Source organism: Streptomyces sp. NPDC053542 (genome assembly GCF_044544685.1).
In the GTDB taxonomy this organism is placed as follows: domain Bacteria; phylum Actinomycetota; class Actinomycetes; order Streptomycetales; family Streptomycetaceae; genus Streptomyces.
Genome location: NZ_JBITXL010000010.1, coordinates 118,752 through 231,321, shown reverse-complemented (window position 1 = coordinate 231,321; position 112,570 = coordinate 118,752). Strand labels below are relative to the sequence as shown.

At 71.4% G+C, this 112,570-nt stretch carries 98 protein-coding genes, 1 pseudogene and 1 riboswitch (2 of these 100 only partly in view); of the genes and pseudogenes, 57 read left to right on the top strand and 42 right to left on the bottom strand.

What is annotated here, in order from left to right:
• The 3 genes in view from ACIGXO_RS27175 to ACIGXO_RS27165 are tightly spaced (at most 59 nt apart) and all read right to left on the bottom strand, a layout consistent with a single transcriptional unit that may run on beyond the window.
• A protein-coding gene (locus ACIGXO_RS27175; protein WP_399791950.1) for a polysaccharide deacetylase crosses the window boundary here: on the bottom strand, positions 1-843 show its 5' portion. It extends 63 nt beyond the left edge of the window; only the first 843 of its 906 coding nucleotides appear in the window; it begins with the start codon at positions 841-843; its stop codon lies off the left edge, out of view.
• A gap of 22 nt (positions 844-865) precedes the next feature.
• Positions 866-2,098, bottom strand: a complete 1,233-nt coding sequence (locus ACIGXO_RS27170) for a GAF domain-containing protein (RefSeq protein ID WP_399791948.1) — start codon at positions 2,096-2,098, stop codon at positions 866-868.
• Between the two features lie 59 nt (positions 2,099-2,157).
• Positions 2,158-3,510: an MFS transporter gene (locus tag ACIGXO_RS27165; RefSeq protein ID WP_399791946.1), complete on the bottom strand. Its 1,353-nt coding sequence runs from the start codon at positions 3,508-3,510 to the stop codon at positions 2,158-2,160.
• 180 nt (positions 3,511-3,690) lie between these two features.
• Here ACIGXO_RS27165 and ACIGXO_RS27160 point away from each other — a divergent pair, with 180 nt between their 5' ends.
• Together ACIGXO_RS27160 and ACIGXO_RS27155 are read left to right on the top strand one after the other, a co-directional pair.
• On the top strand, positions 3,691-4,362 hold the full coding sequence (locus tag ACIGXO_RS27160) for a GntR family transcriptional regulator (protein WP_399791944.1): 672 nt from the start codon (positions 3,691-3,693) through the stop codon (positions 4,360-4,362).
• 132 nt (positions 4,363-4,494) lie between these two features.
• A complete protein-coding gene (locus ACIGXO_RS27155; RefSeq protein WP_399791942.1) occupies positions 4,495-5,316 on the top strand; it encodes a hypothetical protein in 822 nt (273 codons plus the stop codon).
• Positions 5,317-5,323: 7 nt separating this feature from the next.
• Here the strand turns inward: ACIGXO_RS27155 and ACIGXO_RS27150 are convergent, their stop codons facing one another.
• The 3 genes from ACIGXO_RS27150 to ACIGXO_RS27140 all read right to left on the bottom strand — a co-directional run bounded on the left by ACIGXO_RS27150 (position 5,324) and on the right by ACIGXO_RS27140 (position 8,730).
• Positions 5,324-6,013, bottom strand: a complete 690-nt coding sequence (locus ACIGXO_RS27150; RefSeq protein ID WP_399791940.1) for a hypothetical protein — start codon at positions 6,011-6,013, stop codon at positions 5,324-5,326.
• Between the two features lie 82 nt (positions 6,014-6,095).
• Positions 6,096-7,700 carry a flavin-containing monooxygenase gene (locus tag ACIGXO_RS27145; RefSeq protein WP_399791938.1) on the bottom strand — a complete coding sequence of 535 codons (1,605 nt, stop codon included), beginning with the start codon at positions 7,698-7,700 and terminating at the stop codon, positions 6,096-6,098.
• Entirely contained in the window at positions 7,693-8,730 is a 1,038-nt protein-coding gene (locus ACIGXO_RS27140) for an alpha/beta hydrolase (protein ID WP_399791936.1), read from the bottom strand. Before ACIGXO_RS27140 ends, ACIGXO_RS27145 begins: the two co-directional genes overlap by 8 nt.
• 174 nt (positions 8,731-8,904) lie before the next feature.
• Here ACIGXO_RS27140 and ACIGXO_RS27135 point away from each other — a divergent pair, with 174 nt between their 5' ends.
• Entirely contained in the window at positions 8,905-10,023 is a 1,119-nt protein-coding gene (locus ACIGXO_RS27135; protein ID WP_399791934.1) for an AraC family transcriptional regulator, read from the top strand.
• An 88-nt stretch (positions 10,024-10,111) separates the two neighbouring features.
• Positions 10,112-10,633, top strand: coding sequence for a lamin tail domain-containing protein (locus ACIGXO_RS27130; protein WP_399791932.1), 522 nt, complete (start codon positions 10,112-10,114; stop codon positions 10,631-10,633).
• A gap of 61 nt (positions 10,634-10,694) precedes the next feature.
• Here ACIGXO_RS27130 and ACIGXO_RS27125 read toward each other — a convergent pair whose 3' ends face one another.
• From ACIGXO_RS27125 to ACIGXO_RS27110, 4 genes are all read right to left on the bottom strand, one after another.
• A complete protein-coding gene (locus ACIGXO_RS27125; RefSeq protein WP_399791930.1) occupies positions 10,695-12,011 on the bottom strand; it encodes an alpha/beta fold hydrolase in 1,317 nt (438 codons plus the stop codon).
• Positions 12,012-12,229: 218 nt separating this feature from the next.
• The gene (locus ACIGXO_RS27120; RefSeq protein WP_399791928.1) at positions 12,230-13,246 is read right to left on the bottom strand and encodes an ROK family protein; all 1,017 of its coding nucleotides are present in this window, start codon (positions 13,244-13,246) and stop codon (positions 12,230-12,232) included.
• The gene (locus tag ACIGXO_RS27115) at positions 13,243-13,770 is read right to left on the bottom strand and encodes a pyridoxamine 5'-phosphate oxidase family protein (RefSeq protein WP_399791926.1); all 528 of its coding nucleotides are present in this window, start codon (positions 13,768-13,770) and stop codon (positions 13,243-13,245) included. The genes ACIGXO_RS27120 and ACIGXO_RS27115 overlap by 4 nt, the downstream gene beginning before the upstream one ends.
• Positions 13,771-13,900: 130 nt before the next feature.
• Complete coding sequence (locus tag ACIGXO_RS27110) at positions 13,901-14,509, bottom strand: TetR/AcrR family transcriptional regulator (protein WP_399791924.1); 609 nt, start codon at positions 14,507-14,509, stop codon at positions 13,901-13,903.
• A gap of 72 nt (positions 14,510-14,581) precedes the next feature.
• Here ACIGXO_RS27110 and ACIGXO_RS27105 point away from each other — a divergent pair, with 72 nt between their 5' ends.
• Positions 14,582-15,526, top strand: coding sequence for a DMT family transporter (locus ACIGXO_RS27105; protein ID WP_399791922.1), 945 nt, complete (start codon positions 14,582-14,584; stop codon positions 15,524-15,526).
• Between the two features lie 13 nt (positions 15,527-15,539).
• Here the strand turns inward: ACIGXO_RS27105 and ACIGXO_RS27100 are convergent, their stop codons facing one another.
• Both ACIGXO_RS27100 and ACIGXO_RS27095 read right to left on the bottom strand, forming a co-directional pair.
• Positions 15,540-15,719, bottom strand: coding sequence for a substrate-binding domain-containing protein (locus ACIGXO_RS27100; protein WP_399791919.1), 180 nt, complete (start codon positions 15,717-15,719; stop codon positions 15,540-15,542).
• Positions 15,720-15,944: 225 nt separating this feature from the next.
• A complete protein-coding gene (locus ACIGXO_RS27095; protein ID WP_399791917.1) occupies positions 15,945-16,856 on the bottom strand; it encodes a hypothetical protein in 912 nt (303 codons plus the stop codon).
• Between the two features lie 180 nt (positions 16,857-17,036).
• On the opposite strand from ACIGXO_RS27095, the gene argG reads away from it, so the two are divergent.
• From argG to ACIGXO_RS27070, 5 genes are all read left to right on the top strand, one after another.
• Entirely contained in the window at positions 17,037-18,488 is a 1,452-nt protein-coding gene (argG, locus tag ACIGXO_RS27090) for an argininosuccinate synthase (RefSeq protein WP_399791915.1), read from the top strand.
• A gap of 174 nt (positions 18,489-18,662) precedes the next feature.
• Positions 18,663-19,154 carry a hypothetical protein gene (locus ACIGXO_RS27085; RefSeq protein ID WP_399791913.1) on the top strand — a complete coding sequence of 164 codons (492 nt, stop codon included), beginning with the start codon at positions 18,663-18,665 and terminating at the stop codon, positions 19,152-19,154.
• 35 nt (positions 19,155-19,189) lie between these two features.
• Positions 19,190-19,726, top strand: coding sequence for a hypothetical protein (locus ACIGXO_RS27080; protein WP_399791911.1), 537 nt, complete (start codon positions 19,190-19,192; stop codon positions 19,724-19,726).
• A gap of 24 nt (positions 19,727-19,750) precedes the next feature.
• Positions 19,751-20,971 carry an MAB_1171c family putative transporter gene (locus ACIGXO_RS27075; protein ID WP_399791909.1) on the top strand — a complete coding sequence of 407 codons (1,221 nt, stop codon included), beginning with the start codon at positions 19,751-19,753 and terminating at the stop codon, positions 20,969-20,971.
• Positions 20,968-22,554: an amidase gene (locus ACIGXO_RS27070; RefSeq protein ID WP_399791907.1), complete on the top strand. Its 1,587-nt coding sequence runs from the start codon at positions 20,968-20,970 to the stop codon at positions 22,552-22,554. Before ACIGXO_RS27075 ends, ACIGXO_RS27070 begins: the two co-directional genes overlap by 4 nt.
• A gap of 533 nt (positions 22,555-23,087) precedes the next feature.
• On the opposite strand, the gene ACIGXO_RS27065 is transcribed toward ACIGXO_RS27070, so the two are convergent.
• Complete coding sequence (locus ACIGXO_RS27065; RefSeq protein ID WP_399791905.1) at positions 23,088-23,480, bottom strand: hypothetical protein; 393 nt, start codon at positions 23,478-23,480, stop codon at positions 23,088-23,090.
• Positions 23,481-23,765: 285 nt separating this feature from the next.
• On the opposite strand from ACIGXO_RS27065, the gene ACIGXO_RS27060 reads away from it, so the two are divergent.
• The 5 genes from ACIGXO_RS27060 to ACIGXO_RS27040 are packed head-to-tail and all read left to right on the top strand — an operon-like array spanning position 23,766 to position 29,626.
• Entirely contained in the window at positions 23,766-26,621 is a 2,856-nt protein-coding gene (locus tag ACIGXO_RS27060; RefSeq protein ID WP_399791903.1) for an AMP-binding protein, read from the top strand.
• 11 nt (positions 26,622-26,632) lie between these two features.
• Complete coding sequence (locus ACIGXO_RS27055; protein ID WP_399791901.1) at positions 26,633-27,586, top strand: NAD-dependent epimerase/dehydratase family protein; 954 nt, start codon at positions 26,633-26,635, stop codon at positions 27,584-27,586.
• Entirely contained in the window at positions 27,583-28,053 is a 471-nt protein-coding gene (locus ACIGXO_RS27050; RefSeq protein ID WP_399791899.1) for a nuclear transport factor 2 family protein, read from the top strand. The genes ACIGXO_RS27055 and ACIGXO_RS27050 overlap by 4 nt, the downstream gene beginning before the upstream one ends.
• Before the next feature lie 44 nt (positions 28,054-28,097).
• Positions 28,098-29,030: a prephenate dehydratase gene (pheA, locus tag ACIGXO_RS27045; RefSeq protein WP_399791897.1), complete on the top strand. Its 933-nt coding sequence runs from the start codon at positions 28,098-28,100 to the stop codon at positions 29,028-29,030.
• Between the two features lie 5 nt (positions 29,031-29,035).
• Positions 29,036-29,626: a malonic semialdehyde reductase gene (locus tag ACIGXO_RS27040; protein WP_399792169.1), complete on the top strand. Its 591-nt coding sequence runs from the start codon at positions 29,036-29,038 to the stop codon at positions 29,624-29,626.
• A gap of 24 nt (positions 29,627-29,650) precedes the next feature.
• Here ACIGXO_RS27040 and ACIGXO_RS27035 read toward each other — a convergent pair whose 3' ends face one another.
• Entirely contained in the window at positions 29,651-30,487 is an 837-nt protein-coding gene (locus ACIGXO_RS27035) for an SDR family NAD(P)-dependent oxidoreductase (protein ID WP_399791895.1), read from the bottom strand.
• Positions 30,487-31,857 carry a cellulase family glycosylhydrolase gene (locus ACIGXO_RS27030; protein ID WP_399791893.1) on the bottom strand — a complete coding sequence of 457 codons (1,371 nt, stop codon included), beginning with the start codon at positions 31,855-31,857 and terminating at the stop codon, positions 30,487-30,489. The genes ACIGXO_RS27035 and ACIGXO_RS27030 overlap by 1 nt, the downstream gene beginning before the upstream one ends.
• Before the next feature lie 541 nt (positions 31,858-32,398).
• On the opposite strand from ACIGXO_RS27030, the gene ACIGXO_RS27025 reads away from it, so the two are divergent.
• Positions 32,399-33,529 (top strand): glycosyltransferase family 2 protein, encoded by a 1,131-nt coding sequence (locus tag ACIGXO_RS27025; protein WP_399791891.1) that lies wholly within the window; start codon positions 32,399-32,401, stop codon positions 33,527-33,529.
• A gap of 344 nt (positions 33,530-33,873) precedes the next feature.
• On the opposite strand, the gene ACIGXO_RS27020 is transcribed toward ACIGXO_RS27025, so the two are convergent.
• Entirely contained in the window at positions 33,874-35,253 is a 1,380-nt protein-coding gene (locus ACIGXO_RS27020) for an FAD-binding oxidoreductase (RefSeq protein ID WP_399791889.1), read from the bottom strand.
• A 352-nt stretch (positions 35,254-35,605) separates the two neighbouring features.
• Here ACIGXO_RS27020 and ACIGXO_RS27015 point away from each other — a divergent pair, with 352 nt between their 5' ends.
• The gene (locus tag ACIGXO_RS27015; RefSeq protein WP_399791887.1) at positions 35,606-36,754 is read left to right on the top strand and encodes a sulfite oxidase; all 1,149 of its coding nucleotides are present in this window, start codon (positions 35,606-35,608) and stop codon (positions 36,752-36,754) included.
• Between the two features lie 13 nt (positions 36,755-36,767).
• Here the strand turns inward: ACIGXO_RS27015 and ACIGXO_RS27010 are convergent, their stop codons facing one another.
• Positions 36,768-37,661, bottom strand: a complete 894-nt coding sequence (locus ACIGXO_RS27010) for an MBL fold metallo-hydrolase (protein WP_399791885.1) — start codon at positions 37,659-37,661, stop codon at positions 36,768-36,770.
• 174 nt (positions 37,662-37,835) lie between these two features.
• Between ACIGXO_RS27010 and ACIGXO_RS27005 the strand changes: the two genes are divergently transcribed.
• From ACIGXO_RS27005 to ACIGXO_RS26995, 3 genes are read left to right on the top strand one after another with little or no spacing between them, the layout of a single operon-like run.
• On the top strand, positions 37,836-38,054 hold the full coding sequence (locus ACIGXO_RS27005) for a hypothetical protein (RefSeq protein WP_399791883.1): 219 nt from the start codon (positions 37,836-37,838) through the stop codon (positions 38,052-38,054).
• Between the two features lie 5 nt (positions 38,055-38,059).
• Positions 38,060-39,472 carry an amidase gene (locus tag ACIGXO_RS27000; protein WP_399791881.1) on the top strand — a complete coding sequence of 471 codons (1,413 nt, stop codon included), beginning with the start codon at positions 38,060-38,062 and terminating at the stop codon, positions 39,470-39,472.
• Between the two features lie 15 nt (positions 39,473-39,487).
• Positions 39,488-40,066 (top strand): TetR/AcrR family transcriptional regulator, encoded by a 579-nt coding sequence (locus tag ACIGXO_RS26995; RefSeq protein WP_399791879.1) that lies wholly within the window; start codon positions 39,488-39,490, stop codon positions 40,064-40,066.
• A 42-nt stretch (positions 40,067-40,108) separates the two neighbouring features.
• On the opposite strand, the gene ACIGXO_RS26990 is transcribed toward ACIGXO_RS26995, so the two are convergent.
• Together ACIGXO_RS26990 and ACIGXO_RS26985 are read right to left on the bottom strand one after the other, a co-directional pair.
• Positions 40,109-40,786, bottom strand: coding sequence for a response regulator (locus ACIGXO_RS26990; RefSeq protein WP_399791877.1), 678 nt, complete (start codon positions 40,784-40,786; stop codon positions 40,109-40,111).
• Positions 40,783-41,991, bottom strand: a complete 1,209-nt coding sequence (locus tag ACIGXO_RS26985) for a sensor histidine kinase (protein WP_399791875.1) — start codon at positions 41,989-41,991, stop codon at positions 40,783-40,785. The genes ACIGXO_RS26990 and ACIGXO_RS26985 overlap by 4 nt, the downstream gene beginning before the upstream one ends.
• A gap of 407 nt (positions 41,992-42,398) precedes the next feature.
• Between ACIGXO_RS26985 and ACIGXO_RS26980 the strand changes: the two genes are divergently transcribed.
• The 5 genes from ACIGXO_RS26980 to ACIGXO_RS26960 all read left to right on the top strand — a co-directional run bounded on the left by ACIGXO_RS26980 (position 42,399) and on the right by ACIGXO_RS26960 (position 47,650).
• Positions 42,399-42,974, top strand: a complete 576-nt coding sequence (locus ACIGXO_RS26980; RefSeq protein WP_399791873.1) for a heme-binding protein — start codon at positions 42,399-42,401, stop codon at positions 42,972-42,974.
• Positions 42,975-43,132: 158 nt separating this feature from the next.
• Positions 43,133-43,741: an ankyrin repeat domain-containing protein gene (locus ACIGXO_RS26975; protein ID WP_399791871.1), complete on the top strand. Its 609-nt coding sequence runs from the start codon at positions 43,133-43,135 to the stop codon at positions 43,739-43,741.
• 98 nt (positions 43,742-43,839) lie between these two features.
• A complete protein-coding gene (locus ACIGXO_RS26970; protein WP_399791869.1) occupies positions 43,840-45,123 on the top strand; it encodes a hypothetical protein in 1,284 nt (427 codons plus the stop codon).
• A 230-nt stretch (positions 45,124-45,353) separates the two neighbouring features.
• Entirely contained in the window at positions 45,354-47,351 is a 1,998-nt protein-coding gene (locus ACIGXO_RS26965) for an amino acid transporter (RefSeq protein ID WP_399791867.1), read from the top strand.
• A 26-nt stretch (positions 47,352-47,377) separates the two neighbouring features.
• Positions 47,378-47,650: a hypothetical protein gene (locus ACIGXO_RS26960; RefSeq protein ID WP_399791865.1), complete on the top strand. Its 273-nt coding sequence runs from the start codon at positions 47,378-47,380 to the stop codon at positions 47,648-47,650.
• Between the two features lie 92 nt (positions 47,651-47,742).
• On the opposite strand, the gene ACIGXO_RS26955 is transcribed toward ACIGXO_RS26960, so the two are convergent.
• A complete protein-coding gene (locus ACIGXO_RS26955) occupies positions 47,743-48,645 on the bottom strand; it encodes a LysR family transcriptional regulator (RefSeq protein WP_399791863.1) in 903 nt (300 codons plus the stop codon).
• A gap of 206 nt (positions 48,646-48,851) precedes the next feature.
• On the opposite strand from ACIGXO_RS26955, the gene ACIGXO_RS26950 reads away from it, so the two are divergent.
• A complete protein-coding gene (locus ACIGXO_RS26950) occupies positions 48,852-49,691 on the top strand; it encodes an EamA family transporter (protein ID WP_399791861.1) in 840 nt (279 codons plus the stop codon).
• A 39-nt stretch (positions 49,692-49,730) separates the two neighbouring features.
• Here ACIGXO_RS26950 and ACIGXO_RS26945 read toward each other — a convergent pair.
• Both ACIGXO_RS26945 and leuA read right to left on the bottom strand, forming a co-directional pair.
• Positions 49,731-50,924 (bottom strand): annotated as a pseudogene (locus ACIGXO_RS26945) (MFS transporter); the annotation flags it as partial.
• Positions 50,921-52,672 carry a 2-isopropylmalate synthase gene (leuA, locus tag ACIGXO_RS26940; RefSeq protein WP_399792167.1) on the bottom strand — a complete coding sequence of 584 codons (1,752 nt, stop codon included), beginning with the start codon at positions 52,670-52,672 and terminating at the stop codon, positions 50,921-50,923. The gene leuA and the pseudogene ACIGXO_RS26945, both read right to left, overlap by 4 nt.
• A 448-nt stretch (positions 52,673-53,120) precedes the next feature.
• Between leuA and ACIGXO_RS26935 the strand changes: the two genes are divergently transcribed.
• Positions 53,121-53,810: a FadR/GntR family transcriptional regulator gene (locus ACIGXO_RS26935; RefSeq protein WP_399791859.1), complete on the top strand. Its 690-nt coding sequence runs from the start codon at positions 53,121-53,123 to the stop codon at positions 53,808-53,810.
• A 102-nt stretch (positions 53,811-53,912) separates the two neighbouring features.
• Here ACIGXO_RS26935 and ACIGXO_RS26930 read toward each other — a convergent pair whose 3' ends face one another.
• Entirely contained in the window at positions 53,913-54,968 is a 1,056-nt protein-coding gene (locus ACIGXO_RS26930; RefSeq protein WP_399791857.1) for a DUF5954 family protein, read from the bottom strand.
• Positions 54,969-55,448: 480 nt separating this feature from the next.
• Between ACIGXO_RS26930 and ACIGXO_RS26925 the strand changes: the two genes are divergently transcribed.
• The 5 genes from ACIGXO_RS26925 to ACIGXO_RS26905 all read left to right on the top strand — a co-directional run bounded on the left by ACIGXO_RS26925 (position 55,449) and on the right by ACIGXO_RS26905 (position 61,736).
• Entirely contained in the window at positions 55,449-56,915 is a 1,467-nt protein-coding gene (locus ACIGXO_RS26925) for a sugar porter family MFS transporter (protein ID WP_399791855.1), read from the top strand.
• Between the two features lie 105 nt (positions 56,916-57,020).
• Positions 57,021-58,592 (top strand): hypothetical protein, encoded by a 1,572-nt coding sequence (locus ACIGXO_RS26920; protein ID WP_399791853.1) that lies wholly within the window; start codon positions 57,021-57,023, stop codon positions 58,590-58,592.
• A gap of 108 nt (positions 58,593-58,700) precedes the next feature.
• Positions 58,701-58,877 (top strand): hypothetical protein, encoded by a 177-nt coding sequence (locus ACIGXO_RS26915; protein ID WP_399791851.1) that lies wholly within the window; start codon positions 58,701-58,703, stop codon positions 58,875-58,877.
• Between the two features lie 404 nt (positions 58,878-59,281).
• Positions 59,282-60,808: a glycine betaine/L-proline transporter ProP gene (proP, locus tag ACIGXO_RS26910; protein WP_399791849.1), complete on the top strand. Its 1,527-nt coding sequence runs from the start codon at positions 59,282-59,284 to the stop codon at positions 60,806-60,808.
• A 343-nt stretch (positions 60,809-61,151) separates the two neighbouring features.
• Positions 61,152-61,736, top strand: a complete 585-nt coding sequence (locus ACIGXO_RS26905; RefSeq protein WP_399791847.1) for a DUF3291 domain-containing protein — start codon at positions 61,152-61,154, stop codon at positions 61,734-61,736.
• Here the strand turns inward: ACIGXO_RS26905 and ACIGXO_RS26900 are convergent.
• Positions 61,720-62,301 carry a TerD family protein gene (locus ACIGXO_RS26900; protein ID WP_399791845.1) on the bottom strand — a complete coding sequence of 194 codons (582 nt, stop codon included), beginning with the start codon at positions 62,299-62,301 and terminating at the stop codon, positions 61,720-61,722. The genes ACIGXO_RS26905 and ACIGXO_RS26900 overlap by 17 nt on opposite strands.
• 173 nt (positions 62,302-62,474) lie before the next feature.
• A complete protein-coding gene (locus ACIGXO_RS26895; protein WP_399791843.1) occupies positions 62,475-63,506 on the bottom strand; it encodes an NAD(P)/FAD-dependent oxidoreductase in 1,032 nt (343 codons plus the stop codon).
• Positions 63,507-63,633: 127 nt separating this feature from the next.
• Between ACIGXO_RS26895 and ACIGXO_RS26890 the strand changes: the two genes are divergently transcribed.
• Complete coding sequence (locus tag ACIGXO_RS26890; protein WP_399791841.1) at positions 63,634-64,278, top strand: helix-turn-helix domain-containing protein; 645 nt, start codon at positions 63,634-63,636, stop codon at positions 64,276-64,278.
• Positions 64,279-64,365: 87 nt separating this feature from the next.
• The gene (locus tag ACIGXO_RS26885; RefSeq protein ID WP_399791839.1) at positions 64,366-64,977 is read left to right on the top strand and encodes an RDD family protein; all 612 of its coding nucleotides are present in this window, start codon (positions 64,366-64,368) and stop codon (positions 64,975-64,977) included.
• 123 nt (positions 64,978-65,100) lie between these two features.
• On the opposite strand, the gene ACIGXO_RS26880 is transcribed toward ACIGXO_RS26885, so the two are convergent.
• Positions 65,101-67,650, bottom strand: a complete 2,550-nt coding sequence (locus ACIGXO_RS26880; RefSeq protein WP_399791837.1) for a P-loop NTPase fold protein — start codon at positions 67,648-67,650, stop codon at positions 65,101-65,103.
• A 154-nt stretch (positions 67,651-67,804) separates the two neighbouring features.
• Here ACIGXO_RS26880 and ACIGXO_RS26875 point away from each other — a divergent pair, with 154 nt between their 5' ends.
• The gene (locus ACIGXO_RS26875) at positions 67,805-68,536 is read left to right on the top strand and encodes a ribonuclease H (protein ID WP_399791835.1); all 732 of its coding nucleotides are present in this window, start codon (positions 67,805-67,807) and stop codon (positions 68,534-68,536) included.
• On the top strand, positions 68,533-69,834 hold the full coding sequence (locus tag ACIGXO_RS26870) for an amidase family protein (RefSeq protein ID WP_399791833.1): 1,302 nt from the start codon (positions 68,533-68,535) through the stop codon (positions 69,832-69,834). The genes ACIGXO_RS26875 and ACIGXO_RS26870 overlap by 4 nt, the downstream gene beginning before the upstream one ends.
• On the opposite strand, the gene ACIGXO_RS26865 is transcribed toward ACIGXO_RS26870, so the two are convergent.
• Both ACIGXO_RS26865 and ACIGXO_RS26860 read right to left on the bottom strand, forming a co-directional pair.
• Positions 69,818-70,660, bottom strand: a complete 843-nt coding sequence (locus ACIGXO_RS26865) for an alpha/beta fold hydrolase (protein WP_399791831.1) — start codon at positions 70,658-70,660, stop codon at positions 69,818-69,820. The genes ACIGXO_RS26870 and ACIGXO_RS26865 overlap by 17 nt on opposite strands.
• Positions 70,661-70,805: 145 nt before the next feature.
• Positions 70,806-71,294 carry an STAS domain-containing protein gene (locus ACIGXO_RS26860; RefSeq protein WP_399791829.1) on the bottom strand — a complete coding sequence of 163 codons (489 nt, stop codon included), beginning with the start codon at positions 71,292-71,294 and terminating at the stop codon, positions 70,806-70,808.
• Positions 71,295-71,463: 169 nt separating this feature from the next.
• Here ACIGXO_RS26860 and ACIGXO_RS26855 point away from each other — a divergent pair, with 169 nt between their 5' ends.
• Both ACIGXO_RS26855 and ACIGXO_RS26850 read left to right on the top strand, forming a co-directional pair.
• A complete protein-coding gene (locus ACIGXO_RS26855) occupies positions 71,464-71,877 on the top strand; it encodes a DUF3662 domain-containing protein (protein WP_399791827.1) in 414 nt (137 codons plus the stop codon).
• A gap of 49 nt (positions 71,878-71,926) precedes the next feature.
• Positions 71,927-72,703, top strand: a complete 777-nt coding sequence (locus ACIGXO_RS26850; RefSeq protein ID WP_399791825.1) for a dienelactone hydrolase family protein — start codon at positions 71,927-71,929, stop codon at positions 72,701-72,703.
• A 49-nt stretch (positions 72,704-72,752) separates the two neighbouring features.
• Here ACIGXO_RS26850 and ACIGXO_RS26845 read toward each other — a convergent pair whose 3' ends face one another.
• Together ACIGXO_RS26845 and ACIGXO_RS26840 are read right to left on the bottom strand one after the other, a co-directional pair.
• Positions 72,753-74,387 (bottom strand): penicillin-binding transpeptidase domain-containing protein, encoded by a 1,635-nt coding sequence (locus ACIGXO_RS26845; RefSeq protein ID WP_399791823.1) that lies wholly within the window; start codon positions 74,385-74,387, stop codon positions 72,753-72,755.
• A 104-nt stretch (positions 74,388-74,491) separates the two neighbouring features.
• Positions 74,492-75,028 carry a hypothetical protein gene (locus ACIGXO_RS26840; RefSeq protein ID WP_399791821.1) on the bottom strand — a complete coding sequence of 179 codons (537 nt, stop codon included), beginning with the start codon at positions 75,026-75,028 and terminating at the stop codon, positions 74,492-74,494.
• A 349-nt stretch (positions 75,029-75,377) separates the two neighbouring features.
• Between ACIGXO_RS26840 and ACIGXO_RS26835 the strand changes: the two genes are divergently transcribed.
• The 4 genes from ACIGXO_RS26835 to ACIGXO_RS26820 all read left to right on the top strand — a co-directional run bounded on the left by ACIGXO_RS26835 (position 75,378) and on the right by ACIGXO_RS26820 (position 78,554).
• Positions 75,378-76,121 (top strand): GNAT family N-acetyltransferase, encoded by a 744-nt coding sequence (locus ACIGXO_RS26835; RefSeq protein ID WP_399791819.1) that lies wholly within the window; start codon positions 75,378-75,380, stop codon positions 76,119-76,121.
• 198 nt (positions 76,122-76,319) lie between these two features.
• Positions 76,320-77,096 carry a GNAT family N-acetyltransferase gene (locus ACIGXO_RS26830; protein ID WP_399791817.1) on the top strand — a complete coding sequence of 259 codons (777 nt, stop codon included), beginning with the start codon at positions 76,320-76,322 and terminating at the stop codon, positions 77,094-77,096.
• A complete protein-coding gene (locus tag ACIGXO_RS26825; protein ID WP_399791815.1) occupies positions 77,093-77,893 on the top strand; it encodes a lysophospholipid acyltransferase family protein in 801 nt (266 codons plus the stop codon). Before ACIGXO_RS26830 ends, ACIGXO_RS26825 begins: the two co-directional genes overlap by 4 nt.
• A complete protein-coding gene (locus ACIGXO_RS26820; protein WP_399791813.1) occupies positions 77,886-78,554 on the top strand; it encodes a DedA family protein in 669 nt (222 codons plus the stop codon). The genes ACIGXO_RS26825 and ACIGXO_RS26820 overlap by 8 nt, the downstream gene beginning before the upstream one ends.
• Here the strand turns inward: ACIGXO_RS26820 and thiE are convergent.
• Entirely contained in the window at positions 78,524-79,216 is a 693-nt protein-coding gene (gene thiE, locus ACIGXO_RS26815) for a thiamine phosphate synthase (protein ID WP_399791811.1), read from the bottom strand. The genes ACIGXO_RS26820 and thiE overlap by 31 nt on opposite strands.
• Positions 79,213-80,061, bottom strand: a complete 849-nt coding sequence (thiM, locus tag ACIGXO_RS26810; RefSeq protein WP_399791808.1) for a hydroxyethylthiazole kinase — start codon at positions 80,059-80,061, stop codon at positions 79,213-79,215. The genes thiE and thiM overlap by 4 nt, the downstream gene beginning before the upstream one ends.
• Positions 80,062-80,064: 3 nt before the next feature.
• Positions 80,065-80,159: riboswitch (TPP riboswitch) on the bottom strand.
• 58 nt (positions 80,160-80,217) lie between these two features.
• Here thiM and ACIGXO_RS26805 point away from each other — a divergent pair.
• On the top strand, positions 80,218-81,588 hold the full coding sequence (locus ACIGXO_RS26805) for a purine-cytosine permease family protein (protein ID WP_399791806.1): 1,371 nt from the start codon (positions 80,218-80,220) through the stop codon (positions 81,586-81,588).
• Between the two features lie 52 nt (positions 81,589-81,640).
• Here the strand turns inward: ACIGXO_RS26805 and ACIGXO_RS26800 are convergent, their stop codons facing one another.
• Positions 81,641-82,480 (bottom strand): hypothetical protein, encoded by an 840-nt coding sequence (locus tag ACIGXO_RS26800; protein WP_399791804.1) that lies wholly within the window; start codon positions 82,478-82,480, stop codon positions 81,641-81,643.
• A 207-nt stretch (positions 82,481-82,687) separates the two neighbouring features.
• On the opposite strand from ACIGXO_RS26800, the gene ACIGXO_RS26795 reads away from it, so the two are divergent.
• The 3 genes from ACIGXO_RS26795 to ACIGXO_RS26785 all read left to right on the top strand — a co-directional run bounded on the left by ACIGXO_RS26795 (position 82,688) and on the right by ACIGXO_RS26785 (position 89,064).
• Positions 82,688-85,558 carry an AAA family ATPase gene (locus ACIGXO_RS26795; protein WP_399791802.1) on the top strand — a complete coding sequence of 957 codons (2,871 nt, stop codon included), beginning with the start codon at positions 82,688-82,690 and terminating at the stop codon, positions 85,556-85,558.
• A gap of 262 nt (positions 85,559-85,820) precedes the next feature.
• Positions 85,821-88,061, top strand: a complete 2,241-nt coding sequence (locus ACIGXO_RS26790) for a HelD family protein (RefSeq protein WP_399791800.1) — start codon at positions 85,821-85,823, stop codon at positions 88,059-88,061.
• A gap of 226 nt (positions 88,062-88,287) precedes the next feature.
• Positions 88,288-89,064, top strand: coding sequence for an IclR family transcriptional regulator (locus tag ACIGXO_RS26785; protein WP_399791797.1), 777 nt, complete (start codon positions 88,288-88,290; stop codon positions 89,062-89,064).
• A gap of 43 nt (positions 89,065-89,107) precedes the next feature.
• Here ACIGXO_RS26785 and ACIGXO_RS26780 read toward each other — a convergent pair whose 3' ends face one another.
• Positions 89,108-90,493 (bottom strand): pyridoxal phosphate-dependent decarboxylase family protein, encoded by a 1,386-nt coding sequence (locus ACIGXO_RS26780; protein ID WP_399791796.1) that lies wholly within the window; start codon positions 90,491-90,493, stop codon positions 89,108-89,110.
• A 164-nt stretch (positions 90,494-90,657) separates the two neighbouring features.
• Entirely contained in the window at positions 90,658-91,431 is a 774-nt protein-coding gene (locus ACIGXO_RS26775) for a FadR/GntR family transcriptional regulator (protein ID WP_399791792.1), read from the bottom strand.
• A gap of 161 nt (positions 91,432-91,592) precedes the next feature.
• On the opposite strand from ACIGXO_RS26775, the gene ACIGXO_RS26770 reads away from it, so the two are divergent.
• Entirely contained in the window at positions 91,593-92,933 is a 1,341-nt protein-coding gene (locus tag ACIGXO_RS26770) for an MFS transporter (RefSeq protein WP_399791790.1), read from the top strand.
• Positions 92,934-93,020: 87 nt separating this feature from the next.
• Positions 93,021-93,533 carry a DUF402 domain-containing protein gene (locus tag ACIGXO_RS26765; RefSeq protein WP_399791788.1) on the top strand — a complete coding sequence of 171 codons (513 nt, stop codon included), beginning with the start codon at positions 93,021-93,023 and terminating at the stop codon, positions 93,531-93,533.
• A gap of 48 nt (positions 93,534-93,581) precedes the next feature.
• On the opposite strand, the gene ACIGXO_RS26760 is transcribed toward ACIGXO_RS26765, so the two are convergent.
• The 6 genes from ACIGXO_RS26760 to ACIGXO_RS26735 all read right to left on the bottom strand — a co-directional run bounded on the left by ACIGXO_RS26760 (position 93,582) and on the right by ACIGXO_RS26735 (position 100,684).
• Complete coding sequence (locus tag ACIGXO_RS26760) at positions 93,582-94,415, bottom strand: SDR family oxidoreductase (protein WP_399791786.1); 834 nt, start codon at positions 94,413-94,415, stop codon at positions 93,582-93,584.
• A 68-nt stretch (positions 94,416-94,483) separates the two neighbouring features.
• Positions 94,484-96,151: an FAD-binding dehydrogenase gene (locus tag ACIGXO_RS26755; protein WP_399791784.1), complete on the bottom strand. Its 1,668-nt coding sequence runs from the start codon at positions 96,149-96,151 to the stop codon at positions 94,484-94,486.
• A 41-nt stretch (positions 96,152-96,192) separates the two neighbouring features.
• Entirely contained in the window at positions 96,193-96,846 is a 654-nt protein-coding gene (locus ACIGXO_RS26750; RefSeq protein ID WP_399791781.1) for a TetR/AcrR family transcriptional regulator, read from the bottom strand.
• A gap of 155 nt (positions 96,847-97,001) precedes the next feature.
• Positions 97,002-97,754 carry a hypothetical protein gene (locus tag ACIGXO_RS26745; RefSeq protein WP_399791780.1) on the bottom strand — a complete coding sequence of 251 codons (753 nt, stop codon included), beginning with the start codon at positions 97,752-97,754 and terminating at the stop codon, positions 97,002-97,004.
• Positions 97,755-97,807: 53 nt separating this feature from the next.
• Positions 97,808-99,097, bottom strand: coding sequence for a VWA domain-containing protein (locus tag ACIGXO_RS26740; RefSeq protein ID WP_399791777.1), 1,290 nt, complete (start codon positions 99,095-99,097; stop codon positions 97,808-97,810).
• A 138-nt stretch (positions 99,098-99,235) separates the two neighbouring features.
• Positions 99,236-100,684 (bottom strand): APC family permease, encoded by a 1,449-nt coding sequence (locus ACIGXO_RS26735; protein ID WP_399791775.1) that lies wholly within the window; start codon positions 100,682-100,684, stop codon positions 99,236-99,238.
• A 175-nt stretch (positions 100,685-100,859) separates the two neighbouring features.
• On the opposite strand from ACIGXO_RS26735, the gene ACIGXO_RS26730 reads away from it, so the two are divergent.
• Together ACIGXO_RS26730 and ACIGXO_RS26725 are read left to right on the top strand one after the other, a co-directional pair.
• On the top strand, positions 100,860-101,495 hold the full coding sequence (locus ACIGXO_RS26730) for a TetR/AcrR family transcriptional regulator (RefSeq protein WP_399791773.1): 636 nt from the start codon (positions 100,860-100,862) through the stop codon (positions 101,493-101,495).
• A gap of 47 nt (positions 101,496-101,542) precedes the next feature.
• Positions 101,543-103,516 carry an FAD-dependent oxidoreductase gene (locus tag ACIGXO_RS26725; protein WP_399791772.1) on the top strand — a complete coding sequence of 658 codons (1,974 nt, stop codon included), beginning with the start codon at positions 101,543-101,545 and terminating at the stop codon, positions 103,514-103,516.
• Between the two features lie 140 nt (positions 103,517-103,656).
• Here the strand turns inward: ACIGXO_RS26725 and ACIGXO_RS26720 are convergent, their stop codons facing one another.
• Positions 103,657-104,427: a FadR/GntR family transcriptional regulator gene (locus ACIGXO_RS26720; protein WP_399791770.1), complete on the bottom strand. Its 771-nt coding sequence runs from the start codon at positions 104,425-104,427 to the stop codon at positions 103,657-103,659.
• Positions 104,428-104,585: 158 nt separating this feature from the next.
• Here ACIGXO_RS26720 and ACIGXO_RS26715 point away from each other — a divergent pair, with 158 nt between their 5' ends.
• From ACIGXO_RS26715 to ACIGXO_RS26685, 7 genes are all read left to right on the top strand, one after another.
• Positions 104,586-105,824, top strand: a complete 1,239-nt coding sequence (locus ACIGXO_RS26715) for a M20 family metallopeptidase (RefSeq protein WP_399791768.1) — start codon at positions 104,586-104,588, stop codon at positions 105,822-105,824.
• Complete coding sequence (locus tag ACIGXO_RS26710) at positions 105,814-107,277, top strand: aldehyde dehydrogenase family protein (protein WP_399791766.1); 1,464 nt, start codon at positions 105,814-105,816, stop codon at positions 107,275-107,277. The genes ACIGXO_RS26715 and ACIGXO_RS26710 overlap by 11 nt, the downstream gene beginning before the upstream one ends.
• A 23-nt stretch (positions 107,278-107,300) precedes the next feature.
• The gene (locus tag ACIGXO_RS26705; protein ID WP_399791764.1) at positions 107,301-108,101 is read left to right on the top strand and encodes an SDR family NAD(P)-dependent oxidoreductase; all 801 of its coding nucleotides are present in this window, start codon (positions 107,301-107,303) and stop codon (positions 108,099-108,101) included.
• A gap of 87 nt (positions 108,102-108,188) precedes the next feature.
• Positions 108,189-108,548: a DUF3311 domain-containing protein gene (locus tag ACIGXO_RS26700; RefSeq protein WP_399791762.1), complete on the top strand. Its 360-nt coding sequence runs from the start codon at positions 108,189-108,191 to the stop codon at positions 108,546-108,548.
• Entirely contained in the window at positions 108,545-110,068 is a 1,524-nt protein-coding gene (locus tag ACIGXO_RS26695) for a sodium:solute symporter (RefSeq protein ID WP_399791760.1), read from the top strand. Before ACIGXO_RS26700 ends, ACIGXO_RS26695 begins: the two co-directional genes overlap by 4 nt.
• Positions 110,065-111,708 (top strand): amidohydrolase, encoded by a 1,644-nt coding sequence (locus ACIGXO_RS26690; protein WP_399791758.1) that lies wholly within the window; start codon positions 110,065-110,067, stop codon positions 111,706-111,708. The genes ACIGXO_RS26695 and ACIGXO_RS26690 overlap by 4 nt, the downstream gene beginning before the upstream one ends.
• Positions 111,709-111,736: 28 nt before the next feature.
• A protein-coding gene (locus ACIGXO_RS26685; protein WP_399791756.1) for a penicillin acylase family protein crosses the window boundary here: on the top strand, positions 111,737-112,570 show its 5' portion. It continues 1,512 nt past the right edge of the window; the window shows 834 of its 2,346 coding nt (coding positions 1-834); it begins with the start codon at positions 111,737-111,739; the stop codon falls past the right edge of the window.

The window sequence follows — 112,570 nt, the reverse complement described above, 5'->3', positions numbered from 1 at the left end:
CGCGTCCTCGAGGGTGCAGAAGCTGACGCCCTCGTGCCCCGAGACGTACTCGATGAAGCGCTCCAGCATCAGCAGGACCTGGGGGCGGCCGCTGACGTCGGGGTGCAGGGTGACGGGGATGACGGCGTAGTCCAGCTCCCGGTGCACCCAGTCGAACTGGTCTCTCCAGTCCTGCTCCAGGGCGCGCGGACTGACGTAACCGTGGCTGTTGTGGGAGTGCTTGTTGAACATCATGGGCGGCAGGTCGTCGACGTACCAGTTGCCGCAGAACTCGACGAGGTCCACCTCGTGACCGTGGACGAGTGGCTTCATCCAGTCCTTGGCGTCCGCGGTGTAGTCGATCTTCGTCCAGCTGTCGCCGACGCGGGCGTAGAAGGGGGTGAAGTCCCGGTAGTTCTGGGAGTGGTCGTAGGAGAAGCCGTACTTGTGGAGCAGGGCCGCGGTGTGCGCTGACATCTCCCACCAGGGGGCGACGTAGCCGCGCGGCTGGCGGCCGGTCCAGGACTCGATGAGCTCGACGCTCTTGGCGAGGACGTCCTCCTCCTGCTGCGGCGTCATCGCGATGGGGTTCTCGTGCGAGTAGCCGTGCGCGCCGATCTCGTGGCCCGCCGCAACGATCATCTCGGTCTGCTGGGGGAAGGTCTCGATGGAGTGCCCGGGGATGAACCACGAGGTGCGGATGCCGTAGCGCTCGAAGAGCTTGAGCAGGCGCGGGGTGCCGATCTCGCCGGCGAAGACGCCGCGCTGGATGTCGTTGGGGGAGTCCTCGCCCCCGTAGGAGCCGAGCCAGCCGGCGACGGCGTCCACGTCCACGCCGAGTGCGATCTTGATGTCCTTGGTCATGAGCCGTCTTTCGTTCGGTCGGTCAGTGGGCGTCGAGGGCGGTCTGCATACAGTCGTGGGCGGTCTGCATACAGTCGGAGGCACTCTGCATACGGTCGAGGGCGGCCTGTATACGGTCGACGGCGTCGGCCACGGCCGCGGTGTCGCGGTCGGTCCAGTCGCGTTCGGCCATGCTGTGTACGGAGATCCAGCCGGCCATGGCGCCGTCGCGCTCCACGGGCGCCAGCAGCTGGGCGTTGACCCCGTAGACGTCGATGAGCGCCTGCGGCGGATGCGGATCGGTGCGGAAGTGGGGCTGCACCAGCGGGGCGCGGTGGCGCTCCAGCCACTCCACGGTGTTGAGGCGGCGCTGGTCGAGGGAGGCGTCGTGGCGGATGGACCGTATGCCCTCGCCCAGCGCCTCGCCCGCGGTGAGGTCCACGTGCAGTCCGTGCGCGGGCAGGTCCACCCGGAAGGTGGTGCGGTCGGCGCCGGTGGCCGCGAGCAGCTCGGTGAGGGTCTCCTGGAAGCGGGCGCGCAGGCTGCCGGAGCGCAGCAGGTCGCCGTGGCCGGGCAGCGCCGGGTGGGCGCCCGCCAGGTCGAGGGCCTTCCAGAGGGTGGCGGCGACCGAGTCGAACACCGGGATTCCCAGGGCGGGTTCGAGGGCGGCGGCGGGCCGGGCGCCGTACACATTGGTGCAGACGACGGCGACGGCGTGCACGCCCGGGGCCGCGGCCTCGATCTGCCGGGCGACCGCGGGCTGCGGGACGCGGGCGAACGCCTCGTTCTCGCTGATGCCGAGCGGTTCGGCGAGCTCGCAGGCGATGCCTTCCTTGGCGTACGTCTGCACGATCCGCTCGGCGACGTCCACTGTGTACGGCAGGGCGAGCCCGAGGCGGGTCACACCGTACGCGGCACAGGCGTCGAGGAGCGCGAGCGTGGAGGTGGTGGCGGGGACCCCGGTTTCCGCGGTGATCACCTCGCACAGCGCGCGGTCGCGGTCGACGCCGAGCCAGGAGCCGGAGGTGCCGTTCCAGGCGATGACGTCGACGCGCGCGTCGGCGAGCTGCCGGGCCGCGGCGAGCATGGGTGCGGGATCGAACTGGGCGTCGGAGCCCGAGTCGAGCGCGATCCGAGTGACGGGCACGCGCGCGAAGTGCGCGGTGGCCGCGCCGCTGCCCCCGCTGTCCCCGCGGTCGTGCAGCAGGTCGTAAGTGACAGGCTCCAGACAGGTGTTGGAGGACGGAGTGAGCATCCCGATGCGTACTGTGCGCATGCCTTCCGTACTCATACCTTCCGTGCTCGTGCGTGCCACTGTGCTTACCTGGCGGGTGCTCATCGGACGGCCAGCCTCCTGCTGTAGTCGAGGACGAGGGACGCGGCGGTGAAGAGGATTCCGGCGCCGACGAAGTAGAGGAGCGCCCAGGTGTAGGAGCCGGTGCCGCCGACGATGAAGCCGACGACGATGGGGGTGACGATGCCCGCGATGTTCCCGGCGAGGTTCATCGCACCGCCCACGACCCCGGCGTTGGCACGCCCGCCGAGGATGGACGGCAGCGACCAGAAGAGACCGGCCCAGCGGAGGAAGAACAGCACGCCGGACAGCAGGAGTACGGCGGTCAGGGCGTCGGGGACGAGCACCACACCGAGCAGTCCGGCGACGACCGCGGCGCCGGCGATTCCCATGAGCGTACGCATGACCTTGTTGGCGCCCGCGCCCCTGGACCGCCAGTGGTCGGCGAGCCAGCCGCCGATGAGTTCGCCGACGAAGCCCGCGCCGAAGATGGCCAGGGTCGACCAGCCGATGGTCTTGATGTCGAAGCCCTTGGACTCCGAGAGGTAGAGCGGGCCCCAGGTGAGCAGGCCGTAGAAGACACCGTTGAAGCCCATCCAGCCCAGGCACATCGCCCAGAAGGAGCGGTGCTTGAGGTAGGGGCGCAGTCCGGTGCGCTCGTCGGTGCCGGGCGCCTCGGCGTCCTCCTCGGCGTGGGCGCGCTCGATGTACGCGGCCTCCGCCTCGTTGACGCCGGGGTGTTCGCGCGGGGTGTTGCGGACGTACCAATGGGCGAGGAGGCCCACGACCACGGTGGCGACGCCCGCGATGACGAAACTGATCCGCCAGCTGCCGGTCCAGGCGATGAGGGTGGAGATGATGATGCCGCCGAGGGCCGCGCCGAGCGGCGCGCCGCCGTCCAGGAGCACGGCGCCGCGGCCGCGTTCCTTGGCGGGCAGCCACTGGGCGTTGAGCTTGCCGCCCGCCGGCATCACCGGGGCCTCGACGGCGCCGAGCAGCAGCCGGTAGCCGAGCAGCGAACCGGCTCCGGTGGAGGCGGCGGTGAGGGCCTGGGCGACGCCCCAGCCGACGCAGGCGCCGGAGGCCATGACGCGCGGGCCGAACCGGTCGATGAGCCAGCCGCCGGGGATCTGCATCAGCGCGTACGTCCAGAAGAACGCGCTCAGCACGAAACCGGTGGTCTCCTTGCTCAGCCCCAGGTCCTCGGTGATGAGGGGCAGGGCCACCGAGACCGAACCGCGGTCGATGTAGTTGAGTGCGACGACTCCGAGGAGGAGCAGGAACATCTTCCAGCGGACTCGGGTGGGCCGGCCTTCGCCGGTGTCTTTGCCGGTGTTTCTGCCGGTGTTTCTGCCGGGGGAAGCGGCGGCCTGTCCGGCCGCGGGTGAACTCATGGTGGACCCTCGTTTCGGCATGGCGGGGTGCAGCAGTTCAGGTAGATTCACCATGCGCACGACCTCGGCGTTCCGCGCTATGGCATACCAAATAATGGGGACGCCACGGAGGGGCGTCAAGGGTTTGGTATACCGTAATTAGCTCTTTGCGGAGGGGACGCAAGAGTGACGAGGGGACACATGAGCCGGAACACACCACAGACCGCCGCCTCCCTCACCGGGACGGCGTGGCTGCGCGACCAGGTCTGCGAGGACCTGCGCGACCGCATCATCACCGGCCGCCTGGCACCGGGCGACCGGCTCGTCGAACGCGATCTGGCCGAGGAGTTCGGTGTCTCCCGGGTGCCCGTGCGCGAGGCCATCCGCATCCTGCTCGGCGAGGGCTTCCTCATCGCCGCCTCGCCGCGCCGCATCGTCGTCAAGAGCCACGACCGCAAGGACGTGGAGAACCTGTTCGACCTGCGCGAGGCGTTGGAGGTACTCGCCGTCCGGCGGGCCGCCGAGCGCGCCGACGCCACCGGACTGGCCACACTGGCCCGCCTGCTGGAGAACGCCCGCCGCGCCACCCTCTCCGGCAAACCGGAACGCATCTCCCGCGCCAACGCCGCGTTCCATCACCAGATCATGGAACTCGCCGACAACGAGCTCCTCGCCACCACCGTGGAGCCTCTCGAAGGCCGGCTGCGCTGGCTCTTCCAGCAGATCGACGAGCCGGGCACGCTCTGGGAGGAACACCGCCAGCTCCACGAGGCCATCGCGGCCCACGACGCGGAGGCCGCGGCCGCCGCGTCACTGAGCCATGTACGGCACTACCGGGACGTGGCGCTGCGGATGCTGTTCGGGGAGGGATGACGGCACCGTACGCTCTACCGGCGGACCGGCGGACCGGCGGACCGACGAGCGGGACCGGCGGCTGCGACGGACCGCGCGGAAGCACAGAACCACAGAACCACAGAGGCATACGGAAACGGAGGGCAATTCCCAGTGGGCATCGGCGAGATGGAGGCCAGGGCGCAAAAGGACCTCGCCCGGAACCGCGACGGCGGTGCCCCGCGGACGTTGTCCTCCGACGGCCTCAAGGCCCTGCTCGCCCGGCGCCTGCCGCTCTGGCTGCGGATCGTTGTGGTACTCGCCGCGGGCGCCGGCGTCGTCGCGGGCACGCAGTGGACGGCCGACGCGTACCGGTACACGGTGGCCCACCAGCGAGCCGCCGACTGCGCGGCGCGGACGCCCGGCACCAACGACTCCACCGCGACCGCAGGCTCCGCCGGCGGCTGCATCGGCCGCGCGGCCGCCCGTGTCCTGACCAAGACCGAGTCCACGGGCAGCTGCAGCAGTGGCAGCGGCGGCACCCGCAGCTGCGACACCACCTACGAGCTACAGCTCGTCAGGGCATCGCAGCGGACCGAGTCGCTGGACGTCGCGGAGGACACCTACGACGCCGCCCGGCGCGGCAGCCGCGCGGAACTGCGCACCTGGCAGGGCACGATCGTGGGCATCACCGTCCGCGGCCACACCCAGTCCTTCCCGCCCCCGTCCCAGGTCTCGATGCGGCTGCGCACCATGGCCGGCTGGCTGCTGCTCGGCCTGGCCCTCTGGGCGGGGCTGAGCGGCCGCCCGAACGGTCTGGTACGCGGTACGGCCCTGGGCTGGGCCTTCCTCGCCCTCCCCGTCGCCCTCCTGACCGACTACACCGTCCTCGGCGCCGGCCCCCTCGGCTGGACGGTGGCCTCCGCCCTTACCGCCGCCACGGCCGCCTTCACGTCCCTGGCCTTCTGGTCCGCGCGACGCCCCAAGCCCGCGTAAGCGCCTGTCAGCGGCCGTCGTACGCGTTGTCCCACCGATTCATCCGTACACAGCCGCACGTGCCGGTCGCGATGACCAGCGCGGCCAGGCCGCCGATCACCCCTCCGGATGAGCCGGACTCCATCTCGTCCGCCGGGCCGGCCACGCCCTCGGGGTCGTACAGCACCTGCATTTCATCGCCTGGCTCGACCAGTTCCGCATCGCAGCCGTCGCCCTCTCCCAGCCGAGGGGAGATCTCCTGGCCGTCGGGGGTGCGCAACGTGCACTTGTCGCTCTTGGCGTCCTCGACCTCGACCACGACGGCCTTGGTCCACCGGCCACGTTCCTGCATGGCCCGATCGTCGCCGGCTCCATAGGAGAGGAACGCAAGCCCGACTGCGCCGATGAAGGCAATGGCGAGCTCCCAGGCCACCTTCCGCTTCTTCCGGGGGACGCGGCGCAGCCAGAAGACCGGCACCAGGAGGAGCGCCAGGGGGCTCAGCAACACGGCGATGAGGCCCCCAACGGCGCGCAGCCAGACCGGCAGGGGTACCGCCGGCGAGAGCCACATCAGGGCCACCGAGGCCGCGGCGCACGCGCTGCTGAAGAGGAGCCAGTGAATGGGGCCCGTGCCGCGTCGGGGCGGAGTGTTTTCGGCCGGCTTGGCCGCCCGGCCGGCTCCTGCCGCAAGTCCGCTGTTGTTTCCGTCCCCCGCCATGTGCTCCCTTTCCGTTTACGTCGGCCCGTTGCCCGACGACGAGCGTACGGGGTGCGGAACCCGGGCTGATCGGTGAGGTCTCTCAGGTCAGCTCGAAGCCGTGGTAGTGGGCCACTGCCACTCCGTCGCCGATTTGTTTGTAGGTGCCGACGCCGCCGGCGAAGGGCATGAACACGCGTTGTTTGCCCGGGATGTTGGCGCCCATGTACCACGACGCGGCCTGCGGCATCACGGTGAGGGCGGCGACGTCGTTGGTGGTGTTCACCCAGTTGTCCTCGGCGTCGGGCGCCGCCTCCATGCGGTTCAGGCCGTGCTCGCGGAGGTACTCCAACGCACGGGTGACCCAGTCGACGTGGTACTCGATCGAGGTCATCATGTTGGACAGCACCGAGGGGCTCTGCGGTCCGGTGATCATGAAGAGGTTCGGGAAGCCGGCCGACATCAGACCGAGGTACGTACGCGGGCCGTGGGCCCACTTCTCCCGCAGAGTCCGGACGCCACCGTTATGCACGCCGTCACCGCTCCGGATGTCCATGGCGTTCAGCGCGCCGGTCATCGCGTCGAAGCCCGTGGCGAGGATGATCACATCGAATTCGTGCTCGGTCCCGCCCGCGATGATTCCGCGCTCGGTGAGGCGCTGGATCGGGTGCTCGTTGATGTCGACCAGCGACACGTTGTCCTGGTTGTAGACCTCGAAGTAACCCGTGTCGACGCACATCCGCTTGCTGGCGATCGGGTACGTGCGCGGCGACAGCTTCTCCGCCAGCCGCGGGTCCTTGACCTTTTCCCGGATCCGGCCGCGTACGTACTCGGCGGCGACCTCATTGGCCTTCATGTCCCTGAGGATGTCCGTGAAGGCACTGGAGAAGCACAGACCACCGTCCGCCCAGCGCGCGTCGAACTCGCGCTGCACGTCCTCGGCTTCGGTCTCCACCAGTGACCGCGTACCGGCGTGGCACTGGAACCCGGCACGCGCCATCCGGCTGTACTCCCGGATCTCGCGGTAGCGCGTCTTGGCGTCGGCCAGTCGCTCGGCGATGGGCCCGTTGTGTGCCGGTACGGCGAAGCTCGGCGTGCGTTGGAAGACCGTGAGCTCGCCGACGACCGGCGCGATCGCGGTGATCGTCTGCAGCCCGGAGGACCCGGTACCGATGACGGCGACGCGCTTGCCGGCCAGGTCGACGCCCTCGTGCGGCCAGCGGGACGTCCAGTACACCTCACCCGCGAAGTCCGCCAGCCCCTCGAACCGCGGGCGGGAGGGGACCGAGAGGCAACCGGTCGCCGCGATGACGTACCGCGCGGTGCGAGATGTGCCGTCGTCGGTCGTCACCGTCCACTGGCGTGCGTGGTCGTCCCAGTCGAGCGTCTCGACGCGGGTGCGGAAGGTGATGTGTTCGCGCAGGCCGTAGCGGTGCGCGACGTGTTGCGCGTAGGAGAGCAGTTCCGGTTGCGCGGCGTACCGCTCGCTCCAGTTCCATTCCTGCTCCAGCTCCGGATCGAAGGAGTACGAGTACTCGATCGACTCGATGTCGCAACGCGCGCCGGGGTAGCGGTTCCAGTACCAGGTGCCGCCGACGTCATCGGCGGCCTCGATGACGCGGGCGTCGAAGCCGAGCCGGCGCAGCCGGTGCAGCTGGTACATGCCCGCGAAGCCCGCGCCGATGATGATCACGTCGTGGTCAGACATGGCTCACGCCTTCCTTGGATCCCTTTCCCATGTCATGCGGCTCGTACGGCTCGTGCGGCTCGTGCGGCTCGTGCGGCTCGTGCGGCTCGTGCGGCTCGTACGAGGCGACGAAGTCGTTGATGTGGTCCGCGACGAGTCCCATCCCCGCCTCCTGGCCGGGCAGCAGCTTCGCCATCTGGAAGTACGCGTGCATCTGGCCCTTGGCCTCTTCGAGCGTGACCGTTACCCCGGCGGCCTCCAGGGCCTTCGCGTAGGCGACGCCTTCGTCGCGCAACGGGTCGTACTCGGCCACGTAGACCAGGGCCGGGGGCAGTCCCGCGTGACTGGCGGCGCGCAGCGGGGACGCGTCGGGGTGCTCGCGTGCTTCCTCGTCCGCGAGGTAGTGGTTCCAGAACCAGATCATCGTGTCCCGGCTGAGCAGGAGTTGGTTCTCGGGCGCGAGGCAGGAAGGTGTGGTGAGGTCGCAGTCGGTCACGGGGTAGACCAGGACCTGGTAGTCGATCTTCGGACCCGCCTTGTCGCGCGCCCAGAGCGTCATCACCGCGCTGATGTTGCCGCCCGCGCTGTCGCCGGCGACGATCAGCGGTACCCCCTCGGGCGCCAGCTCCGCGGCATGTTCGGCCACCCAGCACAGAGCGGCGTAACTGTCTTCGATGGCGGTCGGGAAGGGGTGCTCGGGGGCCTTGCGGTAATTGACGAGCACCACGGCCGACTGTGTGGTGTTCGCCAGCTGCCGGCCCACGTGGTCGTACTGCAGGTCGATGTCACCGAGCACCCAGCCTCCGCCGTGGAAGTACACGATGATGGCCTTCGGTTCGCCCTCGGGTGTGAGTACCCGGGCTCGGAACTGCCCCTCCCGGCCGTCGAGTTTGAGGTTACGGACCGATCCCACCTCGGGTCCCGGTCCGCTGAGGCCGGCGAGGATCGGCCCGCTCATCCGGGCGATGGCCGGTGTCGACTCGTGGATCGCCGGGCCCTCGGCCTCGGCCAACTGGGCCAGCAGGACCTGAGTTGCGGGGTCTAGGGGCATGCCGCCTTCTCCTCGTTCTCACCTCGTGACTGGCTCACGGATCTCCTGGCGGTCCACGGTATGGACGGGTCCCGCTCACCGGCAGAGCACGGGAGGCCACAACTCGGCCGTTCCGGCCACCGAAGCGGTTCGGGCCGATTGACGCCGGTTCTCCCGTTGGCGAGACTGGCCAAAATGACCGAGAGATCCGCGGCTCAGGCGTCATCCCGGGCGACGTCTCAGGAGACGTCCCTGGTCATCGCGACCATGCGGGACCCGTGGGATCACCCCCGCACGATGGTCGGCGTCGCGATCCTGTGCGAGTGGGCCGCTCGGCAAGGAGTCGACGTCGGCGCCCTGCTGCGGGGGTCCGGCATCACCCCGCGGAGCCTGGCCGACCCCGGCGAACTGCTGGAGGCACAGCAGGAGATCGCGGTGATCCGCAACCTGCTCGACGCCTTCGACGACCGCCCGGGACTGGGCGTCGAGCTCGGCCGGCTCTACCACCTGACGGCGTACGGCTACTTCGGCTATCTGCTCGCGGCGTGCTCGTCGGTGCGGGAGACGATCCGGTACGGACTGCGGTACACGCTGCTCACCTTCGCCTTTTCGACGATGACGGCCCACCTCCGGGAGCCGGGACAGTACGTCCTCGGGATGGCGGCCGACGACGTGCCCGAGGACATCCGGCGCTTCGTCGTCGAGCGGGATGTCGCCGCCACCGTCCAGATCCAACGCGAGGTCTTCCCAGGACCGAACCGGGTCCCGCTGCGCGAGGTCAGGCTGCCGTTCGAGATCGACGAGACCCGGCGGCCACCGGTCTACCGGGACCACTTCCAGGTGCCGGTGAGCTTCGGCCGCCCCCGCGCCGAGCTCGTCTTCGACGTGCGGTACCTCGATCAAGTGCCGCCGATGGCGAACACGCACACCGCGCTGGTCATGATCGAGCAGTGTGAGCGGATCCGGACCGAACGGCTGCACCGCACCGGCGTCTCGGCCCAGGTCCGCGCCCATCTGCTGGGCCGGGACGCGCTCGGCATCAGCCTCGAGGACGTCGCCGAGCGGTTGCACTACGCCCCGCGGACCCTGCGGCGACGCCTGGCGAACGAGGGCACGACCTTCCGGGCGATCCTCGACGAGGTACGGCGTGGCGTCGCCGAGAACCTGCTGAGCGACCCCTCGATCCCGCGGTACGAGATCGCCCAGCTCCTCGGCTACCAGGACTGGTCGAGCTTCCTCCGGGCCCGGCGCCGGTGGCAGGGCGGCGGGACGAGCGCCCGCACCCCGGCGCCTCCGGCCACCGCCTCCGAGTGACGGCGAACACTCTCCGAGGTCATCACCAACTCTTCACTCATCCTTCACATCACGTATAAACTCCTGTCGCTCCATCACACCGTGAAAAATGGGGGGAATTCCCTTGCGCAAGAGCCCTGTCATAGCCACCGCCGCGGCCACCGCCCTCGCCGCCGGCGCGCTGGCCGTGCTCGCCGCCGCCCCGGCCCAGGCCGCCGAGTACCACTCGGCGTTGAAGATCCGCGGAGTCCAGTACGACGCCCCCGGGCGGGACTCCAACAGCTGCTCCTACGGCAACACCGACGAGGAGTACCTGACGATCAAGAACTACTCGGCCTCGGCGACCATCAACCTCAAGGGCTATGTCGTCAAGGACGCCGCCGGCAACCGCTTCAAGTTCGCTGCCAGCCACTACCTCCAGCCCGGTGACTACGTGAAGCTCCGCGGCGGCTACGGCACCGACTCCGATGCGCGCAACGTGGTCTACCGCGACAACTGCAACTTCATGTGGAACAACGACCGCGACACGATCTACCTGTACAAGCCCTCCGGCAGCCGCTCGGACGTGCACGCCTACACCAAGAGCGGCTCGGACTCCGACCGCGACGGTTACATCCGCTTCCACAGCTGACCGAAAGCTGATCCGGGCGCACGCGGCCCCGTCTCCCTCGGGGAGACGGGGCCGAGGTACGTCAGATCCGGCCGGCGGCCATGTCCAGCAGCCGGCCGAGGACCGCGGGGTCCGCTCGTACGCCGTCGTGGGCGTGGGTGTTGGTGATCCAGGGGCGGAGGCCGCGTACCAGATCAGCGGTGGCCAGGGACTGCTCGCGGTCGACGAACAGGTCGTCGTAGTACACGGCGGCGGTGACCGGGACGTGGTTGTCGGCGAGCCGGTCCAGGTCGTACAGGGCCGGCCAGTCGGTGCGCTGGGCGAGGAGGTCCGCGGTCTCGCGCAGCGGTACGAGGGCGGGGTCCTCCTCGAACTGCCAGGGGTAGATCATCTCGCCGGTGAACCGGAGCGGACCCGGGCCTTCGGCATCGAACTCCGGGAACTCCTTGCGAATCCGGTGAGCCGACCAGTCGGTGGCACGGCCGCCCTGCGCGTAGATCGGCTCGTGGAGCACGGCGAAGAGGGGGCGCGGGGCGAAGGAGACGACGGAGTCGACCCCGCGAAGGAAGGCGTCCGACAGCTCGGGGCCGCGGGCGCCGTCGACGAATGCGGATTCCAGCAGGTAGTGGAGGGTGTCGAAACCGGAGGCCGTACCGAAGGTGATGCCCATGGTCTGGAAACGGCGGACGCTGAGCCGCTCGCCGGACGGCATCCGTACATCGTTGGCGGCCAGGTGGGCGGCGACCGCCTCGGCGAGCCGCTGGTCGCCCGGGTAGCGGTCGAAGTAACGCGCGTTGTGGACGAGCGTGCGGCGGTACGCGGCGCGGTACACGTCGTCCGCGTGGCCGGTGAGCGTCGGCAGGCCGCCGGTGATGAGCACCCGCTCCAGCCCTTCCGGCGCGAGGCTCAGGTAGGTCAGCGCGCAGAAGCCGCCGAAGCTCTGGCCGAGGACCGTCCAGGGCCGGTCGCCGCACAGCCGTCGGCGCAGCAGTTCGGCATCGCGCACGATCGCGTCGGCGCGGAAGTGTCCGAGATACTTGGCGGCCGCGGCGGCGTCCGCGTGCACGGCGAGGGTGCGGCGGTCCGCGGGAGTGGAACGGCCCGTGCCGCGCTGGTCCATGAGCACCACGCGGTAGTCCTTGAGGGCGCGGCGCAGCCAGGCGCCCGCCGCGTTGGGCCGCTCGGCGTGCCCGCCGGGACCGCCCTGCAGCCACAGCAGGAGGGGCAGCTCGCGGTGTTCGTGTTCCGCGGCGACGACCTCGCGGGCGAAGAGAGTGATCGTCGGGCCGCCGTCGGCACGTGCGTGGTCGAGCGGTACGTCGAGGGTGTGGTCGGTGCAGACCATGCCGTTGTGGCGGTAGGAGAGCGGCGCGGCGGGGCTTGGTGCCGGGGTCGTCATGGGCGCTCCAACGGGTTCGGTGGGGGCGGTGCGTACACCTCCGGGGGCACCCGGCGCGGACGCCCCCGGAGACCTATGGGATCAGGCGCGCCAGGCCCCCTCAACGCCCAGCTCCCGGCGGATGCCCACGAGCTCGGGGTACTCCAGGTGCCAGGCCCCGGCCCGCGGGGAAGCGGGCGAGGGCGGCGGTACCGGGCCGTTGGCGAATCGCGCGGGAATTACGTCTTTCGCAGCCCGTGTGCATTCGAGACCGAGCGGAGTGTTTTCCCGGTAAGAGCGGTATCCGTACCGTCGCCGAGCAAATCCCAGGCGAGCAGTCCCGCTCCCAGACACCCGGCCTCGTCTCCCAGAGCCGCGGGCAGCACTTCCGGCATGACCTGGAACGTCAGCCGTTCGGCGAGTTGTTCGCGCAGGGGGTGCAGCAGCAGGTCGCCGGAGCGGGCGAGTCCGCCGCCCACGAGGACGGCCGACGGGTCGAAGAGGGTGACGCCGAGGGCGAGCGAATCGGCCAGTGCCGCCACGGCATCCGCCCATACTCGGGCCGCGATCCGGTCTCCCTCGGTGGCCAGCCGGACCACGGTGACGGCGTCCGCCGGGGCGCCGCCGTCCAGTCCGGCCAGCCGCCGGTACCGCTTGACGAGGGCGGGTCCGCCCGCCAGCGTGCTCAGACAGCCGCGCTGGCCGCAGCCGCACCGGTCGCCCCCGGGCCGCACCACCACATGCCCGAGCTCACCGGCCCGCCAGTGCCCGCCCGTGAACGGCCGCCCGCCGAGCATGACCGCCGCCCCCACTCCGGTACCGACGGGCACGAAGAGGAACACCTCGTGCCCGCGGCCGGCGCCGAGCCGCGCCTCGGCCACGCCGCCGGCCCGTACGTCGTGTCCCAGCGCGACGGGCAGGCCGGTGCGCTCGGCCAGCAGCCTCCGCAGCGGCACGTCCCGCCAGCCGAAGGAGGCCGAGAAGACGGCGACGCCCGCCGACTCGTCGATCACCCCGCAGGCCGCGACGCCGAGGGCGCGTACCGCCACACCCTGCGCGGCCGCCGTGCCGAGGAGCTCCGCGGCACGGTCGAGCACCGTGCCGACGATCGCCTCCGGGTCGCGCCCGGCGGCGCGGATGGGGTGGTGGGCGACGGTGCTCAGCGCTCTGCCGTCCGGGGCGACGAGGGCCGACTTGATCGCCGTACCGCCGATGTCGAGCCCGAGGACGGCGCTCTCGCCGGGTGGGCGGCTCACGCGGTCCCGCTGAGGCGCCCGGTGCGGAACGGAATGGTGACGCGGTGGCTGACCTCGTCCCCGTGCACGGGATGACCATCGGGGTTCAGCACCGAGTACGACTCGATCCGCGCCCGGTACAGCCGGTTGGGCGCGGCGTCCCGGAACCGCGCGGGCGGCTGGTACCGCTTCGCGTGTGCCGCCGGATCCGGATATCGGCGTGAGTAGTACACCTCGCAGCCCTCGGCCAGGGCGTCGCCGTGCAGCACCTCGGCCCGCCCGCTCGCGTAGAGGCCCTGGCCGCCCCCGTCGGTGGGATTGGAGTCGAATACGACGATCGAAACCGCCGGATTGTGCTCGATGTTCAGCGAATGCACGGCGTCCATTCCGGAAATCCAGTAAAAGGCATCCTGGTCGTCCCAGGCGTGCGCCAGCGGAGTCACCATCGGGACTCCTGCGGCCGAAGCGGTGCCCAGTGCCATATAACGAGTCGTGCGAAGGATTTCGCCTGCGGTCTCGCAGAGTTCTTCGATCGAGACGGACACGGTGCCCTCCAGTCGCCCCGCTGGGGGATGTGGCTGCCCGGTCGGACGTGTACGTGTATACGGGATCTGCGTATACGGAATCTGCTGTGCGCTCAGTGTAAAGAGGCCCGAGAGTGCCGCCAAGAGTTCCTCAGCCCATGTCCCCGACTTCTGGATGTGATTGCAGGAGAGCTTGCGCCTGTTCACGGGCGTGGAGGATGGGGTCCGGGAAGATGTTCAGGCCGTGGGCGACGAGCGCCCCTTCGTGCAGCAGCATGAGCGTCCGAGCCAGGTGATCGGCCCGGCCGGGGACGATGTCCCCGGCGAGGCGGGTGAACAGGTCGAGCATCCACTGCTTCTGCCCGGTGATGACCGGGTGGGCCGGATGGCCCGGAGCGCTGATCTCGGCGTGGGCGTTGACCATGCTGCACCCCTTGGAGCTGTGTTCCGACGCCCACGCGTGCGAGGCGTCGAAAACGGCCAGGACGCGTGCCGATGGCTCTGGCGGTGCAGCCGCCAAGTACTGGTCGAGGAAGGCCCGCCAGCGCTCGTCGCGGTCCGCGAGATACTCCACGACGATCTGCTCCTTGGAGCCGAACCGGTCGTAGAGGGTCTTCTTGGTCACCCCGGCCTCGGCGGCGATCAGATCCACGCCGACGGCATGGATCCCGCGCTCGTAGAACAACCTCGAAGCGGCCTCCAGCACACGCAGCGCGGCAGGCGTCATCGTGATCCGTCGCGGTTTCTCCGTAGCGCCCATGCCCAAGAGTATACCGATCTGTATAGTGGGCGGGAGAGAGGTATACCGATCTGTTTAGTGGAGGGGTGCGGCGTGAACTTCCTGCTCTCGGTCGCCTTCGTGCTGTGCTGGAGCTCCGGGTTCATCGGGGCCAAGCTCGGTGCGGGCAGTGCTTCCGCGGTCACCATCCTGATGTGGCGGTTCCTGCCACTGGCCGCCATCCTCATCGTCGTCGCCGCGACCGCCGCCAGAACGTCGTGGCGGGGCCTCGCGGTACGGGACGTGGCCAGGCAGGCCGTGATCGGGGTGCTGTCGCAGAGCGGCTATCTGCTCACCGTCTACTACGCGATCCAACTCGGGGTCTCCAGCGGCACCACGGCCCTGATCGACGGCGTCCAGCCCCTGGTCGCCGGAGCGCTCGCCGGCCCATTGCTGCGTCAGTACGTCTCGCGCAAGCAGTGGCTTGGCCTGTGCCTGGGGGTGTGCGGCGTCGTCATCGTCACCATGGCCGATGCCGCGGCGCGCGCCGGCGTGGCCTGGTGGGCCTATCTCATCCCGTTCCTCGGGATGTTCTCGCTGGTCGCGGCCACGTTTCTGGAAAGCCGCGCCCGCATGCGGGTCGCGCCGACGGTATCGATGACCGTCCACTGCGTCACCAGTACCGTCATCTTCACGGTGCTCGCCGTGAGCACCGGAGCCGCGAAGCCGCCCGCCGAGTCCTCGTTCTGGGTCGCGATCACCTGGCTCGTCGCCCTGTCCACCTTCGGCGGGTACGGGCTGTACTGGCTCATCCTGAAGCGCTCCGGAGTCACCAAGGTCAATACGCTGATGTTCCTCATGGCTCCGGTCACGGCGGTCTGGGGAGCCGTCATGTTCGGTGAGGCATTCGGCCCGCAGACCGCCCTTGGACTGGCTGTCGGCCTCGCGGCAGTGGTGCTTGTCCATCGCGGTGACACGTCATCGGCCCGAGTGTGCGCGCGGGACGACGCGGACACGGTCGGGACCGGGGCCTCCAGGTCCGTTAAGTGCGACGTGTGATGCCTTGCGCACGTCAGGGCGAGGCTGGGCGGGGGAGGACGACCTGGCGGGGCTCGGTACGGCCGCCGTCCAGTCGTTCCATCGCGGCCGCCACCGCGTGCCGGGCCTGTTCCTGGGCCTCCTGGCTCACCGTGGTGAGGTCCACGTGCGCGAGGCGGGCGAGCGGGCTGTCGTCGTATCCCGCGACGGACACCGCGCCGGCACGACGACGCCCTCGCGCGCGAAGACGTCCAACACCCCCAGCGCACAACGGTCGTTGGCCGCCACGAGGACGGTGGGCAGGCGCTTCTCCTCGAGCAGGAGGCGGGCGCGCGGCGACGGCCCGGGCTCCTGCGAGTGGGAGCCCGGGCCTCACAGGCCGTTGCTGCTCGTAAGGAGCAGGTCAGTGCAGGTCAGCCGTGGAGCCGGCCGGCATGCCTCACTTCAGCACCACGACCTTGTGCATGCCCTCGGCGACGTGCGGGTGCCCGGTCTCGTCGTCCGGGACGAAGCAGAGCAGCGCGTAGGTACCCGGGGGGAGGTGATGGGTACTCAGGAGAGCGGTGCGGCCGGGGGAGATGGCGCCCAGGCCGTTGGCCGGGCCGGTGAAGGGCGGCGCGCCTGCCGAGGTACCGCTGAACGCCTTCTGGATCTGCGCGTCCGTGGTGCCCGGCGCCACGGGCTGGAGCTGCATCTCGTGAATCTCGTCCGACGCGTTGTGAACGAGGATGTTGTCCTCGGCCCTGCGCAGACCGTGCACCTCGAAGCGGGGACCGGCCTTGGTCTCCTTCGTGGTCACGAGGGAGTCGGGGAAGTCCGCGCGTCCCTTGGACGACGATCCGCCGTGCAGTTCCAGGGTGCGGGTGACCGGGTGGGCCGGGTCCTTGAGGAAGGCGGTGAAGTCCAGGAGGGTGACGGTGCCCGCGGTGATCGGAGTGGTGAAGGTTTCCGGCACGGACGGGGTGACCTGGGCCCCGCCGAGCGCTTCCGCCTCGTCATGAGCCGCTGAGATGCCCTTGGCAGCGGCGGCGGGGTCGTCACCGACGGCCTTGGCCAGGTCGGCGAGCAGCTTGTGCACCGAGACGCCGTGGTGCGGCCGGAGCACCTGGAGAAGGCGGCCCTTCGAGTCGTCGGTCGTGACGTGGAAGCTGACCAGACCGGCCTGCGCGCTGTGCGGTGCGTGGATGCCGGAGGCGCCGATGGACACCTCGACGGGCTTGCGGGCGTCGTCGCCGTTGCGCGTGGCGTCGGCGGTGGCCACGCCGCCGAGCGGGGTGACGGCGAAGGCCAGGGCGAAGGCGAAGGCGGCGGTGGCCGCCCTCGCCCCGTGTCTCTGCAGTGCGGTACGCATGACTCTCCTGTCGTGGTGTGATCCCCCGCACAGAGCGCACCACTTTTGCGGCCGGGGCGCCGCCAGCCACGCAGGCGAGAGGCCCGTACGGGGTATCGCCCGACCGCCGCGACATGGGCCGGGGAAGCCATCGCCGCGACCCGCCTTGCATGAGCATGCGGGGTATTGCATACTCTTGCCATGTCCAAGGTCCTCACCTCCCTGCCCACCGGCGAGCGCGTCGGCATTGCCTTCTCCGGCGGACTCGACACCTCGGTCGCCGTCGCCTGGATGCGCGACAAGGGTGCCGTCCCGTGCACGTACACCGCCGACATCGGTCAGTACGACGAGCCCGACATCGCGTCCGTGCCCGGCCGTGCCACCGCGTACGGCGCCGAGCTCACCCGGCTCGTCGACTGCCGTGCCGCGCTGGTCGAGGAAGGGCTGGCCGCGCTCGCGTGCGGTGCGTTCCACATCCGGTCGGGCGGCCGCCCGTACTTCAACACCACGCCGCTGGGGCGTGCCGTGACCGGCACCCTGCTGGTGCGGGCCATGCTCGAGGACGGCGTGCAGATCTGGGGCGACGGCTCCACGTTCAAGGGCAACGACATCGAGCGGTTCTACCGCTACGGGCTGCTCGCCAACCCGCACCTGCGGATCTACAAGCCCTGGCTGGACGCGGACTTCGTCACGGAGCTCGGCGGCCGCAAGGAGATGTCGGAGTGGCTGCTCGCGCACGGGCTGCCGTACCGGGACTCGACCGAGAAGGCGTACTCCACGGACGCCAACATCTGGGGTGCCACGCATGAGGCGAAGACCCTGGAGCACCTCGACACCGGCATCGAGACCGTCGACCCGATCATGGGCGTGCGGTTCTGGGACCCGTCGGTCGAGATCGACACCGAGGACGTCACGGTCGGCTTCGACCAGGGACGCCCGGTCACGATCAACGGCAAGGAGTTCGCCTCCCCGGTCGACCTCGTCATGGAGGCCAACGCGATCGGCGGCCGGCACGGTCTGGGCATGTCCGACCAGATCGAGAACCGGATCATCGAGGCCAAGAGCCGCGGCATCTACGAGGCGCCGGGCATGGCGCTGCTGCACATCGCCTACGAGCGCCTGGTCAACGCGATCCACAACGAGGACACGCTGGCCGCGTACCACAACGAGGGCCGGCGGCTCGGCCGGCTCATGTACGAGGGCCGCTGGCTGGACCCGCAGGCGCTGATGATCCGCGAGTCGCTGCAGCGCTGGGTCGGCGCGGCCGTCACCGGCGAGGTGACGCTGCGGCTGCGGCGCGGCGAGGACTACTCGATCCTCGACACCACGGGCCCGGCGTTCAGCTACCACCCGGACAAGCTCTCCATGGAGCGCACCGAGGACTCGGCGTTCGGCCCGGTGGACCGCATCGGCCAGCTCACCATGCGGAACCTGGACATCGCCGACTCCCGTGCGCGCCTCGAGCAGTACGCGGGTCTGGGCCTGGTCGGCAGCAGCGTCCACCCGACGCCGATCGGCGCCGCGCAGGCGGCCTCGACCGGTCTGATCGGCGCCATGGACCAGGGCGGCGCCCAGGCGATCGCCTCGCGCGGCGAGGTCTCGGCCGAGGACGAGGCGCTGGACCGCGCCGCGATGGAGTCCGGCACGGACTGACATCGGTCACTGGTCGTACCGCGGGCCCCGGCGAAGACATTCGCCGGGGCCCGCCGGCGTTTGCGTCCGCTCATCGCCGTGCGCGTCGCGCTCCTCACAGAACCCGGGCTTCCGGTCACGCAATGGCGTCAACTATAGTTTAGGCGGAATCGAGAGGAAGCAGCCGTGGCCGCAATGGACGACAGTGCAGACGCCGGGACGCCGGGGGAGCACCCCGCAGTACCCGCGTCGGTACCCGTTCCGGGCCCGGGCGCTACGTTCGCCGAGCGACTGAACTTCCTCTTCGACCGGGTGCGCGCGCCGGGGACGAAGGAGTTCAGCAACGCGCACGTGGCACGGACGATCTCGTCGTACGGCGACGACAGCTGCACCGGCGCCTACATCGGCATGCTGCGCAAGGGTGAACGGACGCCGACCATCACCCTCCTGCCGCTCCTCGCGCGGTTCTTCGGCGTGGAGGCCGGCTACTTCGTCGAGGACGAGATCACGCGGAAGGTCGCGGACCAGTTCGAGCTGCTGCGGAAGCTCAGCGAGGCCGGCGTACGGGAGATCGCCCTCCGCGCGATGGGCCTGTCCGACACGAGCCAGCGCAAGGTCCTGGAGGCGATCGACGCGGTGCGGGAGATGGAAGGGCTGCCCGCCGACCCCGAGAGGGGCTCGCCGTGACGCGCCCCAGGGGGTCGATCTTGAGAGGAAGCCGCATGTGGCGCAGCCGTCGTGACCGCGAGGCCGACGAAGTCGAGCGTCGCAGCCGGGAATTCGTCGCGGAGCTGGACCTGCCGCCCGTGGACAGCGTCCTCGACCTGGTGCCGTTCATGGAGAATCGGTTCGGCCGGTCGATCCGCCTCATGCCGTTCACCCCGGACCCGGCCGACGCGGACTCCCTGGACGCCTCAGCCCCCTGCGGCATGTGGCTCGCCACAAAAACCACGGACTACGTCTTCTACGACACCGGCATCAGCCGCGCACACGCCGAGATCATCGTCGGCCACGAATTCGCCCACATGCTCAGGCGCCACCGCGGCAAGGCACCGCTCGACCAGAACAGCCTCGGCGGCCTGATCAACGGCATCGACCCCAGCACGGTCCAGCTCGTCCTGGGCCGGACCCGCTACAACGAACCCGAGGAGTTCGAAGCCGAAATGCTCGGTTCCCTCCTGCAGGAGCACGTGAGCGCCTCCCGTGCGCCCCGCGCCCGCCGGGACTCCGACCCCATCGCCCGTACGCTGCTGCGCTGACCGAATTGGCCTCGTGAAAGCCCCGTGAAAGACATACTCCACCCCCTGTGTCTGGCGATCGCCGGCAGCGGATTCCTCTTCCTGCTGCGCGACCTCGCCAAGAGCCGCCGCGACCGTGCCCTGGTCGCGCTGGCCTTCACGTACGGCTTCTCGGCGATCAGTTACGCCGTCTCCCTCACCTGGGTGTGGGTGCGCATCGACGCCGTCCTCGGCGTCACCAACATCTCCGTACCGCTCGCCCAGAGCTGCGTGACCCTCGTCTTCGCGCTCCAGGCCACCGTCCTCGCCTACTGGTCGAAGCCGGCGGCGGAAGCCCGCCGCCGCAGCCGCCTCCTCCTCATCGCGGCCGCCGCGGTCATCGCCGGCATGGCCGTACTGTTCGTCCTGCTCACCCCGGCGACGACGCGCCCCGCCGACTTCGCGACGTACTACGCGCACGACCCGTACTACCAGGCGTACGTGCTGCTGTACTTCGGGACGTACACCGTCGCCGAGCTCTACCTCGCGCGCTCCTGCTGGAAGTACGCCCGCACCGCGACCAACCCCTCGATCACCTGGGGCCTGCGGCTCATCACGGTCGGCGCGATCATCACCCTCGGCTACAGCACCATCCGGATCGGCGCGGTCGTCGGGGCCGTGGCCGGGTTCGGTGTCGAGCAGCTCGACCCGTTCGCCTGGGCCTGCGGTGACATCGGCGCCACCGCCACCCAGATCGGCTACTTCCTCCCCACCCTGGCCCGCCGGACCGCCGCGGCCCGCGACTGGACGACCGCACACCTCCGCTACCGGCAGCTGCGCCACCTCTGGGCCGCGCTGGACCAGGCGGACCCCGGCATCACCCTGCGCCGCCCGGCCCCGCACCGCGACGACCTGCTGCGCGGCCGCAGCGCCCACTTCCCCCTGCTGCGCCGCCGCGTCGAGATCCGCCAGGGCCAGAAGCTGCTGCGCCGCTACCTCGACCCGGCCGCGCGGGAGGAGTCCGAGGCCCGGCGCCGTACCGAGGGACTCACCGGCGCCGCCCTCGCCGCGGCCGTCACCGCCGACCAGATCCGCGCCGCTCTGCTCCGGCACCGCGCCAACGACCCCGTCGGGACCCCCGCCGAGTACGCCGACGCGGAGCTGCCCCTCGCCACCACCGAAGACGAGCTGAGGCACCTTCAGCGCGTCGCCGCGTACTTCACCCCTCCGTCCGAGAGCCCCCACGCCGCCACCTCTCACAGCACCACATCTGGAGCCCGTTCGTGATTCTCCGACGCACCCTCCTCATCGCCTCCACGGCCATCGCCGCGGCGGCCGCCATGGCGTCACCCGCCGCGGCCCGCGCACGCGCCGCCGTGCAGCCCCCCACGACCCCCAAGACGCCCCAATTCACCGGCGAGGCCCTGCACTTGGCCCCCGCCCGCGAACAGCTCGCCGCGCTGCGCGAGCGTAAGATCACCAGCCGTGCCCTGCTGGAGCAGTACCTCCAGCACATCGCCGAGACCGACGACCTCAACGCGGTCGTCACCCTCGACGCCGACGCCGCCCGCGCCGCCGCCGACGAAGCGGACCGCCACCTCGCCGAGACCGGCAAGCCGCTCGGCCCGCTGCACGGTCTGCCCCTCACCGTGAAGGACGCCCTGGAGACGCGCGGGCTGCGCACCACCTCCGGCTCCCCGGACCTCGCCGACCACGTCCCGGCCGAGGACGCCGACGCCGTCGCCCGCCTCCGCGCGGCCGGCGCCCTCATCGTCGGCAAGACCAACGTCCCGACGATGTGCCAGGACATCCAGACCTCCAACCCCCTCTTCGGCACGACGAAGAACCCCCACGACGACACCAAGACCGCGGGCGGCTCCTCCGGCGGCCCGGCCGCCGCCGTCGCCGCCGGGCTCAGCAGCCTCGAAGTCGGCTCGGACCTCGCCGGATCCCTCCGACTGCCGGCTGCATACTGCGGTGTGTATGCACTGCGCCCCAGCTTCGGCATCGTGCCGACCCGCGGCCACATCCCGCGCCCGCCCGGCTGGCTCACCAGCTCCGACATGATCACCGTCGGCCCGATCGCCCGCACGCCCGAGGACCTCGACGTCCTCCTGGACGTGCTCGCCGCACCGGCCCCGGCCGACGCGGCCGCTTGGAAGATCGACCTCCCGGCACCGCGGCACAAGCGCCTCGCCGACTACCGGGTCGGCCTCTGGCAGGACGACCCGTACTGCCACGTCGACGAGGAATCCCGCGAACTCCTGGCGCAGGTCGCCGAGCTCGTACGGTCCGCCGGCGCCACGGTCGACGACTCGGCGCGCCCCGTCGACCTCGCCGACAGCGACAAGCTGTTCCAGCGCCTGATGTACGCGACGGCGAGCGCGACCGCCACCGACGAGGGCTTCGCCGCCGACATCGAGGCCGCCGACAACACCGAAGCCGACGCCCCGGGCGCCCTCTTCCTGCAGTCGCGGACCATGCGGCACCGGGACTGGCTGCTCGCCAACGAGGAGCGCGAGAAGCTGCGCGGCCGCTGGGCCGAGTACTTCGCCGACCACGACGTGCTGATCACGCCCGCCGCCCCGACCGCGGCCGTCGACGACCAGTCCGACACCCCGGTCCCCGGCCGGTCCATCACCGTCGACGGCGAGAAGCGGCCGTACTTCGACCAGACGGCATGGCTGAACCTGGCCGGCCACGTCAAGCTCCCCGCCGCCGTCATCCCCGCCGGCAGGACCGCCGACGGCCTGCCGCTGGCCCTCCAGATCATCGGCCCCTACCTGGCCGACCGCACGGTCCTCGACGTGGCCAAGCACCTCGCCCGGCTGCTGCCCGAGCCGGTACGCCCGCCCGCGTTCACCGCGTGAGCGAGCCCCACTGACCCGGGCTCGTCCCGCCTCCACGGGGGTGGGGCAGGACGAGCCCGTACGACAGAGGGCCCCAGGTTCTTCGACCTGGGGCCCTCTGTGCTGCCGCGGACCTCGTACGCGTACGGATACAGGTACAGAGGTACAGGTATCGGTACTGGTACGGCTGCGGCACGGAAAGTGGCCCGGATACCGACGGGGGATGCGGCATCCGGACCAATGATCAGCTTAGCGGTGCGGAGGGGACTTGGGCCAGCCGGGGGCCGGGGTGTCGGACGGGGGCTGGTCGGCGGCCGGCGCCTGCTCGGTGGCCGGCGCCTGCTCGGCGGCGGTGCGAGCTGTTGCCTGTGTGCCACAAGTTCCGGGATTCAGGCCCCCCGGAACTCAGGCCCCCGGAATTCGGGACCCCTGGAATTCGGGACCCTTGGAATTCGGGATCCCCGGAATCGGGTCCCCCGAATTCAGGAATCCGCATCCTCCGCGTCCTCCGTACCCTCCGCGCCCTACGCGCCCTCCCGCGTTCGGAGAATTAATCAGCCGCCAAGGGCCCCAGTGGCCGCCCCGACGATCGGGGAGAGCGTGTCGTCCAGCATCTGCCCGTGCACCTTCATATTTCCGGTCGGGTCGGTGAGCATGCTGGTCAGCTCCCACGACGGGTCGCTCAGGTGGTACATCTCGACGTGCTTCCACAGCGCGTCGGCGGATTCGCCCACGGGGCTGGTGAGAGAGGCCGCGGGGGCCGTCGAGTGGCCCGCGTGCGCGGTCGTCATCGTGGCCGCCGAGGCCGTACCGGCCCCGCCGATGCCCATGACCGCCACCGCGGCCACCAGCGTCCCGGCGTAGCGCACCCATCGCCCGCGTCCGGCCACGCCCGATACGGCGGCAGAATTCCTGCTCACTCGGTTCTCGCGGCGGTAAACACTCATGAATTACCCCTTCTTCGCAGCGTGGCGGCAATTGGCCGAAGCACGGCCTGACGCCCTTGGGTTACGAGAAGAACTTCACCACGGCGCCAACCGGGCGTGGTTTCCCTCCGGTTGCCAAGCAAAGAACGATGACTCACCGTCAAAACCCTCTCGGACTCAGGCTGATTTAACGGCTGAGTGACTCACGGGACATGAACGGGCAATCGGAGGAGCGTCTGATTCCGGTACCGGCTACCGCAATTCACGGTTGTGCGGCCGTCAATGCCTGCTCTCAGGAGAGGGACGATGACGACAATTCAGGAATCCCCCCAGGAACCCGCTCAGGAATCCGTACCCGGACCCGCACCCACCGCCTTCTCGCCGGCCCCCCGGCCCCAGAACGAGGACGAGCCCACTCACCTCGCTGACCTGCTGCTTCGGGCGGCCGAGCAGCACCCGGACCACGGACTGCGGTACTGCCTGACGGACGACCCGGCGGAGAGCCGGCTCCAGCCGTACCCCGAGCTGCTGGACGAGGCCCGCCTGATCCTGGCGGGACTGCGTGCACGTGGCGCGGGGGCCGGCCGTAAGGTCGCGCTGCTGCTGGAGCGGCCGGACGACTTCCTGCCCGCCTTCTGGGCCTGTCTGCTCGGCGGCATGACCGCCTGCCCCCTGGTCCCCCTCCGTAACGACCAGGAGCGGTGGAGCGCCCAGCTCGCCCATGTCAACGCCCTGCTCGACGGCCCGCTGCTGGTCACAACGGCGCGGCTGCGCGACGAGATGCCCGTGGTCGCCGGGCTGGAGGTGACGGTCCTCAAGGACCTCGCTGCCGCCGCGGGCGACATCGCCCCCGAGGACGTCCCGGTCACCGCCGCTCGGCCCGCTGACGTCGCCCTGCTGGTCCTGACCTCCGGGTCCACCGGCAATTCCAAGGCCGTGATGCTCACCCACGCCAACCTGCTGGCGTCCATGGCGGCCAAGGCCGGCACACAGGGCCTGACCTCGGCGGACATCACGCTCAACTGGATCTCGTACGATCACGTCGCGGCCGTGCTGGAGGCGCATCTGCTGCCGCTGTCGGTCGGCGCGAACCAACTGCAGACCACCCCGGACACGATCCTCGGCGACCCGCTGCGCTTCCTCCGGCTCATCGACGCGCACCGCGTGACGATGACCTTCACGCCCAACTTCCTGCTCGGCCTGATCAACCAGGCGCTGGAGCAGCTGCCCGACGGGCTGCCCCTGGACCTGTCCAGCCTGCGGCACATCGTCTCCGGCGGCGAGGCGAACCCGGTGAGCACCGGCGTGACCTTCCTGGACAACCTCGCCCCGTACGGACTCGGCCGCGGCGTGCTGTGGCCGGCGTTCGGCATGACGGAGACCTGCGCCGGGAGCATCTACAACCGCGAGTTCCCCGACGCGGACCGCGACGCGGAGTTCGCGGCGGTCGGCCGCCCGGTGACGGGCCTGACCATCCGGGTCGCCGAGGACGGCGGGGACCGGGTGCCGGCCGACGGCGAGGTCGGCGAGGTCCAGCTGAACGGGCCGATGATCACCGCCGGGTACTTCAACAACGCGCAGGCCACCAAGGACGCGTTCACCGCCGACGGCTGGTTCCGCACCGGCGACCTGGGGCGCCTCGTCGACGGCAGGCTCACCCTCGTCGGGCGCAGCAAGGACAGCATCATCGTCAACGGCGTGAACTACTTCAGCCACGAGCTGGAAGCGCTGCTGGAGGACCTCGACGGGATACGGAAGTCGTACGTCGCGGCCTTCCCGACCCGCCCCGCGGGCAGCGACACGGAACAGCTGGTGGTGGCCTTCGCGACCACCCTCGACCCGGCCGACGAGGCCGGCCTGCAGCGGCTGCTGATCGCCGTGCGCAACAGTGTCGTGATGGCCTGGGGCTTCCGCCCGGCACTTCTGCTGCCACTGCCCGCCGACGCCTTCCCCAAGACCAGCCTCGGCAAGATCCAGCGCTCCCTCATGCGCAAGCGCCTGGAGGCCGGCGACTACGCCGTACAACAGTCGACCGTCGACGATATGGTCACCCGCCAGCTCGGCGGATACACCGCCCCCGAGGGCGAGACCGAGCAGGCCCTGGCGGAGATCTACGCGGAACTGTTCGACATGGCGCCCGGGACGGTCAGCGCCACGGCGAGCTTCTTCGACCTGGGCGGCACCTCGCTGGACATCCTGCGCATGAAGCGGCTGGTGGGCAGCCGGCTCGGCGCCGTGGACCTGCCGGTCCTCGCCATCCTCACCGCGCCGAGCGTCCGTGAGCTGGCCAAACGGCTCTCGGCGCGCGAGAACGCCGGCCCGGCCGCGTACGACCCGATCGTCCCGCTGCAGACCAGCGGGGACAAAACACCGCTGTTCTGCGTCCACCCGGGCGTCGGCGAGGTGCTCGTCTTCGTCAACCTGGCCAAGTACTTCGTCCAGGAGCGCCCCTTCTACGCGCTGCGGGCGCGCGGCTTCAACCCCGGCGAGAAGCCCTTCGAGTCCTTCGACGAGATGGCCCGCACGTACGCGGCCGCCATCCGCGAGAAGCAGCCGCACGGCCCGTACGCGCTGGCCGGCTACTCCTTCGGCTCGGCGGTGGCCTTCGAGATCGCCAAGATCCTGGAGGCCGAGGGCGAGCGGGTCGACTTTCTCGGCAGCTTCAACCTCCCGCCCCACATCAAGTACCGCATGGACGAGCTGGACTACATCGAGACCGCGGTCAACCTGGCGATGTTCCTGGAGCTGGTCTCCAAGCAGCAGGCCGCCGAGCTGCCCGCGCAGCTGCGCCCGCTCAGCAAGGAGGAGCAGCTCAAGCACCTGATCGAGATCGCGCCGCCGGAGCGGCTGGCCGAACTGGACCTCGACCTCCCGCGGTTCACGGCCTGGGCGGATCTCGCCGACGGCCTGACCGGGCTCGGCCGCACGTACCACCCGTCCGGCGACGTGCGGAGGATGAGCGTCTTCTACGCGATCCCGCTGCGCGGCACCAAGGAGGACTGGCTCAACAACGAGCTGCGGCGCTGGGACGACTACACCCGCGAGGAGAACCACTACCTCGACGTGCCCGGCGAGCACTACACGCTCATGGGCCCCAAGCACGTCGCGACCTTCCAGACCATCCTGCGGGCTGAGCTCGACCAGTCCCTGAACGGCAAGTGAGCACAGAGGACATGGCTTTGACCCACGGAAAGAAGATTCTGATCACCGGTGGTACCGGCCAGGCGGCCCGCCCGGTCGCCGAGGCCCTCGCCGCCGACAACGAGGTCTGGTGCCTCGGCCGGTTCTCCGCGCCGGGCGTCGAGGACGAGCTGCGCGCCCAGGGCATCACGACCTACCGCTGGGACATGGGCGAGGACACCCTCGACTCGCTGCCCGACGACTTCACCCACGTCATGCACTCCGCGGTGCACCGGGGGTACGACGGCGACTTCGACACCGCCATCGAGGTCAACTCCGTCGCGGTGGGGCGCCTGATGTCGCACTGCCGGAATGCGGAGGCGTTCCTGCACGTGTCGACCGGCGCCTTCTACAAGCGCCAGACGCTGGACCACCAGTACAAGGAGACCGACCCGCTGGACGGCGTGGCCGACTGGCTGCCGACGTACCCCGTCTGCAAGATCGCGGCGGAGGGCACGGCCCGCGCGTACGCCCGCACGCTCGGTGTCCCGACGACCATCGCGCGCCTCAACATCTCGTACGGACCGGCCTCCTACGGCGGCGTGCCCGTCATGTACTTCAAGAAGATGCTGGCCGGCGAGCCCATCCCGGTACCGCTCGAAGGCCAGAACTGGGCATCACTGATCCACACCGACGACCTCGTGCACCAGGTACCCCTGCTGTGGTCCATCGCGAGCACACCCGCGACCGTCGTCAACTGGGGCGGTGACGAGCCGGTCGGCATGACCGACTGCGCTACGTACATGTCCGAACTCACCGGTGTTGAAGCGAAGTTCGAGAAGAGCGCCGTCACCCGCGAGACGTACGCCTTCGACAGCACCAAGCGGCGGTCGCTGATCGGCGACTGCACCGTCGAATGGCACGACGGCATCCGCCGCACGCTGGAAGCGCACTTCCCGGACATCCCCCTGAAGGAACCGGCAGACCCGGCGGAGGTCTCCGCGTGAACGCCACCGGCGCGGAGAACCGGATACCCGCGGCAAGCGAGGTGGAGAAGCGCATCCGGGCCGCCTACGACGCATTCCACCGCCGTGACATCGACGCCATCCTGTCGTACTTCGCTCCCGGCATCGTCTGGGTGCACCCCGACGGCATGCGGGAGGTGGGCCTCGGCGGACCCAAGTACGGGCACGACGGCATGCGGGAGTTCCTCGCCCGTGTACCCGGTGTGCTGGGCGGGATGGTCCTCGACCCGCACGAGTTCCTGGTCGATGGCGACCGGGTGATGGTGCTCGGGGAGCGGGAGGTCACCTCACGCGACGGCCAGACGGCGACCCTGCGTTTCGTCCACTCCTGGACGCTCGGTGCGGACGGCCTGGCCGTGCACTTCGAGGACTGCTTCGACACCGTCGAAATGCTGCGCCTGATCGACCCGGATTCGATCCGTACGCCGCGGCCCGACGTCGGCGCCTGAGCTGCGTCGATTCAGGGTGCACGCACCAAGGAGGCTCCGTCCCGATGCCCACCGCCTATCTGGGCCCGTCCGGTTCGTTCACCGAAGCCGCGCTCGCCGGCCTCCAGGTCCGGCCCGGCGAGGCCGTACCGTACCCGGGCGTCCGCCAGGCACTCGACGCCGTCCGCAGCGGGGCGGCGGACGCCGCGGTCGTGCCCTGGGAGAACTCCGTCGAGGGCGCCGTCACCGCCTCCGTGGACGCGCTCGCACAAGGCGGAGACCTGTGCATCACCGGCGAGACACTGCTGCCCGTCCAATTCGCGCTCGCCGTACCACCGGGCGGCACACTCTCCTCGGTACACCGGATACTGACGCACCCTCACGCCCACGCCCAGTGCCGCACCTGGATCGACACCCACCTCCCGCACGCCGATTTCCTCCCCTCCTCCTCGACCGCCCAGGCCGCCCGCGAAGTGGGAAGTCCGGGAAATCCGGGAAATGCCGAAACTACGGGAAGTCCACGGACGCTCGACACCGCCGCCATCGCCTCGCCGAACACACTCCGGAAATACGGACTCGAAGTCATCGCTCAGGACATCGGGGCCCGCCCGGACGCGGTCACCCGATTCGTGAAGGTGGCCCGCCCCAATAAGCGGTTCGCGCCGCCGACGGGTGCGGACCGCAGCACCATGGTCGTACCGCTGGCGGGCAAGGTCAGCGACCTCCACGACGTACTGCACGAGTTCGTCCGCACTTCCGTGCCGCTGACCTCGGTACTGTCCCGACCCAGCGGCACCGGCTTCGGCGGCTACTCCTTCCTCCTCGAATGCGAGGGCCATATAGACGAGCCCCCCGTCAGCTCGGTCGTCACATCCCTCCGCCGCCGCAATTCCCGGACCGTCTTCCTCGGCAGCTACCCCCGAGCCACCGCCACACCCAAAAGTTCTCTTACTGATTCTCTTACTGGTTCTCTGACTCCACGAGGTGAAACACTGTGAATTCCTTGCTTTCCCCCCTCGCCACTGACGCCCAGAACCTCCTCTTCAAGGAGGCTCATACCGCCCACGCATTCACCGACGAACCGGTGACCGACGAGCAGGTCGCCGCCATTCACGAGCTCATCAAGAACGCCCCGACCTCGCTCAACAGCCAGCCACTGCGCGCCGTCCTGGTCCGCAGCGACGAGGCACGCGCACGCCTCGTCGAGCGGATGGCGCCCGGCAACCAGCCCAAGGTGCGCCAAGCGCCGCTCGTCGTCGTCCTCGCCGCCGACCTCGATTTCCACGAGACGCTGTCCAAGGTCGCACCGCACGTACCGAACGCCCGCGACCTGTTCGCCGACGAGACCATGCGGCACGACACGGCCGTGGTCAACGCATCCCTGCAGATCGCCTATTTCATCGTGGGAGTACGCGCTGCCGGCCTCGCCGTGGGCCCCATGGCGGGCTTCGACGCCAAGGCCGTCACCGAGGAATTCTTCCCCGACGGCCAGCACCGCGCCCTCGTCGTCGCGAACGTCGGCCGCCCGGGCCCGGAAGCCTTCCGCCCCCGCGCCCCTCGCCTGACGTACGACGAGGTATTCAGGAGCGTCTAACAACGGTCGCTGCGCCGAACGTTGTTACCGCTCCGACAACCGGAAGTCGAACGGCACCGCACCGGGGTCGACAATAGTCGTGCCACCGTCCACGGTAAGTGTGGTGCCGTTGACATAAGAGGAGTGCGGGCCGAGGAGCCACAGCACGGCGTCGGCGATTTCGTGGGGCTCGGCGGGACGGCGTTGCGGTACGAGGGCGGTCACCTCGGCATACGACTCCGCCACCCCGAGCCCCGACGGCCCGCCGAATTCCCGCATCTCCTCATCCGCCATTTCGGTGCGGGTCCAGCCGGGGCACACCGTATTGGCGCGCACTCCTCGCGGCCCGAACTCGGCCGCGAGGGTGGCGGTCAGCATGGCGGCACCGGCCTTCGAAGCGGCGTACGCGGACATCCCGCCCGAGGCACGCAACCCGGCTATCGAACCGACCGTAACGAACGATCCTTTGCTCTCCATGAGATGAGGAAGCGCCGCGCGGGCGAGGAAAAAGACAGAGGTGAGGTTGGTACGCAGAGTGGCGTCCCAGTCCTCATCGGTCAGGTCGAGCACCCCACCCGGGCGCATGATTCCCGCGTTGGCGACGACACCGTCGAGGCGCCCGTGCTCCCGTGCGACGGCGGCCACCAACTCCTCGACCTGCGCCCGGTCGGTGACGTCCGCAACGTACGCCGTGGCCCCGCAATCGTCCGCCACCTTGCGCAGCACGTCACCCCGCCGCCCGCACACGGCAACCCGCGCTCCGGAAGCCGCCGCCTGCGCAGCCACGGCGGCCCCAATTCCACTGCTGGCCCCGGCCACCAAGTGAACGGGGGCGGGGGACGGAGCGGGGGAGGAGGACGACGAAGGGCCGGGACGTTGCATCAGTGAGTACTCCCTTGTTCGTGCTTGTGGCGGGCGGTCGCGCTCACTGTGATCGCGACCGTGGTGCCCGGGTGTGTTGAGGGCAGACGCAGCCGGGCGATGCCGTGTGTGAATCGGACTACGGCATCCGGTATACCGTCGACAGTCACTTGAGCCCCGTGTGGATACACGGTGGCAGGCAGCGTGATCTCCGTCCATGCCCGGCGCGTGGTCCGGTTGGCGGTGAGGGTGAGGCGGTACTCGCCGGTCGTCGGGGAGTACGACTCGCGCCCGGGGGCGCCTGCGACGGCTCGCGCGTAGGGGGCGAACGCCGGTTCCTTGCCCGGTGCCGGGCGGCCGTCGGCGTCTCGTACGCAGTAGCCGCCGCCTTCGGGTGCGTCGCAGTCGTACCACATGGCCCACCCCGAAGCGAAGCCCGGCATCGACCTCAACTGACGCTGGACCAGCTCCGCGTTGCCGGGTGTGGTGGCCCGGGGCGGTCCCCACTCGCCCACCAGGACGGGCAGCCGGTGCGCGGTCGGGTAGGCGCCGATGGCCGCCTCGTACTGCTCGATGAACCCTCCGCTCGGGTCCCAGTCCTGCCCGGACTCCACGGCCGTGTCGTAGTAGTGCGGGCCATAGCCGATGCGGTCGGCGCCGGGACGCGGATCACGGAATCCCGGCAGGCTGGTCGGTACTCCCTGGCCGACCAGGACGGTCGGTTCCACGAAGAGCCACGCGTTGCGGTCGACGGCTCGCACGGCGTGGATGAGGCGCCGGTACATGGCCGGCAGCCGGCCCTGTTCGAGCGCTACTGATGCTGCCAGCTGGTTGGCCGGGTCGGTCGGGTCGCCGGGGACCGGGCCGAAGGGCTCGTTGAACAGGTCGTAGCCCAGAAGCGAGCGGTGTCCGCGCAGCGTTGTGGCGACCCGGGTGTAGGCGGCGGCCTGTGCGGCGCGCAGATCCGGGTCGTCGTACAGGTGCGTGAAGGCGGCCTGGACGGCCGGCTGGAAGTAGTCGGAGAACCAGTCGTCAGGGTTGGGCTCGAAGGGCAGGCCGTCGGTGCGAGTGGCCCAGGTGGGGATGCCGTTGTGCCCGAAGGCCGGGCCGAACACGTCCTGGTGCCAGTCGATGAGTACCTGCACTCCGTACTGGTCGGCCCAGTCCAGGACTTGGTCGAGGTGGCGCAGGTAGGCGGTGTCGTAGCGGCCGCGCTGCGGCTCCACCTTTTCCCACTGGATGTTGAGCCGCATGAGCGTGAAGCCCTCGGAGGCCAGGCGCGCGACGCGGTTCTTCGTGACGGTGTCGGTCTTGCCGAGGTTGAGGCCGCGGAGGGCGAGGACCCTGCCCTGCCGGTCGGCGAGGCGGGTGCGGCCGTCGGGGGTGGTCACTGTCCCGGACGGCGCAGCGATTGTGTTGGCTTCGGTAGTGGCCGGCGCCGAATTCGAAGCTTCCGGTGGTAAGGCCGACGCCGAAGCCTCCGGTAGCAGGGCCGTACCAAAGGCGAGGGAGAAGGACAGCAGGGCGAGGACGGCGCGGCTCAGACGCATGGGGCCTCCGGTGGGGACGGTCGGCGCGTGGGCCAAGGGCCCGCCGCAACCCGCATCTTGACGTCCGGGGCGTCAGGCGGCAAGGGGACGGTTGAGCCGGGATGGGGCGTGTGGGGCGTGGGTTGAGGGGGCGAGGCCGGGGCAGCGGCCATGCTCCAGGGCGACCTGGCGGTGGCCACAGCGGTGGCCACGGGCGGGTCGGCATCGGCTGAGAGTTATCCACAGGAGGGAACCTCCGGAAAACGCCCAACTCACTTTCCCACTACCGTCGGTGACATGCACGGAGGATTGCCGTTCATCGGCATCAGCACCATCGTCTACGGCGCGATCGGCCTCATCGCCCTCGCCGCCGCCGGATTCCGCAAACTCGGGGGAGTAGGACATGTACAGCGTCACAGCCATCGTCCCAGCTCATAACGAAGAAGCCGGTCTGCCCGCGACCCTCGCGGCGCTGCGGAGCCAGACCGTCCCGCCCGACCGCGTCATCGTCATCGACGACGCCTCGACGGACCGCACGGCGGACGTCGCCACCTCACACGACGTAACCGTCCTGCGCCCGCCCCGCCAACTCGGCAGCAAGGCCAGGGCCCAGAACTACGCACTGCCGCACTGCGATACGGACCTGATCCTCGCGGTCGACGCCGACACCGTCCTCGCGCCGGACTACATCGAGCGCGTCCTCCCGGCCTTCGCCGACCCCACGGTCGCCGTGGCCGCGGGCAACGTCCAGACCCGGCACACCCGCACTCTCTGGGAGCGCGGCCGCTCCACGGAATACCTCTTCGGCTTCCACTTCCACCGACCGATCCAGGCCCTCGCCGACAGCCCCATGGTCTGTTCCGGGTGCTGCTCGGTCTTCCGCCGCGCCGACCTGATGGCCTTCGGCGGCTTTCCCGAACGCACCATCGTCGAGGACATGGACTTCACCTGGTCCCAGCAGATCCAGGGCAGACGGGCGCGCTACGTCCCCGACGCCATGGCCTGGGCCGCCGATCCGGAGACCCTCACTTACCTCCGAAAACAGGTCTGGCGCTGGATGGCCGGCTTCTGTCAGAACGTCCGCCTCCACCTCGGCACCCTCATCACCCGTAAGCCCCTGCTCGCCGTCTGGGTGCTGCTCGCCCTCCTGGAGATCCTCACCGCTCCACTGTGGTGGGCCACGCCCTTCGTGGCGGCCGCGACGACCGACCAATCGCTGGGTACGTCCCTCGCCTGGTGGGCCGGCGCCGAACTCCTCCTGACCACCCCACCCTTGCTCTACGCCGCCCGCAGACGCCGCCTCCGCCTCGCCACCGTCCTCATCAACCTCCCCTGCGTCTACGCCACCAAGATCGTCAATCTCCTCTACGCCTGGAAGGCCCTCTTCGTAGAACTGCTCCTGGTCCCCCTCGGCTGCTCGACGGGCCTCACCATCTACGAAAAGGGCCGCGCCGACACCCCACCCGCACCCCGCCCGCCAACTCCCGTACTGCTAGGGAAAGGCGTGGTGGTGTCCTCGGGGCTCGGCGGATAACTCAGCTGACCGTCGTGCCCAGGGCCGCCCCTGCCACCGCCCCGGCGTGTCGTGGCCGGCTCGGACTGCGAGCACGCACGCGGCAGCCGCCCCGCCATCTCGGCGGTGGAGCTGGATCCGGTCGAGAGTGTCGGTGCCCTGCTGGACACACTCCAGGCTCTTGTCGCCGGTGCGGAAGCCCGGTCGCCACGGCTGACCAGGGCCCGTCTCCGGCCGAGGGCGTCGACGCGGCGGTAGCGGGACGGCGCGGATCCGTTGTGCCGGCCACGCCCTACTGGCGGCTTCGGAACGGCGGGCCCGCCGTGGCGAATTGACTGCCGTCGAGTCCTGTCGTGTTTTGCCTCCTACTGCGCGGGCTCGATGTTCTGGTTGGTGTGGAAGAGGTTGTGCGGGTCGTAGGTGCGTTTTATCGCGGCGAGGCGGTCGTAGTGGTCGCGGTAGGTGGCCTTCACCCGGTCCTGGTGCTCGCCCGCGCCGAGGAAGTTCACGTACGCGGCGCCCATGGAGTGCGGATGCAGCGCTTCCCAGAAGTCGACGGTCCACCGCTTTACGGCCTCGGCGTTGGCCGGGTCGGGGTCGACGCCGGCGATGATGCCGGACCACACGGCATCGCGGTAACCCCACGCCGTGTCCTCGTGGTTCACGCGGTGCGCGGCGGCGTCGACCGGATAGAGGTGGAAGGTCGACAGAGCGGTGGGGATGGCCTCCGCGTACTTGGCGTGGACATCGATGGAGTCGTCCGTGATCCGGTCGAACAGATCGCCGCGCCAGTACCAGTGCAGCCCCTTCGGGATCAGCTCGTCGAACATGGTCTGGAGCGCGGGATAAGGCATCGGCGTGGTGAAGTGGAAGGCCGGCGGGGCGGGTTCCTGTACCGGCGCGAACGTCTCTTCCAGCCGGCCCAGGTCCCCCGTCCAGCACCACACCACGCCGCACATCTTGTGCCCGTGGATCTCTTCGGGGAACGGCGCCCCGGGCGGCACGACGAGCTCGGCGAAGAAGCCGTTCAGGTCCTCGCTCGCCTTCGGAAGGAACTCGCGGTACCACTGCAGTACGTCGCGGATGCGGTCGAGCGTCCATAGAGTGATCGCGACGCCCACGGTGTGTACCGGGTGCAGCCGGAAGGTGAAGGACGTGGCGACGCCGAAGTTCCCGCCGCCACCGCGCAGTGCCCAGAACAGGTCAGGGTGATCCTTCTCGTTCGCGGTGACGAAACTGCCGTCGGCGAGTACGACGTCTGCGGACAGTAGATTGTCTACCGTCAGGCCGCATTTGCGGGTGAGGTGGCCGTGTCCGCCGCCGAGGGTGAGGCCCCCGACGCCCGTCGTCGACATGATGCCGGCGGGGGTGGCGAGGCCGAAGCCGTGCGTGGCATGGTCGAGGTCGCCGAGTTGCGTACCGCCGCCGACCTGGGCGGTCTTCGCGACGGGATCGACCCGCACCCAGCGCATCGGTGACAGGTCGATGGTGACGCCGTCGTCCACCAGGGACAGTCCGGCGCCGCTGTGCCCGCCGCCCCGGACCGCGAGTTCGAGATCGTGGTCGCGGATGAAGTCGACAGCATCCATGACGTCAGCGGCGTCCCTGCAGCTCACGAGGGCGGCCGGGCGCCGGTCGATCATTGCGTTGTAGATCTTGCGGGACTCGTCGTACTCCGAGTCCTGTGGAGCGATGACCGGGCCGCGCAGTGCGGTCCGCATCCCTTCCAGAGTGGTGCCATCCATGACGCTCTCCTTGCAGCGCCGGGCGGTATGGTCCGCGATCCGCCGGTATACGGTCCGCAGTCCACCGGGATACGGTCCGCAATCCGCCGGGGCTTCCCCTGTTGGGGACGCCGGTGGCGGATGCGCGAGTCGTCCCCCGGCGCCGTCAGCGGCCGGAAGCACACATAAGACACCACAGGGCTTACACGAACAGCGTCCCCCCAGGTGAGGAGAGGCGCAAACGCCACCGGAGACCGCAATTACCACCGGGGACGTGTTCGCCAATTACCACCGCGGACGTGCTCGCCGAATACCACCGGCGACGAGCTCGCCTCCGCTGTACGTGACCGGTCCGGACGCGCACCATGGAGCCATGGACGGCCGCGCCGGTGATCTCAGTGGCGAGCTCAGCGCGCCGGGGCGCGTGGCAGCCCCCGCGGAGGGCATCAGCCTGGAGGAACTCGCACTCGCGGCCCGCAATCACGGGCTGCCGCTGGAGGCCCTGCGCTACGACCTCACCCCGCCCGGACTGCACTACGTACTGGTGCACTACGACATCCCCGCGACCGATGCCCGCACGTGGGAGCTGACCGTACGCGGCCGAGTGCGTACCCCGCTGACCCTGGACATGGCCGCCCTGCGGTCCTTCCCGGCCGTCACCCAACGGGTGACCATGGAATGCGCGGGCAACGGCCGGGCCCGGCTCACGCCACGGCCCGTGAGCCAGCCCTGGCTGGTCGAGGCGGTCGGCACCGCCGAGTGGACCGGGGTACCGCTGCGCACGCTGCTCGACAGGGCGGGCGTGCGGCCGGACGCGGTCGAGGCCGTCTTCACCGGTACCGATCACGGTGTCGAGCGCGGCGTGGAGCAGGACTACCAGCGGAGCCTGCCACTGGCCGATGCGACCGGCACCGATCCGGAGGTGCTGGTGGCGTACGAGATGAACGGCGCGCCGCTGCCGCCGCAGCACGGCTGTCCGCTGCGGCTGGTGGTGCCCGGCTGGTATGGCATGGCGCACGTGAAGTGGCTGCGGAAGATCACCCTCGTCGACAGCCCGTTCACCGGATTCCAGCAGGAGGCGGCCTACCGCTACCGGCAGGCGGCCGAGGAACCCGGTGAGCCGGTCACCCGCATCGCCCCGCGGGCCCTGATGATCCCGCCCGGCTTTCCGGACTTCATGTCGCGCGCCCGTGTCGTACGTCCCGGCTCCGTGAGCCTGGAGGGCCGGGCCTGGTCCGGCCGCGCCCCGGTCACCAAGGTCGAGGTGAGCACCGACGACGGGCACTCCTGGCACGCCGCCGCCCTCGCGCCGCCGGACGGGCACCACTGGGCCTGGCGGTACTGGCAGGCGCCGTGGACGGCCGAGCCCGGCCGTCACGTACTCAGCGTCCGCGCCACCGATGCTTCGGGACGCACCCAGCCCGTCACCCAGCCCTGGAACCGCGGCGGCTTCGGCAACAATCTCGTTCAGCGGGTTTCGGTGTGGTGCCTGGAGAACGGCCCCAGGGGTGACCGCGGCTGAGTCTCCCCTGAACTCAAGTGAGTTGTGCCGGGACGAGTCGGTAGCCGGAGGCGTCGGGGCGTATCAGGCCGGCGGTGGGCGGGGGGAAGTGGCTGCCGAGGACGAGGGTGTCGCTGCCGGCGAGGGAGGCGAGCAGGTCGCGACGGGTGGCCGTGGCGCGGACCGGGTCGATGTCGACGCAGCTGTTCAGGTCGGGGCGGCTGAGCTGGACTGGATGATGTATGCAGTCGCCGGTGATCAGGGCCGACTGTCCCGCGTCGGTCAGCCGGACGGCGACCTGGCCGGGGGTGTGCCCGGGAGTGGGTACGAGGGTCACGCCGGGGGCGATCTCCGCACCCGTGGCGGGGACGTCGACGGGGTCGAGCAGGCCGTGCTCCCGCACCGGGTGGACGGAGTCGCGGAACATCTGCTGCCGCGGGGCGTCCAGTTCGGCGGCTGACCAGTACGCCCACTCGTCGCGCGCCACCAAATAGCGCGCACGCGGGAAGGTGGGGACCCACGCGCCGTCGCGGTAACGGGTGTTCCAGCCGACGTGGTCGGTGTGCAGATGGGTGAGGACGACCAGGTCGATGGACTCGGGCGGGAAGCCCGCCTGTTCGAGCCGGTCCAAATAGTCCGTACGGAGGTGGTTCCACGCGGGGTTGGCGCGGTCCTTGCCGTTGCCGATGCCGGTGTCGACGAGGATGCGCCGGCCGCCCGCGCGCACGGCGAAGGAGTGGCTGGCGAGGCGCAGGCCGTGGTCGGGGCGCGCGAAGTCCGGGCGCAGCCAGGGAGCCGCGGCGACCACGTCCGGGGTGGCGCCGGGGAGCAGCCAGGGGCCGGTCTCCGGCGGCAGTTCGGTTTCGTCGATGCGGTGGACGGTGATGTCGCCGATGGTCCAGGCCGGGGGATCGGTGGAGGTAGGCATGGGGTGGTTCCTTGAGGGTGAGAGCGAGGGGCCAGCGGATGGGTCGGGAACTTAAGGCTCAGATGTTGCGTTTAACGGTAGGACAGTGAGACGCTTAAAGCAAATGTTTTGCGTTAGTGGGGATGGCGGCCTACCGTCGTACTCATGACCACTCACGAAAGACGCGGATCAGCGATGCCCCTGACTCACGTTCCTGCCCTTCCTGCCCTTCCCGGCCATACTCCGCAGAGCGCCGCGGTGGCGGCCGAGCGCGCCGGGGTTCCGCTGCGCGACGACCGGCATCCGGTCGTGGCCGCGACCGCCGACCACATCCTGAGCGTGGTCAGCCGCCTCCGGGAGCTCGACCTGGCGGACGTCCCGCCTGCCAACTCCTACCGCGTCGGCGAGTGGTGACGGCCATGCAGCCCTACGAGCTTTCCCTCGCCGAGGCGGCCGACGCGATCGGCGCTGGGCACCTGTCCCCGGTGGAGCTGACCGAATCCGTCCTGGCGCGCATCGAGGCGACCGAGCCGCTCGTGAACGCCTACGCGGCCGTCACGGCGGACTCGGCGCGCGAGCAGGCCGCCGCCGCGGAGCGGGAGATAACCGCCGGGCGGCGCCGCGGTCCCCTGCACGGCATTCCCATGGCGCTCAAGGACCTCATCGACACCGAGGGCGTGGTGACCGCGTCCGGTTCGGCCGTCCGCGCCGGGCGGATACCGGACCGGGACGCGACCGTCGCCGCGCGGCTGAAGGCGGCGGGTGCGGTGCTGCTGGGCAAGGCGCACACGCACGAGTTCGCCTACGGGCTGACGACGCCTCAGACGCGCAACCCGTGGGCGCCGGACCGGGTGCCGGGAGGTTCCAGCGGCGGATCGGCGGCCGCGGTGGCGGCGGGGTCGGCGACGTTCGCGCTGGGGACGGACACGGGCGGCTCGATACGGGTGCCCGCCGCGCTGACCGGAGCGGTCGGTCTCAAACCGACGTACGGACTGGTGCCGCGGGAAGGGGTGGCGGCGCTGTCCTGGTCACTGGACCACGTCGGCCCCATCACGCGTACGGTGCGGGACGCCGGGTTGGTGCTGGAGGCCATTGCCGAGCGCGGCGCGGACAGCGCCGGGTCCGGGTCCGAGTACGGAGACGGAGACCGGGCGGCGCGAGGCGGTGGGCTGGACGGAGTCCGGGTGGGGGTTCCCTCCGAGTACTTCTTCGACCGTGTCGACCCGCAGGTGGAGGCCGCCGTGCGGACCGCCCTGGACCGTATGGCCGACCTCGGGGCGCGTCTGGTGGACGTGCGGATCCCGTTGCACCGCTACGTCCAGGCGGTCCAGTGGGGGCTGATGGTGCCCGAGGCGACCGCGTACCACGCCGCGCAGCTGGGTCACGCGCCCGAGCTGTACGGGGACGACGTACGGGTGTTGCTGGAGGCGGGCGCGCTGCTGCCCGCGGTCGACCACATACGTGCCCAGCGGGCCCGCACGTTGATGCGGCGGGAGTGGGGAGAGGTGCTGGAGCAGGTGGACCTGATCGCGGCGCCGACCGTACCGGCGACCGCGGCCCGGGCCGGGCAGGAGGCATTCGGCTGGCCGGACGGGACGGCGGAGGCGGTGGCCGACGCGTACGTAAGGCTCTGCGCGCCCGCGAACATCACCGGGCTGCCCGCGCTGTCGCTGCCGGTGGGGCTCGACCTCCAGGGACTGCCGATCGGTATGCAGCTGATCGGGCGGCCGTACGGCGAGGCCGCGCTGCTCGGTGCGGCGGGTGCCTACGAGCAGGAGTACGGGTCCGCGCCGCGGGCGGTGGTGGACGCCCCGCTTGTAGCAAAGAAGTAGCGTTAACCTAGGGGAATGGGAGCAAAGCCGAGGAGCCGCCCGGGCGGGCGGAGCGCACGCGTGCAGGAGTCGGTGCACCGGGCCGTGCGCGAGCTGGAGGCCGAGGTGGGGCGCGCGGCGCTGACGGTGCCGCAGATCGCGGCGCGTGCCGAGGTCACGCCCTCGACGATCTACCGGCGCTGGGGTGATCTGCAGGAGCTGCTGTCCGACGTGGCGGTGGAGCGGCTGCGCCCGGAGGGGCCGCCCGCCGACCGCGGCAGCCTGGCCACCGACCTGGAGACCTGGGCGGCGGAGTGGCTGGAGGAGATGTCCTCGGCGGCCGGCCGCGCCTACATCCAGGACGCGCTCGCCGGTGACCGGGAGGGCGGCAACGCGGGGCAGTGCTCGGCATACGCCGTCGAGCAGGTCGCCGTGCTCCTCGACCGTGCCGCCGAGCGGGGCGAGCCGGCGCCCGACGTGGACACGGTCCTCGACCATCTGGTGGCGCCGATGATGTACCGCATCCTCTTCCGCCCCGGGCTGCTGGACGCCGAGTACGCCCGAGGACTCGCCCGTACCGTCCTCACTCGCTTCCCGGCGGTGGAAGCGGGCTGATGCCGAGGAAGTGACCGGCCTGGGGCGGGACGGCCACCCGGATCACGGCAGCAAGCGCTGTTCCTTGGCTACCGCCACCGCGCCGGCTCGGGTATCGACGCCGAGTTTGCCGTAGATCCGGCCCAGGTGGGTTTTCACCGTGGCCTCGCTGATGAACAGGGCTTTGGCGATATCGCGGTTGCCCAGGCCCTGGGCGAGCTGGGCGAGGATGTCGCGTTCGCGGTCGGTGAGACTGGGGCGGGGCTTGCGCATGTTGGCCATGACGCGGCTGGCCACCGGGGGCGAGAGCGTCGTACGGCCCTGGGCCGCGGCGTGGATCGCGGCGAAGAGTTCCTCGGGGCGTTCGGCCTTCAGGAGATAGCCGGTGGCGCCCGCCTCGATGGCGCGGGTGATGTCCGCGTCCGTGTCGTACGTGGTCAGGACCAGTACATGGGGGGCTCGGTCCGTGGCGGTGAGGCGGCGGGTGGCTTCCACGCCGTCGATGCCGGCGCCGAGCTGGAGGTCCATGAGGACGACGTCGGGGTGGAGTTTCGCGGCGAGGGCGAGGACCTTCTCGCCGGTGCCCGCCTCCCCGACGACCTCGATGTCCGGGGCACTGTCCAGCAGGGCCAGGAGTCCGGCCCGTACGACCACGTGGTCGTCGCAGAGCAGGATCCGTACGGGCGGCCGCTGCGGGCTCGCGGACACGGCCGGGGTGGTGGGGTCCGGGGGAGTGGTCACTGTGGCTGCTCCAGGGGAAGCGAGGGCCGCTCCAGAGGGATCGCGGCAGTCAGTACGGCACCTTCGCCGGGGGCCGACTCAATGGTGAGCGTGCCGCCGAGCTGGCGGACCCGGGCGCGGATCGCCGGGATGCCGTGGCCGCGTACTCCGGTGGGCGCGTCGGGGAGCGTCACCGGGTCGAAGCCGCGGCCGTCGTCGGCGACGTCCAGGACGACCTGGTCGTCGAGGGTGGTGAGGGTGAGCGCCGCGGTGGTCGCACCGGCGTGTTCCCGCACGTTGGCCAGGGCGCCCTGCGCGATACGGAGCAGCGCCGACTGCACCAGGTCGGGCAGCGGGGTGCCGGCGGGGTCGTCGATGTGGACGCGGACCGAGAGGCGCTCGTCGCCCTCGCGGGCCGCGAGGGCGCGCAGCGCTTCGGGGAGGCCGCCTTCGGCGAGGTCGGCGGGGGCCAGGTCGTGGACGAAGCGGCGGGCTTCGGTGAGGTTGTGCTCGGCGATCGACGCGGCCGTACGGACGTGGCCGCGGGCCTTGGCCGGGTCGGCGTCCCAGGTGCGTTCGGCGGCCTGGAGCAGCATCCGCTGGCTGGACAGGCCCTGGGCGAGGGAGTCGTGGATCTCCATGGACAGGCGCTGGCGTTCGGCGAGGGTGCCTTCGCGGCGCTCGGTGGCGGCCAGCTCGCGGCGGGTGCGAACCAGGTCGTCGATCAGTGCCCGCTGCCGGGCCGCCTGCCGCTGCATGTACATGAAGATCGCGGTGGCGAAGGTGGCGACGGCGGCCGGGCCGATCACCAGGTCCAGGTCGAAGCGGCGGGCCAGGGTGAGCTGTGCGCCGATCACGAAGACGGTGAGGACGGCGACCAGGGCATACGCGGCCAGCGGCGGCAGGGTGCGCAGCGCCGCGTAGAACAGGGGGACCGCGACCCAGGCGAAGCTCGGCGCGAGGACCACCAGTACCGCCCACACCAGGACGACCGCCCCCAGCCACACCAGGCGGCGGGCCGGCGGCCAGGGAACCCGGGCGCCGGGCGGCAGTTGGGGTATGGCCGGGGCGGCCCGGCCGGGCCCGGTCACGTACAGCCCCGCGACGTACAGCACGGCCAGTACCACCGCCAGCGCGATCACCCAGGGCGCGTGCGCCTCGCCGCCGTGCCGCTGGACGAACCGTGCCATGGACGAGCCGAGCAGCAGGAAGAAGGTCACGTGCATGACGGTCGCCAGCCGGCGGGCGTCCGCATCGCCGTCGCGCGGCTGAGGCTGCGGCCCTGGTCGTGGCCATGACCGCGGTTGCGGTGGGGATTGCGGCAGCGGTCGAGGCTGCCCGCTTGCGTGCACTGTGTACCGTCCTTCCGGCCGTCCCGCGCCCGTGTCCGCACCCTCTGAACTGGGCAAACACTTCCATTGTTCCCCGTCTGTGCTGGGGCGGGGTCATCCGATCGGTTGACCCCGTTGTCCACCGACCCGCGCGCCGGATGCAGCCGGTACGCCGAGGAGGCGCAGGGGGCCGCGGGCCCAGGATGGATCTCAGAGCCGGACGGCACGCACGCCGTACGAAAACGGCACGCACGCCGTGTGAACCGGCCCCGAGAATCCGCGAATCCCTGGAGTTGGCACCCATGAAGCACGTCAAGAAGGTCTCGAAGCGCGCCCGCGTCATCAGCGGCGGTGCCCTCGCCGCCACCATCGCCCTCGGCGGCGTCGGTGCCTGGTCGGCGAGCGCGTCCTCCGCGGCCCCGGCCGCCCCGGCGGCCGTCAAGGCCGACGCGCAGAGCGGCAACCTCATGCAGTCCACCCACCTGACCGTCGCGGCCGCCACCGACGCCGCCGAGGCCGTCCTCGACGCCGCGAAGAAGGAGAACCAGCGCGTCTCCGTCGCCGTCGTGGACCGCAACGGCAACACCATCGTCGAGCTGCGCGGCGACGGCGCCGGGCCGCAGTCCTACGAGTCGGCCGTGAAGAAGGCGTACACCGCCGTCTCCTGGAACGCCCCGACCTCCGAGCTGGTCCAGCGGCTGGAGAAGGCCCCGACGCTGAAGGACATCCCCGGCACGCTGTTCCTCGCCGGTGGCGCCCCGGTCAGCGCCAAGGGCGCGCCCATCGCCGGTATCGGTGTCGCCGGTGCCCCGTCCGGTGACCTGGACGAGAAGTTCGCCCGGGCCGGCGTCGCCGAGCTCGCGAAGCCCGGCCAGTAACCATCGACATGTCGACGGCACCGCGCGTTCGTGCAGCGCTGCGGGCGGGGATCGGCATCGCGGTGCGTACGAAGATGGCGACGATCACGTCTGTGCTGGGTGCACGCGTCTGTACACCCCTCTGCGCCCGCCTTTTCCGGAACTCGAGGAGCACCCCCATGAACGCGCTCGACCGCGCCCTGCTGGAAGCCGCGACGAACGGTGCCGTCGACGCTGTGCGCGCCGCCCTCAAGGGGGGCGCCGCGGTGGACGCCCGCGACGAGCACCGGCGTACCCCCTTGCTGCTGGCCGCGCTCGGCGACCATGTGGCCGCCGCGGAAGCGCTGGTCGCCGCCGGTGCCGACCCCAACGCGCAGGACGACCGCCGCGACAGCCCCTGGCTGGTCACCGGCGTCACCGGCAGCGTCGCCATGATGCGTGCGCTGCTTCCGGCGGGGCCCGACCTGAAGGTGACGAACCGATTCGGCGGTATCTCGCTCATCCCGGCGAGCGAGCGCGGTCACGTGGACTACGTCCGGGCCGTGCTCCGCGAGACCGACATCGACGTGGACCACGTGAACCAGCTCGGCTGGACCGCCCTGCTGGAGGCCGTCATCCTCGGCGACGGCGGCCGCGCCCACCAGGAGATCGTCGACCTGCTGATCACCGCCGGGGCCACCCCGGGGCTGCCGGACGGCGACGGTGTCACCGCACTCGAACACGCCGAGCGGCGCGGTTTCACGGAGATCGCCGGGCTGCTGAGGGCTGTGCGGGGAGGCGCGCGATGAAGCGTGCGGGGAGGTTGGCGGTGAGGCGTGCGATGGGGTGTGCGGGAAGGCGTGCGGGGAGGCGGAACGGGCCGGGCGCGCTCGGAGCGCCCCTCGCGATGGGGCTCGGGCTCGTCACGTCTCTGGCGCTCGTCGCCGGGTGTGCTCCTCAAGGGGGCGACGGGCGCCACAACTCCCAGCCCCCACAGAGGAGTTCAGCATCACCCGAGGGGCCCAAGGCGAAGAAGGCCCCCGCGCCCGCCGGTCGTACCCCTGCCGGCACGCTCCTCGTCACCGACTTCGGTGCCGATACGGTCACGTTCATCGACCCCGACCGCGGCGCGTTCGACTCCGTGCGGGTCGGCACCGCCCCGTACGGGCTCGTCGTCGGTGATGACGGCCGGGCCTGGGTCGCCACAGCGGAGGGCGTCGCCGTCGTTGACACTGCCAAGCGCGAGCGGATCGCGCGCATACCGTATGAGACCGACGGTCTCGGGGAGACCGTAGACGGTATAGGGGATACGGCATCCGGCGAGTACCGCGGCGGCGGCATGGGGATCGCTCTCGCCCCCGACGGCCGGCATGTGTACGTCGGCGTCAACCGGCCCGGGGGCAACGGCACCCTCGAAGCCGTCGACACCCGCACCCTGAAGGTCACGGGCGTCGCGGACGTGGGCCGCCGGCCGTTCGACGTGGACGTCTCGCGTGACGGGCGCGCGGTGTACGTAACGGACCATGACTCCTTCGACGTGACCGTCGTCGCGGCTGGCTCCCTCCGGACCCGGCGCATCGAGGTCGCCCCGTACGGCACCGAAGGCGGCCTCGGCTCCTGGCTCAAGCCGCACTACGCCGCCGTACGCCCGTCGGACGGAAAGCTGCTGCTGCCGTTCGAGGGGGAGCGGTTGGTGGTCGTCGACCCGAAGACGGGCCGGTCCCGCATCGAGAAGATGACGGCCAACACCCATCAGCACGGCGCCACGATGACCGCCGACGGCACGCTGCTCGTCGTCGGCACGGGCCCGATCGACCCGGCACAGGACGAGGGCCCTTCGCTGACCGTGCGCGACCCGAAGGGCCGGGAGAAGGTGATCCCGCTGGACGGCCCCCACGAGAACGTCGCCGTATCCCGCGATCTGCATACTGCCGACGGCACTACCGCTGACGGTCATACTGTCGACCGCCGTCCTGTCGACGGCCATGCTGCCGACCGCCATACCGCAGACACCCGTACCGCAGACACCCGTACCGCAGACACCCGTACCGCAGATACCCATACCGCATACGTCACGGGCGGCTTCACGCGCGACGGTTACTGGAACGGCATCACGGTCGTGGACCTGGACTCGGGCAAGACCCGGCGCCTCGCGGCGGGGGAGCGGCCACTGGGTATCGCGGTCCTGTGACCGGCCGACCCCCGCGCGGCCGGCCTCAGTGCAGCGGGCCTCCGCGCAGCCGGCCTCCGAGTGGCTACGCCAGTATCGGGGCCGTGCGGGAGACGATGAGCGGGACACCCGTATGCCACATGTGGCATGCCGCATGTGGCACGTCGCACGTGGCATGTCGTATGTCGTACGCGGGATACCCGTAACTCGTATGTCGTTGTCCGCCGGCCCCCAGCAGGAAGAGCGCGCAGATGACCGGCACCGAGGCCGAGCCCCAACCGCAGCCCCAGTCCCGCCCTCAGTCGCAGCAGGAGGCGGTCCGTCCGCGCCGCTGGCGGGCCTGGCTGCTCGAAGGGCTGAGCGAGCAGACCGCACGCCACCCGGGCCCCCACGGCACCCCGCCCGCCGAGCACAAGGGCCACCGGTGGTGGCGGGTGATGTGTCTGACCGGCGTGGACTACTTCTCCACCCTCGGCTACCAGCCCGGCATCGCCGCGCTGGCGGCCGGGCTGCTCTCCCCGCTGGCGACCCTGGTCCTGATCGCGCTCACGTTGCTCGGAGCGCTCCCGGTGTACCGCCGGGTCGCCAAGGAGAGCCCGCACGGCGAGGGTTCGATCGCGATGCTGGAGCGGCTGCTGCCCTGGTGGGCGGGGAAGCTGTTCGTCCTGGTGCTGCTGGGCTTCGCGGCCACCGACTTCATGATCACGATCACGCTGTCCGCGGCGGACGCGTCCGCGCACGTCGTGGAGAACCCGTTCACCCCGCACTGGCTGGACGGCGAAAACGTATGGATCACCCTCGTTCTGATCGCCGCGCTGGCCGCGGTCTTCCTCAAGGGCTTCCGCGAGGCGATCGGCGTCGCCGTCGTCCTGGTCGGCTGTTACCTCACCCTCAACCTCGTCGTCATCCTCGCCTCCGCCTGGCAGATCCTCAGCCATCCCGCCCACATCGGCGACTGGACGGACGCGCTGGCCGCCGGCCATTCCTCACCGCTCGCCATGATCGGCGTGGCGCTGCTGGTCTTCCCCAAGCTGGCGCTGGGCATGTCCGGGTTCGAGACCGGCGTCGCCGTGATGCCACAGGTCCGCGGCGATGCCACCGACACGTACGAGAAGCCCGCCGGCCGCATCCGGGACACCCGGAAGCTGCTCACCACGGCCGCGCTGATCATGAGCTGCCTGCTGCTGCTCTCCAGCCTGGCGACGACCATTCTCATCCCGCAGAAGGAGTTCGAGAGCGGCGGTTCGGCCAACGGACGCGCGCTCGCATACCTCGCCCATGAGCACCTGGGGGAGGCGTTCGGCACGGTGTACGACGTCTCGACCATCGCCATCCTCTGGTTCGCCGGCGCCTCCGCGCTGGCCGGGCTGCTCAACCTCGTACCGCGTTACCTGCCCCGGTACGGCATGGCCCCGGAGTGGACGCGTGCGGTGCGCCCGCTGGTGCTGGTCTTCCTGACGATCGCGGTCTTCATCACCGTGTGGTTCAACGCCAGCGTGGACGACCAGAGCGGCGCGTACGCCACCGGCGTGCTGGTACTGATGCTCTCGGCGTCCTTCGCCTCCACCGTCGCCGCCCGGCACACCGGTCACCGTTTCGCGATGTACGGCTTCGCGACGATCACAGCGGTCATGGCGTACACGCTGGTCACCAATGTCGTCGAGCGTCCCGACGGCATCAAGATCGCGTCGCTCTTCATCCTCGGCATCCTGCTGACCTCCTTCGCCTCCCGCGTCCACCGCGCCTTCGAACTGCGCGCCGTGGACGTCACCTTCGACGAGGTCGCCGCCCGGCTGATCGACGAGGCCGCCGGCGCGGGCCCGCTTCGCGTGATCGCCAACGATCCGGACGAACACAGCGCGGCGGAGTACCGCGCCAAGGAGTACAGGCAGCGCGAGGAGACGCACATCCCCGATGGCCGGCCCGTCCTCTTCCTGGAGGTCTTCGTCCAGGACTCCTCCGACTTCACCGCCGATCTGGCCGTGCATGGAGTCGAGGAACACGGCGTACAGAAGCTGCGGGTGGCGGGCCCCGTGGTGCCCAACACCATCGCCGCCGTACTGATGGAGCTGCGCGACCGTACCGGCCGGATCCCGCATGCCTACTTCACCTGGACCGAGGGCCACCCGGTCAGCCACCTGCTGCGCTTCCTGGTCTTCGGCGAGGGCGAGACCGCGCCGGTCACCCGCGAGGTCCTGCGCCGCGCGGAACCCGACCCGGAACGCCGGCCGCGCGTGCATGTCGGCTGACGGGCGGAGCGGGAGAGGCACAGGTCATGCGCCCACCTTCCCTCCCCGAGAAGGTCGACGTGGTGGTCAGTACCACGGTGACCGGCCTCGCCGTTCCTTCTCTGGAGGCGCGGCTCGTGCGGCGGCTCGGGCTGCGCGCGGACGTCGAACGGGTCCCGCTGTTCGGTGACGGGGCCGCTGCGGTGGTGGCCGCGGGAGCGCAACGGGCTGCGAACCCGGCGGGCCCCCAGCTCGTGGCGACCCGCAGTCGGTTGCACCGGATCCCGGCGCAGTCCCTCTACGTGGCCACCGCCACCTGACGCCCGACGGCCCTTCTCCGGCGGTTGGTCACTGGGGTGGTTGGTCACTGGGGCGGTTGGTCACTGCGATGGCTGGTCACCGGGGTGGTTGGTCACTGCGCACGGTAGAGCGAGGTGAGCAGTTCGACCACCGCCGGGGTGGCGGGGTGCGGATCGTCGCGCCACCAGGCGAGGCGCACGGCGATCGGCTCGGCGTCGCGCACCGGCCGGTAGACGACGCCGGGACGGGGGTACTGGTGGGCGGTGGACTCCGCCGTCATGCCCACGCAGCGGCCGGTGGAGATCGCGGTGAGCCAGTCGTCGACATCGTGCGTGTCTTCTGTAGACAGTCGGCTGTCTGGTGGCCACAGCTCCGTCGTCGTGGTGCCGGTCCGCCGGTCGAGGAGGAGCGTGCGCTGCCCTATGTCGGCGAGCCGGACCGACCGGCGCCTGGCCATGGCGTCGTCGGCGGCCATGGCGCACAGCCGCCGTTCGAGGCCGACGATGACGGAGTCGAATCGCCGGTCGTCCAGCGGCCTGCGGACCACGGCGAGTTCGCAGGCGCCTTCCGCCAGCCCGGCCGTGGCGGAGTTGACGCGGATGAGCTGCAGTTCGGTCTCGGGGCGCGTCTCCTCCCAACGCCGCTGAAAGGCCAGCGTGTGGCGGCCCAGCGCCGACCAGGCGTAACCGATCCGCAGGTGGGTGTGGCCCGAGGTGGCCTCCCGGACCAGCGCGTCCACCTCGGCGAGCACCCGCCGCGCGTGGGCGACGACGCGCAGCCCCGTCGCCGTGGGCGTCACCTCGCGCGAGGTACGCCGCAGCAGCCGCACCCCCAATCCGCGCTCCAGCGAGGCGAGCGTGCGGGACACGGCCGCCTGGGAGACGCCGAGCGCGATGGCGGCGTCGGTGAAACTGCCTTCGTCGACGATCGCGACGAGGCAGCGCAGCTGCCGCAGTTCCGTGCTGGCTGCCTTGACCGACCTGCCCGACCTGTCCGACCTGTCCGGCGCATCCATACGTCCAGCGTATAGATAAAACCGCTCATGCATTATGCGGAAGCGGCGGCCACCCGCACGATCGGCACATGCACGCAGCCTCCGATACGTCCGCAGCCTCCCTTACGTCCCTCGACTCTGCTGCCCGTACTGCCTCTACTGCCTCCACTGGCTCCTCCGACTCCGCTCCGGGCTCCGGCGGCGGGCGCCTGGCCGGGGTGGTCACGATGGCCGCCAGCGGCCTGTCCAACCAGGTCGGGGCGGCGATCGGTTCGCTCGCCTTCCCCGTGCTGGGCCCGGTCGGCGTCGTCGCGGTACGCCAGTACGTCGCCGCGCTCGTCCTGCTGGCCGTCGGCCGCCCCCGGCTGCGCGCCTTCACCTGGCGGCAGTGGTGGCCGGTCCTGCTGCTGGCGGTGGTGTTCGGGACGATGAACCTGTCCCTGTACAGCGCCATCGACCGCATCGGCCTCGGGCTGGCCGTGACCTTGGAGTTCCTCGGGCCGGTGACCATCGCCCTCGCCGCCTCACGGCGCCGCGTCGACGCGTGCTGCGCGCTGGTCGCCGTGGCGGGAGTCGTCGTCCTGATGCGCCCGCGCCCGTCCGCCGACTATCTCGGGATGGGCCTCGGACTGCTGGCCGCCGCCTGCTGGGCGTCGTACATCCTGCTCAACCGTACGGTCGGCCGCCGCATCCCCGGTGCGCAGGGATCGGCGGCCGCCGCCGGACTCTCCGCCCTGATGTTCCTGCCGGTCGGCATCGTCATCGCCGTACGGCAGCCGCCGACAACAGGCGCGGTGGTCTACGCCGTTGTCGCCGGCGTCCTCTCCTCAGCCGTGCCGTACCTCGCGGACCTCCTCACCCTCCGCCGCGTTCCGGCCCAGCTCTTCGGCCTGTTCATGAGCGTCAATCCCGTACTGGCCGCCGTGGTCGGCCTGCTGCTCCTCGACCAGCACCTGGGCTGGACGGAGGGAGCCGGCATCGGAGCCATCGTCGCCGCCAACGCGTGCGCCATCCTCAAGCGGAACGGACGCCGCGCGGGGCGCGCCGGGGAGGACGCCCTCCCATGAGACGGGGTCGGGAAGCCGGACGGCCATGACGACGGGTACGACGAATACCGCGAGCAGTACATGGAATACGGTCGGCAGTCCACTCGTATCCGCGAGCCATCCGAAGGCGGGGGAGCAGAGGCCGCCCGCCGCCATCGCCAGCCCCAGGGTCAGCCCGCTGGCCGTGCCGGGGCGGTGGGGCAGGTAGTCCTGGGCGAGCGTGACGTGCGCGGCGAACGGCAGGAACATCGCCATGCCGAACACCGCGGTACTCAGCACCAGTACGGGGTACGACGGGGCCCAGGCGATGCCCGCGAGGGCGGGGAGCGCCACGAGGTAGCCGGCCCGCAGCGCGGACTTGCGGCCGTACCGATCGCCCACCCAGCCGCCCAGCAGGGTGCCGACCGCACCGGCCGCGGTGTACGTGGTGAGCACGGCGGCACCTGCCGCCGCTGACCGGTCCAGGTCCTGCTGGGCGTGCAGCGACACCATTGACGTGACCGTGACGTAGGGGATCGACCAGCCGACGATGACGGCCACCAGACGGGCGAAGGACCGCCAGTCGTCCGTCGACCGCGGACTGCCCGCTGTCGACCGTGAACTGTCCGCCGTCGACAGTGCACCGTCGGCCCGCCGCGCACCGGCCGCCCCCGGCCCGTCCGTTGCGCCACCCGGCGGGGCTGCCGCGGCGTGCCCCCGCAACCGTCCCCGCCACCGTATCCGCGGCCCCTTGAGCGCCCACAGTACGGCCATGACCAGGGCCGGGACCGCCAGTAAGAAGCTCCCGGAGAAGCCCGCGGCGCCGATGACGAGGGTGACCAGCGCCGGAGCGAGGGCGCCGCCGATCGTCCCGCCGACCGAGAAGACGCTCATGGCCCGCTGCGACGATCCGCCGGCGGCGCGGGCCTGACTGGTCGCGGGCGGGTGGTAGGCCGCGATGCCGATCCCGGCCAGTGCCACGCACAACCAGGTGAGCGGATAGCTCCCGGAGAGCCCCGCCGCGACAACGCCCAGCGCCGCCGTGCAGAACCCGGCCGGCACCAGCCACGGCCGTGGCCTGCGGTCGGCGAGCACGCCGAACAGCGGCTGGAACAGGCTGGAGATGCCACTCGCCGCGAACGCCAGGCCGGAGACCGCGGCATAGCTGTAATGCCGCTGCGACATCAGGAAGGGCAGCATCGCGGGGATCGCGCCCTGATAGAGGTCGTTGACCAGGTGCGTACCGGCCAGAAAGCCGAGCTGTCCCTTCTTCATCGGGCAGCCCCGCCCTCGGCGCGGTTGACGGCGGCCATGACGGCCTGCACCGAGGCGGTCAGCAGGGAGGTGTCCCAGCCGGCACCCCAGCAGGTGACGCCGTTCACGCGGCACTCGGCGTAGGCGATGGCGTGGCTGCCCGGGCCCGTCGTGGTGGCGTGTTCGGTGTACTGGATGATGTCGACCGTCAACCCGGCCGCGCGGAGGGCGTCGGTGAACGCCGACAGCGGCCCGTTTCCGGTGCCCTGACAGTGCCGCTCCTGCCCTTCCTCGTCGATGCGGAGCACGCACGAGAAGTGGTGCTCGCCCGAGCCGCCCTCAGCTGTACTCCAGGAGACCAGCTCAACTGGCCCACCCTGACCACCCTGACCACCGTGACCGGCCCGACCACCCCGACCGCCCAGCCCCGGCGCGATATAGGTCGCCCGGAAGAGATCCCACAGATCCTTGTGCGACAGCTCCCGGCCGTCCGCGTCGGTGACCCGCTGCACCGTGCGCGAGAAGTCCGGGCGCATCGTCGCGGGCAGGTCCAGCCCGTGGTGGGTGTGCAGCAGGTGGGCCACACCGCCCTTGCCGGACTGCGAGTTGATGCGGATGACCTCCTCGTACGTACGGCCGATGTCTCCCGGGTCGATGGGCAGATACGGCACCGCCCACGCGGCCTTTTCGGCGGGCACGCCCAACTCGGCGGCCTGCTTGGCATGGTGGGCAAGGCCCTTGGCGATGGCGTCCTGATGCGTACCGGAGAAGGCGGTGTGCGCCAGTTCGCCGCCGTAGGGGTGGCGCGGGTGGACCGGCAGCCGGGTGCAGTGCTCCACCGTCTCGCGTACGGCGTCGATGTCGGAGAAGTCGACCATCGGATTCACGCCCTGCGCATACAGGTTCAGGGCCAGGGTGACGAGGTCGACGTTGCCGGTCCGCTCGCCGTTGCCGAACAGACAGCCCTCCACCCGCTGCGCCCCGGCCAGGACGGCGAGCTCCGCGCAGGCCACGCCGGTGCCGCGGTCGTTGTGCGGATGAACGGACAGGATCACCGAATGACGGTGCGTCAGGTGCCGGTCAAGGTACTCGATCTGGTCCGCGTACACGTTGGGGGTCGCCACCTCCACCGTCGCCGGCAGATTGTGGATCACCGGCCGGTCCGGGCACGCGTCCCACAGCTCGGTCAGGCCGTTGCAGACCTCCAGGACGAAGTCGGGCTCCGTGAGGTTGAAGACCTCGGGGGAGAACTCGAACCGGACGTCGGCACCCGGCCGTTCCTCCGCGCGCCGCATCAGATGGGTCGCGGCGTCCCGGATCAGCGCGTGCACCTCGGCGCGGGAACGTCCCAGTACGACGTCGCGCCAGGTGGGCGCGGTGGCCGTGTAGAGGTGCACGACGGTGCGCGGGAGACCTTCGATCGAGGCGATGGTCCGGTCGATGAGGTCGTGCCGGGCCGCGGTGAAGACGGAGACGGTCACGTCCTCGGGCACGGCACCACTGGTGGCCAGGTGGCGTACGAAGTCAAAGTCGGTCTGGCTCGCGGAGGGGTAGCCGACCTCGATCTCCTTGAAGCCCATGGCGACCAGCAGGTCGAACATCCGGCGCTTGCGCGCGGTGTCCATCGGCTCGGCGAGCGCCTGGTTGCCGTCGCGCAGGTCGACCGGTACCCACAGCGGAGCCCGCTCGATGCGGCGGGACGGCCAGGTGCGGTCCCTCAGGGGCAGCGCTACCCGGTCGTGCACGGGCTGATAGCGGTAGTGCGGCATGGCGCTCGGCCGCTGGGGGTTCCACGCGGGCGCGTCGAGCGGAACAGCGCCGGACGGGGTCCGCAGCGTGGGGAACTCCGTGTTTTCGCAAGTCTCGTTGATTTCGCAGGTCTCGTTGGTTTCGCGGATCTCGCTGGTCTCGCGCGTTTCACAGATTTCGCGGGGAGCCATGTGGCGGGACTTCTCTCTCGGTCAGCTGCCATGACCGGCGCAGCCTGGAACCCCGCTGCGGGGTGCCGGTCGGATCAGGCCCCGCAGCGGCGGCCGAGAAGAAGAAGCTCGCGCAGCGGCATGCCGGGTACCGTAGCCGCAATCAACTCCTCAGACAAGCTGAGGTGTGAGTGCCCAAGGCACCTCACCTCTGGTCAGGGGGCTGCGGCGACCGGCCGAGTAAGCTGGCCACCGACCCTTGTCGGACAACCTGAGAAGCGAAGAGGTGATGGCGGCCATGCCGCTCGGTGCCCTCCGCCGCAGCCCCCTGGTCGAACAGGCCACCCAGCACCTGCGCGACCAGATCACCGAAGGGCAGTGGCCGGTCGGTACGAAGCTCCCCGCCGAAACCGCCCTGGCCAAGACCCTCGGCGTGGGCCGCTCCACCGTGCGCGAAGCCCTGCGCGCGCTCGCCGGTGCCGGGCTGCTGGAAGCGCGGCAGGGGGCCGGCGTCTTCGTCATCGCCACCGAGCCGGACGAGGACTGGCCGACCCGGCTGCGCCGCGCCGCGGTGACCGATGTCTACGAGGTCCGCATGCTCGTCGAGGTACAGGCCGCGCGCCTGGCGGCGGAGCGCCGTACGGAAGCGGACCTCGCCGCCCTGCGAGCGGCGCTGGACGGCCGCCGCGCCGCCGCTGCCGGCGCGGACGCGGCCTTCGTCGACGCGGACATCGCGCTGCACGCCGCGGTGGTGGCCGGTGCCCACAATCCCGTACTCAGCGACCTGTTCGCCGAATTCGTCCCCGCGCTGCGCAACGGGCTGATCGACCTGCTGGACATGCTCGGCCTGCGCGCGGAGGAGCCGAACCACGGCGACGAGGCGCACGCCGCCCTGGTCGAGGCCGTCGAACGCGGCGACGGCGATGCCGCCGTCCGGGCCCTCCAGACCGAATTGGAACAGACCTTGGCGCGCCTCCACCGCCTCTGAATCTCAGAGATGGCCTCTGACCTCTGAGTCTCAGAGACGGCCTCTGAGTCTCAGAGATGGCGCGGCCGGCGGCGGGCGGCCCACCGGTCAGCGGCCCACCGGTCAGCGATCGTGGTGAACGGTCCCGTCCTCATCCATAGTGGGATGGATCTTCATCGGTTCGTAGTCATGGGCCTGGTCCGAGGGGCGTGGCCGTTCCGGCCCGTCCGGCCCCCACCTGACCAGCCGTTCGATGCGGCAGATGCGGAACAGCCGGTCGTCCACCCGTAGTTGGTCGTCCCGCCCGGCGGCCCTGAACCGCTCGGCGGCTCGCGCGTAGCGCGCTTGCTCGGCGGCGCCGAGGTCGTAGAGCCGCGGCCAGACGTCGGTCAGCGCGTCGTGGAGGAGGCGGCGCGCGTCGTGCGGGGTCGGCATGAGGGAACCGTGCGGCCGCCACGCCTTCCCGACGCGTTCGGCGATGCCGAAGCCGACGGGCAGCAGGGCGATGTCCGGGTGCGTGCGCGCCGCCCGCTCGGAGTCCTTGCGCACGTCGGCGGGGTACCGGGCACCGGCGTACGCGAACTCCCGCAGGCCCAGTTTCAGGGCGGCGGCCATGATGCCTTCCGCGCGGCCGGGGTCGAGGACGTGGCCGGTATCGCGGGAGGGCGGATTGTGGCGGCCGGTCCAGGACCGGTCGGCGGGATCGGTGTCCGTGGGCCTGGGCGGCTCAAGCCCGTCCTCGCCGCACCGGGCGAACTCGTCGGCGCGCACCACCCGGTAGCGCACGCCGAGTACCTCCAACTCGTCGACCGGCTCGCGTTCGAGGACGGCCACGGCCTTCAGCAGCTCGCGGCGTACGGCAGGGTCATCGGTGTCTTCCAGGGCCCTGAACCACAGCTTCGAGTTGAGCCCGTCCCTGGCCTGCTGGGGCGTGCCGTCCGCCATCGGCCCCTGCAACCGCCACTCCGTACCGGATGCGGAGTCCTGGGCGGAGTCCTGGGTGTCGTCCTGAGCGGCGTCCTGGGTGGCGATACCGAACAGCGCGCCGCGGACGGCGATATGCGGATAGCGGCTGGACGCCTTGACGGCATCGGCCTCGTTCACCCAGGCCACCGGGTCGTCCCGGCGCACCAGATCAGCGTGGAGCCGGTCGATCTGCTGCTTCCAGTCCTCTTTCATGGCGCACATTCTGCTGCCGCCTCTTACTACGACTGATCATGATCCGCGCAGACAACTCTGGAGTGGCATGGTTCGTACGCGTTTACGGATACGCGCCGAGCCGACTGTTCACGGATGCGCGCCGAGCCGACTGTCTACGGACGCGTGCGGAGCCGCCTGTCTACGGATGCGCGCCGAGCCGACTGTCTACGAATACGCGTCCAGCTGACTGTCTGCGGAGGCGCGTCGACTGTCTGCGGACGTGCGCCGACTGTCTACGGTTGCCTGCCGACCAGGGCGCGTCGCCCCCTCGGCCGCCGTCACCCGATCGGCCCCGGTGCCGGGCCATCGGGGTAGTCGCGGGTGCCGGGGGTGCGAGTCCCGGCGGTTCCTCCACGGCCGGACCGGCACGCTGCTCGACAATGCCCCTGGTACTCCTGGGTACTCCTGGTGCTCCAGCACAACGGACCGCGTCGACTCTGGAAAAGGTGACACCCGCATATGGCCCGAACGGCCTCCGGACCACAGCCGTCCAGCCCCAGCTCCGGCCACCACGGCAAGGCCGTCGGTATCTCCATCGCGGCCGCGGTCGGCGGTTTTCTCTTCGGCTTCGACTCCTCCGTCATCAATGGCGCGGTGGACTCCCTGAGCTCGCACTTCGAGCTCAATTCCTTCCTCTCCGGATTCGTCGTCTCCATCGCGCTGCTGGGCTGCGCCGTCGGCGCCTGGTACGCGGGGCGGCTGGCCGACGGGTGGGGGCGGCGGAACGTGATGATCCTCGGCGCGGCGATGTTCTTCATCAGCTCGGCCGGCTCGGCCTTCGCCTTCTCGGTACCGGACCTGATGCTCTGGCGGGTGATCGGTGGGCTCGGCATCGGCATCGCGTCCGTGATCGCACCCGCGTACATCTCGGAGGTGGCGCCGGCGAGTGGGCGCGGCGCGCTCGGGTCCCTCCAGCAGCTGGCGATCACCATCGGGCAGCTGGTGGTGCTCAGCTCCAACAAGGGTCTGGCCGCGGCCGCGGGAGGCGCGTCGAAGGAGCTGTGGCTCGACATGCCGGCCTGGCGCTGGATGTTCCTGGTCGGCATCGTCCCGGCGCTTGTATACGGTGTACTGGCGCTGTTGATCCCGGAGTCCCCGCGCTACCTGGTGCTCAAGGGCCAGTACGACAAGGCCGCCGGCGTGCTGCGGCGGGTGACCGGCGTCCCCGACCCGGAGGGGAAAGTACAGGAGATCCGGGAGACCCTGCACAAGGAGCACCGGAGCAGCTTCAAGGACATCCGCGGCCCCCGGCTGGGGCTTGCGCCACTGGTCTGGGTCGGCATCGTGATGGCCGCGTTCCAGCAGCTGGTGGGCATCAACGCGATCTTCTACTACTCCACCACGCTGTGGAAGTCGGTCGGGTTCAGTGAGTCCAGCTCGTTCACCACGTCGGTGATCACCGCCGGGATCAATGTGGTGATGACCGTCGTCGCCATGCTGTTCGTGGACCGGGTCGGGCGCCGCCGGCTGCTCTCCATCGGCTCCGCCGGCATGTTCGTCGCGCTGCTGCTCACCGCGGTCGCCTTCTCCCAGCAGCGCGGCAGCGGCGCGGACGTGACTCTGCCCAGCCCGTACGGGGCGCTGGCGCTCATCGGCGCCAATGCCTTCGTGGTCTTCTTCGCGCTCTCCTGGGGCCCGGTCATGTGGGTCATGCTCGCCGAGATGTTCCCCAACCGGATGCGGGCGATGGCGCTGGCGATCGGTACCGCCTCGAACTGGATCTTCAACTTCATCGTCACCTTCTCCTTCGAGCCGATGACCACCAAGGTCGGCCTCTCCTGGCTCTACGGCGCCTTCGCCTTCTTCGCTTTCGCCTCCTTCTTCTTCGTGCAGCGGAAGGTACCCGAGACCAAGCAGCGGGAATTGGAAGCCATGACGGGTGAGACGTACCGACGGGAATCCGTGGCGCGGACGAGCGCCCCGTAGCCGCCGGCGGCAACTTGCGCTGTCATGTAAGGGGCTTGGTAAGGGGCTTTGTAGGGGCTCTGCAGAGGGCTTGTAAGGGCCTCGGTGCGTCAGTCAGGGGAGAGCATGAACGATTCCGGACGACGGCAGCACGACACGCGAGTACCGGTCAGCGATTCGACGCTGGGCATCGAGGTCCCCGCACGTGAGTGGCAGGGGCAGCCGCGGCACCGGCTGGTCACCGTAGGGGACTCGCTGACCCACGGGTTCCAGAGCGGCTCGATCTTCCATACCGACCTGTCCTTCCCCGCGATCATCGCCCACGAAATGGGGTGGAGCGACTCCTTCCGGTACCCCTCCTACAACGGGTACGGAGGGCTCCCGCTCAACATCGAACTGCTGCTGCGCGACCTCGAAGCGCGCTACGGCCGGGACGTGGACTGGTGGGAGACGGCCCCCGCGCTCTTCCGGGTCCGCGGCTTCATGGACCGGGTGGAGGACTACTGGGAGCGTGGCCCCGGCACGGCGGTGCCCCGGACCCGGGCCCTCCACCACAACCTCGCGGCGTTCGGCTGGGACCTGCGGGACGCGCTGGAGAAGTCGGCCGACGTCTGCCGCGCGCGGATCTCCAAGCCCAAGGACGACCTGGTGTACCAGGTCGTGCAGAACGCCGCCGAACGCGCCGCGCTGCGCGTACTGCCCACCGAACCGCCGGAGGCCGCGGCCCTGTCGCAGCTCGGCGCCGCCAAGGTGCTCGGCGAGGAGACCGGGGACACGGACGGCATGGATCCGGAGCACGGCATCGAGACGCTGATCGTGTTCCTGGGCTCCAACAACGCCCTGCAGACGGTGACCGACCTACGCGTCGTCTGGAGCGAGGAAGGCTACGACGACCTGGCGCGCAAGGGCGCCTTCACCGTCTGGCGGCCCGAGCACTTCGCCGCCGAACTGCGGGAGGTCGTCCGCGAGGTCCGCGAGATCAAGGCGCGGCACGTCATCTGGTGCACCGTGCCGCACGTGACCGTCGCGCCGATCGCGCGCGGCGTCGGCGGCAAGACCGAGCCGGGATCCGCCTACTTCCCGTACTACACCCGCCCCTGGATCAGCGACCGCGCCTTCGACCCGCGCCAGGACCCGCACATCACCGCCGACCAGGCGCGCGCCATCGATCGCGCCATCGACCAGTACAACGACGCGATCACCACGGAAGTGCGGCAGGCCCGGGAGGCGGACCGGGACTGGTACCTGCTGGACACCGCGGGCCTGCTCGACCGGCTCGCCGCACGCCGTTACCTGGAGGACCCGCTCGCCCGCCCGGAGTGGTGGCAGCCGTACCCGCTGCCGCCGGAGCTGCAGGCCCTCACCCCGCCGCCCAACACCCACTTCCTCGCGAGCGACGGGGACCGGCGCGTCGACGGCGGCCTGTTCTCGCTGGACGGCGTCCACCCGACCACCGTCGGGTACGGGATCGTCGCCCAGGAGCTGATCAACGTCATGCGACGGGCGAACGTCGAGTTCCGGCATCCCGACGGGCTCACGCCACGCGCCGACCCGGTCCTGGTGGACTTCGACCGGCTCATCCGCCGCGACACGCTGATCAACCGGCCGCCGGGGAATCTGACACCGACGCTGAAGGTGATCGGCTGGGCGGACGAGGCGCTTGACCTCTTCCGCCGGGTGCTGCCGTTCGGTACGTGACCCGGGGACACGCCGCCGTTCGGAGCAGTGGGAGGTCGCCCAGGGCGGCGGGGCGTGAGGGGATGGGAGCGGTGGCGGGACCCCGTCACCGCGACCCTGGGAGGCAGCATGGGCGAGGAGCGTACGGACCGGGACCCGCACGAGGCGGGCACGGCACCGGACCGGAAGCGCGAGCCCGCGAAGGACGAGCGGGACCGCAGCGCCGAGGAGGTCAACGCGGACCAGCCGTCCGTACGAGGTGAGAAGCCGCGCCCGGCACCGAAGCGCGCCTCGAAGCGGGAGTAAGGGCGGGACCGGGAGCTGGCGGGGTCGTTTGCGTGCGGTCACGAGAACGAGCGGGGCCGTTTGCGTCCGGTCATGAGAGCGGGCGAGGCGGCTTGCGTCCGGTCATGAGAGCGGGCGGGGCCGTTTGCGTGCGGTCATGTGGGTACGCGAGGTCCGGTGGGGCCTTACGGTACGGACGGCGCGCGCACTGGCAAACTGTGCTCAGTGGGGCAAACCGGCAATAGGATGACGAAAGCGTGTCAGTCGCGGCGGTCATCCGCGCTCCGGACGGCACCCGCCCACGCCACCCGACCCGACGACGAGTACGCGGAGCCATGAAACACGGGCACAACGAACGATCCAGGCAAGCGCGCAAGGGTACGCAGTCCGCCGGGTACGGATCGGGCAGCGTACGAACCGAGCGCATGGTGCGTACGCTGCTACGCCGACGCAAGCGCCCGGTGGCCCCCGAGGACGTCACGGTTGTCGACAAACCCAAGGTCAGACGGGCGGTTTCGGCCGCGGCCCTGGGCAACACGATGGAGTGGTTCGACTTCGGCGTCTACGCCTATGTCGCCCCCACCCTCGGCAAGGTCTTCTTCCCCTCCAGTTCGCCCGGCGCGCAGGTGATCTCGACGTTCGCCACGTTCGCCGCGGCCTTTCTCGTGCGCCCGCTCGGCGGTCTGGTCTTCGGGCCGCTGGGTGACCGCATCGGACGCCAGCGGGTGCTCGCCGCCACCATGATCATGATGGCGATCAGCACCTTCGCGGTCGGCTTCCTGCCCGGTTACGAATCCATCGGACTGGCCGCGGCCATACTGCTGTTGCTGTGCCGGCTGGTGCAGGGCTTCTCGACCGGCGGTGAGTACGCGGGCGCCACGACGTACATCGCGGAGTACTCACCGGACCGCAAACGCGGCTTCCTCGGCAGCTGGCTCGACTTCGGTACCTTCGTCGGTTACTCGCTCGGCTCCAGCCTCGTCACCGTACTGACCGCCGTCCTCAGCGACGAGCAGATGCTCTCGTGGGGCTGGCGCATCCCCTTCTATGTTGCCGGGCCGCTCGGCCTGATCGGCCTCTACATGCGGATGAAGCTGGAGGAGACCCCGGCCTTCCAGGAGGTCGAGGCCAAGCATCAGGAGGCGCAGAAGGACGGCGCCCTGACGGAGGACCCGGTCGAGCAGGCACGCATGTCCGGCAAGGGCCGGCTGAAGGAGCTGTTCACGCACCACTGGGAGGCCATCCTCATCTGCATGGGCCTGGTGCTGCTCTACAACGTGACCAACTACATGGTCACGTCCTACCTGCCCACGTACATGACCAGCACCCTCGGCGAACCCAGCCTGACCGCCCAGCTGCTCGTCCTCGGCACGATGGTCCTGGTCGTCCTGACGATCACCACCGTCGGCCGTTCCTCGGACCGCTTCGGCCGCCGCCCCATGTTCCTCTGGGCAGGCTCGGCGATGGTCGTCCTGGCCATCCCCGCCTTCCTCCTCATCAAGCAGGGCGGCATCCTCCTCCCCGCCATCGGCTGCGTGATCCTCGGCCTGCTGCTGGTCTGTTTCGCGGGCACCAGCGCGTCCACGCTGCCCGCGCTCTTCCCCACGCATCTGCGCTACGGCGGCCTGTCCGTCGCCTTCAACGTCTCCGTCTCGCTCTTCGGCGGCACGACCCCGCTGGTCGCCTCGGCACTGGTGGAGTCCACGGGCGACAAGATGGTGCCCGCGTACTACCTGATGGCGGCCGGCATCATCGGCGTCATCTCGGCCGTCTTCCTCCACGAGACGGCCGGCAAGCCGCTGCGCGGCTCCTCACACATGGTCGAGGACGAACAACAGGCCCGCCAGCTGGTCGCCCACAGCCGCACCCACGCGGGCCGCCGAGCCCGCGACGTCTGGATCGGCCTCCGCCATGGGCGCTTGCCGCGCCATGACAAGGACGACAAGGACTAGCCCGAAGCCCCCGGCCCACGCCTCCACGGCGAACGCCACAAACTCCAAACACACGGCGGGCCCTGTGCACAGCATGGGGCCCGCCGCGTAGTGCCGCGTAGTGCTGACGCACTGGCACATACATGCCCGAGCCCGCCTCCTGGTCACGGCTCTGGCCGAGTCGTGGGCTGGCCCACATGACCGGTGCACGAGGCCACTTGGGCAGGGAAAACGCAACTTCGACAGGGCCCGCAGGGGCAGCTACCTTCACCTGGTCCTCGGCGATCGCCCACGGTCGCACAGGAGTTCCTTCAGGCTGAGCCACCCGCAGCCGCACCAGGCACCTCCAACCAGGGAGAGACGTATGCCCCATCTCGCGCTGTACACCTTCGGTGTCCTGAAGTCGCCTCTCGCCGATCCCGCGCCTCTCACGCGCGAGTTCTACGACATTGGTGAGGCCGTCTACCGGGAGATCGGTCAGCACCCCGGATACCTCGCGCATGCTGAAGCGGCAGACGGCGACCGGGGCTCACACTTCGACCTGGACTGGGGTGCGTGGGGCGAATTCGTCGTACCGACCTGGTACGGCAAGGGCCGTACGGCGGAGACCACCGCCCTGGCCGCGACCCTCTCGCTCTGGACCGGCCTGCGCCCCGCCTTCGACGCCATCTACACCGGCCTGCACCGTGCGGCGCTGAACAGGCGTTACGACTGGTTCGAGAGGGCAGCACACCCGAATTACGTGTTCTGGTGGGTCTCCGACGACGCGATACCCACCTGGCAGGACGGGGTTTCCAGGCTGGAGCACCTCCACGACCACGGCTCCGCGCCGCACGCCTTCACCTTCCACCACTCGTTCGCCCCGGACGGAACTCCGACCAGAGGGGCTGACGGGGGCTGGCGGGGGCCTTGTGCGGGCCCCCGCCAGGGGGTCAGAGGAGGCGGCTGATGGCGGGCATCAGGTCCTGGAAGGTGCGGCCCGTGGCCGGTTCGCCGAGGGCGGCCATGTGCCAGGTGGTGCCGGAGCGCTGGACCTTGGCCATGATCTGGGCGGTGTGCCGGCCGCCGCCCGTGAGGGTGTAGCGGGCCAGTTCCTCGCCAGTCTTTTCGTCGAGCAGTCGGCAGTATGCGTTCTGCACTTCCTCGAAGGTCTGGCCGGTGAAGGAGTTCACCGTGAAGACGATCTGGTCGATGTGGGGCGGGACGCGCCGGAGGTCGACCGCGATGGATTCGTCGTCGCCCTGGCCCGTACCGCCGACGAGGTTGTCCCCACTGTGGTGCACGGAACCGTCGTCGCTGGTCAGATGCTGGAAAAAGACGACGTCCACGGGCTGTTTGTCGGCGAAGAGCACCGCCGAGGCGTCCAGGTCGATCTCCCGGGCGCCGGCCAGCTTGGCGAGGAAGCCCTTGCGCTGCGCTGCCTGCCAGCCCAGACCCATGCGTACCACGCTGAGCGTGCCGCCGTCGGACTTGCTCAGGCTGATCTGCTGGCCCTTGTTCAGGTTCACGGACATACGGAGAAGCCTCGCTCGTGTCGGTCGGTTCCCGGTGGTAGATGCAGCTGAAGCCGGGTGGGAATGCCCGGCCGGGGTCGCCGACCCCTCAGCATCTACAGCAGTGTAGAGAATCGAGGGAGTGTCGAGGGGCGTCGAGGGGGGTACGCCGGGTGGCGCCTCTCACTGGGGTGTCAGCGGGCGAGGGGCGGCAGGGCTGCGGCCGTGCGGTGGTGTGCGACGGCGCGGGAAATGTCGTCGTTCACCAGCTCCTGGTTGAGGGCGAAGGCCGCGGCCGCGCCCATCCCGGCGGCGGTGACCACCATCGCGCGCGGGTCGATGACATTGCCCACGGCCCACACGCCGGGCACGCTGGTGCGGCCCGCACGGTCGGTGACGACCCAGCCGTTGTCGTCCTTCGCGCAGCCCAGGCCGGTGAGCAGGTCGTCGCGGGGCACCATCGTCGGGACGACGAAGACCGCACTGCGGAGTACTACGCGGCCCTCGGTCAGTTCGACCCCGCGCAGCCGGTCGTTCTCCACCACGAGCCGCTTGACCGTGCCCTCGACGATGCGCACGCCGCGGGCGGTCAGCCGCTCGCGGTCCTCCTCGCCCGGCTGCTGGGTGTGCGCGAAGTACACGATGTCCTCCGACCACTGGCGCAGCAGCAGCGTGTGGCCGACCGCGGCCGGGTGCGTGCCCAGCACGCCGATCGGCTGGTCGCGGACCTCGTAGGCGTGGCAGTACGGGCAGAAGAGGAGGTCGGTGCCCCAGCGTTCGCGGACGCCCGGGATGTCGGGCAGGTGGTCGCGGAGTCCGGTCGCCACTACGACGTGCCGGGCGTCGAGTACGGGGCCGCCGGCCAGCCGTACTTGGAGGTGAGGGGTTGCTTCTTCTGTGTGTTCGATGTGTTCGATGTGTTCTGTGCGGTCTATGTGGACTATGCGGTCTATGCGCTGTGCCTGACTTGCTATCAGGTCTACGCCGTAGCTGGTCAGTTCGGCTCGGCCGGCTGCCAGCAGGTCCCTTGGTGCCATGCCGTCCCGGGATAGGAAGCCGTGCATGTGCGGGGCGGGGGCGTTGCGCGGCTGTCCGGCGTCCACCACGGCCACTCGGCGGCGCGAACGAGCCAGTACCAACGCCGCGTTGAGTCCGCCGGCGCCCGCACCGATCACTACCACGTCGTACGTCGGATTGTTGGCTGTCTTCTCGTTCGTCATGGTCATGGGCCTCATTACCTTTCTGTGTTGTGTCTGGCTTCCGCTCGCCTGTGGCGGGGGTTTGTGGCATCAGGGTGCGGGCGCCATCCAGTAGGGGCAATTTCTGTTGCCGTTTCCGGGACGGAGCGGTGCAATGGGCGGCGTGGAGCATTCACCCGCCATCGCCCGAGCCCTCACCGAAGTCGGCCCCCGCCTCAAGCGCCTGCGCACTCAGCGCGGTGTGACCCTGGCGGCGCTCTCCGAGGCGACCGGTATCTCGAAGAGCACGCTGTCGCGTCTGGAGGCCGGGCAGCGCCGCCCGAGCCTTGAGCTGCTGCTGCCGATCTCGCAGGCACACCAGGTGCCGCTGGACGAGCTGGTCGTCGCGCCCGAGGTCGGCGATCCCCGCATCCGCCTCACGCCGCAGCGCGTGAACGGCAACATCGTGCTGCCGCTCACCCGGCAGCCCGGCCCGCTGCAGACCTTCAAGATGATCCTCCCGGCCACCCGGTCCGAGCCGGAGCTGTGCACCCACGAGGGGTACGAGTGGCTCTACGTGCTCTCCGGGCGGCTGCGGTTGATCCTGGCCGACCACGACCTGGTACTGCCTCCGGGGGAGGCGGCGGAGTTCGACACCCGGCTGCCGCACTGGTTCGGCAGTACCGGTGACGGCCCGGTCGAGCTGCTGAGCCTCTTCGGCCGTCAGGGCGAGCGCATGCACGTACGCGCCAAGCCGAAGGCACGGGAGGGGGCGGGACGGGAGGGACGGGAGGGGCGAGAGGGAGGGGGCGGTGGCTGATCACTTCAGGGGGCGGGCGGCGGGCCGGGCTACCCTTCAATGCCCACCTGTTAGTACCTACCGTTAGTACGACGAGGAGTGTTCGCAGTGAGTCACCCCGGGCCGCCGCCGCAGACGCCGTACGGCTACCCGCCCCAGCAACCGCAGCAGGCGTACGGCTACCCGCCCCAGCAACAGGCGTACGGCTCGCCCTACCCGCCGCCGCAGCAGGCCGGGTCCTACGCGTCGCAGCAACCGCCGTATGCCGGCTGGCTGCAGCGCGCGGGTGCGTTCCTACTCGACGTCCTGATCAACTTCGGGCCGATGTGGCTGCTGACGGGCATCGCATCCGGCATCGAAGCGAGCTCGGGCGAAAGCGGCGAGGTCTTCGCGAACATCCTGGCCTGGCTCGGAATCCTGGCGATGATCGTGGCCGTGGTCTTCCAGCTGCGGCGCGAGGGCCGGACCGGGCAGACCGTGGGCAAGAAGGTCCTCGGCATCCGAGCCGTCCGCGAGCGTGACGCCGAGGTGAGGCTCGGCGTCGGACTGGCCCTCGGCCGCCGGCTGCTCCAGTTCCTCAACAACGTGGTGTTCGGGCTGGGCTGGTGGTGGGCCATCTGGGACGCCAAGAGCCAGACGTTCGCCGACAAGATCACCAGTGTGATCGTCGTGCGTGCCGACGCCACGCCGATGCCGCAGCCCGGTAGTACCTGGCAGTAGACCAGCGGCAGTTGACGGTAGACCGTCGATACTAGGCAGTAGGCAGTAGGCAGTAGGCAGTAGGCAGTAGGCAGTAGGCAGTAGGCAGTAGGCAGTAGTCGGTGGACCGGCGGACGTGGGCACTCACCGTCCGCCGGTCCTGCTCCGGCGGGCGCCGCAGCACTGGCTGATGAGGTCGGGCGTCAGCGGTCCGCCGTCCGGCGAGGTCACGACGGCCTGCAGCTCGGGTGACTCCGCCGCGGCGCGCAGCGGCTCGGGGAAGTGCTCGGAGCACCACAGGGGATCGGCGATGCCCGCCACCGCTTCGGGGCAGGCGGCCAGGTGGTCCGCGACGTTCGGCCAGCGGACGCGGATCAGGCACCACAGGGCCAGCGCGTCCGGATCCACATGGATGTCCTCCAGGATCCGGATGGAACGCAGGATGCTGTACGTGTTGAGGAATTTCTTGACCGCCCGCGGATTGTCGCCGAGCACGGGCGCGAATTTCCGCAGGGTGTGCTCGGCGCGGCGGCGCTCTGTGATGCTGTTCATCAACTCCGACACCCATTCCGCGCGGCCCACCTCGAACAGTCGCAGGCGTGCCAGAAAATCCCCGTCGGCCCGAGGCCGCGGCGGCTCCTGGACCGCCGGGCTCGCCGGCTCCGGGCGCGCGTCCGCGACCCTGAGCATTTCGTCCAGGTACGAGGACCGCGCCGCGGCCGAGAGCGCCGGCATCGGGAGCGAGAGCTGAAAGAGCTTGTCCAGGAAGAGATAGCCGAGCGGTCGGCCGGGCTCGGCGATGCAGCCGACGAATGACTCATGCGCGGATTCATAGCTGCGCCTGAGCCACGCGCCGTCCGCCGCGACGACGAAATAGGCCCCCGCATTCGCCCCGTTGCCGCCCAGCGACCCGTTGCCGCCCCGTGACCCGTCGCTGCCCCGTGACCCGTTGCCACCCCGGGACCGGTTGTCGCCTCGTGAGTCCCCCATGGAGCGCACCAGGGTCTGGATCATGTCCAGGAATTCCACCACGTACGCCTTGTCGCAGCGGTCGAGATCGTCGATGAAGAAGGCGACCGGTTTGTCCGAGCGCTGAAGCAGCCACTGGAAGTGGGCGGAGATCTCCGCCATCGGATTGGCCTGGGTCTGCTCGAAAAGCCTGGCGCCGCGTACCGAATCCCACAGGAAGAGCCGGGCGGCCACCAGGACGCCGGCGCCGAGCGTTCCCACCGCGGCCAGCAGCGCGGTGACCGCCTTGGCCTGCTCCTGCCAGTTGAGCAGACTGGGATTCTTCGGCCAGATGAGATAGCCGATAAGGGCGGCGAGCACGGCCACGACGACGAAGGCCATGGCGTACGGCGCGCCGGTCCTGCGGGCGCGTGCGGCCGACTCCCTGATCCGGAGGAAAGGGCGTCGCCACCAGGGCCGGCCGTGGGTGACTTCCTGGCGCAGGCAGGTGAGCAGGGACCACCAGGCGGGCGCGAGCCGCGACTGCTGCCAGGCATCGAACTGTGCTACCCGGAAAGAGCCGTCGACGTGCTCCGCCAGCAAATTCAGCAGGGTGCTCTTGCCACTGCCCCACGGGCCGTCGAGATGGACGAGGAAAGAGGTGTCGGGCTGCGTCGTGTGGGTTTCCACCAGGCGGAGGGCGAGTACCTTTGCCACCGGCGCGCGGTTCAGCAGGTCGACGGTGGCGGGCGCGTCGTGGAACCATTCGACGTCCTCGACATCCTCGACGTCCTCGACATCCGTGGTATCTGCGACCGCCTCGACGTCCCCGGTTTGCCGGAATTCCTCGAATTGCTCATCGGGTTCAAATTGCCCGACCCCCCATGCCTCCTGGACCCCCTGGATCCCCTGCACCTCCTGGGCCTCCTGGACGTGCTGAACGCCCTGGGTGTCATCGGCGGAGATGGCCTTTTCGGCGGTCGTGTAGAGCTCGGCCGTCGCCGCGTGGATCCGGTCGTATGCCGGGTTACGGACCAGGCCCAGCTCGCCGGCGCTGTTGACGCTCTGTACCTGCGGTGGTGGGTAGCCGAGGGCGCGCATGGTGTGCTGCAGCTCGCCCGCGATGGCCCGGAGGGTCAGGAATTCGGCCGGCCCGGGAATGCCCTGCTTGAGCAGCCTGATCAGCTCGCCGGTGAAGGCCGTGAACGGTTCGCCCTCGCGGGCCATCGACAGTCTGGTGGCCGAGGACGACGTCAGGGTGAAGGTGCCGGAGATTTCGCTCAGCGCGGCGAGGTTCGCAGCGGGGCTGCCGGCCATGCTCGTGAAATTCAGGGCGCGGCCGCTGAAGCAGCAATCCAGGATCACGATCCTGACCCTTGCGGGGCTCTGCTGCAGGATCCGCCGTACGGTCGAGAAGGGCAAGGCCGACGTGGAGAGGTCCGCCTCCGTACTCTCCGACAGGGCGAGATGCAATTCCCCGTCGTCGCCGATGAGGCCGTGGCCCGCGTAATAGACGAGCAGGACATCGTCGGCCAGCTCTGCCGACTGCCGGAGCGCGGTGCCGACCTCGCCGATATGGCCGGGTTCGCGGATGAGGAGGGGCTGCCGGAAACTACCCGATTCTTCGAGGATCGCGCTGAGATCCTCCAGGTTGTTGCGGATCGCGGGTATGTCGTCCAGCTCCGCATAGCGACTGCAGCCGATGAGTACGGCTTGTGAGAGTCGTGGATTGGGCAGCCGTGCCATTCGTCCCCCATGTCCCCCGTGGTCCGTGCGCGATGGCCGTGCGCGGTTGCCCATTATGAGTTCTCTCACCCTCTCGGTCCCACCCCCGGACGGATACCGGGCTCCGACGGCAGTCGTGGCATTCGGGGGTCGGGCGGGCTGGGATGATCGGGGTATGGCTGAACGTGTGATCGCCGCGTGTGACGGGGCGTCGAAGGGAAATCCCGGCCCGGCGGGCTGGGGCTGGGTCATCGCCGACGAGGCGGGCCGGCCCGCCCGCTGGGAGGCGGGGCCGCTGGGTACGGCGACGAACAACGTCGCGGAACTCACCGCGCTGGAACGGCTGTTGACGGTGGTCGACGCCGATGTGCCGCTGGAGGTCCGGATGGACTCCCAGTACGCGATGAAGGCGGTCACGACCTGGCTGCCCGGCTGGAAGCGCAAGGGCTGGAAGACGTCGGCCGGCAAGCCGGTCGCCAACCAGGAGCTCGTCGTCCGCATCGACGCGCTGCTCGCGGGCCGCGACGTGGACTTCCAGTACGTGCCCGCGCACCAGGTGGACGGCGACCCGCTCAACGACTTCGCCGACCGCGCCGCCAGCCAGGCCGCCACGGCCCAGGAGGCAGCGGGCAGCGAGTACGGTTCCCCGGCTCCGCCGCCCGCCGCGGTACCGGCGCGTACCGGCGGCGCGCGCCGTGCCCCGGGCGCCGGGAAGTCGTCCGCCGCCACGTCGTCCGCCGCGTCGAAGCGGCGCGGCTCGGGGGCCTCCGGCCGCACCCTCAAGGCCAAGTTCCCCGGCCGCTGCCGCTGCGGCCGCTCCTACACCGCCGGGGAGACCATCGCCAAGAACCCGCAGGGCTGGGGGCACCCGGACTGCCGGGTGGGGGCGGGGGAGAGCGGGGAGTGACCCACCCGGCGCCCACCGCCACCGGGATCGCGGCGGCCGTGCGAGCGGGGGAGACCGGCGCCGTCGAGGTCGTCGTGGCCGCGCTGGCACGGATCGACGCGGTCGACCCGGAACTGCATGCCTTTACCGAGGTGTGGCGGGACGCGGCGCTGGACCGGGCGGCCGAGGTCGAACAGCTGGTCGCCGCCGGGGCCGACCTGCCCCTCGCCGGTGTACCGCTGGCGGTGAAGGGGCCGCGCGGCGCGCGGCACGCCGCGGCGCGGGCCCTGGTGGCGGCCGGGTGCGTGCCGGTCGGCGCGACGGCGGTACCGGGGCCGGGCACACCGTGGCAGACCTGGGGGCTGGGGCGGGGCGGACGTACCCGTAACCCGTGGCGCGCCGACCGGACGCCCGGCGGCTCCTCGGCCGGGTCCGCCGCGGCGGTCGCGGCCGGTCTGGTGCCGCTGGCCACGGGGAGCGACGGCGCGGGATCGATACGGATTCCCGCCGCCTGGTGCGGAGTGTTCGGCCTGAAGGTCACCAACGGGGTCCTGCCCTCGCCCGACCGCACGGGCCTCGCCGCACCCGGAGTGCTTACCCGGTGCGCGGAGGACGCGGAGGCGTACTGGAACGCGGTGCGTACGCAAGCCACGGTGCGTACGCAAGCAGCGGAACATGCGCAACTCGCGGTGCGTACGCTGCCGACTGCACGTACGCAGGCCGCGGTGCATACAGAATCCGCGGTGCATACAGAATCCGCGGTGCATACGCTGCCGACCGTGCGTACCGTCTCCGCCCTCTGGTCCGCCGATCTCGGCTTCGCCGGGCCGGACGCCGAGCAGGCGGAGATCGCCCGCCGGGCGGCCGGCCGGCTCGCCGAGGCGGGCGTCGTCCGGCTCGTGGATGAGGAAACGGTCCGCCTGGCCGACCCCGGCCCCGCCTGGCTCGCCCTGCGTACACCGGGAGCGGACCGGGCCGAAGCCGAGCGGGTACGCGCGGACAACGACCGCCGGCTCGCCGCCCTCTTCGCCCGCGTCCCGCTCCTGCTGACGCCGGTCACCCCGAATCCGCCGCACGGTCACGACGGCCCGGGCGACCGGTACAGCACCGCGCTCACCTGGGCGTTCAACCTCAGCGGGCATCCGGCGGCGAGCATTCCGGCCGGTTTCGGCGCGGACGGCTGTCCGGTGGGCCTGCAGCTCGTGGCCCCGCACGGCGGCGAGTCCCTGCTCCTCGCCGTCGCCGCGGCGGCGGAGCGGGCCGCCGGACTGTCCGCGGAGGCCCTCACGAACAGCGCGGACTTCACGCCGGAGCGGTGAGGAAGTCCAGGAGCGCGGCGAGGAGGGGAGCGGGGGCATCCAGGGGTACCAAGTGGCCCGCGTCGGGGATGAGTTGGAGCCGGGCGCCGGGGATGGCCGCCGCCAGTTCGTGGGCCTTGGCGACCGGGATCCAGGTGTCCTCCGTGCCCCAGCAGACGGTGACGGGGAGGTCGATACCGGCGTACTTCTCCTGGATCTCGTCGGTGTAGCGCTGGTCCGCCTGCGCGATCTGCCGGTAGAACGCCGCCTGGCCCGTCTCGCCCGACCACGGCCGCACCAGTTCCTCGGCCACGTCGTCGCGCAGCCCCCGGTGGCTCGCGGAACGGATGTACTCGCGTACCAGCGCGAGGTGCAGCGCGTGCGGCAACTGCTCAAAGACGGGGGCGTGTTCGCCGACCAGCCGGAAGAACGGCGAGCCCCAGGGCGCGAGCGCCACCGGGTCGACCAGCGCCAGTCGACTGTATGCGGCCCCGTGCAGGAGGTGTGCCCGCAGGGCGACGGCCCCGCCGAAGTCATGGGCGACGACGGCGGGGCGCGTCAGTCCCCAGTGGGCGAGCAGCTCGGCGAAGACCCCGCCCTGGGCGGCGAGGGAGACGTCCTGGCCCTCGTGCTTCTCGGACGCGCCGTATCCGGGCATGTCCCAGACGTAGACCTGGTACCGCTGGGCGAGTGCCCGGGCGATCTCCTGCCAGACGTACGAGGAGAACGGCGTGCCGTGCAGGAGGACGACCGGGTCCGCGTCCTCGGGCCCGAAACGCTCCCAGCGGACCGCGCCCGCCGTGCTCGCGAAGGTCCTGCTCAACTGCCACGCGTGGGAGTCGGTCATGGGACTGGCGCCCTTCCTGCTCAGGGGTAAACGCTAAACGCTATCTTTACCCCTTACCGTACAGCAGGCCATGCGGCAGGCCATGCGGCAGGCCATGCGGCAGGCCCTACAAGCCGTACCGCAGTGGACGAGCGGCCGCGTGCTCTCAGGCCGGTGTAGCCCCCGACCGGTACTCGTACGTCGTCCCCGACGGATACCCCGGCCCCGCCGGGTGCTCCGGCCCCGACGGCCCCCACTCCGAAGCCCCGGCCCCCGCCGACCACCGCGGCCGCTCCTCCGCCGGCAGTGCGGCCAGCGCCTGGGCCACCGTGGGGTACGTGCGGAGCAGGTCGCCGGAGCCGGTGAGGTGCAGTACGCGGGTGACGTTGTGGCGGACGCGGGCCAGCAGCAGCCGGCCCTGGCGCCGCTCCAGCAGCCATTGCAGGCTGAGCAGGCAGTTCAGGCCACGGGAGTCGCAGAAGCTGAGAGTGGCACAGTCCAGGACCACATGGCGGTGGCCGCGGTCCAGGAAAGTGCCTATGGAGGCGCGGAAGAGCTGCTCGGTACAGTGATCGAGCTCGCCGCTGATCCGCAGCACCGTGCCGGCCTCACAGGAGGCGAGCGCGGTCATCTCTAAGCCGTCGGGGAGCGGCATCTGGCAACCTCATCGTGCGGGGAGATGTGGGGGAGAGGTGAGTGACTCTCACGTTGCTGACAGTAGCGGGTCTTGTTCTTGGAAAGCGTGTGATTTCCTGCCAAGCGTGCCAATGGCCGGAATGGTTCCCCGGGCATGACAAGGGCGGCCGGCGGGCACCCGCCGCGGCATGGGACTGCTCACGCAACTGGAAGACACGATGGAGCACTGGGAACACACCCTGGTCAACAGGGTGTTCCGGAGCGATCCGGTACGGCTGGTCGACGCCCTGCAACGCGAGTGCGACGAGCACGCCGTCGTCTGCAGTGAGAGCCGGATACTGGTGCCCAACGCCTACGACATCGAGCTCGCCCGCTACGTCCACCAGGAGCTCCGTCAGGAGCTCGGCGAGGGGGACGGGCGCGTGGGACGTGCGCTGACGGACGCGCTGGCCCGGCATGCCGCGGAGCACGGCTACGAGTGGGCGGGACCGCTCACCGTCCATGTCGCCGAGACCCGGCACCCGCTCGCCAACGGGCGCTACCGCATTACCAGCCAAGCCCTGCCGCACATCGCCCCGGACGCCTTCGACGCCCCCGGATGAGGCACGATGGTCGCCCGGGGGACGGCGTCGGGAACGATGAGGAGAAGGCATGGCAGCGGAGACAGCGAGGACGGAATCCAAGTCGGTGACGATCAGCACGCCGGACGGTGCGTGCGACGCGTTCGTCGCGCACCCGGCAGGAGGCGGCAGCCACCCCGCCGTGCTGTTCTACATGGACGCCATCGGCCTGCGTCCGCGGCTGCAGGACATGGCTCGCGAGCTCGCCGCGCACGGGTACTACGTCCTGCTGCCGAACCTCTTCTACCGGCACGGGAAGGCGCCGGTCATCGAACTCCCCGACCTCAGCAGGCAGGAGAGCCGGGAGGCGTTCATCGCGCAGGTCATGCCGATGGTCCACGAGCTGACTCCGGAAGTCGGGATGCGCGACGCCGGCGCTTACCTCGACTTCCTGGCCGGACAGGAGGAAGTGCGCGCCGGTGCGGTGGGCCTGACGGGCTACTGCATGGGCGGCGTGCTCTCGGTGCGCACCGCGGCGCGGTTCCCGGACCGGGTCGCCGCCGCGGCGAGCTTCCACGGCGGCCACCTCGTCACGGACGCGCCGGACAGCCCGCACCGGCTGGCCGGTGACATCGAGGCGGAGCTGTACTTCGGGCACGCGTCCCAGGACGACAGCATGAACGCCGAGCACGTCGCCGAGCTGGAGGCGGCGCTGGAGGCCGCGGGCGCGACGTACCGCTCCGAGGTGTACCCGGACACGATTCACGGCTTCACCATGTCCGACACCGCCGCCTACAGCGAGGCGGGCCTGGCCCGGCACTGGGACGCGCTGCTGGACCTCTTCTCCCGCAGGCTGAAGCCGGCGTGAGCCGCGGGCGGGCCGAGGCGGGCCTGCCCCGCGCGCAGCCGGAAGCCGGCTACCCCGCCCGCAGCACCCGCGCCACCACCGGCCCCGCCGCGTCGCCCCCGTGGCCGCCCGACTGGACCAGCGCCGCGGCCGCGAGGTCGTCGCTGTAGCCGGTGAACCAGCTGTTGGACCGGTCCTGCCCGTCCTTCTCGGCGGAGCCGGTCTTCGCGCCCTTGTCCCCGCCGACGCCCGCCATCGCGGCGACCGCCGTGCCCTGGCCGACGGTCGCCGCGTGCATCATTCCCCGCAGCTGCCGGGCGACGGCCGGGGCCAGCGGCCGCGCGGTGGCCAGGGTCCGGCCGTCGAGCGACCGCGGTACGAGGACGGGCTGCCGGAAGCCGCCGTTGACCACGGTGGCGGTGACGGATGCCATGGCCAGCGGGCTCATCTGGACCTTGCCCTGGCCGATGTACGAGGCGGCGGTCTCCACCCCGGACGACTCCGGGATACTGCCGTCGAAGGACGGTATACCGGTCTGCCAGTCGTCCCCGCCGAGCCCGAAGGATTCCCGGGCCGTCGTGCCCAGCGCGGTGCCCGCGATGCCCTTGTCGTTCAGCGGCTTGACGGCCTTGATGAACGCGGTGTTGCAGGACCGGGCGAACGCGTCGGTCAGCGTGCCGTCCGCGATCGAGAAGTCGTCGAGGTTGTGGAAGGTGTAGCCCTCCCAGGACACCGTGGCGGGGCACTCCGCCTTGCCGGCCGCGTCGCCCACCCCGTTCTCGATCATCATCGCGGCCGTGACGATCTTCATCGTGGAGCCGGGCGCCACTCTGCCCAGCATCGCCGCGTTGTAGCCGTCCCTGCGGTTGTTGGCCACCGCCCGGATCTCGCCCGTGCTCGGCCGGACGGCCACGACCGAGGACTCGTCGTACTCCTGCACCGCCAGCTCCGCCGCCGCCTGCACGTCCGCGTCCAGCGTCGTGTGCAGCGTCCCGGCCCGGCCCTTCTGGAGGGTGACCAGGGTGCCGGTGGTCTCACCCGCCTCGTTCTCGATGCGCAGCCCGATGGAGCGGGTGCCGCCGGCCTTGCTGCCGTACTTCTCCCGCAGGCCGTCCAGGACGGGCCCGAGCGAGGGGTAACGCTCCTCGGCCAGCGGTCGGCCGCGGTGGTCGAGGGCCTTGATCTCCGGTGCCGCCCCCGCGTCCGTCACCAGGTACTCGCCCTTCCCGAGCCGCGGATGCAGCACCGAGGGCCGCCAGTCCACCAGCGGCTTGTGCGTGGTCCGGCCGCGGACGACCCGCAGCTCGGAGGAGTACGACAGGGGAGCGGTCCGTCCCTTGTACGACACCTTCGCCGTGACCTTGTACGGCACGGTCGTGCCGGTCCGCTCGCCGGGCGTGATCACCACCTGCGTGAGGTGCGCCTGGTCGTGGAATCCGGCCAGTTCGTTCCGGGCGGCCTCCTGGTTGTCGGTGAGCGCGGCGGCGGCCGCGCTGTCGCCCTTCGCCCAGGCGGCGAGGAAGTCCTCCGCCGTTCGTCTCGTCTCCTCGGCGCTGGGCGGGCCGGTCGGTGCCGCCTGTGTGGTGCCGCCCCCGTCGCCGTACCCGGCGATCCCGTTCACCAGGTTGCAGCCGCCGTACAGCACGACCCCGCCCACCACGACGAACACCCCGCCGACGAGGGCGGTCTTCACCCCGCTGCGCATGTCGTTTCCCCCTCCCCAGAGCCCCTGAACAAGATCAAAGGGGCATTGAGAAGCACGGTACGGGGCGGACGTGGTGAAAGGGACGTTCGAACGGAAGTCCGTTATCAGATAGCGATTTCGGCATACGGAGGCCGCTTCGGTGCGGCGGTGTCCGGGCGGCGGCGCGGCGCTGCCCGCGCGTCGGGCAGGGCTCTGCTCGGGGACGGGCGGGCCGAAGTGGTCTCCGACGCGTCGTACTCGACCGAGCAGTCCACCTCGTGGTGGGCGCAGAGCACCTGGGCCAGCCGGACCAGCGCCGCGGCGCCGTCCGCCCGGCCCACCCGGCGCAGGTCGACGACGACATCGCCGCTGCCGGGACGGATGACGGCGTTCAGCAGCCGCCCCAGGTGGGGTTCGGCGGCCGGCCGGATGGGGCGGTGCACCTCGATGACGGTGCGGTCGGCGTACCGGCGTACCGCGACCGGGGACGGTCCGATCCCGCCGTCGGCGTCACCGGCCGCCGCCGCGGTACCGGCCGTCCGGGCGGGCCGGGCCACACGGGCGGGCCGGGCCGTTCGGGAGGGCACCGTCAGCAGGGCCGGCCGGAGCCGGCGCAGGACAGAGGTCCACAACGGGTGCAGGGAAGGGGCGGTCCACGTCATCGCGGTCTCCCTCGGCATCAAGACCTGATGGGACAAGCCGTCGCGGCCCGCCGTGCCGCGACGCGGGAGCGAGTGGGATTCTGCCACCCCTCGGCACCCGGCGGGCAGGGCCGCTCGGCCTCGTACTGGGACCGGCAGGCTCTGTTGGGCCCGGCACCGGAACGCGGTAGGGCCGCCTGCCGAACGGCGGGAACGGCCGGTGTCTTTCGGCCGATGCCGGGCCCCGAGGGGCACTCGTAGCTTTCATGGTCGAGCGGCGCACCGGCCGTTCCGGCGCGAGTGTCCGCCGGGCGTGCGGTCCGGCGCCGGCCGTCCCCGGGAAAGTCCCCAGGAAGGGAGAACATTTCTCATGCTCTCGGTATCCACCGCTGCCGCGGCCACCGGTTCGTACCTCACCTCCATCGCGGACACGACGGAGGAGATACGGGCCGCGCAGCGGCTGCGCCACCGGGTCTTCGGCGGGGAGCTGGGGGCCCGGCTGCGCACCCCGCTGGCAGGCCACGACGTCGACGGCTTCGACGCGTCGGCCGACCACCTGCTCGTGACGGACACCGCCAGTGGCGAGGTGGTCGGCACGTATCGCCTGCTGCCCCCGGGGCGCAGCGAACGCTTCTGCTCCGAGGGCGAGTTCGACCTGCGGGCGCTGCACGAGGTACGCGGCCGCCTGGTGGAGGCCGGGCGCGCGTGCGTGCACCCGGACCACCGGACCGGCGCGGTGATCAGCCTGATGTGGGCGGCGCTCGCCCGGTACGTCGTGCTCTCCGGCCACCGTTACCTCGCGGGCTGCGCCTCCGTCCCGCTGGCCGACGGCGGCCAGGCGGCCTCCCACGCCTGGCTGCTGGGAACGACCAAGCACTGCTCCCCGGCCGAGCTGCGGGTGCACCCGCACCGCCCGTGGACGCCGCCGGGCGTGATCGAGAACGAGCCGAGTTACGCGCTGCTGCCGCCGCTGCTCCGCGGCTACCTCCGGATCGGCGCCTGGATGTGCGGGGCACCGTCCCACGACCCGGAGTCCGACGTCGCGGACTTCTTTGTGCTGCTGGACATGGAGCGGATCGACGACCGCTACCGGCGCTTCTTCCTGGGGGAGTAGGGATATCCCCGGCACGCACCGGGGCCGCGCTCCTCCGCCCGGCGGAACGGGGCCCCTGACGAAGGTCAGGGGCCGCCTCAGACCTTCGGGCACTGCGGCGTGAGTCACCCGGCTCCTACCGTCGATCGGGAACGGTGCGGGGCCGTCGAGTACCCGTTCCCGCGCCGCGGACACCCAGCGAACGGAGAAGCGCCCACCATGACGACGACGCCGACGACGCCCTCGACCGCGACGCCCCCGACCGCGACGGAAACCCGCTCCTACGTCACCTCCATCGCGGACTCCACCGAGCAGATACGCGCCGCCCAGCGGCTCCGCCACAAGGTGTTCGGCGAGGAACTGGGCGCCACCCTCGACCCGGCGCTGGCGGGCCACGACACGGACATCTTCGACGGCCTCGCCGACCACCTGATCGTGACCGAGACGGTGACCGGCGAAGTGGTCGGCACCTACCGGCTGCTGCCGCCGGGACGCACCGAGCGCTCCTACTCGGACGGCGAGTTCGACCTGAGCGCGCTGGCCGGCATCCGGCCGTCGATGATCGAGGCGGGCCGTTCCTGCGTCCACCCCGACCACCGCTCCGGCGCGGTGATCAACCTGATGTGGGCCGCGCTCGCCCGGTACGTCCTGCTCTCCGGCCACCGTTACCTCGCGGGCTGCGCCTCCGTACCGCTGGCCGACGGCGGCCGGGCGGCGGCGAACGCCTGGTCTCTGTGCGCCGAGAAGCACGCTCCGCCCGCCGGCATGACGGTCCGCCCGCACCGCCCCTGGCAGCCCACGGGACCGGTGGCGGACGACAAGCCCGGATACGCCGGGCTGCCCCCGCTGTTCCGCGGATATCTGCGGCTGGGCGCCTGGGTGTGCGGCGCGCCCGCGCACGACCCGGAGTTCGGCGTCGCCGACTTCTTCATCGTGCTCGACATGGACCAGCTGAACGACCGCTACTACCGCTATTTCCTCGGGGAGTCCCGATGAGTCCCTGGGGCGTCACGTCCCCCTGCACGCCCAGTTGTGCCGCACATGCCGTGCCGCACGTCTCCGGCGCGCAGCGGGCCCGCCGGTACGCGGCGCTGGCCGGCGCCCTGGCGCGCGGCATGGTGGCCGGGCCGCGCCTCGCCGACCAGCGGGTGATGCGGGCCAGAGCGCGCGCGGTGCTCCGCGCCCTCGGGCTGCGGCTGGAGTGCAGTACGCCGTCGCTGAGCGTGCCGCGCGGGCCCGGCGGCCCGGGGACGCTCATCGTGGCGGACCACATCTCCTGGCTCGACGTCATCGCCCTGCTGGCGGTGGAGCCCTCGATGCCGCTGGCCAAGCGGGAGGTGGGCCAGTGGCCGGTGTTCGGGGAGCTGGCGCGGAAAGCCGGGGCACAGTTCATCGACCGCGACGGGCTGCGCACGCTGCCGCGGGACGTGGCGAAGCTGGCGGCCACCCTGCGCGGCGGCCGTTCGGTCATGGTGTTCCCGCAAGGCACGACCTGGTGCACGGAGTCGGGCGGCGGCTTCCGGCGGGCGACGTTCCAGGCCGCGATCGACGCGAGGGCGCCCGTCCGGCCCGTGACGATCACCTACCTCCAGCACGGCAGGCCCAGTACGGTGGCCGCGTTCCTCGGGGACGAGGACTTCGCGACCTCGCTGCACAGAGTGATCGGCGCGAGAGACCTCACGGTACGGGTCACCGCCCACCCGGAGCTGGACCCCGGGGAGCGCGACCGGCGGACGCTGGCCACCGAGGCGCACGCGACGATCCGCGGCACCCGGCCGCCGGTCCATGTCTGAGCTGTTCGACCAGTTCGCGGAGCTGGTCAAGACGCAGCTGGACTCGCCCTGGCTCTGGCTGATCGTGCTGCTGGTGGCCGGCCTGGACGCGCTGCTGCCGTTCATGCCGAGCGAGACGACGGTGGTGACGGTGGCCGTACTGACCGGCGCCGACCTTCCGCAGCTCGCGCTGCTGGCGCTGGTGGCCGCGGTGGGCGCGCTGGGCGGCGACTGCCTCGGCCACGCCATCGGCCGCTGGGCCGGGCCGCGCGCCATCGACCGGCTGCTGCGCGGCGAGAAGGGCCGGCAACGGTACGCGTGGGCCCGCGCCATGGTCGGGCGGCACGCCACGACGCTGGTGGTGGCGGCCCGCTTCCTGCCCGGCGGCCGGGTGGCGTCCGCACTGTCCACCGGCAGCCTGCGGTTCCCGCTGCGCCGCTTCGTCCTGCTGGACGCGGCCGGCGCCACGCTGTGGGCGGTCACCAGCACCGCCATCGGTTACGTCGGTGGCGCGGCCTTCGCCGAGGAGCCGCTCAACGGACTGCTGCTGGCGTTCGCGCTGGCGCTGGTGATCGTGGGCGTACTGGAGGGAGCCCGCAGGCTGACGGCCCGTCGGGGGCGGAGCAGGGTGGTGGCAGCCGACAGCGGCTCTCAGGCGGCCCGGCCCCACGCCTCCGCGTAAGCGCGCGCCGCCGTACGGGGGTCGGCGGCCGCGCAGATGCCCGAGACGACCGCGCCGCCCGCCGCGCCCGCGGCCCGCAGCGGCGCCATGTCCGCCACCGTCACCCCGCCGATCGCCACCGCCGGGAGCGGCGTGGGCGGCGCCAGCCGGGCGAAGCCCTCGATGCCCAGCTCCGGCGGCGCGTCCGCCTTGGTACGGGTGGCGTGCAGGGCGCCGATGCCGACGTAGTCGACCCGGGCCGGCTCCTTGGTGGCGGCCCGCAGCTCGTCCTCCGTCGCGGCGCTCAGCCCGATCACCGCGTCCGGTCCGGTCAGCGCGCGGACGGCGGCCACCGGAAGGTCGGACTGGCCGATGTGCACCCCGGTCACCCGCGCGCCGGCCGCGCGCGCCGCCAGGTACACATCCACCCGGTCGTTGACGAACAGCGCGACGTGCTCGGGCAGTACGGCGGAGATCCGCAGCACGGAGTCGAGGAAGTCCCGGGCCGTCCCGTCCTTCTCCCGCACCTGGACCGCCGTGACCCCGCCGGCCACCGCCTCGGCGACCGTGCCGGGCACGTCCCGGCCGCACGCGGCGGCCTGCGCCGCGTCGGTGACCAGGTAGACGGAGAGATCCAGCGGGGCGGGCAGGCCCGGATTGCCGTGCACGCCCACGGGATTCACGCCCACGAGATGGCCGCCCGCTTGTCGAGCGTCTCCTCGTCGAGGCCGTACAGCGCGTCCAGGAAGGCCACCGCGAAGCTGCCGGGCCCGCCGCTGCGCTCGGCCGCGACCTCGGCGGCCACGGTGTAGACCGTCACGGCGGCGACCGCGGCGGCGAGCCGGTCACCGTCCGGGGACGGGACTGACGAAGGCAACGACGGGGCGGGCGGGGCGAAGGCCGCCAGTACCGCGCCGAGCGCGCAGCCGCCGCCGGTCACCCGGGTCAGCAGCGGGTCCCCGTTGGCGACCCGTACCGTCCGCTCGCCGTCCGTGAGCAGGTCGACCGGCCCGGAGACCGCGACCACGGCGCCCGTGGCGCGGGCCAGCGTGCGCGCGGCCGCGGCCGCCGACTCGACCTCGTCCGTCGCGTCCACGCCGCGCCCGCCGCCTCCGGTCCCGGCCAGCGCGATGATCTCGGAGGCATTGCCGCGCACGACGGATGGGCCCTGCGCGGAGAGCCGGCGCGCCAGCGCGGTCCGTACGGGCAGCGAGCCGATCGCCACCGGGTCCAGCACCCACGGTGTCCCGGCCCGGGCCGCCGACGCCACCGCCTCGGTCATGGCCGCACGCTGCTCGGCGTGCGGTGTGCCCAGGTTGACCAGCACCCCGGAGGCGGCCGCGGCGAACGGGCCGGCCTCCTCGTGGATGTCCACCATGGCCGGGGCGGCGCCCAGCGCGAGCAGGACGTTGGCCGTGAAGTTCGAAACGACCTGGTTGGTGAGGCACTGCACCAGTGGTGTTTCATGGCGTACGCGGATGAGCGCTTGCCGGGCCGTGGCAAGCAGGTCGTCGGCCGGACGCGTCATAGGGGCATTCCTCTGTGACATCCCTTCGCTGGTGCGAACCAGATCAGGTTCGACGGGTGTGATCTCAGCCCTTGAGATGGGCACCCCGTGTCTCGTGTGCCCACCATGCTACCCGCAACTCGTTCCCGAACCGGAACCCCAACCCCTGGATGACCCATGACCCTCGAGCGTCCTGTGTTCGACGGGCGGATGCCCGCCGGCGCCGGTGACCTGTCCGTCGAAGGGCACGGCATCGGCCCCGTGCCCGAGAACAACCGCTACGGCCGCCCCGGCCGCCTGTTCACCGTGTGGTTCGCGCCCAACCTGACCATGACCGGGGTGTTCACCGGCACCGTGGGCATCGCCCTCGGGCTCGACTTCTGGACCGCGTTCGCCGCGATGGCGCTCGGCACGCTGCTCGGCGCTGCGCCGTCCGCGTACCTCGGTACGTGGGGCAGCCTCACCGGCACCGGACAGCTGCCGCTCTCCCGGCTCGCCTTCGGCCGCGGCGTCGTGCTGCCCGGCGTCCTGCAGTGGCTCTCCTCCATCGCCTGGGACGCGCTGATCGGCCTGTTCGGCGGCGACGCGCTGGCCCGGCTGCTGGGCTGGCCCTTCTGGCTGGGCGCACTCACCGTGCTCGTCCTCCAGGGTGTCGTCGGCGTCCTCGGGTACGAGGCCATCCACCGCCTCCAGAGCGTGATGACCTTCGTGCTGGGCGCGGCCTTCCTCGCGCTCAGCGTCAAGCTGCTCAACGGTGTCCCGCTGCCGTCCGCCGCCACCGCACACGGCGCCGACCGGGCCGGCGCGTTCCTGCTCACCACCGCCGTCGCGCTGAGCCTGGCGATCTCCTGGGCCCCGTACGCCTCGGACTTCAGCCGCTACCTGCCGCGCTCGGCGTCCCGGCCGCGGATGTTCTGGTACACGCTGCTCGGCATGACCGCCTCCTACCTCTGGGTGCAGACGCTCGGCCTGTGGGCCGCGGGCCTGTTCACCGAGCAGACGGCAGCGGGCGTGCAGAAGCTGCTCGGCGGCGGTGCGCTCGGCGCCTTCGGCCTGCTGGCCATTGCCGCGTCCGCGGTGTGCAGCAACGCCATGAACGACTACAGCGGTTCGCTGGCCCTCCAGACGGCCGGGGTCCGCATCCCCCGCCCGCTCGCCGCCGCCGTGGCCGCCGTGCTCGGCTTCCTGCTGGTGCTGTGGATGCACGCCGCCGACACCACGGCCCGCTTCCAGAACGTGCTGCTCTTCGTCGGCTACTGGATCCCCGGCTTCATCGGCATCGTCGCGATCGACTGGCTCGCCCGCGCCCGGGCCCGTGGCGGCGAGCCGGTGGACGTGCACGCGGAGTTCGCCCGTCCGCAGCCCTGGTGGCCGGCGGTCCTCGCCTTCGTCGCGGCCTTCGCCGTCGCGGTCCCGTTCATGGACACGACCCTGTACGTCGGGCCGGTCGCCGAGGCCCTGCACGGCGCGGACCTGGCGTACTTCGTGGCCTTCGCGGTCTCGGTCGTGGTGTACGCGCCGCTGCGGCTGCGGAGCCGTCGGGTCTGAGCCGTCAGGTCTGAGCCGTCAGGTCCGAGTCGTCAGGTCCGAGGGGGAGCGGCTAGCGCGCGAGGGAGCTGCGCGTGAGGGCTTCCAGCACGCGGCGGGTCTTGGTCTCCTGTTCGAGGTCGGGCTCCAGGCCGAGGCTCCGGACGAGAGTGTGCAGCGACGCCTGGACGACCTCGGCCCCTTCCGGGTCGACCCGTTCGGAGACCTCGAACCACTCCAGGCCGTGGGCGTCAAGTGCCCAGTGTTCCAAGGCGAGTTCGTGATGGCTCAGGCGTACGCCGCGCCACCGCACGGCGTGTACGGGGCCGAGCACGCGCAGCGCCCGGAAGTCGACGGCCACGTCGGCGCACTCGGCGAGGAACTCCTGCTGCCGGCGGGAGAAGGCGGTGAGCGGCGGCCGGGCGCCCGAGGTCACGGCGTCGACGGTCGACCGTCCGCAGTCGGTTGTCAACGAGGCGGCGAGAACCTCGTTCTCGGTGGACCAGTCGCTCTCGATCCGCAGCTCGTCCGGGCCGTCCTTGCGGAAGCGCAGCCACCGCGGACCGATCCGGGCCCGGCGGCAGGGCCGCAGCTTGACCGTGGAGTCCCCGCCCCCGCGCCGCTCCCCGTCACCACGCTGGTCCCCGTCACCGTGCCGGTCCCCGCCGTCGTGCCGGCCCGCGCCGTGCCGGTCGCTCTCGGCGCGCAGCCGCAGGATCACACCGCCGTCCAGCAGCGGGAGGGCCCCCGATTCCCCGCTGCCGGACGGCAGTTCGCAGAAGTGGACGCGACGCCGGGTTCCCCCATCACCCGGCGCCAGCGCCTCGGCGGCCGCGGCCGCCCGCGCGGCGGAGAACGTCACCTTGATCTCGACCGAGTCGAGCCGCGGTTCGGCCTCTGTTGACTCAGGCATCAGGTGTTCCCCCTTGTTCCGCCACCTGCGCGAGACACCAGTGAAGCCGCCCGCGACCGCCGGGCGCTTCCGGGAAATCCCCATAGCGGGCGGGGCCGTCGCGCCTTTCACGGCCCGCGCCGCGAGAGGCATCATGGGGGCAGCGGCACAGGGCCGGACGCGGCGGCGATTCGGGGCACGGCGCGTGCGGCCGTCCAGGGGGCGGACATGGGTGGGGGACCTCCGGTACGGGACAACTGGCCCACGGCATACGGGACTTCGTGCGGCCTGGTGGGGCGGGAGCGGGAGCGCGGGCTGATCGACGACCTGCTCGTCGCGGGCGCGGACTGCGGCGCGGCGCTGCTGCTGTGGGGCGAACCGGGCATCGGCAAGACGGCGCTGCTCGACTACGCGGCGGAACGCGCAGCGGCGCGGGGCCGCGCCGAGGCTCGGAGCCGCGCCGCCGCCGGCCATACCGCGCACACCCTGCACGACCCGCCCACCCCGTACATCCTCCGCGCCCGCGGCGTCGAGACGGAGACCGTCCTGCCGTTCGCCACGCTGGCCGACCTCCTGATGCCCCATTCCTCCCGTTTCAGGGATCTCCCGGGGGTACAGCGCGAGGCGCTCGAAGCGTGCCTGGCGCTGTCCGGGCGGCCGCTGGACAACCCGTACGCGGCCTGCATGGGCGCGCTGAACGTCCTGGTCGCCATGGGGGAGCAGCGCCCGGTCGTCGTCCTCGTCGACGACCTGCACTGGGTGGACCCCTCCTCGCAGCGCACCCTCCTCTTCATCGCACGGCGGCTGACCTGCGCCCGCGTCGCGCTCGCTCTCACCTCGCGGGAGGACCACGGCGAGGCGACCGCGCGGCGCAGCGTCCCCACCGTCGAGATCACCGGACTGTCCGCCGCCGAGTGCGCCGCGCTGGTACGGGAAGCGGGGCTGCGCATCGCCCCGTCCGTCCTGGCCGAGCTCGTGACCATCAGCGGCGGCAACCCGCTGGCGCTGCTGGAGATCGCCACCGGCCTGACGCCGCATCAGGCGCGCGGCGAGCAGCCGCTGGCAGGCCCGCCGTCCCTCGGCCGCCACCTGGAACGCGCCTGGGCGGCCCGGCTGGACGGCCTCCCGGCCGCCACCCGCCAGGCCCTCGTCGTGCTCGCCGCCGACCGGTCCACCGAGCCGGCCACCCTGAGCAAGGCCCTGACCGCCGACGGCCTGGACCTGGCGGACCTCGGCCCCGCCGAGGAGCACGGCCTGGTCGTGACCACCGCCGACGGCCTGGACTTCCGCCACCCCATCCTGCGCCCCCTGGTGCTCGGCCGGGCGCCGCTGGCCCAGCGGCTGGCCGCCTTCCACGCGCTCGCCGAGGTGACCACCGGGCCGTTGCGCGCCTGGTACCGGGCGGCCGCGAGCCCCGGCCCCGACGAGGCGGCCGCCGCCGACCTGGCAGCGGCCGCGCAGGAAGCCCGGCGGCGCAGCGCGTTCGAGGAGTCCGCGCTGGCCTGGCGGCGCGCCGCCGCGCTGACCCCGGAGCGCGCCACCCGCGCCGAGCGGCTGCGGCAGGCCGCCGGCGACGCCTTCATCGGCGGTTCCCCGTCCGGCCCGCAGTGGTGCGAGGAGGCGCTGCGGACCACCACCGACCCCGCCGTACGGGCCGACATCGAGCTGCTGCTCGGCCGGATGTACACCTGGAACGGCGACCCGGCGCGCGCGTACGGCCTGCTGGTCGACGCCGCCGACGCGATCCGCGCCCGCGACCCGGCCCGGGCCTGCGTCCTGTACGCCGACGCGGTGGTGCCGGCCCGGATGGACGGCCATGTCACCGACGCGGTACGCATCGCCGAGGTCTCCCTGAGCCTGGCCTCGCCCACCGGGCCCGAACGCTGGATCGGCCTGACCATGCTGGGCGCCGCCCTGGTACTGGCCGGGGAGGTGGCGAAGGGCGCCGCCATGCTGGAGGCCGCCGACGGCCACTGCACCGGCGACCCGGTACGCAATCAGCAGCTCTACGCGCTGGCCGGGCAGGCGTGGAGCCGTGCCGAGCAACTGGACCGCAGCAGGCGGCTGTTGAACACCGCGATCGACTCGGCCCGCCGGCAGAGCGCTCCCGGTGTGCTGCCCTTCACCCTCACCATCCGCAGCGAGCTGGAGACCCGGGTCGGCCGGTGGACGCCCGCGTACGGGGACGCGACCGAGGCGCTGCGCTGGGCGGCGGAGCTGGGGCAGCTCACCTGCGTCGGATACGCGTTGTACTGCCTGGCGCGGCTGGACGCGCTGCGCGGGGACCGGGTGCGCTGCGAGGAGCGGGTGGCGCGGGCCCGGCGGGAGGCCGGTCCGTGCGGCATCGGCTGCCTGGAGCTGTACTTGACGGCGGCGGTGGGGCTGGCGGCGCTCGCGCACGGCGACCACGAGACGGCCGCCGACCAGCTGGAGCAGACCTTCGCGCACGCGGTGGCGCAGGGGATGCGGAATCCGGAGGCCGTACCGTTCGCCGCCGACCTCGCCGAGGCGCACATGCGGGCCGGGCGGCACGGGCGGGCCGCCGAGGTCACGGACTGGCTGGAGGGCCGGGCCCGGGAGACGGGGCTGGCGTCGGCGGAGGCGGCCGCGGCCCGCTGCCGTGGCCTGCTGGCGGAGTCCTGGGAGGAGGCCGAGGCGCACTTCGGCGCGGCGCTCAGGGCGCACGACCGCACCAACGGGCCGTTCGAGCGCGCCCGTACGCTGCTGTGCCGGGCCGAGATGTCCCGGCGGCTGCGCCGCCCGGCCGCCGCCCGGTCCCCGCTGACCTCGGCGCTGGCCGTCTTCGAGTCGCTGGGCGCCGTGCCGTGGGCGCGCCGCGCGGCGAACGAGCTGGCCGCGGCCGGCGGCCGGCCGGTGGGCCGGGCGTCCGGCGGGGGCGCGCTGGACCAGCTGACCCCGCAGGAGTTCCAGGTGTCCCGGGCCGTCGCGCGGGGTCTGAACAACACCGAGGCGGCCGCCTCGCTCTTCGTCTCCCGCAAGACGGTCGAGGCCCACCTCACCCGCGTCTACCGCAAGCTCCAGGTCCGCTCGCGGACCGACCTCGCCCGCATCCTGGCGGCGGCGGACCTGGTCGACTGACCACGCAGCGAAAAGCCGCCGAACACGGCTGAACACGGGTGAGAAACGCCGCTGGAAAACAACGAACCCCGGTCCGCGTTGGCGGCCGGGGTGGTTCTCCGCGTATATTGGGAGTTTCCATGCCCTCAGAAATATCCGGGCATGGCGAAGCTTATGGAGTCATCTTAACCAGGCGGGAGCCGAATTGTCAATCCAGGTGCCGGGCGAAGAATCAGGCGTACGGCCGGACCGGTCACCCGATCAGGGAACGCGCCGCGAGGAAATGCGCCGGGAGCAGGAATTCATCGACATGCTCTACGAGCGCCTCGGCGAGCTGCGCGCGGGCGCCGACGCCACCGTGGAAGGCGCCCTCGCGGTCGCCGACGCGGGCACGATGCAGGCGCGGCTGGAGCGCGATGTGACCGTCGCCGAGCAGGCCGGGCTGCTCGCCGCCTTCGACGCGGGCGAGCACGGCCTGTGCTTCGGCCGGCTCTCCTTCCGCGACGGCGCCGACCACCACATCGGGCGCATCGGCATCCGGCGCGACGACGCCGACCGTACGCCGCTGGTCATCGACTGGCGCGCCGACGTCGCCCGCCCCTTCTACCTCGCCACCGGCCACACCCCGATGGGCCTGCGCCGCCGGCGCCACATCTCCACCGAGGGCCGCCGCGTCACCGCCCTGCACGACGAGATCATGGACCTCGCCGACACGGTGCGCACCGGCCACGAGGGCACCGACGCCGACACCGTGCTGCTCGCCGCCCTGGACGCCAAGCGCACCGGCCGGATGCACGACATCGTGCAGACCATCCAGGCCGAGCAGGACCGCATCATCCGCGCCCCGCACCGCGGCGTCATGGTCGTCGAGGGCGGCCCCGGCACCGGTAAGACCGTCGTCGCCCTGCACCGCGCCGCGTACCTGCTGTACGCGCACCGCGAGTTGCTCGCCCGCCGCGCCGTACTGATCGTCGGCCCCAACCCGGCGTTCCTCGGCTACATCGGCGAGGTGCTGCCCGCGCTCGGCGAGACCGGCGTGCTGCTCGCCTCGCCCGGCGAACTCTTCCCGGGCATCACCGCGACCGGTACGGACACGCCCGAGGCCGCCGCGGTCAAGGGCGGCGCCGCGATGGCCGACGCGCTGGCCGCGTACGTACGGGACCACCAGCGGCTCCCCGAGCCCGGCACCGTCATCCCGCACGACGACGGCGACCTCCTCCTCGACCCGGACATCGTCCTGGAGGCCCGCCACCAGGCGCGCGAGACCAAGCTGCCGCACAACCTCGCCCGCCCGCACTTCGCCTTCCGCATCATCGACGCGCTCACCGCCCAGCTCGCCGACCGGCTCGGCGCCGACCCGTACGGCGGCCCGAACTTCCTCGGCCCCGACGACATCGCCCAGCTCGGCAAGGCCATCGCGGCCAGCGGCGACGTGCACGCGGCCATCGCCGACCTGTGGCCCGTCCTCACCCCGCAGGAACTGGTCGCCGACTTCCTCGCCGACCCGGTCCACCTCCCCGAGGCCGACGCGGCCGCGATCCGCCGCGACGGCGGCGAGTGGACCGCCGCGGACATCCCCCTCCTGGACGAGGCCGCCGAGCTGCTCGGCGAGGACGACTCGGCCGCGCGGGCCGCGGCCGAGGCGGAGCGCCAGGAGCGGATCGCGTACGCACAGGGCGTGATCGACCTCGCGTACGCCTCCCGCACGCACGAGTTCGAGGACAAGGACGACGAGGATTCGGAGGTACTGGGCGTCCAGGACCTCATCGACGCCGAGGCGCTCGCCGACCGGCAGGAGGAGGCCGACCACCGCACCGCCGCCGAGCGCGCCGCCGCCGACCGCACCTGGGCCTTCGGCCACATCATCGTCGACGAGGCGCAGGAGCTGTCGCCGATGATGTGGCGGCTGCTGATGCGCCGCTGCCCGACCCGCTCGATGACGCTGGTCGGCGACCCGGCGCAGACCGCCGAGCCCGGGAGCTGCGGCACGTGGGAGTCGATCCTCGAGCCGTACGTCGGCGACCGCTGGGAGCACATCCGCCTCGGCGTCAACTACCGCACCCCGGCCGAGATCATGGAGGCCGCGGCGGAGGTGATCCGGGCCGCGTACGCCGGTACCCCGGCGGCCGCAGCCTTCGAGCCGCCGCGCTCGGTCCGCTCCACCGGCGTACCGCCCTGGTCCCACCGCACCGACGACCTGCCGCGCGCGGTCGCCGAAGCGGTCGCCGAGGAGGCCGACACCGAGGGCCGCCTCGCGGCCATCGCCCAGAAGCACCATCACGAAGCCCTGCTGGCCGCGCTCCCCGACGCGTCCGCCGGCCCGGCCCCCGACCTGACCAGCCCGGTCGTCCTGCTGGACCCGCGGCAGGCCAAGGGCCTGGAATTTGACACGGTACTCGTCGTGGAACCGGCCGAGTTCGGCGTGAGCGACCTCTACGTCGCCCTCACCCGGGCCACTCAGCGCATGGGCGTACTGCACACGGAGGCGCTCCCGGCGGGGCTGGAGGGGCTGGAGGCGCGGTAAGCCGGGCGGTCGGCGGTCGGCGGTCGGCGGTCGGCGGTCGGCGGTCTCCGGTCGACAATCTGCGATCTGCGATCTGCGGTCGGCGCTCACCAGTCGGCTGTCGGCGGCCGGTACCCTCCCGGCCGTCGACAGCCGAACCCTCCTCCCCCTACCCTGTGTTCGTCATTCCGGTCACCGACCGGAATGACGAACACCTGGCGACGGCGGCGGAGGGTGGGTGAACGGCATGGGGCGACTGGTCCCAGCGGTGACCCGGGCACTGGACATACTCGAACTGTTCCTGGAGGCGGACGGCCCGCAGTCGGCCCCCGACGTGGTGCGCAAGCTCCAGCTCCCGCGCACCACCGTGCACGAGCTGCTCACCACGCTCGCGGCCCGCTCCTACCTGGTCCCCGTCCCCGACCAGCCGGGCCGCTACCGCCTCGGCGTCCGCGCGTACCAGCTCGGCAGCCGGTACGCCGAACAGCTCGACCTGGCCGCCGAGGGCCAGCGGGTGGCTCGCGAGGTGGCCGCCACCTGCGATGAGACGGTGCACGTCGCGATCCTGGAGGACACCGACGTCATCTACATCGCCAAGGTCGACTCCACGCACGCCGTCCGCATGGTCTCGGCGGCCGGCCGCCGGCTGCCGGCGCACTGCACGGCGGTGGGCAAGATGCTGCTCGCCTCGCTCCCCGAAGCGGAGCTGGCCGCCCGCATCGAGGGCCGCGAACTGGTCGCCCTGACCCCCGGCAGCATCACCGACCCGGACGCGCTGCGTACCGAACTCGCCGTCATCCGGGAGCGCGGCACCGCCACCGAGCACCGCGAGTCCAATCCGGACGTCTCCTGCGTCGCGGCCCCGGTCCACGACAGCTCGGGCCGCGTCGTCGCCGCCCTCTCCGTCTCCGTCCCGATGATCCGCTGGACCGACACCAGCGAGACCGAACTCGCCGAACTGGCGACGAAGGGCGCGAACGACCTCTCGGTCAGCCTTGGTTACCGCCCGCGCCCGCGTCAGTGAGCAACGCTGTCAGTGAGCAACACCGTCAGTGATCAGCGCTGTTTCAGTGGTCAGCGCCGTCCGTGAGCAGTGAGTCGAGGATGCCGTCGACGGTCTCCTCGGTGAGGCTGGGGTGGAGGAAGGCGAGGCGTACGACGGTCTCGCCCTCCCATACGGTCGGCGTGACGAAGGCCGTGCCCGCGGCGAGCAGCCGCTTGGACCAGGCGTAGTAGTCACGCGGCTGCCAGCCGGTGCGGCGGAGCAGGACGACGGACAGCTCGGGTTCCCGGAGGAGTTCGAGGCCGTCGGTGCGCTCGGCGAGGCGGGCGGTGTACTGGGCGAGTTGGATGCCGCGGGCGACCGCGTCCCGGTACGCGTCCGTGCCGTGCACGGCGAGCGAGAACCACAGGGGCAGGCCGCGCGGGCGCCGGGTGAGGTGGTACGCGTAGTCGCTCGGGTTCCACTCCAGGTCGTCGGCGCCCGCGCCGTCCCCGTGTATCGCGTCGAGGTAGGAGGCGTCCTGGGTGTGGACGGCCTTGGCGAGGCGCGGGTCGCGGTAGAGCAGCGCGCCGCAGTCGAAGGGCGCGAACATCCACTTGTGCGGGTCGATGACGAGCGAGTCGGCGTACTCGATGCCGGCCATACGCGCGCGGAGTTCGGGCACGAAGAGGCCGCCGCCCCCGTAGGCCGCGTCGACGTGGAACCACAGGTCGCGGGCGCGTGCCTGCGCGGCGACGCCCGCGAGGTCGTCGAGTATCCCGGCGTTGGTGGTGCCCGCGGTGGCGACGACGGCGACGACGGGCGCCCCGCCGTCGTGCTCGGCGGCCGCCAGGGCGGTGCGGACGGCTTCGCCGGTGAGCCGGTGGTCCTCGGTCGGCACGACGAGCGCGTCGATGCCGAGGATGCGCAGGGTATTGCCGACGGAGGAGTGCACCTGGTCGCTGACGGCGACGCGGACGGGTGCGTGTCCGGTGAGCCCGAGCCGGCGCCGGCCGGTGTCGCGGGCGACGACGAGCGCGGAGAGGTTGCCGGCCGAGCCGCCGCTGACGAAGCAGCCGCCGGCGCCCTCGGGGAGGCCCGCGAGATCCGCGAAGAGGCGCAGCACCTGGTTCTCCGCGGCGATCGCGCCTGATGCCTCCAGCCAGGAGACGCCGTGCAGCGAGGACCCCGAGACGATCATGTCGAAGAGGGCCGCGGCCTTGGTGGGGGCGCCCGGGATGAAGGCGAGGAAGGCGGGGTGGTCGCAGGAGATGACGGCCGGCTCGATGTCCTCGGTGTAGGTGCGCAGCACATCGGCGGCGGGGCGCGGGTCGGGGCCTATTGCTTCCTTGAGCGCGAGGTCGAGCTCGGCGGGGTCGCCGGTGCGGCCGAGCGGTGGTTCGGGCAGGGCGGCCCGGTGCCGGAGGTGGTCCATGACCTGACGGGTGAGGTCCTCGTCGTAGGTGTGCATGGGCCCGTACCTCCAGAAGGATATCTCAATGGGTCCGATCGAACCCATTCCGGAGAGTAAGGCGCCCCCTGGGCAAGGTCAAGCCGCTCCCGGCCCTCAGCCAAGCCGCCTCCGGCCCCCGGTCAGGCGGCTCCCGGTCCCTCAGTCAGGTCACTCCTGGCCCCTCAGGCGGGCCGCCCCTCGAAGTGGTCGAGCAGCCGCAGGAACTGCTGGTACGAGTCCTGCAGGTGCTCGCGCATGCGGCGCTCCGCCGCCGCTCCGTCCCCGGCGAGCACGGCCAGTGCGATCGCCTCGTGCTCGTCGCGGAAGACGCAGCCCAGCTCCGCCTCCGCGCCGTACACCACGTGCCAGTCCGAGCGCAGCCACAGCGCGTTGCCGCCCGCGAACATCTCCGAGCGGGCCCTGGCCACCGCCTCGTGCAGCACCTCATTGCCGCCGGCCGCCGCGACGGCGAGATGGAAGCGGCTGTCCACGCGGTGGTACGCGCCGATGTCGGGCACCTCGCCGACCTCCGCGTCCAGGAGCTTCACCAGGTCCCGGCGGGCGCCGGTGGAGCCGCGCTCGGCGGCGAGCCGGGCCGCGAGCGGCTCGATGGCCTGCCGGTACTCCATGTAGTCGCGCAGCGTGGCCCGGATCTCGGCGGCCACCGCGGCCTGCGCTCCGGTGCCGGCGGTGCCCACGGGGGCGGCCGCGGCCACCCGTGTGCCGCCGCTGCGGCCGAGCGTGGTGACGACCAGGCCCTCCTCGGCGAGCAGTCGCAGGGCCTGGCGCACCGTGTTGCGGCCCGCGCCGAACGCGGCTGCCAGCTCGCGCTCGCTGGGCAGCCGGTCGCCGGGCTCGAAGCCGCCGAGCGCGATCCGCTTGCGCAGTGCCTCGGCGACGACGTCGCGCGACGCGGACCGCCGCCCGCTGTCCCGCTCCGCGTCCGTCCCGCTCATCCGTGACTCCCGTGAGTGAAGTGCTTCCCTCGGACCCTATTGACAGCCCTCTGGGGCGACCTTACCGTCCACTGAACCTTCATTCGGGTCTGTCTGGACCCATTCTGTCTGGACCCATTCTCACTCAGGCGTGGCCGGACCCGCTTTCAGAGGAGCACGGAATGACGAGCACGGACGCCCCACCCCGCCGCGCCAATCCCTGGAAGGTCGCCGGCGCCTCGCTGATCGGTACCAGCGTGGAATGGTACGACTTCGGCATCTACGCGACCGCGTCCGCGCTGGTCTTTCCCGATCTCTTCTTCCCCGACGCGGGCCCTGCGCTCGGCACCCTGCTCTCGTTCACCACCCTCTTCGTCGGCTCGCTCGGCCGCCCGCTCGGCGCGATCATCTTCGGGCACATCGGCGACCGGTACGGCCGTAAGAAGGCGCTGATCTGGTCGATGCTGCTCATGGGGCTGGCCACCGTCGCCGTCGGCCTGCTGCCCGGTTACGCCACGCTCGGCGTCGCCGCGCCGATCCTCCTCGTCCTGATACGGATGACGCAGTCGCTCGCCGTCGGCGGCGAATGGGGCGGCGCGGTGCTCTTCGCCGTCGAACACGCCCCGCCCCGCCGCCGCGCCTTCTTCGGCTCCTTCCCCCAAGTCGGCGACGGCGTCGGCTACTTCCTCTCCACCGGCGTCTTCTCCCTGATCGCCCTCCTCGGACACGACGCGCTGGTGGACTGGGCCTGGCGCATCCCCTTCCTCCTCTCCGCCGTCCTCGTCCTGCTCGGCCTCGTCATCCGCTCCTCGATCGAGGAGTCACCCGAATTCGAGGCGGCCCGCGCGGCGGAGGAGAACGAGGCGAAGCAGGCGGCGCCCGTCATCGGCGTGGTGCGCGACGCCTGGCGCACCTGGCTGCTGGCGACCGGCGCCTTCCTCATCACGGTCGGCGGCTACTACGTGATCGTCACCTTCATGTCGACGTACGCGGTCGGGCAGCTCGGCTTCTCCGAGTCCGAGGCCGCGGGGGCCGGCACCGCGGCCTCCGTCGTCGTCATCGTCTGCACCCCGCTGGCCGCCCTTGCCGCCGACCGCTTCGGGATGCGCAGGCTGACCCTCGCCGGCATCCTCCTGCACCTCGTCGTCGCCTTCCCGATGTTCTGGCTCGCCGACACCCGTACGCTGGGCGGTCTGTGGGCGGCGATGTGCCTCCCGATGCTCGCCAGCACGATCGCGTACGCGTCGATCGGCACCCTGCTGTCCGGCTGGTTCGCACCCCGCGTCCGCTACACCGGCCTCTCGATGAGCTTCCAGCTCGCGGGTCTGCTCGGCAGCGCGGCCCCGTCCGCCGCGACCTGGCTCTTCAGCACAACGGGCAACTCCTGGACCCCGGTTGCCCTCGCGTTCGCCGCGATGGCGGCCCTCAGCGCGGTCTGCCTGGTACTTCACCGACCGGCACAAACCACTGGCTCGATGGCCCGATGCCGAGGAAAGGTGGAGCCGGTCGACGGGACGGGGTGACGAGAGAGGGAGATGAGGGGTGGAGCCGAGGGATGGAGATGAGAGGTGGAGATGAGAGGTGGAGATGAGAGCAACGGGAGGGCCGGAATGGGTGACGGAGGGCTGACCGCCGGCGAGGACGTCACGGTCAGGCTGGTGAAGAGGGGGCGGACCAAGGTGCGTTACACCGCGGCCGTCCTGGCAGATGACGGCAGACACGCAGTCGTGCGTGCGCCATGGGCGGGGGCGGCGGACCGGGACTTCGGGTTCGTACGGTTCGAGTCGGGAGACGTGTTCACCGAGCACTACTGGCGCGACCGTTGGTACGCCGTCAAGGAAGTACGGGCCGCCGACGGCAGCGTCAAGGGCTGGTACTGCGATGTCACCCGGCCCGCCGAGGTCGGACCGGGTGACATCGTGGTCGAGGATCTGGACCTCGACCTGTGGCTGTCGGCGGACGGCGGGACCGTTCTGCGCCTCGATGAGGACGAGTTCGCGGCGAGTGGTCTCCAGGAGCGGGATCCGGTCGCGGCGGAGCTGGCCCGCCGGTCTCTCGACGAGCTGGAGACGCTTGCCCGTGCGGGGGAGCTCACGGAACTGTGCGGCGGCGCGCGGTGGTGAGCAGGCGCGGTGGTGAGCGCCGGGGGGCGATGGTGAGTGGCGGGGCGCTCATTTCAGGCCGTGCGCCCGTGACACCAGGGACTCGGCGAGCCGGCGGGAGAGCAGTCGGCGGAGGGTGAAGACCAGCGGGGCGCGGCTGCCTACTGCATACAAGGGCTTCGGGGCGGGTGCCTCGATGGCCTTGAGGACGGTCGCCGCCACGGTCGCGGCGCTGATGCCCGCCGCTTCGTTGCGGTCCAGGCGGGCGGAGACCGTACGGAAGGCGTCGGTATACGGTGAACCGTCGACGAGGTAGCGGGTGCGGCGCTCGCTGATGCCCGTGTTGATGGAGCCCGGTTCGACGGTGGTCAACCAGACGTCGTACGGGGCGAGTTCGCGGCGGGCGGCCGTCGCGAACGCCTTGATCGCCGCCTTCGACGCCACGTACGAGGAGCGGAAGGCGAGCGGGAAGCTGGCCAGCATGGAGCCCACCATGACGACCCGGCCGCGGCGCCGGGCCCGCATGCCCGGCAGCAGCAGCTGGGTCAGCCGCACCGCGCCGAAGACGTTGAGCTGGAAGAGGCGTTCCAGGGCGTCCATCGGCAGTTCTTCGAGGGGAGCGAGCTGACTCTCGCCCGCGTTGTTGACGAGGACGTCCACCTCGCCCGCCGCTGCCGCGCACGCCTCGATGCTCGCCGGGTCGGTGAGGTCGAGGGCCACATACTCCGCGCCGGGCAGACGGTCGGCCTCGGGGATCTTCTCGGGCGTCCGGCTGGTGGCGATCACGTGGTAGCCGCGGGCCAGCAGCGCCTGGCAGACGGCCCGGCCGATGCCGGAGGAGGCGCCGGTGACCAGCGCCGTCCGTCGACCGTTCACGGTATGCACATCGCGTGCCGCATGCATACTGCGTATCGCATGCACATCGCGTCCCGCGTCGCCTGTCCCTGCGTCGCCCGTCCCCGCGTCGCCCGTCACGCCAGTCCCTTCGCCAGCGCCCGGCCCGCCGCGCGCCCGGAGAAGATGCAGCCGCCGAGGAACGTGCCCTCCAGCGCGTTGTATCCGTGCACCCCGCCGCCGCCGAACCCGGCCACCTCGCCCGCCGCGTACAGGCCGGGGAAGGGCGTGCCGTCCGGCCGTACGACCTGCGCGTCGAGCGTGGTCTCCAGGCCGCCGAGCGTCTTACGGGTGAGCAGGTTCAGCCGTACCGCGATCAGCGGGCCGTGCGCCGGGTCCAGCAGCCGGTGCGGCTTGGCGACCCGCACGATCTTGTCGGCCAGGTAGGCGCGCGCGTTGCGCACCGCCATCAGCTGCATGTCCTTCGAGTACGCCGACCCCACCTCCCGGTCGCGGGCCACGACCTCGCGCCGTACCTGGTCGTAGTCCAGCTCGGGGCCGCTGCCCAGCGCGTTCATCCCGGTCACCAGGTCGCGCAGGTTGTCGCGGACCACGAAGTCCGCGCCGTGCTCCATGAACGCGGCCACCGGACCGGTCGGCCCCTTCTTCGTCCGGCCGAGCGTCATCTTGAGGTCCTTGCCGGTGAAGTCCGGGTTCTGCTCGGAGCCCGAGAGCGCGAACTCCTTCTCGATGATCGACTGCGTGAGGATGAACCAGCTGTGCTCGTGGCCGCCGGCCCGGATGTGCCGCAGCGTGGCCAGGGTGTCGAAGCCGGGGAAGAGCGGCGGGGGCAGCCGCTTGCCGGTGGCGTCCAGCCACAGCGAGGACGGGCCGGGGATGATGCGGATGGCGTGGTCGGGCCAGATCGGGTCCCAGTTGCGAACGCCCTCTACGTAATGCCACATCCGGTCGCGGTTGACGATGTTGCCGCCCGCGCTCTCGGTGATCTCCAGCATCCGCCCGTCGACGTGCGCGGGCACCCCGCAGATCATCCGTTCCGGCGCCGGGCCCAGCCGGTCCACCGGCCAGTTCTTGCGCACCAGGTCCGGATTGCCGCCGATGCCGCCCGAGGTGACGACCACGGCCTGCGCCCGCAGCTCGAACGAACCGGCCGCCGTACGGGAGGACTTCACACCCCGCGCCGCGGCGGACGGCTCCAGCACCGTGCCGCGGACGCCGACCGCCGCGCCGTTCTCCACGATCAGCTCGTCGACCTGGTGCCGGTGCTTGAACGTGACCAGCCCGCGGTGTTCGGCGGCCAGCACCGGGTCGCGGAAGACCCGTACGACCTCAGGGCCCGTGCCCCACGTCAGATGGAAGCGCGGCACCGAATTGCCGTGCCCGGAGGCGAGCCCGGAGCCGCGCTCGGCCCACCCGACGTTCGGCATCAGCCGCAGCCCCAGCTCGTGCAGGTAGGCGCGCTTCTCCCCGGCGGCGAACTGTACGTACGCCTGTGCCCACTGGCGCGGCCAGTGGTCCTCCCGCTCGCGGTCGAAGCCGGCCGAGCCCAGCCAGTCCTTCAGGGCCAGCTCGTAGGAGTCCTTGATGCCCATCCGGCGCTGCTCGGGGCTGTTCACGAGGAACAGCCCGCCGAGCGACCAGAACGCCTGGCCGCCCAGGTTCGCCGCGCTCTCCTGATCCACGACGAGCACCTTGCGCCCGGCCCTGACCAGCTCGTACGTCGTGACGAGACCGGCCAGTCCGGCCCCCACGACGATCACATCGGCCTGTTCGCGCTCACTCATTCCGAGCCCCTTCGCTCTGGATGCTCCCGCTCCGGCTGTTGTTACTGCTGCTGGTCTTCGGGGGTGCTGCAGGCGGTGCTGTAGGCGTTGACCACATGCCGGTACAGCTCCTCGCGGCGCCGCCACACGTCCTCGTTGTCCGGCTCCATGAGGCACTGCACGGCGGTGCCGTCGTGCACGGCGACCAGCGCGTGGCCCAGCCCGGTACGGTCGGTGACCCGCCGGCCCGCGCGGGCCAGCGCGGCCTCGACGAGCGGCAGCAGCGTGTCGTGAATGGCCTCCTCGCGCGCGGCCATCACCCGGCGCAGAGAAGGATTGCGCAGCGCGTGCGCGGTGAACTCCGCCGTCACGCGATACCACGCGTCGTCGATCGGTACGGCGTCCAGCACGGCCCGCAGCGCCTCGTCCGCCGACACCGACTCCAGGGTGCCGAGCCGGTCCAGCGCGCCTCGCAGATCGTCCAGCATTGCCGCCGACCGCTGCTCCCACATGGCGAGGAACAGCTCGTCGAGCGAGGTGAAGTTCGAGTAGAAGGCGCCCCGGGTGTACCCGGCCCGCTCGCACACCTGGTCCACGGTGGACCGGCCGAAGCCCTCCTCGGCGAAGACCTCCAGCGCGGCGTCGAGCAGCCGCTGCCGGGTCTGCGCCCGACGCCGGGTGACCCGCTTCGGTGCCGCCGTCCCTGAAGCTGTCATGCCCGGCCCCGCTTCCCCTCGTGCGCTCCGCGATCGTGCGCCGTTCGATACGCGAATGTATTGGATACATTCGCGTATCGACAAGAGGCCGGACGGGGCGGACCGGCCGAGATACACGCCGGCCCCGGAGCAGGCGCTCCGGGGCCGGACGTCGCTCAGGCGGACGGTGGCAGGTGGGACGGCCGTCCGCGCCCAGCCGTGGCGCGGTAACCCGCGATCCCGGCGAGTGCCGCGAGCGCCGCGCCGGCCGCGGTCCAGAGCCAGCGGGCCGACCACCAGCCCGAGGACCAGCCGCCGTCCGGTTCGGGCCGCGCGGCCGACCCCTGGACCAGGGGTGCGGCGAGCGAGCCGTCCACGTCCTGGGCGCTGCCCGCGTCCGTGGTGGTGGCGGTCACCGCCGCCTGGACCGGCAGGCCGGCGTCGGCGGAGGCGGTGTGCAGGGTGGTGAGGCGCACGTAGTACGCGCCGGGCAGCGGGTCGTTCGACCAGGGCTCGGCGTCGGCGCGGACCGTCCGCAGGGTGCAGGACAGCTTGACCGTGGCGGCGTCGGCCGCGGCGGTCCTCGTCTGCATGCCGTACCGGCACGCCTGCCGGCGCCGCAGCCCGTCGTACACGTCCAGCTGCCAGGTCGACTCGCCGTGCCGCGCGTCGGCGGCGGGCAGTTCGACGGTCGCGTCCACCCTGGCGCCCTGGCCCGCGTCGGCCGGGAACTGCCAGTAGAGGTAGTCACCGGTGGACGCCTGTGCAGTGGCCTGCTGGCCCGGCCGGATCACCGTGGCGGTACGGAAGGAGGTACCGGCCTCGGTGGGTGCGGGGGCGTCGGCGTCTTCGGGCGCGGCGGCAGCGGTCGTCCCGAGGAGCGCCGCGCCGACGAGCAGGGCGGCCGCCAAACGACGTACAGCAGACAAACGACGTACAGCAGACAAGCGACGTACAGCACACGAGCGACGTACAGCAGCCATCAGTTGGTCCTCCAGACGGTGACGCGCCAGCGCGAGATCCAGCCCCACAGCACCCCGGTGAGCAGGCCGAGCAGGGTGAGCGCGAGGAGGAACCACCAGCCGTGGCCGAGCCCGAGGAACGCGGCGTCGGACGCCGTTGACGGGCCGTCCACCACATCGACGGACAGCTCCACGGGCAGCCCCGGCTCGGTCTTCACCGAAGCCGGCGCGGAGAAGGCGTTGCTGACGCGCAGGCAGACCGTCTCGGGAAGCGGCTCGCCGTCCGCGTCCTCCGCAGCCTCGCCGTCGTCGGCCTTCGGATAGCGCAGACCGGTCGAGAGCACATCCGTACGGCCGTCACCCGTGGCCTCGCCGCGCACGATCTCGCGGCCGCGCACCGTAGAGGCGCGCAGTTGCACACCGTAGTCGTCGTTGACGGCGCGGTCGGCGGCGACGCTCACCGAGGCGCGCAGCTCCTGCCCCGGCCGTACGTCCACCCGGTAGAAGCGGTGCTCACCGAAGGTCTCCCGGTCGGTGTAGAGCCCGGGCTTCAGCTGTGGTGCCCCCTCACAGCTGTCGGCGCCCTTCGCAGGTACCGGCGTGACGGCGGGCTCGACCGTCCGGTGGACCAACTGCTTCACCCGGCCGGACAGCTCGTCCTTGTGCTGGACGGAGGTGTACGTGCCGCCGGTCGCCTCGGCGATACAGCTCAGCTGCGTACGCGTCTTGGCGTCCGGCACCAGGCCGAGCGTGTCGACGGTGAGGTGGATGCCCTTGGCCGCGATCTCGCGCGCCACCTCGCACGGGTCGAGCGGCTGACAGGTGTCCTCGCCGTCGCTGATCAGCACGATGCGGCGGGCCCCGTCGCCGCCCTCCAGGTCGTCCGCGGCCTTCAGGAGGGCCGGGCCGATCGGGGTCCAGCCGGTCGGCGTCAGGGTCGCGACGGCGGTCTTGGCCTCGGTGCGGTCCACCGGGCCGACCGGGTAGAGCGCGCGGGTGTCCTTGCAGCCCACCTTGCGGTCGTCACCGCGGTACTCGGCGCCGAGCGTACGGATGCCGAGCCGCACCTCCTGGGGCACCGCGTCCAGCACCTCATTGAACGCCTGCTTGGCCGCGGACATCCGGGACTGCCCATCGATGTCGCGTGCGCGCATCGAGCCGCTGACGTCGAGTACGAGGTCGACCTTGGGGGCGTCCTTGGAGGCGGAGCCGGCCGGTTCGCCGGCAGAGGCGGTCGCCGGTGCGATGCCGCCCGTCAAAGTGACCAGCAGGCCGCACACCGCGGCCGCCAGTCGCCATCTTATGATCATCGCCGGATCATAATGATCTTGCGGGCGAACTGCCCAACTCGCCCGGTGGAGCGCCTACTGGGGTGCCGACCGGGGCGCCTACTGGGGCGGGCGCCGGCCTACTGGGGTGAGCGCCGGCCTACGGGGTGGGGCGCCCGCCTACTGGGGTGGGCGCTGGGTTACGTACTCCGCAGACGGCTCGGGCTCGGGGTCCGGGAGGGCCGGTGTCTCGATGCGCCAGGCGATGCGTTCCTTGTCCTGGACGACGCGGCGGTACCCGTACAGCACGACGGACAGCAACAGGATGCCGACCGCGATGAGGGTGTCCCTCGGACCGCCGTGCGCGGCCAGCGAGGGATGCGTGACGCCCACCGCGACCACCACGACGTCGATGACCAGCACCGCCCAGGCGATCGGTATCCAGATACGGCCGCGGCGGATCGGGCGGGGCCAGTCCGGGCGGTCCTTGCGCAGCAGCAGGAAGGCGGAGACGGCCAGCACGACCGCCACCAGGTACCCGAAGTTGCTGGCGATCAGGATGCTCAGCGGCTTCCCGAGGAGCAGCAGGATCGCGCTGTTCAGTACGGCGTCGAGGGTGAGCGCGCGGCCCGGTACGCCCCACCGGTTCAGGTGGTCGAGCTGCCGTACGGTCATCCTCTCGCGCGCCAGCCCGTACAGCGCCCGGCCGCCGTCCGCCGTCGTGGACACCATCCCGAGGAACATCGAGGAGACGAGGATGAGCACGCCGAGCGAGGAGAAGCCGCCGAGCGCCTGCTCGAAGGCGATCGCGAACGCGCCGACGGGGTCCTTCCGGATGGCGTCCTCGCCGACCGAGCCGACCATCGCCAGCGGCACGACGAAGAAGAGGACCAGGGAGAGGACGGAGGTGGCGCGCAGGGCCTTGGCGGTGTCGCGGACCGTGTCCTTGTACTCGGGCGCGAACGAGGCGCAGATCTCGGTGCCGTACGTGGTCCACGCGGTGACGTAGAACCACACGATCAGCGTCGTCCAGCTGCCGCCGTGGTACCAGGTGAGGTTGGCCGCGTGCCAGGTGTGGCCGCTCAGGAACGGCGCCGCGACGACCACGACGAGGCCGCAGAACACGATGCCGCTGGTGATCTTCGAGGCGCGGGCGGTGAGCCGCGCGCCGAAGTAGTTGCAGGCCCAGGCGGCGAAGACGGCGGCGACGCCGATCAGTTCGGCAAGGCCGACCGAATGGCCGGGGAGGAGCGGCACTTCGGGCGTGCCGGGGAACCAGTGCGCGGTGACGAGCGCGCCGATCGCTGCCGCGTTCACCGCGATGCTGAACGACCAGCCGATCCAGTAGCCGTACGCGGCGACGGCGCCGAGCGGCGCGAAGTACCGCTTCCAGCCCTCGGCGGCGTACCGGCTGACGCCGCCGGACTTGCCGGGGAACATCGCGGCGGTCTCGGTGAACAGCATGTTCTGCAGCAGGCCGATCAGTGCGCCGCCGACCCAGAGCGCGATCGCGGTCCAGGCGCCGATCGCGCCGATGCCGTAACCGACTGTCAGTAGCAGGCCGTTGGGGATGACCAGGGCGATCGCGAATCCGTCGCGCCAGGTGAGGGACTTGCGCAGGTGGTCCATGCTCTGCCGCCCGTCTCTTGAGGGACTTCGGCCGGACGCACACCCGAACTCCCTCCGGACGCACGTCCGTTGTTCAGGCGTGCCAAAAATGTGTTCGCGGTCACAATAATTGGGTATTATTGGAAGACAAGAGGTTGGACGGAACTGGGCGGAAAACGGTGAAGGGGTGGGCGGCATGGTGGCCGAGCGCGGGGGACCGGAGCGGACGGGAGCGGTGCCGGCGGGGGCTGACGTCCAGCGCGAGCGGATACTGCGCGCCGCGGCCCTCGCCCTCGCGGAGCACGGCTTCGACGCCGCGCGGCTGCGCGACGTGGCCAACGCCGCGCAGGTCTCCATAGGTTCGATACAGCATCACTTCGAGACCCGTGACGCGCTCTTCCGGCACGCCTTCGAGTGGTCGATAAGCGAGCTCATCGGCCGGTGGCGGTGCACGGCCGTCGGCGAGCCGGACCCGTGGCGCCGGTTCGAGCTGCTCGTACGGGAGCTGACCGGCGACCCGGACCTGATACGGCGCTGCACGACCTGGACCGAGTTCTGCGCGAGCGCGGCCCGCCATGAGGAGCTGCGGGACGGGATACGGCGGGTCCACGACGAGTGGCGGGCCCTGGTCTCCGGCATCCTCGCCGAGGGCGTGGCGGCCGGCGAGTTCGCCCCCGCCATGTCCCAGGAGGCGGCGGTCGGGGCGGTGATGGCGGTGGTGGACGGCTGCGACATGACCATCGCGGCGGCCGGCGGCATGACCCCGGAACGGTACGCGGAGGTGCTGCTGGGGGTGGGGCGGGCGGTGTTCGGGGTGCGGAGCAGGGCGTAAGAGGCGCGAGCGGGCGGCGCCGGTCAGGGATCAGGGGAGGGGTTTTCGTGAGTGGTGAGCAGTTTCCGCATCTGTTCCGGGCGTTGCGGATCGGGTCCACGACGTTGAAGAACCGCATCGTGTCCTCGGGGCACGACACCGTGCTCGTCCGGGACGGGCAGGTGACCGACGAGCTCGTGGCGTACCACGAGGCGCGGGCCGCGGGCGGTGTCGGCCTGATCGTCGTGCAGGTCGCCGGGGTGCACGAGTCCGCGCGGTACACCACGCACGTCCTCATGGCGACCGACGACACCTGCGTCGAGGGGTACCGCCGCCTCGCGGACGCCGTGCACCGGCACGGCGCGCGGGCCGTCGGCCAGATCTTCCACCCCGGCCGGGAGATCCTGGAGTCGCGGGACGGCTCGGCGCCGGTCGCCTGGGCACCGTCGGCGACCCCGAGCGAGCGGTTCCACGTCATGCCGCGGGCCATGACGGTCGCGGAGATCCAGGAAGTGGTACAGGGATACGGCGCGGCGGCCCGGCGGCTGCGGGCCGCGGGCATGGACGGCGTGGAGATCGTGGCGAGCCACGGCTATCTCCCGGCCCAGTTCCTGAATCCCTCGGTGAACCGCTGCACCGACGACTACGGCGGCAGCGACGAGAAGCGACTGCGCTTCCTGCGCGAGATCATCACGTCCGTACGGGAGGCCGCGGGGCGGGAGTTCACGGTCGGGCTGCGCATCTCCGGGGACGAGCTGAGCCACGACGGGCTGTCGTCCGCGCTGGTCGTGGACGTGGCGACGCGGCTGGACGAGGACGGGCTGCTGGATTACCTCAGCGTGTGCGCCGGCAGCTCGGCCACGCTGTCCGGCGCGCTGCACATCGCGCCCCCGATGTCCGAGCCCGCCGGGTACACCGCGCCGCTGGCCGCGAAGGTGCGGGCCGCGGTGCGCGTGCCGGTCATGGTCGCGGGGCGGATCAACCAGCCGCAGGAGGCCGACCGGATCATCGAGCGGGGGCAGGCGGACGCCTGCGCCATGACCCGCGCGCTGATCTGCGATCCCGAGATGCCGGCGAAGGCCGGAGCCGGGCGCCCGGACGACATCCGCGCCTGCATCGGCTGCAACCAGGCGTGCATCGGCCACTTCCAGCGCGGCTATCCGATCTCCTGCATCCAGCATCCGGAGACGGGCCGGGAGCGGCGCTTCGGGGTGCTGCCGACGATCACGCGCCGGAAGCGGGTACTGATCGCGGGCGGCGGTCCCGCCGGGCTCAAGGCGGCGGCGGTCGCGGCGGCCCGCGGGCACGACGTCACGCTGCACGAGGCGGCGCGCCGGACGGGCGGTCAGGTGCTGCTGGCCGAACGGCTGCCGGGGCGCGCGGAGTTCGGCGGTGCGGTGACGAATCTGGAGCGGGAGGCGCGGCAGGCCGGGGCCCGTATCGTCACCGGCTCCCGGGTCGACGCGGAGCTGCTGGGCGCCGAGCGGCCGGACGCCGTGATCGTCGCGACCGGCGCCCGGCCGCGTCGGCCGGAGCTGGAGCTCGTGGACGAGCCGGTCGTGCTGGACGCCTGGGACGTCATACGGGGCGCCGAGGTGCCGCGGGGGCGGGTGGTCGTGGCGGACTGGCGCGGCGACTGGATCGGGCTCGGCGTGGCCGTGCAGCTCGTGGGGCTGGGCCGGAAGGTGACGCTGTGCGTCACGGGGTTCGGCGCGGGCGAGCATCTGCAGCAGTACGTCCGTGCGGCGATGCTCGGCGAGGCGGTGCGGGCGAAGGTGGACGTGGTGCCGAACGTCCGGCTGTACGGCGCGGACAGCGACACGGTCTACCTCCAGCACACCCTCACCGAGGAGCCGGTACTGCTCGAAGGCGTCAGGTCCGTGGTGCTGGCCCAGGGCCACGAGCCGGTGCCCGCGCCCGTGGCGGAGACCGATCTGCCGGAGCTGCCGCCCGGCGGCCTGATAGCCATCGGCGACTGCGTCTCACCCCGGACGGTCGAGGAGGCGGTACTGGAGGGGCTGACGGCGGCGGCTGAGCTGTAACGCCGACCCCGCTCGGCTCCCGACCGACTCCCCTCGGCTCTCCCCTCGGCTCTGGCGAACTCCCCTCGGCGCGGGCCGACCCCGCTCGGCTCCGGCTGCCCCGCTCGGCTCCGGCCGGCCCCGCTCGGCTCCCGCTCCCGTCAGTCGTCTTCCAAAGCCGCCGTGAGGAGGGCCCGGTCGGCGGGCTCGACGTGGTCGGCGTAGTAGGCGTGCAGCGCCCGGCGGGCCAGTTGGGCGGCGTGCGGGGCGTCGCCGGCGCGGATGGCGGCGAGTACCTGCTCGTGGTGGTCGATGGAGCGGGCCATCCAGGCGGTGGCGTCCGCGACGTTCGCGATCTTGTGCTCGATGATCTCCACGACGGCGTCGTGGACGGCACGGGCGCAGAGGCCGAGCAGGGCGTTGCGGCTGGCTTCCGCGACGGCCTGGTGGAACAGCGCGTCGGCCTCGCTGAACTGCCGCAGTCCGGCGCCCGCCCCCGTCAGGGACCGCATGCGCTCGATCAGTCCGGCCATCCGGGCCAGGTCGTCCTCGGTGCGCAGCCGCGCGGCGAGCCGGTTGCTCTCGGCCTCCAGGACCATCCGGAACTGGATGAGTTCGCCGGGGCTGCAGAGGTGGGAGCGGGTGAGCCGGCCGAGCGCCTGGCTGAGGTTGTCGGCGGAGACGCCGAGCACCTCCGCGCCCAGCGGGTCGCCGGGGCGGGAGCGGATCAGGCCCGCCGACTGCAGGACGCGCAGGGCCTCGCGGACGGTCGAGCGGCCGACGCCGAACTGGCTGACGAGCTCCCGCTCGCCGGGCAGCCGGGAGCCGGGCGGCAGTTCGCCGCTGAGGATGCGGTTCTCTATCTGCTCGGCCACCCGCTGGTAGGCCCGTACCGGCTCGACGGGTGTGAAGGGAGCGTCGAAGGCGGCCATCGGGGACCCCGTTCCGTTTTCCGTACCGATTGTTGCGGGTCACGTACCGATTGCTGCTGGTGGCCTCTTGACCCACGCATGAACGTGCGAGCAGAGTACGGGAAATCAACTGGTCTGACCAGTGGACTGGCCTCCCGGCCAGGTGTTTTGGAGGTTCTATGCAAGCCGCCCGGACCCATCACCCATCGACCGAGATCGCGATCGACGCCGAAGCGGCCGTCGCCTTCACCCAGGACCTGATCCGGCTGCGCACGGTCAACGCCACCGGCGCCACCGACGTCGAACGGCCGGCCGCCGACCTGGTCGCCGCGCTGTTCACCGAGTTCGGCTGGCAGCACGAGGTGGTGGAGGTCGCGCCGGGCCGGCCGAACGTCATCGCCGTCGTGGAGGGGAAGGGCGGTGACGGTCCGACCCTGATGTTCGAGGGCCACACGGACGTGGTCACCGAAGGCGATCCGGCGGCGTGGAGCGTCGACCCGTACGGCGCGGAGATCCGCGACGGCAAGCTGTGGGGCCGGGGTGCCGCGGACATGAAGTCCGGGGTGGCCGCCATGATTTACGGCGTGCGGGCGCTCCAGCAGGCCGGCCCGTTCCCCGGGCGGATCGTCCTCGGTGTGCTGTGCGACGAGGAAGGCATGATGCTCGGCGCCAAGGCGTTCGCCGCCTCGCCGCTCGCCGCGGAGATCGACGGCGTGATCGTCTGCGAGCCGGAGGGGTACGAGGTGTGCACCTCGGCCCGCGGCGGCATCCGGCTCCGGCTGGAGCTGACCGGGGTGATGGCGCACGGCGCGATGCCGCAGGAGGGCAAGAACCCCATCGTCGCGGGGGCCCGCATCGTCGACGCGCTGAGCCGCGCCCAGACCTGGGCCGAGGTGCGTTTCGGTACGCATCCGCACGCCGGCAGCGTCACCGTCACCCCGACCGTGCTGCACGGCGGCGACCCCGACCAGCTCAACGTCATCCCGGCGCACGGCCTCGTAGGCGTCGACGTACGGACCATCCCCGGCACGGACCACGCCGAGCTGATCGCGCGCATCCGTCAGGAAGCCGAGCAGGCCGCGGCGACGGCCGGCGTCACGGTCGGGCTGACCGTCGTCGACGACCGCCCGGCGATCGAGATCCCCGAGGACCACCCCGTGGTGGCCGGGTTGGTGGCCGCCCACGAGCTGGTGCACGGCAGCCCGCCACCGTTCGGTGCGGTGCCCGGCACCACCGACGGCACGGTCCTGACCCGCGACGCGGGCCTGCCCACCGTCGTCTACGGGCCGGGCGGCAAGTGGATCGCGCACCAGAAGGACGAGTACGTGGAGGTGCGCGAGATCGGCGAGTACACCCGGGTGTACGCGGAGGCGGCGCGCCACTTCCTGACGCAGGGGGTGCGCCGCGATGACGCCTGAGCAGATCACCGGGAGCTTCCCCGCCGGACTGCCCGTCGGCGACGGCTGGGTGCCCGCGCCCGCCACCGAGCCCGTCACCTTCCCGTACGACGGGAGCGAGATCGCGCAGGCACCCGTCGGGGACGAGACGCTGGCGCGGCAGGCGGTGGAGCACGCGGCGGCGCTCCGCAAGGACGTGGCGCGGCTGCCCACGCGGGTCCGGCGCCGGGTGCTCGGAGGCGTGGCGGCGGCGCTCGCGGAAGTCGCGCGCCCCATGGAGGACCTGCTCGTCCTGGAGACGGGCAAGCCGCGCGTGGACTGCCGTACGGAGGTGCAGCGCGCGGTCGCCACATGGGAGGCGGCGGCCGACGAGGTGGCCCATATCCACGGCGAGACCGTGCCGCTGGACCTGCTGCCCTCCGGGGACGGCATGACCGGCTTCTGGACCCGCCGCCCGATCGGCGTCGTGGTGGGCATCGCGGGCTTCAACTACCCGATGCTGCTCGCCTCCCACAAGATCGCGCCGGCGCTCGCGGCCGGCTGCCCCGTGGTCGTCAAGCCCGCGCCCGCCACCCCGCTCGCCACGCTCTGGCTGGTCCACCTGGTCCGCGAGCAGCTGGCCGCGGCGGATGCGCCCGCCGGCGCCGTCCAGCTGGTCACGGGTGACGCGGCGGTGGGCCGCACGCTCACCACCCACGACGCGGTCGCCGCCGTCTCCTTCACCGGCTCCGCCGCGATCGGCCACCGCATCGCCCGGGACGCCGCGCCCCGCAAGGTCGTCCTCGAACTGGGCTCCAACGCCGCCCTCGTGGTGGCCGCCGACGCCGACCTGGACGCGGCGGCCGACGCCGTGCTCCGCGGCGGCTACTACGCCTCCGGCCAGGCGTGCATCGCCGTCCAGCGGGTGATCGCGGTCGAGGAGGTCGCCGAGGAGCTGGAGAAGCGGCTCGCCGACCGGCTGGCCGAGGTCGTGGTCGGCGACCCGCGCGAGGAGGCGACGCGGGTGTCCGCGCTCATCGACGAGGCGGCCACCGACCGGGTGCTCGCCTGGGTCGACGAGGCCCGCGCGGCCGGCGCGCGGGTGGTCGCCGGGGGCGTGCGGAACGGGCGCTGCATCACCCCCGCGCTGCTCGCCGACGTGCCCGACGTGCCCGGCGGACTGCCCGCCTGGGACGAGGAGATCTTCGGGCCGGTCGTCGCGCTGCGCACGGTGCCGGACCTGGACGCCGCGTACGCGCTGGTCAACGACTCGCGTTACGGGCTGCACGCCGCGGTCTTCACCCGTGACCTGGGCGCCGCCTTCACGGCGATCGACGCGCTCGACGTGGGCGGCGTCGTCATCAACGAAGTACCGGGCTACCGCAGCGACGTCGCCCCGTACGGCGGTGTGAAGGACTCCGGCATCGGCCGTGAGGGCCCGCGCTTCGCCATCGAGGAGCTGACGGTGACACGGATGGCGGTGATCAGGACATGACCCGTCCCTGGCAGAGGAGTGCCATGACCTACGCGAATCTCTTCCGTCTCGACGGGCGGCACATCGTGGTCGTCGGCGGCGGCAGCGGCATCGGCCGCGAGGCCGTGCGCGCGCTGGCCGCGCACGGCGCCGACGTGACGGTCGCCGACCGCGACCTCAAGGGCGCGGCCGAGACCGCCCGGCTCGCCCAGGAGGAGCAGCCGGCACCCGGCAGCCGCACCGGTACGGCGACCGCCTACGAGCTGGACGTGCTGGACGCCGAAGCGGTGCGCGCGGCGGCCGCCGACTGGGGCGTCCCGGACGGCCTGGTGGTCACCGTAGGCGCCAACGTCCGCAAGCGGATCGCCGATTACACCCTGGAGGAGTTCGACCGGGTCGTCGCGCTGAACCTCCGGGCGCACTTCGCGCTCGTCCAGGCCGTCGCCCCGGCGATGGCCGAGCGCGGCAGCGGCAGCGTCGTCGGGCTCGCCTCGATGCGCGCGGTGCAGGTCGAGCCGGGCCAGAGCGTGTACGCGGCGTCCAAGGCGGGGCTGGTGCAGTTCCTGCGGACCGCGGCGGCGGAGTGGGGGCCGCGCGGGGTGCGGTTCAACGCCATCGCGCCCGGTGTCGTGCGGACCCCGCTGACCGACCAGATCGCCGCCGACCCCGAGTGGTACGACGCGTACGCGCAGGCGTCCGCGCTCCGCCGGTGGGCGGGCGCCGAGGAGCTGGCGGGCGCCGTGCAGTACCTGGTCTCGGACGCGTCCACCTTCGTCACCGGCAGCGTGCTGACCGTGGACGGCGGCTGGACCGCGGTCGACGGCCGGTACGAACCTACCGTCTGACCTGCGGTGATCCTGCGATAACGTCCAGGCGGCCGGTACCGCGCGGACAGCGGACCGGACCGCATTCCTCTTCCCGAAGGGAGCCCCATGTCGCACGCCCCCGAGGACCGCGGGCGGGAGGGCCCGGCGGAGGCCGGCGCGCACCCGCTCGACGGCCTGCCCGAAGTGAGCGCCCGGCGCCCCGCGCTGTGGCTGCTGCTCGTCCCGGCCGTCCTGTACTGCCTGGCGCCGCTCGTGGCGAACCGCATCGAGCCGCGCGTCCTCGGCGTGCCGTTCCTGCTGTTCTGGATCCTGGCCGCCACGGTCATCAGCCCCCTCGTCATCTGGGCCGTCACCCGCCTGGACCCCGCGTACCGCACGGGCGCGGCCGAACCGCTGCCCGCGGAGCGAGCCCAAAGCCCCGAACGGGCCGACGGTCCCGGACGCACCGAAGGAGGTGCCGCGTGAGCAGTTCAGCGGCGATCGCGACGACCATCTTCGGCCTGGCCATGGTCGCGACCATCCTCATCGGCGTCCTCAGCGCGCGCGGCCGGGACAAGGGCCTGTCCGAGTGGTCGGTCTCCAGCCGGGGCCTGGGCGTGCTCTTCATCTGGCTGCTGATGGCCGGCGAGACCTACACCAGCTTCTCCTTCCTCGGCACGGCCGGCTGGTCGTACTCCTTCGGCGTGCCGATCCTCTACCTCGTCGCGTACCTCACCGTCGGCTTCGCGGTGGCGTACGTCGTCGGCCCGGCCATCTGGACGTACGCGAGCCGGCACGGCCTGATCTCCATCGCGGACATGGCCGAACACCGCTTCCGGTCCCGGCCGGTGGGCATCCTCGTGGCGGTCGTCGCCACGGTCTTCCTCGTGCCCTACATCCAGGTGCAGATCCAGGGCATGGGCGTGGTGGTCAACGCGATGACGTACGGGAGCGTGGACCTGCGGGTCGCCGCGGTCATCTCGTTCGTCGTCGCGGAGGTCTTCATCCTGGTGTCCGGGCTGCGCGGCTCGGCGTGGGTCAGCGCGCTCAAGGACGTCCTGGTCATCGCCGCGGTGGTCTTCCTCGCGGTGTACGTGCCGATGCACTACCTCGACGGCTTCGGGGACTTCATGCACCGCATGGTCGCGGAGAAGCCCGAGTGGCTGACCTTCCCCGGCCATGAATCGGGCGGCAAGGGCGGGACGTGGTTCATCTCCACCCTGCTGCTCAACGCCGTGACCATCACCATCTTCCCGACCACCGTCGCCGGTTACCTCAGCGCGCGGGATCCCAACGCGCTGCGCCGCAATGCCGTACTGCTGCCCTGGTACCAACTCCTGCTCTTCGTCCCGATGATGATCGGCGCCACCGCGCTGTTCGTCATGCCGGCCCTCGGCAATCCGGACCTGGCGCTGTTCAGCCTGGTCACCGACTCGCTGCCGGCCCCGGCCGTGGCCATCATCGGCGTCGCGGGCGCGCTCTCCGCCATCGTCCCGATGAGCGTCTTCATGCTCGCCATCGGCACGCTGTGGGGCCGTACGCTGCTCGGCGGCGGCAACGGCGCCGACCCGCGCAGCCGCCGTACGGGCCGCACGCCCGCCGACGACGTACGCACCAAGCGGCTCTCCCAGCTGGTCTGCTTGATCGCCGGGCTGATCGCGCTGGTGGGCGCGCTCTTCTACCCGAACACGCTGGTCCAGCTGTCCGTTCTGTCGTACGAGGGGCTGGCGCAGCTCGTCCCGATGGTGCTGCTCGCGCTGTTCTGGCGGCGGATGACGAAGACCGGCGCGGTGGCCGGGATGCTCGTCGGGCTCGCGGTCGTGGTGGCGCTGTGGGCCACCGGCAACGACCCGCTGTACGGCGTCAACGGCGGCATCGTCGCGCTGGCCGTCAACCTCGTCGTCACGGTGGCGGTCACCCTCGCCGGCCCCGCGGAACCTCGGCGCGTGCCACCGGTGACGGTCGGCGCCACCCCGGCCCCGGCCACTCCGAAGGAGGCTCCGTGATCGACGAAAGCCCCGTGCTCGACGAAACCACCCCGGTGCTGTACCGCGCCGCCCACATCGTCAGCCAGCGCGAGAGCGGCCCCGAGCCCGAGGCGTTCGCCGTCGCCGAGGGCCGCATCCGGGCCACCGGACCGATCACCGGGCTGCGGGACCGCTTCCCCGGCGCCCGCGAGGTCGACTTCGGGGACGCCACGGTGATCCCCGGCCTCAACGACGCCCACATCCATCTCGCGATGGCCGCCACCGACCTGCTCCACCTGGACCTGTCGGCCGCCGCCGTGGGGACGACCGACGCGCTGCTCGCGGCCGTCGCCGCCGAGGCGGCCCGTACGGCACCGGGGGAGTGGGTACGCGGCAGTCGGTACGACGACGTCAAGACCGGCCGGATCACCCGCCACGAACTGGACCGGGCAGCCCCCGACCACCCCGTCCTCGTCGTCCATGTCGCGGGCCACTGGGGCGTCGTCAACTCCGCCGCGCTGCGCGCCCTCGGCATCGACGAGGACACCCCGGCCCCGGACGGCGGCGACTTCGGCCGCGACGCCGACGGCCGCCTCGACGGGCGGCTGATCGAACGCGCCCTGATGAACGTCGTCTACCCGGCCACCGCCCGCGGCGAGTCGCCGATCGCTCCCAGCTCCCCGGAGGACCGGCTGCGCGGCCTGCTGCGCGCCCAGGAGCTGTGGCACGCCGCCGGGCTCACCTCGATCTGCGACGCGCTGATCGCCCCGGACGACATCGCCCTGCTGCGCACCGCGCGCGACCGGGGCCGGCTGACGATGCGTACGGGCATGCTGCTCTCCGTCGACCACTACGCCAAGGCCCGGGCGCTCGGCGTCGGCAGCGGCTTCGGCGACGACCTGCTGCGCTTTGTCGGCGTCAAGGCATTCCTGGACGGCGCGATCGGCGGCCGGACCTGTCTGCTCGCCGAGCCGTACGCCGACCCCGAGTGCGGCGGGCACGGCATCCAGACCACGTCGACCGAGGAGCTGTTCGCGCAGGTCCGCCAGGTGCACGCGGACGGCAACCGCATCGGCGTGCACGCCAACGGTGACGCCGCGATCCGCCTCGTCCTGGATGCCTTCGAATCGGCGCAGCGCGAGTTGCCGCGCCCCGGGCTGCGCCACCGCATCGAACACTGCACGCTCATCGACGATGCGATCCTCGCCCGGATGAAGGCACTGGACGCCATCGCCGTGCCGTTCGCCGGGTACGCCGGGTATCACGGCGGGGCGCTGAACACCTGGTACGGCACCGAGCGTACGGAGCGGATGTTCGCGCACCGCTCGTTCCTGGAGGCAGGCGTCACCGTCGCCGGGTCCTCGGACTACCCCTGCGGCCCGTACGAACCACTCCTCGGCCTGCAGTCGATGGTCACCCGCGAGGGCATCGAGGACGGCGAGAAGGTCGGCCCCTCACAGCGCATCAGCGCCGCCGAGGCGCTGCGGATCTTCACCCTCGGCTCGGCCGAGGCGGAGGGCACGGCCCACCACAAGGGCCGGCTCGCCCCCGGCCACCTCGCCGACTTCACCGTACTGGGGGAGAACCCGCTGACCGCAGACCCGCACGGCATCGCCGCGATCCCGGTGCGCGCGACGTACGTGGGCGGCGCGTGCGTACACGAGGAGGCCACCCGATGACCGAGTGCGTACACGAGGAGGCCACCCGATGACCGAGTCCGGTACGGGCACGGAGATCACCTTCGAGGTGCCCGGGCTGTCCGAGCCCGTGGAGATCCTCGTCGACCGCTGGGGCGTGCCGCACCTCTACGCCGCCTCGCGCGACGACCTCTTCCTCGCGCAGGGCTTCAACGCGGCCCGCGACCGGCTCTTCCAGATCGACCTGTGGCGGCGGCGCGGCCTCGGCCTGCTGGCCGAGGTCTTCGGCCCCGAGTACGCCGAACACGACCGCGCGGCACGGCTGTTCCTCTACCGCGGCGACATGGCGGCCGAGTGGCAGGCGTACGGCCCGGACACCGAGCGGACCACCACCGCCTTCGTGCACGGCATCAACGCCTTCGTCACTCTCTGCAGAACCCAACGGGAGTACCTGCCCCCGGAGTTCCGGCTGCTGGACTACGAACCGGCGTACTGGCAGCCCGCCGACGTCGCCCGCATCCGCAGCCACGGCCTCTACTACAACCTCCACGACGAGGTCCAAAGAGCGCTCACTCTGCGGGACTTCGGCCCGGAAGTGGAGGAGCTGCGCAAGGTTCGTGAGCCCGCGCACGAGCTGCGCGTACCGGAGGGCCTGGACCTCTCCGTCATCCCGGACGACGTGCTGCGCGTGTACCGGATGGCGACCACCCCGCCGTGGGCCGCGAACGCCCCGCGCCAGGGCATCGACGGCAGCAACAACTGGGTGCTCGCCCCGTCCCGCACCGCCACCGGGCGCCCGCTGCTGGCCAACGACCCGCACCGCGCCGTCACCCTCCCCGCGCTGCGCTACCTCGCCCACCTCTCGGCGCCCGGCCTCGACGTCATCGGCGCGGGCGAGCCGGCC

What these genes read in the sequence shown, in the direction of transcription:
- ACIGXO_RS26925 (WP_399791855.1), top strand. Translation starts at nt 55,449, where the DNA reads ATGGCCCGAACGGCCTCCGGACCACAGCCGTCCAGCCCCAGCTCCGGC.
- ACIGXO_RS26735 (WP_399791775.1), bottom strand. Translation starts at nt 100,684, where the DNA reads ATGGACCACCTGCGCAAGTCCCTCACCTGGCGCGACGGATTCGCGATC.
- ACIGXO_RS26955 (WP_399791863.1), bottom strand. Translation starts at nt 48,645, where the DNA reads ATGGATGCGCCGGACAGGTCGGACAGGTCGGGCAGGTCGGTCAAGGCA.
- ACIGXO_RS26950 (WP_399791861.1), top strand. Translation starts at nt 48,852, where the DNA reads ATGGCCGCCAGCGGCCTGTCCAACCAGGTCGGGGCGGCGATCGGTTCG.
- ACIGXO_RS26890 (WP_399791841.1), top strand. Translation starts at nt 63,634, where the DNA reads ATGGGCGGCGTGGAGCATTCACCCGCCATCGCCCGAGCCCTCACCGAA.
- ACIGXO_RS27010 (WP_399791885.1), bottom strand. Translation starts at nt 37,661, where the DNA reads ATGCCTACCTCCACCGATCCCCCGGCCTGGACCATCGGCGACATCACC.
- ACIGXO_RS26930 (WP_399791857.1), bottom strand. Translation starts at nt 54,968, where the DNA reads ATGAAAGAGGACTGGAAGCAGCAGATCGACCGGCTCCACGCTGATCTG.
- ACIGXO_RS27150 (WP_399791940.1), bottom strand. Translation starts at nt 6,013, where the DNA reads ATGGCGGGGGACGGAAACAACAGCGGACTTGCGGCAGGAGCCGGCCGG.
- ACIGXO_RS26985 (WP_399791875.1), bottom strand. Translation starts at nt 41,991, where the DNA reads ATGCACGTGACCTTCTTCCTGCTGCTCGGCTCGTCCATGGCACGGTTC.
- ACIGXO_RS26820 (WP_399791813.1), top strand. Translation starts at nt 77,886, where the DNA reads ATGTCTGAGCTGTTCGACCAGTTCGCGGAGCTGGTCAAGACGCAGCTG.
- ACIGXO_RS26780 (WP_399791796.1), bottom strand. Translation starts at nt 90,493, where the DNA reads ATGCACACCTACGACGAGGACCTCACCCGTCAGGTCATGGACCACCTC.
- ACIGXO_RS27135 (WP_399791934.1), top strand. Translation starts at nt 8,905, where the DNA reads ATGACCGAGAGATCCGCGGCTCAGGCGTCATCCCGGGCGACGTCTCAG.
- ACIGXO_RS26960 (WP_399791865.1), top strand. Translation starts at nt 47,378, where the DNA reads ATGCGCCCACCTTCCCTCCCCGAGAAGGTCGACGTGGTGGTCAGTACC.
- ACIGXO_RS26850 (WP_399791825.1), top strand. Translation starts at nt 71,927, where the DNA reads ATGGCAGCGGAGACAGCGAGGACGGAATCCAAGTCGGTGACGATCAGC.
- thiM (WP_399791808.1), bottom strand. Translation starts at nt 80,061, where the DNA reads ATGACGCGTCCGGCCGACGACCTGCTTGCCACGGCCCGGCAAGCGCTC.
- ACIGXO_RS26905 (WP_399791847.1), top strand. Translation starts at nt 61,152, where the DNA reads ATGCCCCATCTCGCGCTGTACACCTTCGGTGTCCTGAAGTCGCCTCTC.
- ACIGXO_RS27110 (WP_399791924.1), bottom strand. Translation starts at nt 14,509, where the DNA reads ATGGGCGCTACGGAGAAACCGCGACGGATCACGATGACGCCTGCCGCG.
- ACIGXO_RS26770 (WP_399791790.1), top strand. Translation starts at nt 91,593, where the DNA reads ATGACGAGCACGGACGCCCCACCCCGCCGCGCCAATCCCTGGAAGGTC.
- ACIGXO_RS27000 (WP_399791881.1), top strand. Translation starts at nt 38,060, where the DNA reads ATGCAGCCCTACGAGCTTTCCCTCGCCGAGGCGGCCGACGCGATCGGC.
- ACIGXO_RS27095 (WP_399791917.1), bottom strand. Translation starts at nt 16,856, where the DNA reads ATGCGTACCGCACTGCAGAGACACGGGGCGAGGGCGGCCACCGCCGCC.
- ACIGXO_RS26705 (WP_399791764.1), top strand. Translation starts at nt 107,301, where the DNA reads ATGACCTACGCGAATCTCTTCCGTCTCGACGGGCGGCACATCGTGGTC.
- ACIGXO_RS26805 (WP_399791806.1), top strand. Translation starts at nt 80,218, where the DNA reads ATGACCCTCGAGCGTCCTGTGTTCGACGGGCGGATGCCCGCCGGCGCC.
- ACIGXO_RS26755 (WP_399791784.1), bottom strand. Translation starts at nt 96,151, where the DNA reads ATGAGTGAGCGCGAACAGGCCGATGTGATCGTCGTGGGGGCCGGACTG.
- ACIGXO_RS26895 (WP_399791843.1), bottom strand. Translation starts at nt 63,506, where the DNA reads ATGACCATGACGAACGAGAAGACAGCCAACAATCCGACGTACGACGTG.
- ACIGXO_RS26720 (WP_399791770.1), bottom strand. Translation starts at nt 104,427, where the DNA reads ATGGCCGCCTTCGACGCTCCCTTCACACCCGTCGAGCCGGTACGGGCC.
- ACIGXO_RS27020 (WP_399791889.1), bottom strand. Translation starts at nt 35,253, where the DNA reads ATGGATGGCACCACTCTGGAAGGGATGCGGACCGCACTGCGCGGCCCG.
- ACIGXO_RS26750 (WP_399791781.1), bottom strand. Translation starts at nt 96,846, where the DNA reads ATGACAGCTTCAGGGACGGCGGCACCGAAGCGGGTCACCCGGCGTCGG.
- ACIGXO_RS26825 (WP_399791815.1), top strand. Translation starts at nt 77,093, where the DNA reads ATGAGTCCCTGGGGCGTCACGTCCCCCTGCACGCCCAGTTGTGCCGCA.
- ACIGXO_RS27055 (WP_399791901.1), top strand. Translation starts at nt 26,633, where the DNA reads ATGGCTTTGACCCACGGAAAGAAGATTCTGATCACCGGTGGTACCGGC.
- ACIGXO_RS26935 (WP_399791859.1), top strand. Translation starts at nt 53,121, where the DNA reads ATGCCGCTCGGTGCCCTCCGCCGCAGCCCCCTGGTCGAACAGGCCACC.
- ACIGXO_RS26775 (WP_399791792.1), bottom strand. Translation starts at nt 91,431, where the DNA reads ATGAGCGGGACGGACGCGGAGCGGGACAGCGGGCGGCGGTCCGCGTCG.
- ACIGXO_RS26835 (WP_399791819.1), top strand. Translation starts at nt 75,378, where the DNA reads ATGCTCTCGGTATCCACCGCTGCCGCGGCCACCGGTTCGTACCTCACC.
- ACIGXO_RS26975 (WP_399791871.1), top strand. Translation starts at nt 43,133, where the DNA reads ATGAACGCGCTCGACCGCGCCCTGCTGGAAGCCGCGACGAACGGTGCC.
- ACIGXO_RS26995 (WP_399791879.1), top strand. Translation starts at nt 39,488, where the DNA reads ATGGGAGCAAAGCCGAGGAGCCGCCCGGGCGGGCGGAGCGCACGCGTG.
- ACIGXO_RS26785 (WP_399791797.1), top strand. Translation starts at nt 88,288, where the DNA reads ATGGGGCGACTGGTCCCAGCGGTGACCCGGGCACTGGACATACTCGAA.
- ACIGXO_RS27160 (WP_399791944.1), top strand. Translation starts at nt 3,691, where the DNA reads ATGAGCCGGAACACACCACAGACCGCCGCCTCCCTCACCGGGACGGCG.
- ACIGXO_RS26800 (WP_399791804.1), bottom strand. Translation starts at nt 82,480, where the DNA reads ATGCCTGAGTCAACAGAGGCCGAACCGCGGCTCGACTCGGTCGAGATC.
- ACIGXO_RS26900 (WP_399791845.1), bottom strand. Translation starts at nt 62,301, where the DNA reads ATGTCCGTGAACCTGAACAAGGGCCAGCAGATCAGCCTGAGCAAGTCC.
- ACIGXO_RS26795 (WP_399791802.1), top strand. Translation starts at nt 82,688, where the DNA reads ATGGGTGGGGGACCTCCGGTACGGGACAACTGGCCCACGGCATACGGG.
- ACIGXO_RS27085 (WP_399791913.1), top strand. Translation starts at nt 18,663, where the DNA reads ATGGACGACAGTGCAGACGCCGGGACGCCGGGGGAGCACCCCGCAGTA.
- ACIGXO_RS27170 (WP_399791948.1), bottom strand. Translation starts at nt 2,098, where the DNA reads ATGCGCACAGTACGCATCGGGATGCTCACTCCGTCCTCCAACACCTGT.
- ACIGXO_RS27025 (WP_399791891.1), top strand. Translation starts at nt 32,399, where the DNA reads ATGTACAGCGTCACAGCCATCGTCCCAGCTCATAACGAAGAAGCCGGT.
- ACIGXO_RS26715 (WP_399791768.1), top strand. Translation starts at nt 104,586, where the DNA reads ATGCAAGCCGCCCGGACCCATCACCCATCGACCGAGATCGCGATCGAC.
- ACIGXO_RS27035 (WP_399791895.1), bottom strand. Translation starts at nt 30,487, where the DNA reads ATGCAACGTCCCGGCCCTTCGTCGTCCTCCTCCCCCGCTCCGTCCCCC.
- ACIGXO_RS27080 (WP_399791911.1), top strand. Translation starts at nt 19,190, where the DNA reads ATGTGGCGCAGCCGTCGTGACCGCGAGGCCGACGAAGTCGAGCGTCGC.
- ACIGXO_RS27060 (WP_399791903.1), top strand. Translation starts at nt 23,766, where the DNA reads ATGACGACAATTCAGGAATCCCCCCAGGAACCCGCTCAGGAATCCGTA.
- ACIGXO_RS27125 (WP_399791930.1), bottom strand. Translation starts at nt 12,011, where the DNA reads ATGACGACCCCGGCACCAAGCCCCGCCGCGCCGCTCTCCTACCGCCAC.
- proP (WP_399791849.1), top strand. Translation starts at nt 59,282, where the DNA reads ATGGTGCGTACGCTGCTACGCCGACGCAAGCGCCCGGTGGCCCCCGAG.
- leuA (WP_399792167.1), bottom strand. Translation starts at nt 52,672, where the DNA reads ATGCCGCACTACCGCTATCAGCCCGTGCACGACCGGGTAGCGCTGCCC.
- ACIGXO_RS26790 (WP_399791800.1), top strand. Translation starts at nt 85,821, where the DNA reads ATGCGCCGGGAGCAGGAATTCATCGACATGCTCTACGAGCGCCTCGGC.
- ACIGXO_RS26965 (WP_399791867.1), top strand. Translation starts at nt 45,354, where the DNA reads ATGACCGGCACCGAGGCCGAGCCCCAACCGCAGCCCCAGTCCCGCCCT.
- ACIGXO_RS27165 (WP_399791946.1), bottom strand. Translation starts at nt 3,510, where the DNA reads ATGAGTTCACCCGCGGCCGGACAGGCCGCCGCTTCCCCCGGCAGAAAC.
- ACIGXO_RS27005 (WP_399791883.1), top strand. Translation starts at nt 37,836, where the DNA reads ATGCCCCTGACTCACGTTCCTGCCCTTCCTGCCCTTCCCGGCCATACT.
- ACIGXO_RS26875 (WP_399791835.1), top strand. Translation starts at nt 67,805, where the DNA reads ATGGCTGAACGTGTGATCGCCGCGTGTGACGGGGCGTCGAAGGGAAAT.
- ACIGXO_RS26845 (WP_399791823.1), bottom strand. Translation starts at nt 74,387, where the DNA reads ATGCGCAGCGGGGTGAAGACCGCCCTCGTCGGCGGGGTGTTCGTCGTG.
- ACIGXO_RS26860 (WP_399791829.1), bottom strand. Translation starts at nt 71,294, where the DNA reads ATGCCGCTCCCCGACGGCTTAGAGATGACCGCGCTCGCCTCCTGTGAG.
- ACIGXO_RS26980 (WP_399791873.1), top strand. Translation starts at nt 42,399, where the DNA reads ATGAAGCACGTCAAGAAGGTCTCGAAGCGCGCCCGCGTCATCAGCGGC.
- ACIGXO_RS26765 (WP_399791788.1), top strand. Translation starts at nt 93,021, where the DNA reads ATGGGTGACGGAGGGCTGACCGCCGGCGAGGACGTCACGGTCAGGCTG.
- ACIGXO_RS27130 (WP_399791932.1), top strand. Translation starts at nt 10,112, where the DNA reads ATGGGGGGAATTCCCTTGCGCAAGAGCCCTGTCATAGCCACCGCCGCG.
- ACIGXO_RS27140 (WP_399791936.1), bottom strand. Translation starts at nt 8,730, where the DNA reads ATGCCCCTAGACCCCGCAACTCAGGTCCTGCTGGCCCAGTTGGCCGAG.
- pheA (WP_399791897.1), top strand. Translation starts at nt 28,098, where the DNA reads ATGCCCACCGCCTATCTGGGCCCGTCCGGTTCGTTCACCGAAGCCGCG.
- ACIGXO_RS26710 (WP_399791766.1), top strand. Translation starts at nt 105,814, where the DNA reads ATGACGCCTGAGCAGATCACCGGGAGCTTCCCCGCCGGACTGCCCGTC.
- argG (WP_399791915.1), top strand. Translation starts at nt 17,037, where the DNA reads ATGTCCAAGGTCCTCACCTCCCTGCCCACCGGCGAGCGCGTCGGCATT.
- ACIGXO_RS26760 (WP_399791786.1), bottom strand. Translation starts at nt 94,415, where the DNA reads ATGCATGCGGCACGCGATGTGCATACCGTGAACGGTCGACGGACGGCG.
- ACIGXO_RS26970 (WP_399791869.1), top strand. Translation starts at nt 43,840, where the DNA reads ATGGGGCTCGGGCTCGTCACGTCTCTGGCGCTCGTCGCCGGGTGTGCT.
- ACIGXO_RS27145 (WP_399791938.1), bottom strand. Translation starts at nt 7,700, where the DNA reads ATGTCTGACCACGACGTGATCATCATCGGCGCGGGCTTCGCGGGCATG.
- ACIGXO_RS27065 (WP_399791905.1), bottom strand. Translation starts at nt 23,480, where the DNA reads ATGAGTGTTTACCGCCGCGAGAACCGAGTGAGCAGGAATTCTGCCGCC.
- ACIGXO_RS26700 (WP_399791762.1), top strand. Translation starts at nt 108,189, where the DNA reads ATGTCGCACGCCCCCGAGGACCGCGGGCGGGAGGGCCCGGCGGAGGCC.
- ACIGXO_RS26880 (WP_399791837.1), bottom strand. Translation starts at nt 67,650, where the DNA reads ATGGCACGGCTGCCCAATCCACGACTCTCACAAGCCGTACTCATCGGC.
- ACIGXO_RS26840 (WP_399791821.1), bottom strand. Translation starts at nt 75,028, where the DNA reads ATGACGTGGACCGCCCCTTCCCTGCACCCGTTGTGGACCTCTGTCCTG.
- ACIGXO_RS26855 (WP_399791827.1), top strand. Translation starts at nt 71,464, where the DNA reads ATGGGACTGCTCACGCAACTGGAAGACACGATGGAGCACTGGGAACAC.
- ACIGXO_RS26920 (WP_399791853.1), top strand. Translation starts at nt 57,021, where the DNA reads ATGAACGATTCCGGACGACGGCAGCACGACACGCGAGTACCGGTCAGC.
- ACIGXO_RS26740 (WP_399791777.1), bottom strand. Translation starts at nt 99,097, where the DNA reads ATGATCATAAGATGGCGACTGGCGGCCGCGGTGTGCGGCCTGCTGGTC.
- ACIGXO_RS27015 (WP_399791887.1), top strand. Translation starts at nt 35,606, where the DNA reads ATGGACGGCCGCGCCGGTGATCTCAGTGGCGAGCTCAGCGCGCCGGGG.
- ACIGXO_RS26730 (WP_399791773.1), top strand. Translation starts at nt 100,860, where the DNA reads ATGGTGGCCGAGCGCGGGGGACCGGAGCGGACGGGAGCGGTGCCGGCG.
- ACIGXO_RS26830 (WP_399791817.1), top strand. Translation starts at nt 76,320, where the DNA reads ATGACGACGACGCCGACGACGCCCTCGACCGCGACGCCCCCGACCGCG.
- ACIGXO_RS26915 (WP_399791851.1), top strand. Translation starts at nt 58,701, where the DNA reads ATGGGCGAGGAGCGTACGGACCGGGACCCGCACGAGGCGGGCACGGCA.
- ACIGXO_RS26865 (WP_399791831.1), bottom strand. Translation starts at nt 70,660, where the DNA reads ATGACCGACTCCCACGCGTGGCAGTTGAGCAGGACCTTCGCGAGCACG.